Consider the following 108,408-nt stretch of genomic DNA (forward strand, 5'->3'; position numbering starts at 1 on the left):
AGCGGCGGCAGCAGGCGCACGCAGTTGTCGCCGCCCCCGGCCACCAGCAGCTTCTCGTCGCGGGCCAGGACCATGAACTCGCGATTGTTCGGGATCAGCTTGATGCCGATGAGGAAGCCCTTGCCGCGGATGTCGACGATGACGTCCGGGAAGCGGTCCTTCAGGCCGTTCAGCTGCTGGGTGAAGTAGCCGGCGACCTGTTTGACGTTGTCGAGGATCTCGGGGGTGTTGATCGTGTCGAACGCCGCCTTGCCCACGGCCATGGCCAGCGGGTTGCCGCCGAAGGTCGAGCCGTGGACGCCCACGGTCATGCCCTTGGCCGCCTCGGCGGTGGCCAGGCACGCGCCGACCGGGAAGCCGCCGCCCAGGGCCTTGGCGATGCACATGATGTCCGGCGCGGCGTCGCTGGCCCACTCGTAGGCGAACAGCTTGCCGGTCCGGCCCATGCCGCATTGCACTTCGTCGTAGATCAGCAGCACGCCGGCCTCGCGGGTCAGCTGGCGCAGCTCGTTCAGCTGGGCCTCGGTCATGGCCCGAGCCCCGCCCTCGCCCTGCACCGGCTCGATGATCACCGCCGCCGTGGTCGGGTTGGCCACCGCGGCCTTGATGGCCTCGATGTCGCCGAAGGTCAGCTGGGTGTAGCCCGGCAGGCGCGGGCCGAAGCCCTCGACATAGCTGGGATTGCCCGAGGCGTTGACGGCGGCGTAGGAGCGGCCGTGGAACGAGCCGTCGAAGCCGAAGATCTCGATCCGCTCGGGCTGGCCGTTGGCGGTGTGGTACTTGCGGGCCGTCTTCAGGGCGCACTCGATCGCCTCGGTGCCCGAATTGGTGAAGAACACCACGTCGGCGAAGCTGTTGGCGCACAGCTTGTCGGCCAACTCTTCCTGCTCCGGAATCCGGTAGATGTTGGAGACGTGCCAGAGCTTCTCGCCCTGGGTCTTCAGCGCCTCGACCAGCACGGGGTGGGCGTGGCCCAGGCCGTCGGTGGCGATGCCCGCCACGCAGTCCAGATAGACGTCGCCGTCGGTCGAGAACAGGCGCGCGCCTCGGCCTTTCTCGAACGCCAACGGGGCGCGATTGTAGACGCCCATGATGTGCTGTTGCGAGGGGTTAGACGGCGTCGAACTGCTCAAGACGGCCTCCCAAAAAGGAAAGAAGCCCCCACGCTTGGAGCGTGGGGACCGGAAGGCTCAGCGTTGTCGGCGCGTAGGCTGGCTCTGTCAACAAACCGGCCGTGAATTTTGGGTGTCAGGGCGTGGAAGCCACACTGTTTCCGGTCACATCCCTCAAGCTTGGCCCGGCGGCGGCCCCGCGAACATCCGGCCGGCCACTTCGGGCACGTAGAAGGCGTGGTAGCGGGCCGCGCCTTCCGGCGGCAGCACCTCGACCAGGGCGCGGTTCTCGATCCACAGTTCGACCAGGTCGAACACCCCGCCGCGGTCGCAGTGCACGGCCCGCCAGCCCTTGGCCTGGCCCAGGGCGATGATCTGGTCCGCCGACAGGCTGGAGGTGATGGCCACGTGGTAGCCGCTGGCGTCCTGCGGGTCGCCGTCCTGGCGGATCTGGGTCTCCCACGGCATGACCGTCGGCCCGTCGGCGACGCGGCCGTCGGAAACGCCCTGGCCCGGATGGTGGGCGCTGGTCTCGGGAACCACCTCGACGCCCAGGCCCGAGCCGTCATGGGCGATGGCCACCCAGGCGCCCTCGACCACCGGGAACGGCATCACCATGCCGTCGATGATCTTGCCGAACACCTCGGCGACGCCCCTGGGGTCGCGGGCGGGAATTGAGAAATGCGCGATCATGGCCATTCAGGCCCCCTCTTCTTCGATGTGGTCGGCGGCGATGGGCGCGGAACCCCGGCGCTTCAAGGCGGCCAGCAGAGCGTCGGTGGCCCAGGCGACGGCGTCCGCCGCCGGTGGGCCGGCCAGGTCCCACTGCTCGCGCAGGGACAGCCAGGCGTAGCCGGAATAGAGCAGCTGCAGCATGGCGGCGGCCTTGGCCCGCTCGCCCTCCGGCAGGTCGGGCGCGGCCTGGGCCACCACCGCCAGGAAGGCTTGGCGGCGTTCGGGATCCAGGCTGGCCCGGGCGGCCCGCCCCTGGGCCGTGGTCAGGCGGGCGGTGATGTGGGCCGGCGCGGCGTCGAAACTGGCCAGCAGCGGCGCGATCCTGGCCCGCAGGTCCTCGACCGTCTCCGGCAGGCCGGCATTGACGCCCGCCTGCCGATTGAGGTGCGCCCACAGGGCCCGCAGCAGCAGTTCGCGGCTGGGGAAGTGGCGATAGACGGTCACCTCGGTGACTTGGGCGCGTTCGGCGACGGCGCGGTTGGTCGGCTCCTGACCGCCGCCCTCGTCCATCAAGGCGGCCATGGCCGACAGGATCCGGACCTTGGTGGCCTCGGACTGATCGCGCCGCAGGGACGAGTTGTATGAGCGAACGGTGTTCATGATGTAATCATGTATTACATCAATTAGTGCATTACAACATGAAATGAGCGAAACCGTCGCCGACTTGCGTCCCGAACCCGCTACAGCCTAGGCTTGTGGCGCTCGGGGGAGCCAACGTCGTTCAGGAGACCGCCGATGAAGATCCTCGCCCCCGCCCTGCTCTCGCTCACGGTTCTGACCGCCTGCGCGACGCCGTCCTCCACGCCCTCCGCGCCGACGATGGCGGAACCCGCCGCGGCCGTGACGGGCGCGGTGTTCTGGCGCGAACGGATCATGCTGCCGCCGACCACCAAGGTGATCGTGCGCCTGCAGGACGTCAGCCTGGCCGACGCGCCCGCCAAGCTGATCGCCGAACAGGTGATCGACGGCGTGCGCGTGCCGCCCGCCAAGTTCAGCCTGGCCTACGACCCGGCGACGATCGCGCCGAACGCCCGGATTTCGGTCTCGGCCCGCGTGGAGGTGGACGGCAAGCTGCGCTTCATCAGCGACACCCACATCCCGGTGATCAACGGCGGCCCGACGGAGGGCGTCCCGGTGCTGGTGGTTGGGGTCGCGCAATAGCGTTCGTTCCGCTCATCCTGGCGAATGCCGGGATGAGCGGATTTGTAAGTCTCAGCTCTTCAGCCGATACCCGCTGCGGAATAGCGCCCAGCACCACAGGAACAGCCCGACCGACAACGCGGCCGTCACCGCCACGCCGATCGCGATCGAGCCGTCGGCGTGGCCGATGAAGCCGTAGCGGAAGCCGTCGATCAGATAGAAGAACGGGTTGAAGTGGCTGGCCGTGCGGAACGGCTCGGGCAGCCTGTCGACCAGGTAGAAGGTGCCCGACAGGAAGGTCATCGGCATGATCACGAAGTTGGTCACCGCCGCCAGCTGGTCGAACTTCTCGGCCCACAGGCCGGCCAGCACGCCCGTCAGGCCCAGGATGAACGACGCGCCGATCGCGAAGTAGAAGATCGCCCACAGGTGCGAGACCTGCAGGCCCGCGCCCGGCAGCACGCCGATCACCAGGGCGGTGACCGCCCCGACCACCACGCCGCGCGTCGCCGCCCCCAGGCCGAACGCCGCCACCTGCTCCAGCGGCGACAGCGGCGGCGTCAGGAAGTCCGGCGTCAGCCCCATCATCTTGGCCTGGATCAGGGATGACGAGGCGTTGGCGAAGGCGTTGTTGAGAATGGCCATCATGATCAGGCCCGGGGCCACGAAATGGCCGAAGCTGATGTCGCCCACCGCCGGGCGGCTGGGCCCCACGGCGACCACGAACACCAGCATGTAGAGCAGCGTCGTCACCACCGGGGCGGCCACGGTCTGGGTGCCCACCTTCCAGAAGCGGCGGATCTCGCGCTGATAGAGGGTGAAGAACCCGCTCCAGTTCCAGCCGTGATAGTCGCGCGGCTGCGGGGGGATGACGGCGTCCGTCATGTCTTTCATGTGCTTGGGTCCTGAAACGCCCTCGCCATGTGCGCCCGAGGCCGCCCCGGCGCAAGCGCCGCCCCGACAGAATCAATATCTAGTTCCTGTGGACAGACACCCTGGCGCCTATTGTGTGTTTTAACGTATTCTTTACACTATCTGGTAGGCCAACCGCCGGCGGGGCGGTTCGTATACCAGATGTAGAGGCTATGGCGAGTCTGGGGTGACCCGCCATGGACCTTTTTAAAAGGCGGAGATGGGTCATGAGCTGGACAGACGAACGGGTCACCACCTTGAAGAAGCTCTGGCTGGACGGTCTGTCCGCCAGTCAGATCGCCAAACAGCTCGGCGGCGTGACGCGCAACGCCGTGATCGGCAAGGTCCACCGGTTGGGCCTGTCGGGCCGCGCCGCGCCGTCGCAACCCGCGCGCCCGGCCTTCAAGGCCCCGCGTCCGGCCCGTCCGGCCGCCACGACAATGCCCTCGGCTCCGCGCCGGGTGATCGCCGCGGAACCGGCCTCGCTGCCGAGCGTCGCCGCCCAGCCCTCGGTCCCGGCCTTCCGCGACGAGCAACCGGGTTCGGCCACCGTGCTGACCCTGGGCGCCCACATGTGCAAGTGGCCGATCGGCGATCCGTCGACCGACGGCTTCACCTTCTGCGGCCGCCGCTCGTCGGACGGTCCGTACTGCAACGAACACGCTCGGGTCGCCTACCAGCCCCAGCAGACCAAGAAGAAGTCGGGCCCGACCGAACTGGCCCGCTCGCTGCGCCGGTATATCTAGGTCGCCAGACACTTTTCTCGACGAACGCGATCCCGGACGGCCGAGAGGTTGTCCGGGATTTCGTGTGTCTGAGGCGTTCCAGGCTATAGGCTGGCCGCCCACGCCCAGGTTGACAGGGCCACACTGGAGCTTCGAGGATGTCGCCGCGCCACGGGGCGCGCGAGGGAGTACGCACATGGCGTCCTGGCGAGACATCAGCGTTCCCGAGCGGTTCACGACGATCAAGGGCTCGCGCGGCAAGACCTTGCTCTACCTCGCGATCAGCCTGGGTTTCGTCGCGATCGGAACCTTCCTGTTCCGCGCGCCCGGCCAGACGACGATCGCCTGGCTCTGCACCGGGTTCTTCGCGATGTGCGCCGTGGTGTTCGCCTGGCTGCTCGTTCATCCCCACACCCTGACCCTGGATGAGCGCGGCTTCACGCTGAGCGGCGGCATGGTTCGCGCGCCCAAGACGATCTCCTGGCGCGATATCGAAGGCTTCTTCGTCTACCGGCTGCCCAAGGGCGGCAAGATGATCGGCTACAATTTCGCGCCCGGCGTCAGGAAGGACACGGTGATGGCCAAGATCGTGCGCGGCCTCGCCGCCGACGGCGCCCTGCCCAAGGGCTGGTCGGAATCGCCCGACGAGATGGCGCAAACCCTCAACGCCTATCGGGCCCGGGCCTTGTCGGCGAGGCGCTGACGACAAATCACATGAAGCCCTCGCCCCTCCTGTTCGCCCTGTTGTTGTGGACGCCGGCCCTTGCCTGGGCCAAGGCGCCCGCCACCTCGACCCCGCCCCGGCGGCGGGATCGCGTGGAACGCCTTCGGCTCCACCTCGATGGAGACCTACCGGGCCGGGCCCGAGGCCGATCGGCTCGCCTGCTATCGAAGCTGAAATAGCCCAACGGGTTCCGGAGCCTGCGCCCCTATCGGCAAGCCTCGGGCGCGCGATCGTTGAGGCGCTGTTCCTTGACCGCGGCCATGAGGTTGGCTCCGACAAACAGGCACACCACGAGACACACGCCCGCCACCGCCAGGTTCAGGCGCTTACGATATCCGGCCCCGTACGCGACCGCGCCGACCCCATAGATCAGCAGGCCTGGAACGGCGAACATCATGACGCCGAGCGGTCCGTCGCAGTCCACCGCGTCGACGCCCCAGGCCTTGTACTCGTTCGGCGTCGCCACGCCGCTCATCAGCACGATCGGCAAGGCCGCGATCAAGGCGGCTATTCCAAGCCATTCGCGTCGGGTCGTCCTGTCGTTCATGCCGCCATCTGGCACGAGCACGAAGGTCGGGAAAAGGGTTGAAAGCGACCGCCCGCCCGACCGCGAGCGGCGGCGGGGGCGCACGCCCCATTTCGCCGCCCGCCCTATCCGTCCTAGATAGAACCCCATGACCGACGTCGCCCCCGATTCCAACGCGCCGGCCTATTCCGTCTCGGAACTGGCCTTCGCCCTGAAGCGCACGCTGGAAACCAGCTACGCCTTCGTGCGGCTGCGCGGCGAGCTCAGCAAGGTCACCCATCACGGCAACGGCCACGTCTATCTGACCCTCAAGGACGACAAATCGGCCATCGACGGCGTGGTCTGGAAGGGCAATGTGCGCGGTCTGGGCGTGCGCCCCGAGCACGGGCTGGAGGTGATCGTCACCGGCAAGATCACCACCTATCCGGCCGGTTCGCGCTACCAGATCGTCATCGAGACCATGGAGGCCGCCGGGGTCGGCGCCCTGCTCGCCCAGCTGGAGCGCCTGAAGGCCAAGCTCGCCGCCGAGGGCCTGTTCGCCCCCGACCGCAAGCGGCCCCTGCCCTCGATGCCGGCCGTGGTCGGGGTGATCACCAGCCCGACCGGGGCGGTGATCCGCGACATCCTGCATCGCATCCGCGACCGCTGGCCCTGCCAGGTGCTGGTTTGGCCCGTGGTCGTGCAGGGCGACGCCGCCGCCGGCCAGGTCAGCGCCGCCATCCGCGGCTTCAACGCCATCGCACCCGGCGGCGCCGTGCCGCGCCCCGACATCTTGATCGTCGCCCGGGGCGGCGGCTCGGTCGAGGACCTGTGGGCCTTCAACGACGAAGGCCTGGCCCGCACCGTGGCCGAGGGCACGATCCCGCTGATCTCGGCCGTGGGCCACGAGACCGACACCACCCTGATCGACTTCGTCTCCGACCGCCGCGCGCCCACCCCCACCGCCGCCGCCGAGATGGCGACGCCCGTGCTCAGCGAGCTGCGGGCCCTGGTCTCCGACTACGACCGCCGCCTGAGCAACAGCGGCGGCCGGGCGGTGGAGGAGCGGCGGACGCGCCTCACCAGCGCGGCGCGCGGCCTGCCCCGCCCCGCCGACCTGCTGGCCCTGGCCCAGCAGCGGCTGGACCTGGCGGTGCGCGGCCTGCCCCGTCTGGACGACCTGACCGCCCCCGCCGACCGCCGCTTCAAGGAGGTGGCCGCCCGCCTGGACGCGGCCTTGCAGCGCAACACCGACATCCACGCCCGCGACCTGCTGAAGGTCACCGCCCGCCTGTCGCCCGACACCCTGCATCGTCAGCGCGCCGACGCCGGCCGTCGGGTCGGCGACTTGCGCCGTCGCCTGGACCTGGCCGCGCGCCGCGTCCCGGAACGCATCGCCCAGCACGCCCGCCTGCCCGCCTTGCAGGACCGCCTGAACGCCGTCGCCCGTCGGCGGCTGGAGCGCGAGGGCGACCGCCTGGCCGGCCTGGAAAAGCTGCGCCAGTCGCTCAATCCTACGCGGCCATTGGAGTTGGGCTTCGCTCTCGTGCACAAGGCCGACGGCGGGATTGCTCGTTCGGCGTCCGAACTCGCGAGCGGTGAGCGAGTTCGATTGCAGTTCAAGCTCGGCGACCGCGACGCGGTCATCGACGGGGAGAGTTCCATGGCGATTTCACCGCCGGCGGCCCCGGCCCGTCCGGCGCCGAAACCCAAGGCCCCGCCGCCGCCGTCCAGCCAGGGCAGCCTTTTTTAATACCGCTCATCCCGGCGAATGCCGGGACCCAGATCCCATAGCGTTGGGGATGACTGGAAGGGCTCAGCACTCCTGGCGTCAGCCCCGGCGCCAATCCATCTGGGTCCCGGCCTTCGCCGGGATGAGCGGATGTTTGGGTATCTGGCCGGCCTCATCCAATTGGCGTAAAAGACCCGCATGAACGCGTTCGATCCCAATCTCGGCAAATCCGGCGGCCCGGCCGTCCTGCACTATGGCGACGGCGAGTTCGCCGTGATGAGCCCTGGCCACTATGTGCTGTGCGCCGTCACTGGCGCGAAAGTCTCGCTGGACGCCCTGCGCTACTGGAGCCCCGAGCTGCAGGAAGCCTATGCCGGTCCCGCCGAAGCCCTGAAGCGCTGGCAGGAGAGCCGGGGCTGAACCGGCGGGACGCGCTCGTCGGCCTGGGCGCGGGCCTGGCCGGCGCGCTTTCCCTCAAGTCCATCGCCAGCGCCGCCGCGCCGGGCCTGTCGCTGTCGGGCCGGTTCGTGCAGGGCGGCTTCGTGGTCGGCCGCACCGCGCCGCGCGCCACCGTGCTGCTGAACGGCGCCCCCGTCACCCAGGCCTCGGCGGCCGGCTGGTTCGTGATCGGCTTCGACCGCGACGCCCCGCCGCCGGCCCTGATCACCGTCGAGACCCCGGACGGCTCGGCCAGCCACCAGGCGACGATCGCCCCGGGCGACTTCGACATCCAGCGGATCGACGGCCTGGCCGGCGACCAGGTATCGCCCAGCGACCCGGCTCTGCTGGCCCGCATCGCCGCCGAGAACGCCCGCAAGAGCGCCGGCTTCGCCAGCCGCGTCGACGGCGACTTCTTCCGCGCCGGCTTCATCATGCCGGTCCAGGCCGTGCGGCGTTCGTCGCGGTTCGGCGGCCAGCGCATCCTGAACGGCCAGCCCAAGCGCCCGCACTACGGTGTCGACCTGGCCGCGCCGGTCGGTACGCCGGTGGTCGCGCCGGCGGCCGGGGTGGTCAGCTTCGCCGAGACCGGCTTGCACTTCGAGGGCGGGCTGATCCTGATCGACCACGGCCAGGGCCTGATCACCGCCTATCTGCACCTGTCGCGCGTCGCCGTGACCGCCGGCCAGTCGGTGACCCAGGGCCAGTTGATCGGCGCCGTCGGCAAGGAAGGCCGCGCCACCGGTCCCCACCTGTGCTGGCGGATGCGCTGGCGCGACCAGAACCTGGATCCGTCCCTGATGGTCGGCTTCACCCCGCCTCGCGTATAAAGCGAGTTTTGTTGGGTCAATTCCCCTCCCAGGGGATCGACAGCCCGTTAACTGTGAAGTATCCCCAGCCATCCCGTTTTTCGTGATGGAGGTCTGCCCGCATGTCCGCGGCGCTCGAACAGCTGCGCTTCCTGCTGGTGGACGACAACCATCACATGCGGGCGATCGTTTCGACGATCCTCAAGGGCGTTGGCGTTCGGCACGTGCACGAGGCGATGGACGGCGCCGAGGCCCTGCAGGTCGTGCGCGACCGCCAGGTCGACATCGCCATCGTCGACTTCAAGATGTCGCCGCTGGACGGCGTGCAGTTCACCCAGCTGGTGCGCAAGTCGCCCGACAGCGCCGACCCGTTCCTGCCGATCATCATGCTGACCGGCTTCGCCGAGCGTCACCGGGTGTTCGAGGCCCGCGACGCCGGGGTCACCGAGATCGTCGTCAAGCCGGTCACCGCCCGCTCGCTGCTCGACCGCATCAACACGGTGATCTTCAAGCCGCGCCCCTTCATCCGCACGGGCGACTATTTCGGCCCCTGCCGCCGGCGCCGCGACGACCCCCACTACAAGGGCCCGCACCGGCGCGCGTCGGAGCGGACGCTGGAGCTGTAGCGCCAACCCTGCGGCGCATCTCTGAACCCTCTCCCAGCGGGAGAGAGTGCGTGAGAGCGTGGACGCCCTTCGCATCCAGCAAAATCAATGGCTTGAAGTTTTTCGATCTTTTTGGTCCTCACCCCTTCCAGACGCCCGATACTGAGCTCACCCCATCGCACGGGGAGGGACGTCGGCCGGCGACCTGACGGGCGGTGGGCAGTGGTCGAGCGGGAAGGCTTGGTCGCCGCGCCTCACAAGGGCGCCCTCGGTCGGTTCGGAGCAGGTTCGCCTCAGTCGCGACGAAACTCCGGCGCCGGGGGTAGGCGGATCAGGTCAGCAGGTGCGAGGGGGTTACTCGCACGGTCCGGGACCGGGGCTCGCCGCCCTGGCCCGCCCGTCGGGGGCGAATGCAGACCGGCTAAGTGATAAAACCACTGCCTACCGGNTCGAACAACGGTTCCACGCGAAGCGCTCGTCTTCGTCGAAACGGTATTCAAACTGCAAAACCTCCGGGCGGAGCCCGGGCGCTTCGCACCCTCCCCATCCCATCCCATCGCAGCTTCGGCGCGTGAGCGTGGAGCCGCGTCCTGAGTTGGGGACAGGCGCATGCGCCTGTCCCCGTCCGCGACCACACCCACTTGCCCCCACCTGACCGCTTCGCGGTCTGTCAGCGGCGAGGGGGCGGAGCCGCGCGCACAGGGCTCTTCCCATGGGGGAAGACGATCGCGAAGCGATCCGTAGGGGGCAAGGGCGCCGCCACAGGAGACCCCAGACGTGACCGCCCTAATCCCCCCGCGCCGCCAACGCCGCATAGACCTCGTTGGGCCAGCGGCGGTGGACCCAGAACCATTCCTCGGGCCGTTCGCGGATGCGGTCTTCCATGAAGGCGTTGACCAGCTTCACGCCGGCCTCGATGTCGGCGGTGCGGTCGCCGCTGTCGGGCAGGACGATCGGGTCGTGGACCACCGCCCGAAACCGCGCGCCCTTGACGCGCTGCACCGACATCGGCTGCAGCACCGTGCCGAAACGGATCGCCAGCCGCGTCGGTCCCGGCGCGGTGCGCGCCGGATGGCCGAAGAACGGGGCCTCGACGCCGCCGTTGAACTTCTGGTCGTTCATCAGGGCCACCGATACGCCGCGCTTCATGGCCTCCAGCAGCTCGCGCGCGCCGTCGCCGCCCTTGGGGGCGAACAGCCGCACGCCGTAACGGAAGCGGCTGGCCTTGATGCGTTCGTCGACATAGGGGTTGTTGGCGGCGCGGTAGGTCATCTCGCAGGTGACGCCGGAATCGACGATCGCGGCGGGCATCACCTCCCAGTTCGACAGGTGTCCCGAAACGAAGACCACCGGGATCTGCTCGGCGGCGATCCGGAACAGGCGCTCCTGGCCCACCACCTCGACCCGGCCGGTGGACGGCAGGATTTTGTCCATCAGCGGGAACTCGGCGAAGGTGCGGCCCAGGCCGTCCCATTGCGCCTTGAGCATCGCCGCGCACCAGGCCTGGTCCTTCTCCGGGAAGGCCAGCGTCAGGTTGCGCCGCGCCACCTTGTGGGCGCCGCTCAACGGGCCGAACGTGCGGCCGATCCAGCCGCCGAACGCCGAGGCCGCGTCGACGCCCAGCAGGCGCACGACGCCGATGAACAGGTCAAAACCAAGCGCTTCCGCGCGCCAAAGGAGGTCCTGGGCCCAAGGCCGACGCTTATCCGACATGGACCCTTACTACCCTGCTTCGCGAGCAAGTGGGACTCGGCGCGTCGCCCGATTCGGGCCGGTTTCGCCCGGCACGCGACTTGCGGCCGTCAAACCAGGTCGTTCCGTTTCGGGACGGGGGTTAATAATCGGGGCGTGATCTCCATGGGCAACGATATCGACGTTTATCTGGGCAAGCGACTGCGCCGCCGGCGCCGTCTGCTCGGACTGACACAACAACAGCTGGCCGGCGCCGTGGGCGTCCGTTTCCAGCAGATCCAGAAGTACGAGTGCGGCGCCAACCGCATTTCGGCGGCGCGCCTGTGGCAGCTGTCCGAAGCGCTCGAGGTTCCAGTCGGCTACTTCTATGACGGCCTGTCGGACCAGGCGCGCCAGGAAGCCGTCGGCGAGGCCGAAGGCGGCGAGATGTTCGCCCGCAAGGAGACGCTGGACCTGGTCCGCGCCTACTACCTGCTGGGCGAGCGTCCGCGTCGTCGTCTGCTGGACCTGGCCAAGTCGCTGAACGGCGGCGAGTTGGCGGAAGCCTGAGGTTCTGGAGCGCGGGCGGTGGCGTCGAGTCGAAGGGCGGGGTAATTCTCCGCCCATGACGCTCTCCGCCGACCGCCTCGCCCAGCTCGACGCTTTTGTCATCGACCTCAACCGCGTCTCGGCGGCGGCGATCCTGCCGCTGTTCCGGGCCGACCATGGGCTCGAGGACAAAGGGGCGGGCAAGAACCTGCCGCGCGACAGCCACGCGGCGTTCGATCCGGTCACCGAGGCCGATCGCGGCGCCGAGGCGGCGATCCGCGCGCTGATTTCGGAGCGCTATCCCGAACACGGCGTGATCGGCGAGGAGTACGGCGAAGACCGTCCCGACGCCGAATTCGTCTGGGTGCTCGACCCGATCGACGGCACCCGCGCCTTCATCTCCGGCCTGCCGCTGTGGACCACCCTGATCGGCCTGCGCCACCAGGGCCGCCCGGTGCTGGGCTCGATCGGCCAGCCCTATGTCGGCGAGGTGTTCATCGGTTCGGCCGCCGGCTCGCGCCTGATGTCGCGCGGCCAGACCACGCCGATCCGGGTGCGCGAGTGCGCCAAGCTGACCGACGCCGTCATCGCCACCACCGATCCCGACGCCTGCTTTGACGGCGCCGAACTGGGCGCCTGGCGCCAGGTGCGGGCCGCCGCCAAGCTGGCCCGCCTGGGCTGCGACGCCTATGCCTACGCCATGGTCGCCATGGGCAAGATGGACATGGTCATCGAGGCCGGCCTGAAGTCCTGGGACATCGAGGCCGCCATCCCGCTGATCGAAGGGGCCGGCGGCGTGGTCACCGACTGGCGCGGCCAGCCGGTCGGCCAGGACGGCGGCCAGATGGTGATCTCGGGGGACAGGCGGACGCTGGACGAGGCGCTGGTGGCGCTGCGGCGGTCGGCGAAATAGGCCCGACGCTAAGCGGCCCGCCACACGGGAAACACCGCGACGTCGGTCGAACTCATGGCCCTCGTCATGGCCTCGAAATCAAAGCCAGGCAGGGCCATCAGCTGGTCGATGACAATCTGCTCATCGGTGGCGCCGCCTGGAAAGGCTACGGCGACCAGGTCGTCCGCACCAAACAGCAGCCACCACAAATCCGCTCCCCAGGGACCGGAGTCGTCCGTCTCGATCACCACTCCGCGAAGGTCCGAGATCGGGAGTTGATGCTCCCGCTTGTCGGGATCACGAACAGCAATGACGGTCCCATCGAAAGACACGATGTAAGCCGTCTCGGGTTCAGCCTGGCGCCGGAGCGCTGACCCGCCGAACGACTTCAACCAGGTCCAGATACTCAAGCAGCCCCCCCGACGTCCAAGGGAGCGACCCCGCCCACCGTCTCGTCGAACGCCGCCCAGAACTGGGCGCGCTTGTCGTCGGTCTCGATCAGGATCTCGTGGAAGGCGCCGTCGATCTCCAGATAGCGGCCCTTGGGGATGCGGGCGGCGACCGCCCGCTCGTCGGCGACCGTCACCCGGCTGTCGTCGCCGGCCCCGACGATGGTCACGGGAATGGAAATGGCCTCGACGCCCTTCGACCGCCGCAGCCAGGCGCAGGCGGAGAACGCGAAATCGGTCCAGCCCCAGGTGATGCCGCCCAGGGCGAGGTCGGGATTGGCGCGGACCTGGGCCTGGTGGCGGGCGTAGCGCGCCGCGTCGTGGGTCAGCGCATCCTTGGGGAAGGTCTGGATGAAGGGGTCGCCCTTGTCGCCCAGCACATAGTCGCTCGCCAGACCCGCACGGGCCATGATCCAGGCCAAGGCCCGCGCCGCGCGGGGCGGCTTGCCGCCGGTGTTGAGGCCCAGCATCGGCGCCGACAGCACCGCGGCGGAAAAGCGCGTCTCGCCCTTGGCCAGGACCAGGGCCGTCAGGCAACCGCCCATCGAGTGGCCCAGCGCGATCCAGGGCTTGGGCAGGCGCGCCTCGAAGGTCGCCAACAGGGCCTGATAGTCGGCGAGGAAGGGCTTGAAGCCCGCCGCGTGGCCCTTCAGGCGGTCGGGCAGCGCGCGGTGCGACAGCCCCTGCCCGCGCCAGTCGTGGACCAGCACGACGAAGCCCCGATCCAGCAGGTCCTGGACCACCTCGAAATATTTCTCGATCGGTTCGCTGCGGCCGGGACTGACCACCACCGAGCCACGGGGTTGGCCGTCAGGCGAAAAGAAAGCGGCGCGGAGGGTCGCCCCATCCGCGCCGCTGAACCATTCGGCCTTTCCGTGATCGGGAACGGGCGCCTCGGGAATCGAGACCAGAGACGCCGTCCCGGTCATGGATCAGCGCATCTTCGCGAAGAGGGCCGCCATCTTCGACTGCAGCGCCATGGCCGTACCCATGTCCGACAGCTTCAGCTTGCCGGTCATCACCGCCATGGTCGGGTCCAGCGAGCCGGCGCCGATGGCCAGCAGGTCGTCCAGCGACAGGGTCATGGTCAGGTCGGCGGGAGTGTCTTCGTTGGTCACGGCGCCGCCATCGATATGGATGACGCCGGTGTCCTTCAGGTCGAACTTCAGGCTCTTGCCCAGGCCGCTGTCGTCGCCAACAGCGCCTTTGATACGATCGGTGATTTCCTGCAACGTGGCCATGAGCGCGGTCTCCCTGTCTGCGCGTGGATTCTTCGGCGGCAGACTGGCCGCTCGGCGGCGGCGAGTAAACACTGTTCAGACGCGCCGGCGGCTATTTCTTCTTGTCGTAGAATCCCACGCTGGCCGGCATCCTGCCCAGCCGCACCTTGACCGCGCCCTTGAACTGTTCCGGCCGATAATAGGGCATGCCCTCGACGACCGGCAACGGCTGGGAGGCGCCGTTGGGGAACACGGCCACCCCGGACTCGGCCTTGGCGAAGGCGATCCCGGTCATGGTTGGAGCGATCATCGCCATAGGACCGGCGGCCTTTCGGATCGCGGCGTTGGTCTCGGTCACGGTGGCGACCAGATCGCGGGTCTCGTACTCCATCGCCGGCTTGAGCGTCGGATCCAGGTCCATGGCGATCCCGAACTTGGTCTCGGGCGGCGCGTCCAGCGTCACCTGCGCCTTGGCCTGCAGTTGCGCCAGGGTGGGCGTGCGCTCGAACCGTCCCGCCGCATCAATCGGCAGCGGCGTGCGCGCGCCACCGGCCTCGATGAGCGTGGCCTTGACCCCGGCCGGGGGCTTGCCGCCCTGACGCAGGCTGTAGCTCACCCTCATGCGCGAGCGTTCGTTGGCCGGCACCTTCAGGAAGGCCTCCAGGAACGGAAAGACCTTGGTGGCCGGCACGGTCTTGCCGGTGTCGGCCCAAGCGGCGGTGGCGAAGACGCCGGAGGTCAGCGTGGCGGAAGCGAGGGCCAGGGCGATCAGGGCCGGAGCGGCGGCGTGGCGGGATAGGGTCATGGTCACCGGGGTTTGACGAACTTCAGGGTCATGCGGTCGCTCTCGCCGATGGCGTCGTACTTGGCGTGGTCGAAGCCCGGCTCGGCCGGCTCGCCGCGCGGCGCCGACAGCCGGGTGGGCGGCAGGGTCCAGACGCCGAACGGATGGTCCTTGGTGTCCTTGGGATTGGCGTTGATCTCGCTTTCGCCCGCCAGGACGAACCCCGCCTCCTTGGCCATCTCGACCACATAGGCTTGCTGCACATAGCCGTCGGCCGCCAGGACGTCCTGCACGCGGCCGGGCTCGCCCCGATGCTCCTCGATCCCCAGCACGCCGCCAGGCTTCAGGACCGTGAAGGCGTCGCGGAAGGCCTTCTCGGTCAGGCCGGCCGCCATCCAGTTGTGCAGGTTGCGCAGGAACAGCACGAGGTCGGCCGAGCCGGCCGGGGCCACCGGGCCGCTGGCGGGGCCGAAGGCGGTGATCGCGACGTCGCCATAGACCTTGGGCTTGGCGGTCAGCTTGTGGCGATAGGCTTCGACGATCTCTCCGGCGGTCGGTTCGTCGGGAAGGTCGGTCTGCAACGAGGCGGCGTACAGCTTGCCGCCCGTCGCCGCCAGATAGGGGGCCAGGATGTCGGTGTACCAACCGGCCCCGGGCCAGAACTCGACCACGGTCTGGCCGGGCTTCAGACCCCAGAATTCAAGGCTCTCGACCGGATGGCGCCAGACGTCGCGGGCCTTGTCGGCGGGCGAGCGCCAGTCGCCCTGGGTCGCGGCCTTCAGGGTCATCGGCTCGGCCTTGGCCGTCGGCTTGGCCTGGGCGACCTTGTCGGCCTTGCGGCCGCAACCGGCCACGCCCAAGGCGCCGGCTCCCGCCAGCAAACCGCGTCGCGACCACCAAAGTCCCTGGCTCATGCTCCCCCCAACATCTCAACTTTCGCCAGGATCATGCACGCGACCTTGGCGAAACGGCGCCCATCGGGCCCGGCGGGATCAGCCCGGCTTGCGGAAGCGCAGCGTCATGCGGTCGCTCTCGCCGATGGCGTCGTACTTGGCGTGGTCGAAGGCGGGGTCGGCGGGCTGGCCGCTGGGCGCGCTTTGACGCACTGGCGGCAGGGTCCAGACGCCGAACGGATGGTCCTTGGTGTCCTTGGGGTTGGCGTTGATCTCCGACTGGGCGTCGAGCTTGAAACCGGCCTTTTCCGCCAAGGCCACCACCGTCGCGGTGGCCAGGTAGCCGTCCGCGCCCTTGTCGGTCTCTGACTTGGGGTCGGCCCGGTGATCCTCGATCCCGAGCAGGCCGCCCGGCTTCAGCACCGCGAAGAAATCGGCGAAAATCTTGTCGGCGACGCCCGGTTGGCCGGTCCAGTTGTGGACGTTGCGGGCGGTGATGACCAAGTCGGCCGAGCCCGGCGCGCCCAGCGGTCCGGCCACCGGCCCGAAGTTGGCGAACTGGACCGTGCCGTACTTGGCCGGATCGGCGAAGCGGGTCTCGAACGCCGCCCTGCCCTTCTTGGCCCCCTCGGAAATCTTCGGATTGGCCAGGTCGGCGACACCGGCCACATAGGTTCCACCCGTGATCTTGGCGTAGGGCGCGAGAATCTCGGTCCAGTAGCCGCCGCCCGGCGACACCTCGACGATGGTCTGTTTCGGCTTCAGCCCCCAGAAAACCAGGCTCGCATAGGGATGGCGAGCGCCGTCGCGGGCTACGCTGGCGGGCGCGCGGTCGGGCGAGGAGATGGCCAGTTGCAGGGCGGAGTCATCGGCCAGGGCCGGCGTCGCGCCAAGGCAAAACGCCGTGGCGGCCAGGAGCAGGAGATGGCGGCGGTCGGTCATCATCGGGGCTCTCGAAACGATTGGCCAAGATTGGGCGCGCCGACCTTAGCGGTGGGCGAACAACGATCAAGCGATTCACCGCCGACGCCGCCATTCAACCTCTTGAAGTGAAAAATCGGCGCACCACCTTGGTCTCGAAGGCGCTGGAACCCCGGGCCTTCCAGATCACGGGCGACGCCTATCCAGGGTCGCCAAAGATCTGAACTGATTGAACAACCTTGCTTGAAAAGAAGGATGTGACCATGCGTACGATCGACCTTTCCCCCCTGTATCGCTCCGTCGTCGGCTTTGACCGGCTGGCCGCCCAGCTGGACGCCGCCGCCTCGAACGAAGCCGCCTCAGGCTACCCTCCCTACAACATCGAGCGCACCGACGAGAACGCCTACCGCGTCGAGATCGCCGTGGCAGGCTTCAAGCCGGAGGAACTCGGCGTCGAGGTGAAGGAAAACCTCCTCACCGTCACCGGTCGCAAGCCGGCCAATGACGAAGCCAAGCGCTACCTCCACCGCGGTCTGGCCGCGCGCAACTTCGAGCGCCGCTTCCAGTTGGCCGACTACGTGGTCGTGACCGACGCCGCCCTGTCGGACGGCCTGCTGTCGATCGCCCTGAAGCGCGAACTGCCCGAGGCCCTCAAGCCGCGCACCATCGAGATCAAGGCCGGCTCGACGCTGATCGAAGGCGAAAAAGCGGCCTAACCGCGCCGTCGCGCGTTAGCTTTTCTCCCCCTCCAGACTTTTGGGCGGTGCCGCGAGGCGCCGCCCTCTTTCGTCGGAAATCGCCCGAGCCCGTGGCGGCGTCCTGGCGGTCCAATCGGGCGCCTTGGAAACCTGCTTCACGTTCCGCATGCCGCTCGCCTAGGCGGGCGCGAAATCCAGGCCCTGGACCTGGGACAGGTCGCAACCGCGCAGACTGGTCTTGGTCAGGCGCGCGCCGGTGAGGTCCGCGCCCCGCAGGTCCGCACCGTCCAGCACCGCCTCGCTGAGATCGGCGGCCTGGAGCAGGGCGTAGCGCAGGCGCGTCGCCGTGAGATTGGCCACGGTCTTGCGCTCGGGGCCCAACGGCAGGGGCGACAGCGACGCCTGGCGCAGGTCGGCCTTGGTCAGGTTGGCCCCCGACAGCTTGGCCCCGCGCAGGTCGGCGCCGCGCAGGTTGGCGGTGCGCAGGTCGGCGTTCTGCAGGTTCGCGCCCTGAAGCTGGGCTCCCGAGAGGTCGATGCCGACCATGCAGGCCCCGACCGCGCTCATCGCCGTCAGGCGCAGCCCCTTCAGCCGGTCACCCAGCGGACGCAGGTCCTCGCCGTCGAGGCGGGCCGGCGCGCCCTCCTTGCCGCCGGTCCGGCACCAGACCTGGTTGTCCAGGCAGCGCCGATGGATTTCGTCGGCCTGCGACACCGCCTGGGCGGTCGAGGCTGTCAGGCAACCCTGCATCTCCGCGCCGCTGGTCCGGGCGCCGGAGGTGTCGACCCCGGTCATAACCGCGCCGGTGAAATTGGCGCCTTCCAGGTTGGCGCCGCTGACATCGGCCCCGTCGAGGATGGCCCCGGTCAGGTTGGCGTCCTTGAGATTGGCGCCCGAGAGCTTGGCGCCACGCAGCGAACAGTCGCTGAAATCGGCCTTGAACGCCGAGACGCCCGAGAACTGCGAGCCGTCGAGCGTCGCCCCCGAGAAATTGGCCTCGTCGACCTCGCCGGTGCGGGCCTCGTGGCGACAGGACTCCAATCCCTTGCGCGGATGCGGGACGGCCACCTGGCCTTCACGGAAGTCGGCCTGGGTCAGGTCGGCCTGGGAAAGGTTGGCGCCGCGCAGGCAGGCGCCGCGCAGGTCGGCGCGAACCAGGATCGCCTGGCGCAGGTCGGCCTTGCGCAGGTCGGCGCCGAACAGACTGGCGCGTTCCAGCTTGGTGCGGACCATGCGGCAGCCGTCGAGGATCGAGGCCGACAGGTCGGCGTCGGCCAGGTTACGGAACGACAGGTCCAGGCCCGACAGGTTCATGAACCGCAGCGAGGCGCGCTTGCCGCCCTGCTTGCCGGTGACGAACTTCTCGTGGGCTGTGACGATCATGTCGAGTTCGGCCTGACTCAGCCGCCGACGTCCAGCAAGGCTCCGCGCCGCTGTCATGTTCCCCCAAGCTCCCCCGAACCTATTGGTTCAGGCTACAGAATAACGAGGACCGACAAGCGAAGCGTTAAGGCCGCGTCGCTTTGTCGCAACTTACGAACGTTCAGGTGAAGAAGCGCGCCGCCGACCGGCTCAGATCACGTCGTCCAGGCCGCGCGCGCCCATGCGGATCGCGCCGGTGATGTCGATGTCCTTGAGCAGGGCGTTGGTGAAGTTGGCGCGCGACAGGTCGGCGCCGCTCAAACAGGCCTGGCGCAGATCGGCGCGCGCGAAGTCGGCGTTGGTCAGCAGGGCGCCGGTCAGATCGCTGGGCAGCAGGCGGTCGCGGCCGATCAGCAGCGGCCCCAGCTGGGCCTCGCGCAGGTCCGATCCCGCCAGCTTGGCGCCCTTCAGCCGCGCCCCGCGCAGGTCGGCCCGGCGCAGGTTGCAGGATCGCAGGTCGGCGCCTTCCAGCTGCGCGCCCTGCATCTGCACGCTCTCCATGTCGAGGCCGTAGAACACCGCCCCCTTGGCCGATAGGGCGGTCAGGTTGAAGCCGCGCACCGACTTGAGATTGCGCAGGTCGGCCCTGTCGAACACCGAGGGCTTGCCCTCCGCGCCGCCGGTCTCGCACCAGCGCGCGTGGTCGGCGATCATCCGCTCGTAGGGCATGTCGGAAACGTCGGTGCCCGAGGCCTTGTCGGTCAGTGCGCCGTCCAGGTTGGTGTCGTTGATGTTCCACGACATCGTCTTGGCGCCCACCAGCACGGCGTTGCGCAGGTCCGCGCCGGTTAGGTTGGCCCCGGAAAGGTCCGCCCCCGCCAGGTTGGCGCCGTTGAAATTGGCCTGCTTGAGGTTGGCGCGCACCAGCTTGGCGTCCTTGAGGATCGCGTCGCTGAAGTCGGCCTTGGTGGCGATGATGCCCGACAGGCGCGAGCGTTCCAGGTTGGCCCCGGCCAGGATCGCGCCATGGGCCTGGGCCTCGCGCTGCTGGGGTTCGAGAACCCGGTAGCCTTCCTTGCGGTCGGCGGCGGCGATCTGGCCTTCGCGCAGGTCGGCCTCGAACAGGTCCGCGCCGGTCAGGTTGGCGCCCCGAAGGCTGGAGCCGCGCAGGTCGCAGCGCCGCATCGAGGCGTCGGTCAGGTCCGAGCCCTGCAGGTCGGCGCCGTAGAGACTGGCGTTGTCGAGCTTGGTGCGTCGCAGGTCGCACCCGACCAGCAAGGCGCCGGTGAAGTCTGCGTCGCACAGATTGCGCCCGGTGACCGACAGGCCGGACAGATCGCAGAAGGCGAAGACCGCGCGCGCCCCTCCCAGCCGAGCCGACCACAGGCGGTCATGCTTGGCGCAGATCAGATCCACGTCGTGTTGCGTCAGGCGTCGATGCTCTTGGCCTGCCGCGGGTGGGGCGTTCATGGCTGCTCGTGTCGAATCCCCGAAGGGTCAGGCGAACAGAATGCGCGGACCCGCATTAACGCTGCGTTTCCAAGCCCTTCGGGGCGACCAGAGGTCGCTCCGCCGCCCGTCCTCAACCGGCCATTGGAAGCGGCTGGGCGCGCGACTCGTCGAGGTAGCGGGCGCCGGTCGGCTTCAGGTCGCCGTCCAGATCGATGGCCAGCGGATTGCCGGTGGGGATCTCGACATGGACGATCTCGGCGTCGGGCACGTTGAACAGGTGCTTGACGATGGCGCGCAGCGAGTTGCCGTGGGCGGCTACCAGGATCGTCTCGCCGGCCTTGAGCTTGGGCGCGATCTCGGCTTCCCAATAGGGCAGGACGCGGACCAGGGTGGTCTTCAGGCTCTCGGTGGCCGGCAGGTCCAGGCCCGCGTAGCGACGGTCCTTGTTGAAGTCGTATTCGCCGCCCGGGGCCAGTTCCGGCGGCGGGATGTCGTAGGAACGGCGCCAGATGGTGACTTGCTCCTCGCCGTGCTTCTCGGCGGTCTCGGCCTTGTTCAGGCCGGTCAGGCCGCCGTAGTGGCGCTCGTTCAGCCGCCAGTCCTTGGTCACCGGCACGAAGCTCTGGCCCGCCGCGTCCAGCGCCAGGTTGCAGGTGCGGATCGCGCGGGTCTGGACCGAGGTGTAGGCCTCGTCGAGTTCGAGGCCGGCGGCCTTGATCAGCTCACCGCCCTTGCGGGCCTGGGCCTCGCCTTCGGCGGTCAGATCCACGTCCACCCAGCCGGTGAAGCGGTTTTCGAGATTCCACTGGCTTTGGCCGTGGCGGAGCAGGACGAGGACGGGCATCAGGCCTCCAAGATGTGTCGCAGGGCGGGCTAAGCCCCAGGGGACCTTGCGTCAAGCGCCCCGCCCTTCTCTCGCACCCCTCTCCCTGTTTAAAAAAAAGGGGCGTGCTATAGGCAGGCCATGCCCGATCGCATCTTCATGCCGCTCATGGCGCTCATCGGCCTGGCCATGATCGCCTTCTCTCTCGTCTGGCCCCAAGGCTACGGCGACCGTTCGCCCCCGCCGTGGGGGACGGTGCCCATCCAGCAGACGCCCGAGATGCGCGCCAAGATCCAGCGCGAGAAGGACGCCGCCGCCCTGCGCGACCAGCAGGCCAGGCAGCAGGTGACCGACGCCCGCGCCGCGGAAGCGGGGCAATGAGCGCCTTCGACGCGATCGTCGTCGGCCAGCGAGTGCTGAACGCCGAAGCGCAGGCGCTGTGCCAGCTGTCCGCCGCGTTGGACGAATCGTTCGTCCGCGCCGTGGAGGCGCTGTTCGACGCCAAGGGCCGGGTCGTCTGCACCGGGATCGGCAAGTCGGGCCACGTGGCGCGCAAGATCGCCGCCACCCTGGCTTCCACCGGCTCGCCCGCCATGTTCGTGCACGCCGCCGAGGCCAGCCACGGCGACCTGGGCATGATCGGCCAGGGCGACGTCGTGCTGGCCCTGTCGAAGTCCGGCGAGGCGCGCGAGCTGTCCGACACCCTGGCCTACGCCAAGCGGTTCTCGATCCCGATCATCGCCGTCACCGCCGTGGCCGACAGCCAGCTGGGCCGGGCCGGCGACATTCTGCTGCTGTTGCCCGACGCGCCCGAGGCGACGTCCGAGGTCAGCGCGCCCACCACCTCCACCACCCTGCAGATGGCCCTGGGCGACGCCCTGGCCGTGGCCCTGCTGGAGCGGCGCGGATTCACCGCCAGCGACTTCCGCGTCTTCCATCCCGGCGGCAAGCTGGGCGCAATGCTGCGCACGGTCGGCGACCTGATGCACGGTCATGACGAGCTGCCGCTGACCCGCGAAGCCGCGCCAATGTCCGAAGCCCTGCTGGTGATGAGCGAAAAGCGCTTCGGCGCCGTGGGCGTGGTCGCGCCGGACGGGACCCTCAGCGGACTGATCACCGACGGCGACCTGCGCCGTCACATGGACGGGCTGATGGGCCACGCGGCCGGCGAGGTCATGACCCGGGGTCCCCAGACCATCGCGCCCGGGGCCCTGGCGGCCGAAGCCCTGAAGATCATGAACGATCGACGCATCACCGTGCTGTTCGTGGTCGAGCAGCAACGCCCGGTCGGCATCCTGCACGTGCACGACCTGCTGCGCGCCGGCGTGATCTGAGACTCCCCCGATTCCGCTTGCGCGCCGCGGCCAAGACGGGCGATCTCGCGCCATGCGCCCACGCTTCGCTCCGCTCCTGATCGCCGCCGCCCTGCTGGCCGGCCCTGCCCTGGCGGCCGATCCAGGGACCCTGGAGCACAAGGACACGATGCGCGACGCGGTCGCCGCGCCGCTCGAGGACCTGAACCTCAAGCAGACCCAGATCCCGGCCGTGCTGAACCGCGCCGTCGCCGATCCCTACGACGTGGAGGGCCTGGGCCGCTGCGAAGGTCTGGCCGGCGAGATCGGCCGGCTGGACGCCGCCCTGGGTCCGGACCTGGACGAGGTCCCGCCGCCCGACCAGCGCTCGCGCGGCAAGAAGGTCGCCGACGCCGCCTGGGGCGCTGGTGTCGGGGAGGTGCGCAACACCACCCAGAACGTCCTGCCCTTCCGAGGCTGGATCCGCAGGCTGACCGGCGCGGCCAAGCACGACAGGGCGGTGCAGGCCGCGATCCGGGCCGGCGCCGTGCGTCGCGGCTATCTGAAGGGCGTGGGCATGCGGATGAACTGCGCCCCGCCGGCCGCGCCCAGCTGGTTCGTGCCCGCGCCGCCGCCCAAGCCGGTGGTCGCGCCCACGTCGATGGACCGGCTGACCGCGTTCTGGGCGGGGGTCGTTGGCTGGTGGCGCAGCTGGTGGCCGTTCTAGGCGGCCGCCAGCGCCTCGCGCACCTTGGCGGCCAGGTGCTGGGGTTCGAACGGCTTCATCACATAGCCGACCGCGCCCAGTTGCACGGCCTGGACGATGCGGTCCAGACGGCCGTCGCCGGTCAGCATCAGGACCTGGATGTCCGCGCCGTTCGGCGATTCCTTGATCGCCTTCAGGGCGTCGAGTCCGCTCTGGCCGGGCATGCGCACGTCGAGCAGGGTCAGGACCGGCGTTTCGCGGATCAGCGCGCCGAGGACCAGCGCCACCGAGCCGAAGGTCCGCACGGCGAAGCCCTCGCGCTCCAGGCTGATCTGGACCAGTTCCAGGGTGGCGGCGTCGTCATCGACGACAAAGATCAAGGGCGGCGCGAACGGCATGCGACAGCCTTAACGCCCAAGCTTGCTCGGTGGAAGACCGGCGTTAACTATTCGCCAAAAGCATCTTCGATGCGCCTTGGAACATGGCGCTAGCGCGTGCCGAAGGTCCGGTCGCCGGCGTCGCCCAGGCCGGGCACGATGTAGCCGTGGTCGTTGAGCTCGGCGTCGATCGCCGCCGTCCAGATCTGCACGTCGGGATGGGCGGCCCGCAGGGTCTCGACGCCCTGGCGCGAGGCCACCAGGCAGACGAAACGCAGATCGGTGACGCCGGACTTCTTCAGCCGGGCGATGGCGGCGACCGCCGTGTGGCCAGTGGCCAGCATCGGGTCGACCACGATCACCAGACGGTCGGCGATGTCCTCGGGCGTCTTGTAATAATACTCGACCGCCTCCAGCGAGGTCGGGTCGCGGTACAGGCCGATGTGCGCCACCCGCGCCGACGGCACCAGGTCGAGCATGCCTTCGGCCATGCCCAGGCCGGCGCGCAAGATCGGGGCGAAGACCAGCTTCTTGCCGGCGATGACCTCGGCGTCGGTCGGCGCCACCGGGGTCTCGATCCGGACGGTGTGGGTGGGCAGGCCGCGCGTCACCTCGTAGCAGAGCAGAGTCGCGGTTTCGCGCATCAGGGCGCGGAACGTCTTCGTCGAGGTGCCCTTGTCGCGCATCTTGGTCAGCTTGTGGCGGACCAGCGGGTGGTCGACGATGGTGACGCCATGCATGGGCTGGGCTTCCGTCTTGCGAGGACGCCAAGCCGCGCCCTCCTCCACCGTCCCAAGTGCCGCCTTACGGCCGCCGCGCCAAGTGGAAATCGCCTACCGATCCGGCCCGAACGCCGCGAGGAACACCTCGACGGCCGGGAGCACTTCCCGATCGATCTCCTCGGCGGTGGGTTCAGCCATGGCGTTGCACAGACGGGCCTTCATCATCCGGTTCTGGCACAGACCGATGAACTGGTGCGCGGCATGGACGGGATCGGTGAGCTTCAACTGCCCCCGGTCGGCGGCCTTCTGGAGAATGGCGCCCAGCAGTTCTGACCCGCTCTTGGGCCCGGCTTCATAGAACGCCCTGCCGATTTCCGGCGTGCGCTGGGCTTCGGCGACGATCACCCGGAAATTGCTCAGGCTGAAATCGCTGAGCACGATCGACAGGTAGGTGCGCCCCACTTTGGTCAGGGCGGCGCGGATGTCGTCCACCTCGGCCGAGATCTCGAACATGGCGTCGCGCTGCCAGGCGCAGTGGCGGACCACATAGGCGGCGAACAACTGCTCCTTGTTCTTGAAGTAGTTGTAGAGCGTGCCCTTCGACCCGCCGACCCGCGCGGCGATCGTCGACATGGACGCGTTGGCGTAGCCCTCCTCGAGAAAGACGTCGCGGGCGACGTCGAGGATAGCCTCACGGCGGGCGTCTCGGTCGAGGCGCGGTTTCAGGTCCTGAATCATTCTTTTTCCATCAAGGCGGCGCCCCCCTTGATCCCGTCAAGCCGCGGGTTATATCCAGCAGCTCATATGACCGTACAGTACGGTCAGTTCAAGTCGGCCGCGCCCATGACCTCGAACGCTCTGGATCAGCTCCCCGCCTCCAAACCGCCGAGGACGAGGGAGATCGGCGTCACCCTTTCGATTCTGATGGCCGCCTTGCTGACCAGCGCCTGCGCGACCATGCCGGCCGCGACCCCGGCCCGCGTGGCCAAGGCCCCGGACGCCTATGCGACGACCCAGACCCTGTCCGCCCCCGACGCCGCCTGGCCGGTCGATGCGTGGTGGAAGGCCTATGGCGACACCCAACTGGACGGCCTGGTCGACGAGGCCCTGACCGGGTCGCCGACCCTTGCCCAGGCCGAGGCCCGCCTGCGCCGCGCCCAGGCCCTGGCCAACCAGGCCAAGGCGGCGCGACTGCCCAGCGTCAGCGCCAACGGCGGCGTCGACCGCTCCAAGCAGAGCTACAACAACGGCATCCCCGCCGACTTCGTACCCCAGGGCTACAACGACTATGGCCGGCTGAGCCTGGACTTCAGCTGGGAGCTGGACTTCTGGGGCAAGAACCGCGCAGCCGTCGCCGCCGCGACCTCCGAGGCCAAGGCCGCCCAGGCCGACGCCGCCCAGGCCCGGCTGATGCTGGCCACCTCGGTGGCCGCGGCCTATGCCGACCTCGGCCGGCTCTACGCCGAGCGCGACGTGGCCGAACGGGCCGTGGCGTTGCGGCTGGAAACCCTCGACCTGGTGAGCGACCGGGTGACCAACGGCCTCGACACCCGCGGCGAGCTGCGCCAGGCGGAGGCTGGCCCGCCCACGGCCCGCGCTGAACTGGCGGCCGTCGACGAACAGATCGCCCAGACCCGCAACGCCCTGGCCGCCCTGCTGGGAGCGGGCCCCGACCGCGGCCTGTCGATCGCCCGCCCGAGCATCGCCGCCCTCAAGCCGTTCGGCCTGCCGGCCAACCTGGCCGCCGACCTGATCGGCCGCCGCCCAGACATCGTCGCCGCCAAGTGGCGGGCCGAGGCCAGCAGCCGCCGGATCGGCCAGGCCAAGGCCGCCTTCTATCCCAACGTCAATCTGGCGGCCGCCATCGGCGTGCAGTCGCTGCACCTGGACAAGCTGTTCGACAGCGGTTCGGACGTCGGCAGCGTCGGCCCCGCCATCAGCCTGCCGATCTTCGAGGGCGGCCGCCTGAAGGCCAACCTGCGGGTCGCCGAAGCCGACCGTGACGGCGCCGTGGCCGCCTATGACGACGCCGTCACCCAGGCCCTGCGCGACGTCGCCGACGTCGCCGCCAGCGAGCGGGCCCTGGCCACACGGCTGGGCGAGTCCCGCGCCGCCCTGGCGGCCAACGAGGACGGCTACCGGATCGCCAAGCTGCGCTACCAGGGCGGGCTGTCGACCTACCAGAACGTGCTGCTGGCCGAGCAGGCCGTCCTGACCCAGCGCCGGATCGTCGCCGATCTCGACAGTCGCGCCCTGGCCCTGGACGTCGCCCTGGTGCGGGCCCTGGGCGGCGGTTTCACCCCCGCCTGACGCCGACCGACAACCTCTTCGCCTTATCCAATCTTCGCGCCTCCAGGATCTCCCCCATGGCCGACACCGCCGCTTCCACTTCGAACCCCAACGGCCGCCGCCGCCAGCTGCTGACCGGCCTCGCCGCCGTGGTGGTGATCGGTATCGTGATCTGGGTGCTGTATGCCATTCTCATCGGGGGCAAGCACGTCGAGACCGACAACGCCTATGTCGGGGCCGACACCGCCCAGGTGACGCCGCTGATCAGCGGACCGGTCGCCAAGGTGCTGGTCTCCGAGACCCAGATCGTCGCCGCCGGCCAGCCACTGGTGGTGATCGACGACGCCGACGCCCAGATCGCCGTGCTTTCGGCCCAGGCCGCGCTCGGCCAGGCCCAGCGCAAGGTGCAGGGCTACTTCGCCAGCGACACGGCCCTGGCCGGCCAGGTCGCGGCCCGTGACGCCGACATCGCCCGCGCCAACGCCACCGTGACCGGCGCCCAGGCCAGCCTCGAACAGGCCAGGATCGAGCTGTCCCGCCGCAAGGCCCTGTCGGAGTCCGGCGCGGTGTCGGGCGAGGAGCTGACCACCGCCCAGAGCCGCTTCACCAACGCCCAGTCGGCCCTGGTCGAAGCCCGCGCCGCCCAGGCCCAGGCCCTGGCCAGCCGCAACGCCGCCGAAGGCACGCGCGGCGTCAACACCGCCCTGATCTCCGGCCTTCCTGCCGGCAAGAACCCCGAGGTGGTCGCCGCCGAGGCCCGCCTGGCCAGCGCCCAACTGGCCCTGACCCGCACCGTGCTGCGCGCCCCGATCGCCGGCGTGGTCTCCAAGAAGAACGTCCAGGTCGGCCAGCAAATCCAGGTCGGCGCGCCGCTGATGTCCATTGTCCCGACCACCACCGCCTATGTCGACGCCAATTTCAAGGAAGTGCAGCTGGACAAGGTGGCCGTCGGCCAGCCGGTGACCCTGACGTCCGACCTCTATGGCGGCGGCGTGAAGTTCCACGGCAAGGTGGTCGGCCTGTCGGGCGGCACCGGCTCGGCCTTCTCGCTGATCCCGGCCCAGAACGCCTCGGGCAACTGGATCAAGGTGGTGCAGCGCCTCCCGGTGCGGATCGCCCTGGATCCGGCGGACCTGAAGAGCCACCCCCTGCGGGTCGGCCTGTCGATGAAGGCCGCCATCGACATCTCCAAGTAGCCCACCGGTTCAAGCCTGATCCAAGGAGCGCCGCATGGCCGCCCAGGACTCCTCCCCCGCCGCCGGAGCCGCGTCGACCGGCCCAGCGCCGATGACCGGCATCCTGTTGGCCGTCACCTCGATCGCCCTGGCGCTGGGCACCTTCATGCAGGTGCTCGACAGCACCATCGCCAACGTCTCGATCCCGACCATCGCCGGCAATCTGGGGGTCAGCACCAGCCAGGGCACCTGGGTGATCACCTCGTTCGCGGTGGCCAACGGCGTCTCGGTGCCGCTGACCGGCTGGCTGATGGGCCGCTATGGGGTAGTCAAGACCTTCGTCGCCTCGGTGCTGCTGTTCACCCTGGCCTCGTTCCTGTGCGGCATCTCCTGGAACCTCTCGTCGCTGATCGGCTTCCGCATCCTGCAGGGCCTGGTCTCCGGTCCGATGATCCCGGGCTCGCAGGCCCTGCTGATCATGATCTTCCCGGCCAGCAAGCGCGGCACGGCTCTGGCCATCTGGTCGATGACCACCCTGGTGGCGCCGATCTGCGGCCCGATCCTGGGCGGCTACATCTCCGACAACCTGGCCTGGCCGTGGATCTTCCTGATCAATGTGCCCATCGGCCTGATCTGCGCCTTCCTGTGCTGGCGCGGCATGGCCACGCGCGAGACGCCCACCCGTAAGGCGCCGATCGACACCACCGGCTTCATGCTGCTGCTGGTCTGGGTCGGCGCGCTGCAGGTGATGCTCGACACCGGCAAGGACGCCGACTGGTTCAACTCGCCGGCCATCGTCGTCGAGACCCTGGTGGCGATCGTCGGCTTCATCGCCTGGGTGATCTGGGAACTGCACGAGAAGAACCCGATCGTCGACCTGTCGCTATTCAAGTCGAGGAACTTCACCCTGGGCGCCGTGGCGCTTTGTCTAGGCTATGCGGTGTTCTTCGGCAGCAACCTGCTGCAACCGCTGTGGCTGCAGACCCGGATGGGCTACATCGCCACCTGGGCCGGGCTCGTGGCCGCGCCGAGCGGCGTGGTGGCCGTGTTCCTGACCCCGTTCACGGCGCGTCTGATGCAGAAGGTCGACGCCCGCTGGATCGCCACCCTGTCGATGGTTGCCTTCGCCCTGTCGTTCTACATGCGCTCGGGCTTCACGCCGGGCGTCGACTTCAAGGCCCTGGTCTGGCCGATGCTGGTGCAAGGCGTGGCGATGAGCACCTTCTTCATCTCGATGGTCACCATCTCGCTGAACGGCGTGCCGCCGCACCAACTGCCGTCGGCCTCGGGCCTGTCGAACTTTTCGCGGATCACCGCCGGCAGCTTCGCCGCCTCCCTGACCACCACGGTCTGGGATCGTAGCGAATCCCTGCACCAGACGCGGATTTCGGAGACCATGGCGTCCAACGATCCAGCCTGGCTGGCGGCTCTGGAGCAGATGCAGGCTGCGGGGATGAGCCACGCCCAGGCCGTGGGCGCGGCGACCAGCCAGGTGATCAACCAGGCCTATCTGCTGGCCACCGTGGATTTCTTCCGCGCCTCGGCCTGGCTGACCGTGCTGCTGATCCCTGTCATCTGGTTGACCAACAAAGCCATGAGCGGCGGCGGGGCCCCCGCGGCCGCCGACTAGCCCTCCCGGTCGGGACGCTACCCTTCCTTCTCGACGGCGCTTAAGATGGCGCCGTCGAGAAGGTTTTGAGTAAGATGACGACACCGGCAGCCAATCCCCTACGCCTCTACCAGCGGGTGGCCGCGGCGATCGGCCAGGCCATCGCCGACGGACGCTATCAGCCAGGTCAGCGCCTGGCCTCCGAACGCGACCTGGCCGAGGAATTCGGCGTCAGCCGCCCCACCGTTCGCCGTGCCGTGATCGCCCTGGAGATGCGCGGCCAGCTCGAGGCCAAGCAGGGGTCGGGGGTCTATGTCCGCCAGCCTGGCCCGCCGCCGCCCGTCACGCGGGATCTGGACATCGGCGCCTTCGACCAGGCCGAAGCCCGCCGCCTGTTCGAAGGTGAAGCCGCCGCCCTGGCCGCCACCCTGATCACCGACGAGGAACTGGTCTATCTGGAGACCCTGGTGGCCGAGATGAACAGCGAGGAGTCGACCAAGGAGCAGAGCGAGCTCGCCGACCGCCAGTTCCACATCACCATCGCCCAGGCCACCCGCAACAGCGCCATCGTCCGGGTGGTCGAGAACACCTGGGACCTGCGCTACAAGTCGCGCCTGTGCATGCAGATGCTGGAAAAGGCCCGGCACGTGCGCAAGCGGCCGCTGAACGACGAGCACCAGGACATTATCGAGTCTCTGCGCACCCGCGACCCCAAGGCGGCGCGGGCGGCGATGCAGACCCATCTGGGCGGCCTGATCGAGAACCTGCTGCTGACCGCCGAACTGGAGGCCATGGAGCAGACCCGCGAACGCCTGGCCACCAAGCGCGAGGAAATCGCGCTGCGGGCGGCCAGCGCGGCGAAGTAGCTCTCCACGAAAAAAAGGCCGGATCCGCGAACGGATCCGGCCACAGGGGGGATGTTTGCCGGCCTAGAAGTTCACGTCCAGACGCGCGCCGAAGTAGCGGAAGGCGTCACGGCCGGGGAACCAGGTCTTGCCCTGGGCCACCACGCCCGGCGCGCTGTAGCCGGACGTGCCGTTGCCCAGGCCCTGGGCGTAGCGCTTGTCGAACAGGTTGTTGGCGAAGGCGGTCAGCTTGTACTTGCCCTCGCGGTCGGCGATGCCGAGGTTCATGTCGACGATGCTGTAGGCCTTCTGCACCGTGCGGGGATCCTGGTTCAGCGAGAAGTTGATGTCGTCCTGCCAGCGCACGGTGGCGCCGACGAAGGCCTTGAAGGGCACGTTCTCCGGCAGGTCGATGTCGTACTGGCCGCCGACGCTGAACTTGTACTTGGGCACGTTGTTCAGGCGCTTGCCCTTCAGGTTCTGCACCCGGCCGTTGGTGGTCGCGGTGCGGTAGCATTCGCCCGGGGCGCCGACATAGCCGGCGGGCTGGAGCGGAAGGTCGGCCACGGCGGGTTGGCTGCCGTTACAGGGGCCGTTCGGGAAATCGACCACCGTCGCGTCGGTGTAGGCGAAGGCCCCGTTCAGGCGGAAGTTCTTGGTGATCCGCGCCACGCCGTCCAGCTCCAGACCCTGGGTGCGAAGTTGGCCGACGCTGTTGAGGAAGGTCAGGAAGGTGCCGTCCGGCAGGAACGAGGTCACCGAGGTCTGGAAGCCCTTGTAGTCGGCCCGGAACACGGTGGCGTTGAAATAGACCCGACGGTCCAGCAGGCTGCTCTTGAAGCCCAACTCGTAGTTCTTGGCCGTTTCCGGCGGTACCGGCATGTTCGCCGCGACCCGGGCGTCGAAGGTGCTGACCAGGTCGTAGGCCTGGCCCTTGTAGCCCGTCGAATAGGTGGCGAAGGTCATGATGTCCGGCGTCCACTTGTACTGGACCCCGACCTTGCCGGTCACCGCGTCGTCCTGGTTGGCGCCGCTGAATTCCTGGACGGTGGTCGCCGCGCCGGGCGTGGTGCTGGCGAAGATCGTCTTGTGGAAATTGTAGTCGATCTTCTGGCGGTTGACCCGCGCGCCGCCGGTCAAGCTGAGCTTGTCGGTCAGGTCGAAGGTGGCGTTGGCGTAGGCCGAGTAGTTCTCGTTGGTGCTTTCGGCCAGATAGCGCGCCAGCTGCAGCACCGGGCCACGGTTGAGATAGCGATCCAGTTCGTTGCGGGCGTACCAGAGGCCGGCCACGTAGCGCAGGCGGGTGTCGCCCGGAGAGGTGAGGCGGAACTCCTGGGTCACCGACTTGGCGTGGAAATAGCCGTTGATCACGGCGCCGCTGTTGATCCCCGACGGGTTTGCGACCGGGAAGCCGATCAGGAACGGCACGTCGGTGCCGTCGATATCTTGGAAGTCGGTCATCTTCCAGCGATCCATCGAGGAGATCGACGAGAAGGTGTGAGCTTTCAGCGGCGAGGTGTCGCCGAAATTGTAGTCGAGGCGGGCGGTCGCGCCGAACACCTCGGAATTGCCGCCGCCGATGCGGTCGTCGGCCCGGATGAAGTGGTTGTTCTTGTCGAACGTGATCCCGCGCAGGGTGGTCGTGGCGGGGAAGCCCGGTTCGCCCTGATAGAACAGTCCCGGCGTCAGCTCGGTGATCGCGCTGGCGCAGCAGCTGGAGACGTTGTGGTTGAAGCGCGGCGCCAAGCTCAGGGTCAGGTTCTCGGTCGGGGTCCACTCGATCTTGGCGGTGGCGGTCAAGCCCGAGCTGCCGTTGACGTTCTTGCCGGTGGTCAGGTTCTTGAGATTGCCGTCGTAGTCGCTCTTCGAAACCGTCAGGCGTACCCGGACGTCATCGTTGATCGGGCCCGTGACCGTGAAGCCGGCGCGCTTTTCGCCGTCGTCGGTGGTCAGGATCATCGACTTGCCGCCGAACTCGCGTGCCGGGGCGGCGGTGACGATGTTGAGCACGCCGGCGATGGCGCTCTTGCCGAACAGCGTGCTCTGCGGGCCGCGCAGCACTTCCACCCGCTCGACGTCGATCAGGTCCTTGAAGGCCGCGGCCTGGAAGCCGATCGGCACGTCGTCGATGACCACCGCGACATCGGACTCGACGGCGATGCCATTCGAGAACGTGCCGATGCCGCGCATCTTGATGCTGAAATTGCCCGGCTGCGAGCCGTAGTCGATCGATATGGCCGGTGACAGCTTCACCACGTCGCCCAGTTCGCGGACGTTGTTGCGGTCGATGACGTCCTGGGTCAGGGCGGTGACCGACACCGGCACATCCTGCAGGCGCTCGGCGCGCTTGGTGGAGGTGACGATGATCTCCTCGAGCTGGGCCGAGGCTTCGCCCCCGCCCGACTGAGCCTGAGCGTAGGCGCCGCCCGACGTGAGAGCGCCGACCGCGAGCACGGCCGTAGACGCCAACAACAGACGCTGGATCTTTCTCATAGCTTCCTTCGCTTCCCCGCAAGCGCCGAGCCGGTTGGTCCGGTCGATGAACGGCGCCTAATTTGGTAAGACCAAAAATGGCTACCGGCGCAGCAAATTGTCAAGTAGGTATGAAAATCAAGGTCACCTTCCGATAAGATATTGAAATTTCTAACTTTAAATCTTGACCTTTGGCGACGATCGATCATTGGCTTTGTGAATTTCGTTAGTTCATGGTCATTTAGCTTTGCGACTTATCGGTTAATTGGTAATACCAATCTGATCACGCAAATGAGAGGCGCATGAAACAGGTTCGCGATCGCATCGGCGGCGATATTCACCCGCTCGCCGCCTTCGCCTGCCCCACAACGGTCGCGATGACGGACGGCATGGCACGGTCGACTACCGCTTCGTCTGGTCGATGGGCGGCGAAAACCTCGATTTCGACGACATGGGTACGCTGGCGTTGGCGCAACTGCGCTGAACCGGTCCAAACCGGCCGATAAAAACAAGAACGACCTGGGAGACAAGATGATGCTGCGACGCCTGTTGGGAACGCTTTTGGCGACCGTGGCCGTGATGGGCCCGCTCGGGGCCTGCGCGGCGACGCCGGCCAAGCCCGTCGCGACCGCCCAGGCCTCGGCCCTGACCGAGGCCGCCCGCGTGGCCGACTGGCAGCTGAGCCACATGGACAATTTCGACTACATCCCGACCTCGCAGTTCCGACACGACACCGAGGCGCCGCGCGACTGGGTTCAGGCGGCGTTCTATATCGGCCTGACCGCCTTCGCCGACGCCTCCAAGCAGCCCAAGTACGCCGAGGCGATCATCGCCCACGGTCAGGCCGAAAGCTGGGGTTTCGACCATCGGCCGCGCCACGGCGACGCCGACGCCACGGGCGCGGTCTGGGTGTGGGCAGCCGCCCGCACCCACGATCCGGCCAAGCTGGTCCCGGTTCGCGCCCGCTTCGACGCGGTGCTGGCCGATCCCTCGACGGTCGACCTGGGCTTCGAGGCCAAGCCTCCGGAAGGCGGCCAGCCCTATTGCCAGGCCCGCTGGTGCTGGAGCGACGCCCTGTTCATGGCCCCGCCCGTCTGGGTCGCCCTGTCGAAGGAGACCCAGGATCCGCGATACCTGGCCCACGCCGACAGCGAGTTCTGGGCGGCGACCGACCTGCTCTACGACAAGGACGAACACCTGTATTTCCGCGACAGCCGGTTCATCGCCCAGCGCAGCCCGGCCGGTCAGAAGATCTTCTGGGGTCGCGGCAACGGCTGGGCCTATGCCGGTGTCGTTCGAATCCTGCAAGACCTGCCCAAGGACCATCCCAGCCGACCGCGCTACGAGGCGCTGTTCAGGCAGATGTCCGCCAGGATCGTCACCCTGCAGGGCGAACAGGGCTATTGGCCCGTCTCGCTGCTGGAACCGCAGAAGACGCCCGAGACCAGCGGCACCGGCTTCTTCGTCTATGGCCTGGCCTGGGGCGTGAACCACGGCCTGCTGCCGGCGGTGCAATACCGTCCGACGGTCGATCGCGGATGGAAAGCCCTGACGGCGGCGATCGAGCCGAACGGCAAGCTGGGCTGGGTGCAGCGGGTCGGCGCCGCGCCCGACACGGTGGGTCCGGACGACACCCAGCTCTACGGCGTCGGCGCATTCCTGCTGGCGGCCAGCGAGGTGTCCAGATTGCCGCCGGCCGGCAAGCGGTAACGCTGTTTGCCCCGCCGTCCGCCCCCGCTAGGATGATCGACATGACCACCGGCGCCGCAGATTCCCAGAAGCTCTACCAGCAGATCGCCCGGGCGATCTCGACCGCCATCAGCGATGGCCGCTACGGACCGGGCGACAAGCTGCCGTCCGAACGCGAACTGGCTGATGACTTCGGCGTCAGTCGCCCGACCATCCGCGATGCGATGATCGCTCTGGAGTTCCAGGGCCTGGTCGAGGCGCGGCAAGGGTCGGGCGTCTATGTCAACGCCTCCGCGCCGGTCGCCGAGGACGTCGCCGAACTGGAGGTCGGCCCCCTGGAACTGACCGAGGCGCGACGCCTGTTCGAGGGCGAGGCCTGCGCCCTGTCGGCCGCGACCGTCACCGACGAACATCTGGCCCACCTCGACCATGTCGTGGGCCAGATGGCGCGCAGCTTCGCCCCCGACGAGGTCGAGCGCCTGGAGCAGGAATTCCACCTGGCCATCGCCCGCGCCACGGGCAACGCCGCGATCGAGTCCGGCGTCGAGGACCTGTGGACCCTGCGCCAGCAGTCGCCGGCCTGCGTCGCCATGCTGCGCCGGGCCCGCGCCAACGGAGCCGGCGATTTCGTCGAGGAGCACCGCCAGATCGTCAACGCCCTGCGCGAACGCGATCCCAAGGCGGCGCGCCAGGCGATCCACGTCCACCTGGCCCAGGTGATCGACGACCTGCTGGCGGTGGCCGAACTCGACGCCCTGCAACAGACCCGCCAGAAGATGGCCGATCAGCGCCGCGAACTGGCCCGCCGCACCGAGATCTGAGCCCTCCCCGCCCGCCTCCAATTCGGCCTGTCCGCCGCCTGCCGGCAAGGCCAGAAACGAGATCGCCCGATGCCCAAGCTGATCCTTTCCCTCGCTGCGGCCGCGACCCTGGCCGTTCCGGCGCTCGCCCTCGCCCAGGTCCCCGCGTCGCCCTCCAAGCCGCACGCCGAGTTCCAGCTGCCCAAGCCCGACGCCGAGGGCCAGAAGCCCCGCGCCGTGGTGACCCTGGCGCCCTACCGCTACGACGACATCCTGTGGGAGAACGACCGCACCGCCCATCGCATCTACGGCAAGGCCCTGGAGGCGGCCGAGCCGCCCTCGACCTCCGGCATCGACGCCTGGGGCAAGAGCGTCCGCTGGCCCTACATGGACCGCCAGCTGCGCACCGGCGACCAGCATTCCAACCATGGCGAAGGCCTGGACTTCTACGACGTCAACACCTTCCGCGGGGCCGGCGGCCTGGGGATCTGGCAGGACAACAAGCTGTGGACCTCGCGCAACTGGAAGACCTGGAAGGTCCTTCAGAACGGCCCGAACGTGGCCTCGTTCAAGGTCGACTACGCGCCCTGGCCGGTGGACGTGGACCGCAAGGTCTGGGAGAGCCGCGTCTTCACCCTGCCGCTGGGCACCAACTTCACGCGGATGGTCTCGACCATCAGCTCCGACAAGCCAGGCCCGCTGGTGGTCGGCATCGGCATCAGCAAGCGCAAGGGCCCGAACGGCTCAGGCGTGTTCACCAAGGACCTCGGCGCTGGCCGTGTTTCCTACTGGGAGCCGACCGATCCGGTGAAGGGCACGATGGGCATCGCTCTGATGGTCGACCCCAAGGCGCTGGTCGAGGTGCGCCAGGACGCCGACAACTACCTCGTCCTGGTCAAGGTCGAGCCCGGCAAGCCGTTCGTCTACTATATGGGCGCGGCCTGGGACAAAGGCCTCGACTTCCACGACCGCGCCGGCTGGGAGACCTATGTAAGGGAACAGGTTCCGAACTTCGACCCGGCGGCCAAGCCGTAGGCCTGGCGCGCCGGGGTTACTGGGTCAAGACGACGGACTTCACCTCTCCGCCAGCAAGGGTGACCGCGGTCGCGATCGTCCCGCCCTGTTGCTGCAGATTGGGTGTGTAGGAGCCGCCGACGGCCTCCCAACTGACGACGGCGGTCACATAGTACCGACCATCGGGAAGCCCGGTGAATTCAAACTCGCCCTGAATATTGCACGTCGTCATCTGCGAGAACTCATCGAACGGCAGCGCCGCCCACGTCGTCCTGCGGCTCATGCCGCCGCTGATCGACCCATAAGCCCTATGGACAAAGGCGTCGGTGACCTCGCCTGACGGGATGATGCGGGCCTGCAGCCCGGCGCACGTCCGCACCTCGCCGCCGCGCGTACGAAGGAACGCGCTTCCCTTGATCGTGTTCTTGCCGACGACCTTCGCCCAATCCAGATTCGAGAGCTGCGCGACTCCCACGGGCGCTCCCTCGACCTCGAGCTTCACAAAAGCCGGGTTTGGAACAAGGTCCTGGGCGGCGCCCGTGGCCGCATCGACGCCAATGCCGATAATTCCGCCAGCGAGAAGGTTTCCGGCCAAGCCGCCGGCGCCGCCTTTGGACATCTCGTGAGTGACCATGATCTTGGCGGGCTTGTAGCCAGGCTTCGAGACGGTCGCGACGAACTCACTCTTCCGCTTCATCTGAATGGCGCAGGGCGTCGCATTGCAGAAATGTCCGTTCGTGGTTTCAACCTTGGCGCCGACTGGGTCGCTGTTGACTTCCCAGGCGTCGGTCGTACCCCGCGTGACGGATGCGCACGCGCCAAGCATGAGACACGCCGACGCAGCCGCGAAAAACTGGGTTTTCATGCCCTCTCCCCTGGACGCCCCCTGCGTCCGAAGCGCCACCATAGAGCGTCACTATAAATCGATGCAACCGAGTCGGATGGAGGCGTTCTCACTACGGCGGCGCTCCATGCCGGCGCCGGTCACGCCGATCAGCTCTGGCGCCACCACGACGGCGACACCGATCTGGCTCGGCATGGCGAGCGTTTGCATTGATTTTGTTGTTGGTGCGGGCGGCCGGGGTCGAACCGGCACTCCTTTCGGAACCGGATTTTGAGTCCGGCGCGTCTACCAATTCCACCACGCCCGCACGGCGCCGGCCTGCTCAAGATCGCGGGCCGTTTCCCATTCCAACAGGCCGGACGTCAGGACGTCTCGGCGAGGGGAGTGCTGTCTAGCAAAGGCGCGGGCGAAGTTCCAGCACTCCGATCGTTTTCCTCGCCGGACTAGTCGCCCGGTGCGGTGTCGGCTCCGTACAGCGTGCCGGCCGCCACTTCCAGCCGCCCCAGCAGGCGCTTGAGCGTCGCCACCTCGCCCGGCGCCAGGCCAGCCAGCAGCGCGGCCTCGTAGGCCCGGGCCAGCGGCACGATCTCGGCGAACAGGCGGCGCCCCGCGGCGGTCAGTTCCAAGCTGTGCGAGCGGCGGTCGATACGGTTACTCAGCCGCACGGCCAGGCGGCGCTCGACCAGTTCCTGGGCGGCGCGGCTGACCCGCACCTTGTCCATGGCCGTGCGCACCACGGCCGACTGCTGGGTCAGGGGCCCTTCGGCCAGCACCGACATCAGCCGCCATTGCGGGATGCTGAGGCCGAAGCGATCCTCATAGGCGCGAGCGATCAGCCGGCTGACGGCGCTGGACGCCGTCGCCAGCTGATAGGGCAGATAATCGGCCAGCGACACGTGTTCGGGCGCCCCTTCGGGGGGAATCGTCGTCATCGGTGAAACCGTAGCGGCCATGCCGTGCTTCCTCTCGTCCTCCAGACGCCCGCGACTCTGGCGGTCGCTCGCATCGACGTTGATCGATCTGGCGCGGGCCCGACAGCTTGCTCAATCACGGCGCGGTCGCAGGACAGGAAACGAGACATTTCGCTCGACGGTTGTGCATCCCGCCGCTTCAACGCCCAGCGAAGGGGCGCCGCCCGGCTCAATGATCCTCGGACGGCTTCTTGGGGCCAGAGGCGGTCTGAGTCAGCGCCTTCTGGCAGCGTTCCAGTTCGTTCAGGCAATCGCCCCGACTCCAGAAATCGGAAAATTCCACAACGGCCATGCGGACTTGGCGAGAATAGTCCTTGTGGTCAAGGACCTTGGCCTCTTCTTCGGGCTTGTCGTGACCATGGCCGGGCTCATGCCCCGGACGATGGCCGGTCAGAACCAGGGTCTGGCCGCCCAGGATGGTGACATTGGCCGCGGCCAGTTCCAGCTCGGTCTCCTTGCGCGCGCCGCCATGGCCGTCGTCGTGGCCGTGCGGGTCGTCTTTCTTGCCGCCGTGGGCGTCCTTGGCCTTGTCCTTGGGTTTTTCCTCGATCGGTTCGCCCTTGAGAGCCTCCGCCACGCCCTTCAGCGCCTTGGCGCAGGGACCGCCGAAGGCCAGGACCGGACCGATCCGCCGCTGGACCTCCTCGACCAGGTCCTGCGCCTTGTAGAGCAGCTCGCCCGAGGGCGCGCTGGTGGCCGCGACGCACTTGGCCTTGATCGCCTCGTGGATGGTCTTGGGAACCTCGCGCCAGCGCTCGTCCCGGCCGCGCCCGCCCACATGCTTGCCGACGAAATAGGTCAGGACGGCCACCGCCAGCACGACCAGGCCGATCCCGGCCAGCAAGGTGGGATCGAAGATCGGGATCGGCGTTTCGACGGGAAACTCTGACTGGTACACCGGACCCCCTCCAGCATCGGCGAAGCAGAGCCCTATGGTTAACGCAACACGGTCAAGGTTGCACGACCAAGGTTATGCGAGCGGCCGGGAAATCACGCCGCGCGCCCGGGCGCCCTGGTCGTAGCGGCTGGGACCGCCATAGACGGCGACTTCGCACAGAATGTCGCCGCCCGGTTCGGCCGCCCACAGGTAATTCCGCTCGACCTCGACGTTGCGGCCGGCCGGCGAAATGCCCTCGAAGGTGTCGCCCCAGGGAATCACCTTGTTCAGGTCGCGCCAGGTCAGGGTCAGGCCCCGCGACAGCTCGTCCTGCGCCATGGCTTCAAGGTCGGGATCGCTCAAGGTCGGGCTCCAGGGGTGTGGTCATATCCGGCCATCGCCTCGACAACGCTCCGCGCGCAAGATAGGCGCTGCGCAGGACGAGGAGAAACGACGATGGCCGCTCCGAAAGGCAAGCGCGACTTCCGCGACGAGGACCGCCTCGATCCGCGCGAACGCCACCATGTGGAATACTGGATGAAGCGCTGGGGCGTGACCAAGGATCAGTTGGTCGCCGCTCACCGCAAGGTCGGCAACTCGATCAAGGACATCGGCGCCGAGCTGGGCAAGAAGCGCTAGCGGCTGTCCCTATCGCTTGTCGCGCCGGAACTTCGCCGCCTCGGCCGCCAGGGACGTCGAGGCCGGATCGTGCTCGTCCGGTTCCGGCAGGAACGGCAGGTGGCCGGCCACGCCGCGCACGGCCAGCCACAGAGGATGGCTGAAGTGGCCCAGGATCCGCAGGGGCCGGCGCTTGTCGTCGGTGACGTCCCAGCCTTCCAGCTCGAACGCGTCGGCCTGCTCGCGCATCGACCTGACGTCGATGCCGTCCCAGCCTTCCGGATCGGGGATGGCGGCGGCCTCGTCGGCGGTGAGGCCGAAGGTGTCGCGCGCCAACTGGTCGATCTCGGGGAACTCGGCTCGCGCCTCCGGATCGGCGAACGACGGCTTCATCAGCGCCCGGGTTTCCAGGTCGGCGAAGCCGGGCAGATCGATCAGGCGGCGCGGGGCCATGCCCTTAGGCCTCTTCGGCGTTGTCGTTACGCCAATACGGCGCGACCACGCCCTGCAGCTTGATGGTCATGGGGTTGCCCTTGCGGTCGACGGCCTTGCCGGCGGTGACGCGGATCCAGCCCTCGCTGACGCAGTACTCGTCGACATTGGTCTTCTCGACGCCGTTGAAGACGATGCCCACGCCGCGCTCGAGGATGTCGGCGTCATAGTGCGGGCTGCTGGGATTGGAGGCCAGGCGGTCGGGAGGCGTGTCGCTCATGGAATGGTCTTTCGAAGAATGTAGACAGCAAACGCCGTCCGAACGCGCGTGATAGCCACCCGGGCCCGCAATTCCAATAGGATTGCACATCACCGCGCGAACCGCCGCGACAAGACACCGCCCCCCTGCTAGCTACGGCGCGTCCTCATCCAGGAGCCTCCATGCTGCGTCGTATGTATGACTGGGTCATGAGCCTGGCCGCCTCGCGCCACGCCCCGCTGGGCCTGTTCGCCATCTCGTTCGCCGAAAGCTCGTTCTTTCCCATCCCGCCCGACGTGATGCTGGCGCCGATGGTGCTGGCCAAGCCGGAGAAGGCCTGGCGCTACGCGGCGCTCTGCACCCTGGCTTCGGTGGTCGGCGGAATCCTCGGCTACGCGATCGGCTTCTTCCTGGAGCAACCGGCGCAGCAGTTGCTGGCGATGCTGGGCAAGCCGACAGCCCTGGCCGACGCCGAGTGCTGGTACGCGCGCTGGGGATCGTGGGTGATCATCGCCAAGGGCTTCACGCCCATCCCCTTCAAGCTGGTGACCATCACGTCCGGTTTGTTGCACTTCAGCTTCCTGACGTTCATCGTCGCCGCGACCGTCACCCGGGGCGCGCGGTTCTTCCTTGTCGCCGGCGTGGTCAAGAAATTCGGCCCGGCCATGCTGCCGGTGATCGAGAAGCGCCTGGCCCTGTTCGCCGGCATCCTCATCGCCCTCCTTGTCATCGGCCTCACAGCCAGCCACTTCTTGGGGGGAAGCAGCGGCGGAGCCTGCGCGGCATGACGATCGACAACACGGCGGAAGTCCAGACGGCGGGTCCCTTGGTCCCCACCCGCTCGCCGCTGGCCTGGGCCGCCGACCACTGGCCGGTCCTGGCCTTCGCGGCCTGCGCCTTCATGCTGGGCGCGGCCCACGCCTTCGAGACCTTCGGCAAGCTGGCGCCGTGCCTGCTGTGCCTCAAGCAGCGCGAGGTTTACTGGGTCACAGGGACCGTGGCCCTGGTCGCCGTCGTGCTGTCGCGCACCGCCTGGGCGGCGCGCGTGCGGCGGCCGCTGATCCTGCTGATCGGCGTCGGCTTCCTCTACGGCGCGGGCCTGGCGGCCTATCACGCCGGCGCGGAGTGGAAGTGGTGGCCCGGCCCGGCCGCCTGCGCCGCCGGCGGCGGGGCGTCCGCCGACGACTTGGTCGCCATGCTCAAGGGCGCCAAGATCGCCGCCCCGTCCTGCGACAAGGCCGTCTGGGTGTTCCTGGGCCTGTCGATGGCCGGCTGGAACGCCGTGATCTCCCTGGCCCTGGCCGTGGCCTCGTTCGCCGCCGCTCTGACCAAGCCGAAAGCGGCCTGAGATGAACCAGCCCGTCCCTCCCCGGCCCGGCCTCGGCGCCCAGAAGGCGCGGCTGGCCGAGATCCTGCGGGTCGACCAGGCCGGCGAACTGGCGGCCGTGCATATCTATCGCGGCCAGCAGGTCGTGATGCGCAACGCCCCGGGGCGCGAGCGCATCGCCGACCAGTTGAAGGACATGGAGGGTCACGAGCAGGTTCACTTGAACCGCTTCGACCAGCTTCTGGGCGAACGCGGCGTGCGCCCCACCCTGATGTCGCCGGTCTGGCGCGCCGCCGCCTTCGCCCTGGGCGCCGGCACGGCCCTGCTGGGCGAGAAGGCCGCCCACGCCTGCACCGAGGCGGTGGAGACGGTGATCGAGCAGCACTATGCCGGCCAGATCGCCGAGCTGGAGGCACGCGACCCGGCCCTGGCCGCCGAGCTCACCCAGTTCCGCGACGACGAGCTGGCCCACAAGGCGGTCGCCATCGAGGAAGGCGCCCTGGAGGCGCCGGCCTATCCGCTGCTGTCGGCGGTGATCCGCGCCGGCTGCCGCGCGGCGATCAAGATCAGCGAGAAGATCTGACCGGCGTTCGCTGAAACGCCGCGAAAACCGCCCTCCAAACTTCGCCCTTGGCGCGCGACGCGGCCACGCTTACCCATGTCTCCGGAATTTTTGGGTATCGGGGAGTTTCGCGTGAACATGCATCTTCGTCGGGCCGCGGCCCTCTGCGCCGTCTCGGTCCTGGCCCTGGCCGCCGCCGCCCAGGCCGCGACGCCCGTGAACCCGGTCAAGCCGTTGCCGACCACCGCCCTGACGCTGGGCACGGGCGGTCAGATGCCGGCCGAAGAGGCCGCCGTGACGATCGAGCACGTCGACCTGAAGGTGAAGGTGATCCCCGAGCGCAAGGCGATCGAGGGCGACGCGACCCTGACGTTGGCGGCCAAGAGCGCCTTGCCCCGCATCGTTCTGGACCTGGACCGCGACCTGCCGATCAGCAGCCTGACGGTCGACGGCAAGGCCCTGCCGGCCTCGGCCTGGAGCAACCCCGAAGGCCGCCTGACCATCACCCCACTGGCTCCGATCGCCGCCGGCGCCCGTACCGTCGTCCAGATCCGCTACGGCGGCGTACCGCATGTCGCCGAGAAGGCCCCCTGGGATGGCGGCTTCGTCTGGAAGACCGCCCCGACCGGCGAGCCGTGGATCGCCACGGCGGTGCAGGGCGACGGCTGTGACCTGTTCTGGCCCTGCATCGACTTCCCGACCGGCGAGCCCCTGCTGGTCGACTTCTACGTCACCGTCCCCGCCCCGCTGTCGGCCCCGGCTGGCGGCGTGCTGGTCGACGTTGTCGAGAAGGACGGCTGGCGCACGTTCCACTGGCGACAGAAGAGCCCCAACACCTACGCCATAGCCCTCAACGTCGGCCCGTACCTCAAGCTTGAGGACACCTACAAGAGCCGGTTCGGCGACAGTTTCCCGATCGAGTACTGGTATCTGAAGAGCGACGATCCGGCGAAAGCCAAGGCCCTGTTCGCCGAGTTCGCCCCGACGCTGGACTTCTTCGAGGCGATGATCGGACCCTATCCGTTCCGTTCCGAAAAGCTGGGTGTGGTCGAGACCCCGCATCTGGGCATGGAACACCAGACCATGAACGCCTACGGCAACGAGTACGCCAAGGACGTCTATGGCTATGACTGGCTGTTCCAGCACGAACTGTCGCATGAGTGGTTCGGCAACCAGGTGACCAATGTCGATTGGGACGACATGTGGATCCACGAAGGCCTGGGCAGCTACATGCAGCCGCTCTATTCGCAGTGGCTGCACGGCGACATGGAGTACATGGCCCGCCTCAATAGCCAGCGCGCCACCACCCTCAACAAGTTCCCCGTCGTCGCCGACCGGGTGATGACCGAGGACGACGTCTACAAGCCGGTCGGAGGCCCCGCCGGCGACATCTACGCCAAGGGTTCGAACATCATGCACACGCTGCGCGCCACCATCGGCGACGAGGCGTTCTTCAAGTCCGTGCGCACCCTGGTCTACGGCCGGCCCGACCCCAAGCCGGGCAATTTCCAGCCGCGCTACGCCACCACCAAGGAGTTCATCCGCATCGTCAACGACGTGACGGGCAAGGACTATCAGTGGTTCTTCGACGCCTATTTCTACCAGGCCAAGCTGCCGGAGTTGCTGCCGACCCGCGACGGCGACGACCTGGTGCTGAGCTGGAAGACGCCCTCGAGCAAGGCCTTCCCGATGCCGGTCGAGGTCAAGGTCGGCGACAAGGTCGTCACCGTCCCGATGGCCAATGGCGCGGGCCGCGTCATGGTGGGCGGCGCCGTACCGGTAATCGTTGACCCGGCCTCCAAGATCCTGCGCCGCCAGCCGTATCTGGAAGAGTACCAGGCCTGGAAGAAGGCCAAGGACGAGGCGGCCAAGAAAGCGGAGGAGGCCAAGAAGGCCGAGGCCGCCAAGCCGGCGACGGCCAAACCCTAAGCTCCCGCATCGTCATCCCCCGACCTGTTGTCGTTCGGGGGATGACGGGAGTGTCGTGACCTCCAACCCCGGTCATCTTCCGTTGACCCTGTTCCTTCACGGCTTGTAGTCCAAGCTCGCCTAAGGCTTTGCGCTCAACATGAGCAGGAAGCCGATGCTGACGCCCAACCATGTCGTGACCACCGCCCGCGCCGTCCTGGTCGCCGGCGCCCTGACCGCCGCGACGCTGATGCTGGGCCCCTGGCCTGGCCTCGAGGAAGTGTTCGGCCTCAGCGACAAGGCGGCCCACGCCATCGCGTTCGGCGGCCTGTTGGCGGTCTCGTTCCTGGCCTTCCCCCGTATGCGCCGCAACGACCTGGCGATCGCCGCCGTGATGCTGGGCGCCACCGTGGAGGTGGCTCAGCTGTTCACCGCCGACCGCAGCGCTTCGTTCAGCGACCTCTTCGCCGACACGGCCGGGGTGGGCGTCGTCTATCTGTGCAGCCAAATCGAAAGCGTGCGCGCCCTGGCCCGTAAGAAAGGCGAGATGACCTTTACCGACATCGCCGCCCAGGACCGCCGACGCGGCTCGCGTCGCCTGTCGCCGGTGATCAAGGCGGTGTTCACCCCGCCGGTCCCGCCGGCGGAAGCGGAGCGCCCCGCCAACTTCGCCGGCCGGGCCTCGCGGCACTTCCCCTCGCGTCGGGCCTAGGTAATACGCTTGACGCTGACCGGGTCGCTGCCCGGAAAGCTCTCTTCCAGGCCTTCGTCGAGAAGCGCTTCCTGGCGGCTTTCGGAACACTCGACCTTCTCGGCCAGTTGATCGTGCTTTTCGCCTTCCGCCAGCGGGGTTTCAGCCTCGCGGGCGTGCGGCGCGTCGAAATGCTTGTCCTCTTGCCGCACCTTGCCGTCAGCCGCCATGTCGGCGGTCGTGGCGCTGGTGCCGTGCGTGAAGTGGCGGCCGGTTTCTTCCTTCTTGTGGCCAAACATCATGGGGTCTCCCGTTCGTCGCCCGTAAGGGCGTCCCCGGTAAAACCCGTGAGCCAGAGCCGGAGTTGCCTGCGAAACGTCGCCTCAGAAGCCGAACACTACCGACCAAAGGGCCACATTGGCCACGGCCAGGGCGACCATCAGCCACCGCAGCCGACGTTTGACGCTCAGTTGCTGTCCATGGGTGTGAAGTGTCGGACCGATAAGCATCTAACCCTCCCGCCGAACAGCCCCCTGTCCTTGGGTCTGCTCGGCGGTGAGTCGATGCAAGCGGAGCCGGAGAGGTCTTTTCCGGTTCCGCTATACTTTTATTTTTCTGCCCGGGACTTCCACACCCGCCAGAGTCGCGAATCAATTCTCGATTCGGCGCGAGGTGACGCGCGTTTCCTTAGGCCTCCAGTTCGATATCCCAGTACAGATAGTCCAACCAACTGGCGTGCAGGTGGCCCGGCGGGAACCGGCGGCCACGATCCTGAAGTTCATGCATGCTGGGCCGCCGCGCCGTGTGGAACGGGTGCATGCCCGCCTCGCGCGGCGTGCGGCCGCCCTTGCTGAGATTGCAGGGCGCGCAAGCGGTGACGATGTTCTCCCAGGTGGTGCGGCCGCCGCGCGAGCGGGGGATCACATGGTCGAAGGTCAGGTCGTCGGGCGCGCCGCAATACTGGCAGGAGAACCCGTCGCGCAGGAACAGGTTGAAGCGCGTGAAGGCCGGCGGACGATCCTGAGGGACGTACTGCTTCAGCGACACCACGCTGGGCAGTTTCATCTCGAAGGACGGCGAATGCACCACGTGGTCGTAGGTCGAGACGACATCGACACGTTCGAGGAACACCGCCTTGATCACCTCCTGCCAGGGCCAGAGGGACAACGGATAGTAGCTCAGGGGCCGGTAGTCGGCGTTGAGCACGAGCGCCGGCATGCCGGACGGGGGACGGGACAGCACCTGCATCAGGGCCTCCCATCGGACCGGTGACGGTCCCTATGAAGCGGGTACGCGATCGGACTGAAGACGGGCCTCCTTCCTACGCATTCTCAGGAATCGCCATTCACTCCCGAACGCATGGAAAGGATGATCCAACTCGGCGACAGAACCAAGACATCCTTGCGCTTGGCGGACGAACAATCGGGGCTATGGTCAGAGGCGGACAATCGCCCCCATGAGGGACATTTCGCATGCCGTCGCCCACCCTCGCCGCGATCGTCCTGGCCGGACTCCTGGCGACCGACCCGCCCGCGCCGCTGCTTCCGGGGATCATCGACACTCCCGCCACCGAGGTGCGGCCCGCCTTCAGTCTGGACGGGCGCTGCGTGCTCTGGGGAACCATCGGCGCGCCGGGAACCGGCTGGCGCATCCTGCAGACCTGTCGGGACGGCGAGGCCTGGTCCAAGCCGGAACCGGTGTCGTTCGACGGTCCCGACAACGACTTCGACCCCGCGTTCTCCGCCGACGGACGAACGGTCTATTTCTTCTCCAACCGGCCGGGCGGTCAGGGCGGCGACGACCTGTACGCGGTCGACCGCGACCCGGCGACCGGCGCCTTTGGCCCGTCGCGCAACCTGGGTCCGCGCTTCAACACGCCGGGCGACGAGTGGGCGCCGACGCCGACCGCCGACGGCCGCCTGATCTTCTCGTCCAACGGCCATGGCGGCTTCGGCGACCAGGATCTGTTCGAGGGCGATCTGACAGGCGGCGGCGCTGTTCGCAATCTTGGTCCCGGCGTCAACGGCCCGCAGGACGACTTCGATGCGACCTTGCTGCATGACGGCCGGACGCTGGTGTTCGCCTCCGGTGACCTGAAGGCCGACACCCGCGTGACGCTGCGGATCTCCCGACCGCTGAACGGCGGCTACGCGCCGCGCACGACTCTGCCGGCCCCGGCCAACTGCTCGGACGCGATCAATAACGGACCCGCGATCGATCCCCGGCGGCCGGACGTCTTCTACTATTCGGCCCATTGCCCGACCCTGGGCCCCGGACGGATGGACATCTTCGAGGTCCCTTCGCCGGTCCCGTAGGACGGTCAGTCGATCGAAACGATCTCGACCTCGCCGCCGGCCACCGTCGCCGTCTCGCCCACGCCCTTGCCGAGCAGGGCGCGGGCCACTGGCGAAACGTAGGAGATCGAACCCTGGGTCGGGTCGGCCTCGTCCTCGCCGACGATGCGGAAAGTCTGGCGACGGCCGTCCTCGCGATCAAAGGTCACCATCCCGCCGAACTGCACCACGTCCAGGGCGGGGTCGATCTCGCGCAACTGGGCGCTGGCCCGCCGGGCGGAATAGTAGCGCAGGTCGCGGGTGGCGCGGGCCATGGCGGTGCGGTCCTGGGCCACGTCGCCGCCGGCCTGGGCGGCGCTGTAGGCGGCGCGGGCGGCGGCCAGCCCCTCCTCCAGCCGCGCCAGCCCTCGCGGCGTCACCAGGTTGGGGTGCGGCGAGATCGGACGGTCGAGCAGGTCGGCGGCGAAGGCCTCGCTGTCGCCTTCCTTGGTGAAGGCGACGCTCATCGGCCGATCGCCGGAACGAAGGAACTCAGGGTCATCTCTAGGAAATCCGGCCTGTGGCGGGATGTTCCGCGACAGGAGCATCTGACCTAGTCGCGTGGGCCGACGCGATCAAGGCCGCGATCCGACATGCAAAAGCCGCCGGCGGGCAAGCGCGGGCGGCTTCGAACAACAAACGTCTGGATAACGGCCGGCGATGGTGTCGGCGGGACAGCGGGGGGATCCGCCGGTCCCGTGGGCCACGAACGCGAACGGACTAGATCGCCACGCCGATCAGGGCGGCGGCGACGCCGATAGCGGCGGTCAGGAAGAAGCCGACAGCCATGCGGTCGAGAACGGTTTCGAAGGCGAAGAGGGTATTGGTCATCACACACATCCTTGAGTTGGAACACTTGAGTTTCAGGCGGGCGCGGTGATCGAGAGAGCCGCCCCCGGTCCAATCTGGACAGTGCTTAGATAACATCAATCTAAACGATGTCAAGATAATCTTTACAGCGTTTGGATGGATTTTAGGAACGGAAGGAGTTACAGTGGCCGCGATGACACAGCCCGCCACAGCCGACACCCGCCCCTACCACCATGGCGACCTCAGCCGCGCCCTGGTCGAGGCCGCTCGCCGGATCCTGGAAACCGAGGGCCCGGCCGCCCTTTCGCTGCGGGCCGTGGCGCGCGAGGCCGGGGTCAGCCCGGCCGCGCCCTACCACCACTTCAAGGACAAGAGCGAACTTCTGGAGGCCGTCGCCCACGAGGGCTGGATGGCGCTGGACGTCGCGCTGACCGCGGCCCGCGCCAAGGCCAGCGACAGCAACGCGCGCATGACCAGCCTGGGCGTGGCCTATGTCTGCTTCGCCCGTGACAACCCCGCCCTCTACCGGGTGATGTATGACTGTTCGCGCGACAAGGATTCCCTTCCCGACCAGATGAAGGAGGAAGGCGCCTACTGCCAGGTTCGCAACACCATCGACGAACGCAGCGGCGGCACGGTTTCGCCGATCGACCTGGAACTGGCCACCATCGCCGCCTGGTGCGCCGGCCACGGCCTGGCCGAGATGATCGGCTTCAAGCAATTCGCCCCGCTGAAAGAGGCGTTGGGCGGCGAGGAAGCCTTCCTGCGCGCTGTGTTCGAACATCTGGGCATGTTCGCCAAGCTCGACCAGGGCTGATCTCCGCTTGCGCTTCGCCACCCGCTTCGCGCCCTCGCCGACCGGCTTCCTGCATCGCGGCCATGCCTTCTCGGCCCTGACCGCCTTCGACGCGGCCCGGGCGGCTGACGGCCGCTTCGTGCTGCGCATCGAGGACATCGACGCCACCCGCAGCCGCCCCGAATACGAGGCCGCGATCCTCGAGGACCTGGCCTGGCTGGGGCTCGACTGGGAAACCCCCGTCCGGCGTCAGTCGGAGCACCTGGCCGACTATCACCACGCCATCGACGCCCTGCGCGCCAAGGGACTGGTCTATCGCTGCTTCCGCACCCGCAAGGAGCTGGACATCGGCCGCGCGCCGCACGAACCCGCGACGCCCTTCACCGGCGCGCCCCTGCGTCCCGACGAGGAGGCCGCGCGGCTGGAACGCGGCGAGGCCTTCGCCTGGCGGCTGTCGCTGGACGCGGCTCGGCGGGCGCTGGGCGGCTTCGAGGCCCTGAGCTTCGTCGAGGACGGCGCGGGCCCGCACGGCGAGAACGGCCTGATCCAGGCGCGTCCCGAACTGGCAGGCGACATCGTCCTGGCCCGCAAGGACGTCGGTGTCGCCTATCACCTGGCCGTGGTTCTGGACGACACCCTGCAAGGGATCACCCACGTGATCCGCGGCCACGACCTGTTCGAGGCGGCCCACATCCAGCGCCTGCTGCAAGCCCTGCTCGACCTGCCGACCCCGACCTATCGCCACCACCGGCTGCTGACCGGCCCTGACGGCAAACGCTACGCCAAGCGCGACAAGGCCCAGACCCTGCGCGAGCTGCGCGTGGCGGGGGTGACGCCGCGAACGCTGCGGGCGGAGATGGGGCTGGGTTGAGGAACGCGGCGTCGTTCACCGCCCCGCCGACAGCGCCGCCTTCAGCACGTCGAACACGCGCGGATCCTGCATCTGCGCGATGTTGAACCGCATGAAACCGGACGCGGCCTGCGAAACGCTGAAGACGTTGCCCGGCGCGAGGATGACACCCTCGCGGAGCGCCACCCTGGCGACCTCCGCCGCGTCCGCGCCGTCCGGCAGTCGGCTCCAGAGATAGAAGCCGCCGCGCGGCTTGACCCAGGGGCGGACGCCCAGGTCCTCGAGCCGTGTCGCCGTGTCGCGCCTGGCGCTCGACAGGCGCCGCCGGAGCGCCTCCATGTGTCGGCGATAACCGCTATCCATCAGGCTGTCGAAGACCAGTTGAGTCGCCACCGGGCTGGCGCCGCCGAAACTCGTCGCCACCTGCAGATCGACCAGCGCCTCGATCCAGTCGGGCCGCGCCGCGATGTAGCCGCAGCGAACGGACGCCGACAGCGTCTTGGAGAAGCTGCCGATGCGGATCACGCCGGACAGGCCATCGAAGGCCGCCAGGCGCGGCGAGGGCTCCGGCTCGAACTCCGCGAAGATCTCGTCCTCGACGATCACCAGGCCATGGGCCGAGGCGGCGGCCAGCAGCCTGTGGGCGGTCCGCGGCGACATCGTCGCGCCGGTCGGATTGTGGATGGCGGAATTGGTGATGTAGAGCCGCGGCCGGTGCTCGGCGAGCGCCTCGGCGAACAGCGTCGCGTCCGGACCTGTCGGCGTATAGGGCACGCCGACGACCTTGGCCTGGTGCACGCGCAGCAAGGCCTGGAAGTTGAAGTAGCAGGGGTCATCGACCAGCACCGTATCCCCCGGCCTCAGCAGGAACCGGCAGATGAGGTCGATGGCCTGAGTGCCCGACGAGGTCAGCAGGAACTGGTCCGGACCGACGTCCAGACCTTCGCCGGCGCAACGCCGCGCCAGTAGCGCTCGCAGGCCGAACGACCCGCGCGTCCCACCATAGTCGGCGAGGATGGCGTCGTCGGCGCGGGCGAGACCACGAATGGCGCGTCGGACGATCGCGTTCGGCATCCACGCCGGCGGAAGCCATCCGCAGCCCGGCTTCAGCGCCAGCGGCCCGGCGTCGAGCGACTGGCGCGAAACCCAGAGAGGATCGATCGCCCGGTCGCCTTGGGGTTCGAGCACATTGAGCGAAGGCGGCGCGAGGCCGGCCGACACGTAGAAGCCAGAACCCGGTCGCGAACGGACGACGCCCTCCGCCGCCAGGCGGTCATAGGCCTCCACGACGGTCGAAGGCGACACCTTCAAGGTCGCCGCGAGACCGCGGATCGAGGGCAGCCTGTCGTCGCGCGTCAGGTCCCGGGCGGCGATCCTGTGGCGGATCGCTTCCATCACCTCGCCTGTCCGGGTCACGCCGTCCCGCATTCCTTCGACCTCAAAACCGTATGTCTTCTTTGACCATACAGTTCGGGCGAAACTGTACGAACTGTCGCTGTCCGCGCCAAGGCCGAACGGGCTATGCCCCAGCTCCTTCTTCAGCGGAAACCCAGATGGAACAGACGTCCAAAGGATGGGGCAGCGGCCTCCTCGGCGTGGTCATCTTCAGCGGCTCCCTCCCGGCCACGCGGGCGGCGGTCGGCGACTTTTCGCCCCTGTTCCTGACTTCGGCGCGGGCGGTCATCGCCGCCGTGCTCGGCGTGGTCTTTCTGTGGGCGCTGCGGCAAGGGCGGCCGGCGAAGAGCGACCTCGTCCCGCTCATCATCGTGGCGCTGGGCGTGGTGGTCGGCTTTCCATTGCTGACGGCGCTGGCGCTTCAGCACGTCACCTCCGCCCATTCCATCGTCTTCGTCGGCCTGCTGCCGCTGGCGACGGCGATCTTCGGCGTGCTGCGCGGCGGCGAGCGGCCCAGGCCCGCCTTCTGGATCTTCTCCGTCGTCGGCGGCCTGTCCGTCGCGGGGTTCGCGCTGTCTCAAGGCGGCTCGACATCCCTGACCGGCGACCTCCTGATGGTGGCGGCGATCCTGCTGTGCGGCCTGGGCTACGCCGAGGGCGCGGTCCTGTCCCGGCGGCTGGGCGGCTGGCAGGTGATCAGCTGGGCCCTGGTGCTGGCGCTGCCGGTCATGGCGGTCATGGCGCTGGCGACCCTGCCCAGTGGCTGGAGCGGGATCGGCGGACCGGCCTGGTTGGGCCTGGCCTATGTCTCGGTGTTCAGCATGCTGGTCGGCTTCGTGTTCTGGTATCGCGGCCTCGCCCTCGGCGGGATCGCCAAGGTCGGACAGCTGCAACTGCTCCAGCCGTTCTTCGGGCTGACACTGGCGGGGCTTCTGCTGCACGAACCGGTGGCCTGGACCATGGTCGCGGTGACCGGGGTGATCGTCCTCTGCGTGGCGGGCGCCAAGCGGTTCGCCTGACGGCGCCGTCCTCCCCTTGCCCGCTCCCCCGCCGCCGTGCTCACTGCGCGCCAACACAGTCGCGGGGTTCGCATGCGAAAGATGATCTGGGGCGCGGCCCTCTCGGCCAACCTGGCGGCGGGTCTGGCGGCGGTGGCCCTGGCGAGCGGCGCCCACGCCGCCGCGCCGAAGTTCCTGCCCGGCGCCTGCGCCGGCGACTATACCGGCGTCGCCAACCGGATCGAGTGCGGGACCCTGGTGGTCGACGAGACGCGCGGCGGTCCGGGCGTGCGGCGCGTCGCCCTCCCCGTCGCCATCGTCAGGGCCAGCGCGCCCAAGGCGGGCGCCGTGCCGGTCATCTATCTGCACGGCGGTCCCGGCGGCGGCACGGCCGAGCGCGTCGCCCGCCAGTTGCGCGGCGCGGCCGGTCGCGAACTGGTCGCCGTCGACCAGGACTGGATCTTCTTCGACCAGCGTGGCGGCGGCCTGTCCCAGCCTTCGCTCGACTGCGGCGAAGTCGCCCTGAACGACGCCGGCCCGCTGAACGACGCCGCCGCCCAGGAGCTGGTCGCCTGCTCGGAGCGGCTCCAGGCCTCGGGCGTCGACCTGTCGCGCTACAATGCCGAGGAGGTGGTCAAGGATATCCAGGACCTGCGCCAGACCCTTGGCCTCAAGCAGGTCGACTTGCTGGGCGTCTCCTACGGCACCCGCATCGCCCTGGCCGTCGTCAAGCACGACCCGCGCGGCGTACGGGCCGTGGTGCTGGACTCGCCCTGGACGCCGGAGGCCAAGTGGGCCGAGGGTGGGCCGGAGATGGTGTCCGACGCGGTGAAGGAGATCTTCAAGCGCTGCGCCGCCGACGCCGCCTGCGCCGCCAAGTATCCGCATCCCGGCGCCGACCTCGACACCGTCGCCAACCGCCTGCTGGCCGGTCCCCAGACCATCAACGGCCGCGTCTACGCCGCCGACGACCTGGGCGGCTATCTGATGGACGCGGCCTATAGCGGCCCGGACGCCCGGGCCCTGCCCGCCACCGTCGCCAAGTTCGCGGCCGGCGACATGACCGCCCTGGCCGAGCAGATGGAGGGGCGCAGCGGCTATGCCGAGGCCCAGCACCTGACCCATCTGTGCAAGGAGGAGTTCCCCTTCGAGAGCGAGGCGAAGATGCGGGCCGGCGCCCAGCGCGACCCGGTTTCGCGCCTGCTGGAGGCCTCGATGGGGCGCTATTTCGCGGTCTGCAAGGCCTATCCGGTCGGCACGCCCGACCCGGTCGAGGCCCAGCCGGTCAGCAGCGCCCTGCCGACCCTGTTCCTGGCCGCCGAGATCGATCCGGGCTGCCCGCCGGCCGTGGCCAAGGCGGCGGTCGGCCGCTTTTCCAAGGGCCAGCTGTCGATCATCCCCAACACCACCCACGGCGTGTCGCGAAACAGCGCCTGCGCCCGCAAGATGATCCGCGCCTTCCTGGCCGACCCCAACGCCCCGATCGACCAGAGCTGCCTGCATCCCGAGCATGATCGGTTCGTCTTCGATCTGGACTAGGTACGCTTCAGTCCCTCCCCCTGTGGGGGAGGCGGCCGAAGGCCGGTGGGGGGAGGCTTAGGATCGCCGGTCCGGGTTGTGGCCATCGGCCGATCATTCCCCCCTCCGTCGGCTTCGCCGACACCTCCCCCACAGGGGGAGGACTTGACGCCCCCCCTTCAATCCTCCGCCACCCAATACCGATACCCATAGGCCGGCAGGAAACCCAGGTCGCCGTAGAGCGCGATGGCCGGGGCGTTGTCGGCCTCGACCTGGAGATAGGCCCACCGCGCGCCCAGAACCGAGGCTTCGTGCAGCAAGGTCGCCAGGATCCGCCGCGCCAGCCCCCGGCGGCGATGGTCCGGCAAGGTCCGCATGCCGAAGATCCCGACCCATTCGCCGTCGATCGCGCTGGCTCCCAGGGCCGCGGTCTCGCCGTCGAGGTCCAGGCGGGCGAAGCGGGCGGGCGCGGGGATGCGCGCCAGGGCGTCCAACCGTTCGCGGGCGTCGGCGGCGTTGCCGGCCGCGCTGGCGGCGAACACCGCCTCGAAGGCCGGATCGGGCCGGTCGGACAGGATCGCGGCGGCCGGCGCGCCGCCGACCACCTCCCCCACCATCACCAGCGTATCGTGGACGGGCCGGTAGCCGCGCGCCGCCAGGTGTTCGGACAGGTTGGCCGGGACTACCGCCCCTTCGGCCAGCTTGAACCGGGTCGGCAGGCCCCGCGTGGCGTAGAACGCCTCGACCGCGTCGATCGCCTCGTCGACCGGCCAACCGGGGTCGCCCAACGGCCAGCAGGCGTTGATGCGCAGCGACCAGCCGTCCGAGGCGTTCAGCCGCCAGCCGCCCAGGGCGGCGCTCTCGCGCGCGGGCCACGCCCGGTCGGCGACGGGCTCGAGAAGGCGGGGATCGACGATCATGACGCCTCAATAGCAGACGGGCGCCGGTTGCTTGCAACCGACGCCCGTCAAATCTCGCGATAGGCCGAAAAACCTAGAGCGTTTTCAAGCGAAGTGGGTACCGGTTCGCGTGAAGAAAACGCGTCAAAACAAAAGACTAGCGCGCCCGGCCTGATGCAATCAGGTCGGGAAACGCTCTAGGCTCTGTGGACAGTTGAGCGGTTTGGTCCAGGAAGCGCCGTGCGTCCTTTCAGCAACAATGCTCCTCATCCTGAGGTGCGTAGCGTAGCGAAGCCTCGAAGGACGCACCGCATCACCCTTCAGCGCTTACTGTCCACAGCTCCTAGAGGGGCTTCAGATTGTTGGCCGCGATCTTGCCGCGCTCTTCGGCGGTGTCGAAGCTGACCTTCTGGCCTTCGTCGAGGCTGCGCAGCCCCGCGCGTTCGACGGCGCTGATGTGGACGAACACGTCCTTGCCGCCGTCATCGGGCTGGATGAAGCCGAAACCCTTGGTTCCGTTGAACCATTTCACCACGCCGGTCGCCATATCGAAGTCTCCTAGACCAAAGCCGATCCGATGCCCGGACATCGCGGGCGGGTAACAATCGCAGTTGTCCGGGTAGCGGTAGCAGGCCCAAATCCAGGATTGCGCGGCAGATTGGACACGGCCCTGTTGAGGGGTCAATTCAAAAAACGCCGATATGCTTAAGCGCGCATTCGGCTTCAATGCTCGGCCAGCAGCGCCTCGACCAATCCGTGGGCTTCGGGGCTGGACCAGTCGGCGTCGCCCGACAGCCGGGCCCGCTCACGGCCCTGCTTGTCGTAGATCACGGTGGTCGGGTAGCCCTGGGCGCGCGGATCCAGTTCGAACGACAGCTTGTAGCCGGGGTCACGATAGACCTGCAGCGGCGCGTTGGCCGTCATCTCGGCCCGCACCAGGTTGAGGTCGCTGTCGCGGTCGACGCTGATCGGCAGCACCTTCAGCGGCTGGGTCGCGTAGCTGGCCTGGAGTTTCGCCAGGGTCGGCATCTCCTTCTTGCAGGGCGCGCACCAGGTGGCCCAGAGGTTCATCACCACCACCTGGCCCTTGAAATCGGCCAGGGTCAGTTCCTTGCCGGCCCCGTCGGTGAACACCGTGGCCGGTTGGCCGCGCGGCTCGGCGGGCACTTCCAGCTTCTCTAGCGACGCTTTCTTGAATTCCTTGAGGTCGACGACGCCTGCGGGTTTGAACGAAGCCGAGGCGATGACGTATAGAACCGCCGCGACGCCGATCAGCAGAACGGCGCCGATCGCCCACTTCAGCGGGCTGCGCTTCGGCGCCGCCTGGTTCTTGTCCGACTGGATTTCGCTCATATGACCGACAACGCCTCCGATAAGCCCCAGACCGCGACGGGCGGACAGGGCCAAGCCATGTGGGGCGGCAGGTTCTCGGCCAAGCCGGCGGAGCTGATGCAGGCGATCAATGTCAGCATCGGCTTCGACAAGCGCCTGTGGGCGCAGGACTTGGCGGGCTCCCGCGCCCATGCCCGGATGTTGATTACCCAGGGCGTGATTGCAAGCCAGGACGGCGAGGAAATCCTCAGGGGCCTGGACGCCATCGAGGCCGAGATCGTCGCCGGGACCTTCCCGTTCCGCGACGAGTACGAAGACATCCACATGAACATCGAGGCGCGGCTGCGCGAGCTGATCGGCCCGACGGCCGGCCGGCTGCACACCGCCCGCTCGCGCAACGACCAGGTGGCGGTCGATTTCCGCCTGTGGGTCCGCGAGGCCTGCGACCGTTCCGCAGCCCAGCTCGAGGCTTTGCAAAAGGCGCTGGTCGCCCAGGCCGAGGCCTATGCCGACGCCCTGATGCCGGGCTTCACCCACCTGCAGCCGGCCCAGCCGGTGACCTTCGGCCACCACCTGATGGCCTATGTCGAGATGTTCGGCCGCGACGCCTCGCGGTTCAAGGACGCCCGGGCCCGGATGAACGAGTGCCCGCTGGGCGCCGCCGCCCTGGCCGGTTCGCCCTTCCCGATCGACCGTCACGCCACGGCCGCCGCCCTGGGCTTCGATCGGCCGACCGCCAATTCACTGGACAGCGTCTCGGCCCGCGACTTCGCCCTGGAGGCCCTGTCGGCCGCCTCGATCGCCGCCACCCACCTGTCGCGCCTGGCCGAGGAGATCGTGCTGTGGACGACGCCGATGTTCGGCTTCATCAAGCTGACCGACGCCTTCACCACCGGCAGCTCGATCATGCCGCAGAAGAAGAACCCCGACGCGGCTGAACTGATCCGCGCCAAGGTCGGCCGGATCCTGGGCTCGCTGACCACCCTGACGGTGGTGATGAAAGGCCTGCCGCTGGCCTATTCCAAGGACATGCAGGAGGACAAGGTCCCGACCTTCGAGGCCTTCGACGCCCTGGAGCTGAGCCTGCTGGCCATGGCCGGCATGGTCGCCGACCTGACGCCGAACACGCAGAAAATGGCCGCCGCCGCCGGCGCGGGCTTCTCCACCGCCACCGACCTGGCCGATTGGCTGGTCCGCACGCTGAACATGCCTTTCCGCGACGCCCACCACGTGACAGGCTCGGCCGTGAAGGCGGCGGAGATCAAGGGCGTGGATCTGGCGGAACTGGCGCTGGCCGACTTGCAGGCGATCGAGCCGCGCATCACTTCTGATATCTACACCGTGCTCACGCCCGCCGCCTCGGCGGCCAGCCGCATCAGCTATGGCGGGACCGCTCCCGCCCAGGTTCGCGCCCAGGTCGCGCGTTGGAAGGAACTGCTCGGATGATCCGTCCCCTCGCTTTCGTGACCCTGGCCGCGCTGGCCGTGTCGTCCATGGGCCTGGCGGCCTGCGGCAAGCAGGCCGCGCTCGAGCGTCCGGCCCCGCTGTGGAACGCCCAGAAGAAGGCCGCCTTCGAGGCCGAGCGCCGCGCCGGTTCGGCCCAGGCCAACCAGCCGGCCCGCCCCGGCGGCGTCCAGGAAAACATGGACCCGGCGTCGAGCAACCGCACCAACCGCGCCGCGCCGCTGGGCGGCACCCAGACCGACCCGTTCGGCGGCCCCTCGGCCGCCGGCTTCCCCGGCGCGACGAAGAACTGAGACCCTCGCCCTGCGTCCTTCGAGGCTCGCCTGCGGCTCGCACCTCAGGATGAGGCAGTCCGCACAAAGCTCCTCATCCTGAGGCGCCCGCGCAGCGGGCCTCGAAGGACGCAAGGCGCTTGAAGAAAATCGCCAGGAAAGCCCTGAAGTGAACCATTTCGAATACGGCCCCGAAGGCCTCGCCTGCGAAGGCGTCCCGCTGGCCCGCATCGCCGACGCGGTCGGCACGCCGGTCTATGTCTATTCCCGCGCCACGCTGGAGCGGCACTACACGGTGTTCCGCGCCGCCCTGGAGCTGGCCGGGATCGTCGACCCTTTGATCGCCTATGCGGTGAAGGCCAATTCCAACGTCGCGGTGCTCAAGGTGCTGGGCGACCTGGGGGCCGGGGCCGACACGGTGTCGGAGGGCGAGGTGCGTCGCGCCCTGGCGGCCGGCATCCCCGGCGAGCGGATCGTGTTCTCCGGCGTCGGCAAGAAGCGCGGCGAGATCGCCTTCGCGCTGCAAGCGGGCGTCGCCGAGATCAACGTCGAGTCCGAGCCCGAGCTGAACCTGATCGCCGTCGTCGCCGCCGAGCTGGGCGTCAAGGCCAAGGTGGCGTTCCGGGTCAATCCCGACGTCGCGGCCGGCGGCCACGCCAAGATCGCCACGGGCAAGTCCGAGAACAAGTTCGGCGTGTCGTTCGCCGAGGCCGCGCGCCTCTACGCCAATGCCTCGAACCACGCCCATCTCGAGCCGATCGGCGTGGCCTGCCACATCGGCAGCCAGATCACCGACCTGACGCCCATGCGCCAGGCCTTCACCAAGATGCGCGGCCTGGTCGAACAACTGTTGGGCGAGGGCTTGCACGTCGAGCGCCTGGACCTGGGCGGCGGCCTGGGCGTGCCCTATTTCAACATGCCCGAACCGCCCTCGCCCGCCGACTTCGCGGCCATGGTCGCCGAAGTGACGCAGGGCCTGCCCGTGACGCTGGCCTTCGAGCCGGGCCGGGTGATCGCCGCCAACGCCGGGGTGCTGGTCAGCGAGGTGATCCACGTCCACGAGCGGCCGGAGGGCAAGCGCTTCCTGGTCATCGACGCGGCGATGAACGACCTGATCCGCCCGGCGATGTACGACGCCTTCCACGACATCCGTCCGCTGACCCCGCGCACGGGGGAAACGAACTACGACGTCGTGGGGCCGATCTGCGAGACCGGCGACACGTTCACCCGTGATCGCGCCTTGCCGCCGTTGGGGGCGGGGGATCTGGTGGCCTTCATGTCGGCGGGCGCCTACGGCGCGGCCATGGCCAGCGAGTACAACACCCGGCCGCTGGTCCCCGAGGTGCTGGTCGACGGGGACAGGTTCGCGGTGATCCGCGCGCGGCCGTCGTATGAGGAGATGCTGAGCCGGGACGTGGTGCCGGACTGGGTTTAGAAATTCCTCCCCCTTTGGGGGAGGTGTCGGCGCAGCCGACGGAGGGGGGAGTTTGGCGAGGTGGGCCTGCTCCCCCCACCGGCGCTTCGCGCCGCCTCCCCCACAGGGGGAGGATTAAGGTCGATCAGTCCATCGCCCCGATATACGGCAGCCCACGGCTCTTGCCCTCATCGTCCAGGCCGTAACCCACCAGGTACCGGGCCGGCGCTTCCCAGGCCACGAAATCGGGCTCGATGCGCGGCTTGGGCCAGGGCTTGCGGGCGAAGACGGCGGTCAGGACTTCGCTGGCGCCGGCGTCCTTGACCAGGCGGGCGGCCTCGCCCAGCGACAGGCCGGTGTCGAGCACGTCGTCCAGCACCAGGGCGCGGCGGCCGATCAGTGGGCGCTGCAGGTCGGCGCGGACCTCGCAGCGGCCCGAGCTCTTGCGCTCGTCATGGTAAGAGGCCAGCCACAGGGCGTCGAAGCGCACGTCGCGACCGGCCCGCCACAGCGCCCGGGTCAGGTCGGCGGCGAACCACAGGCCACCGGTCAGCAAGCAGACGGCGACGGTGTCGTTGTCGATGCGCGGCGCGATCAGCTTGGCCAGGGCTTCCACCCGCTCGGCGATCTCTTCTTGCGAGATCAGGACTTCGGGGGCGGCGCGATCGGTCATTTCAGGATTCTTCAGTGGTGGTCGGCCGGGGCCGGTTCGACCGCTCCGGTCTCATGACCTGGGGGCTCCTGTCCAGCCCCTTGCGCCGCGTCGGCGTCGGCCGGGGCGCCGGCGGCGATCTCGGCCGGCTGGTCCTGGGCCCCGCGCAGCGAGGGGGCCTGGTGGTCGGAAACCTTCTCCAACCGGGGCGCGGCGCCGGCCGCCCTGGCCGCGCCGGCTTCCAGGGCGAAGCCGATTTCCAGGATCTTGGCGGTCTTGGGCGGGTCCAGCAGGGTCACCGAGAAGTGCCGGGTCTGGCTGGGCGGGATCATCGGGTCGGCGGCGGCGGCAAGCTTGCCGGCCACCCGCTTGTCGTGGGCGTTGAGCAGGGCCACCCGCAGCGGCGGGGTGGCGACCGTATGGTCGGTGATGTTGCGCAGAATCCCGGTGATGGTCACGGCGGCATGGCCGTCCTGCATCGACGGCTCGGCCTTCAGGTTCTCGATCACCAAGCCGACATTGTTCACCGGCATGCGGGCGAAGGCGTAGGCTCCGGCGGTGCTGGGCCACAAGTGGGCGACGTTCATCCGGAACACGCCGGCGGCCACCAGGATGACCACCATCACCGCGACCATGCCGCCCCAGATGACGCCGGTGGTCTTGGCTTCCCTCAGCCGGCGCTCGGCGTCGGCGCGGGCCCGGAACACCTTGGGCAGTTCCTCGCCCGGCAGGGCGCTGACCGGGGCTTCGGGGTCGTCGGTGGCATTGGTCGCGCCGTCCAGCGCGGTCAGGTTCGGTTCGGCGGCCAGGTCGGCGGCCGACGGCTCCTCGAACAGGTCCAGGGCTTCTTCGTTGCGGGCCGTCCAGCGGTGGCCGCAGGCCGCGCATCGCACGACACGTCCAGCCGAGCCGACCTTGGAGTCATCGACGAAATAGCGGCTGGCGCACTCGGGACAGGTCAGTATCATGGCCGCGAATCGGACGCTCCCCGCTCCTACCCACGAGGTCGCCGATTTTGCCAGCCATGTCCACAAGCCCCAGCGACACACCCTTGCGCATCGACGAAGATCCGGACGATGACTCCGTCCCCGTCGTCCGCTTCGAGGGCGTCTCGATGCGGTATGGACGAGGGCCGGAAACCCTGAGCGACCTCGCCTTTTCTCTACACCCAGGGTCTTTCCATTTCCTCACCGGCCCGTCGGGGGCCGGCAAGAGTTCGCTGCTCAAGCTGATCTACCTGGCCCACCGTGCGTCAAGGGGTCGCGTCGAGCTGTTCGGCCGCGACGTCAGCCTGGTCAAGCCCGAGGACCTGCCGTTCCTGCGCCGCCGCATCGGCGTGGTGTTCCAGGAGTTCCGGCTGCTGGAACACCTGTCGGTGTTCGACAACGCCGCCCTGCCGCTGCGCATCTCGGGCCGCAAGCCGGCGACCTATCGCGACGACGTGGCCGAGCTGCTGCAATGGGTAGGCCTGGGCGACCGCATGCACGCCCTGCCCGCCACCCTGTCGGGCGGCGAGAAGCAGCGCCTGGCCATCGCCCGCGCCGTGGTCGATCGGCCCGACGTGCTGCTGGCCGACGAGCCGACCGGCAATGTCGATCCGGCCATGTCGCTGCGCCTGCTGCGGCTGTTCGTCGAGCTCAACCGCCTGGGCACCACGGTGCTGATCGCCACCCACGACGAAGACCTGGTGGCCCGCGCCAACCGCCCGACCCTGCACCTCGAAAAGGGCCGCCTGGTCGATTTCGGCGACTCCGGCGACGGCTATGATGAGGATTACGCGGGGGGCGGGGCATGAGCGAGGGCTTCACCGTCGCCCGCTGGAAGCCGGCGCCGCTGCTGCCGCCCCGCGACGCCCGCGACGGCTCGCTGGTGTTCGTGGTCGCGGTGCTGTGCTTCCTGGCCTGCCTGACGGCCCTGGCCGCCCTGGCTTCGACCCGCGCCGCCACCGGCTGGACCGCCCAACTGACCGGCTCTGCCACCGTCGTGGTGCGCCCGCGCTCGGGCGAGACCCCCGACAGCGCCGCGGCCCGCGCCGCCGAGACCCTGTCGGGGGTCAAGGGCGTCACCGAGGCCCGCGCCCTGCCCAAGGACAAGGCCGAGGCCCTGCTCGAACCCTGGATCGGCCGCGAGGCCCTGATCGCCGACCTGCCCGTTCCGCGCCTGGTGACCCTGGACCTCGACGCCAGGGCCCCGGCCACGGCCGCCACGCTGGCCAAGGCGCTGAAGGAAGCCAATGTCGACGCCGTGGTCGACGACCACAGCCGCTGGATCGCCGACATCGAGCGCGCCGCCCGCCTGGCCCGCTGGGCGGCGATCGGCGTCTTCGCCCTGATCGCCGCCGCCGCCGGGGCGGTGATCATCTTCGCCACCCGCGCCGCCCTGACCGCGCGTCACGACGTCATCGAGGTCCTGCACTTCTCGGGGGCCGAGGACAGCTTCATCGCCAGCCTGTTCCAGAACCGTTTCGCGGGCATGGCCTTCATCGCCGGCTTGCTGGGCGGCGCGGGCGCGGCCATCATCGGCGCGGCGGCGCGGCTCGCGGGGGGCGGCCAGGGACTGACTCCGGTCTTGCCGCTGGCCTGGATCGATCTGCTGGCGCCCCTGCCCTGCCCGTTGGTGGCGGCGCTGGTGGCCGGGATCGCGGCCCGCGCCGCCTCCCTGCGCCTGTTGAGAGCCATGCCATGAAGAGCATCGCGGCCCTGCTGATCCTGGTGATGGTCTGGTTCGTGGGCCTGCTGGCCTTCACCAGCCGCGTCGACCAGTCCACGCCGCCCGCTGAACCGCCCGTCTCGGACGGGGTGGTGGTGCTGACCGGCGCGTCCAACCTGCGGCTGGAGGCGGCGACCAAGCTGTTGGAAGCCGGCAAGGGCAAGCGGTTGCTGATCTCCGGCGTCAACCGCGAAGCTTCTCGCGAAGACGTGCTGGGTGTCACCAAGGCCGTGCGGCCGATCTACGAATGCTGCATCGACCTGGGCTACAGCGCGGCCGACACCATCGGCAACGCCAGCGAGACCGCCGAGTGGGCCAAGGCCAAGGACTATCACAGCCTGATCGTCGTCACGGCCGACTACCACATGCCACGCTCGATGCTGGAACTGCGGGCGACCATGCCCGACGTGACGCTGCACCCCTATCCGGTGGTCACCGAGAGCCTCAACGCCCACCGTTGGTGGAAAGGCGGCACGAGCGCGCGGCGCATGACCGTGGAATACTGCAAGTACCTGGCGATCCTGGGCCGTGAGGCGTTCCTCAAGCTGGGTCCGAAGGAGAAGGCAGAACCCCCGACGGGCGAAGCAACGAAGGAAGCGTCTTGATCTATCTGCGTTCATTCCTGTTCCAGCTGTATTTCTGGGTGTGGTCGGTGTTCACCACCCTGTGGATGCTGCCGTTCCTGGTGCTGCCGCGCAAAGCCACCATCTGGGCGCTGCGGGTGTGGGCCAATGGGCTGATCCTGGGATTGCGCGTGCTGGCCGGGACCAAGGTCGAGGTGCGGGGCCGCGAACACCTGCCGGCCGGTCCAGCCCTGATCGCCGCCAAGCACCAGTCGATGTTCGACGTCTTCGCCCAGTTCGCCCTGCTGCCCGACGCCTGCCTGGTGATGAAGAAGGAACTGCTGCGCGTGCCGCTGTTCGGCTGGTACGGGCTGAAGGCGGGGATGATCGTCGTCGACCGCGCCGGCCACTCCATGGCTCTGAAGAAGCTGGTGCGCGACACCGTCGACCGGATGAAGGAAACCCGCCAGGTGGTGATTTTCCCCGAAGGCACTCGCGGCGATGTCGGGGTCGGCGGCGACTACAAGCCGGGCATCGCCGCGCTCTATCGCGAGCTGGACCTGCCGGTCACGCCCTTGGCCCTGAACTGCGGCGTCCACTGGCCCAAGGGCTTCCTGCGGCCACCGGGCACGATCGTCTTCGAATACCTGCCCGCCATCCCCGCCGGCCTGAAGCGCGGCGAGTTCATGCGCGAGGTCCAGACCCGCATCGACGCCGCCACCAAGGCGTTGGAGGACGAAGGGCTCTAGGAGGAGCAACAACGGATGAACGCCAGACACGTCGCGGCGATCGCCGCCATCCTCTTCGCCGGGTCGGCGGCGCCAGCCACCGCCGCGCCCAAGGCCTGCGCGCTGTTAGCGACCGACCAGACACAAATCTCGCAGGCGATCCGCTCCATTTTCACCGCGCTCGCCAAGGATGACGAGGCCGGCCTCGGCGCCGCCACTTCGTCCGGCTTCTATGCCTACGAAGGCAAGCGGGTCACGGGCCCCGAGCTCGCGGCGCTGATCCGCAAGGCCCACGAGGCGGGGCGAATCTACGAATGGAACCTGGGGCCCATCGACATCCACGGCGGATGCGACGTCGCCTGGGCGGCCTGGGAAAATCACGGACGGGTCGGCGACGCCACGGGGATGAAACCGATGACCTGGCTGGAATCGGCGGCCCTGCACCGCGACGGGTCGCGTTGGGTGGTGGACTTCCTGCACGCGACGCGGGTGGCGCCGGCTCAGTAACCGGCGGCGTCGCGGAGCAACCGCCTCACCCAGTCATTGACCACCGCGTCCAATACCAGGTGCACGCGGTCCTCCACGCCCCGATTGGCCACGCTGTGCGGATCGGACAGCCGTAGGTACCAGGCGCTGCCCGGCGCCATGACGACCCGCGCGCCGTTCAGCCGGAATTCGACCTCGGGATTGGTGGTGATCGGAATGTGGATGCGCACCGCGCCCTTGGCGACGTCGAGATCGTTGTCGCTATGCTCCTTGATCACCGAACCGGGGGTCAACCGCATCAGGCGGACGCTCTGGACCTCGCAGGCGAAGGCGGCCAGGACCTCGCGGAAATAGCCGCAGGCCGCCAGCATCGGGGTGTCCTCGAACGCCGTGGCCGTCGGGTCCGAATAGATCATCATGACCGGATGGCTGGCCCCGGCGACGCCGCGCAGGGGGATGACGCTCCAGTCGCCCTCGTAGTTTTGGGTGACGAAGTGCGAAATCCAGTCGACCGACGAAAGCCTGTCGAGATCACCGCGCAACAGGACGGGATCGAACGACAAAGGCAGTTGTAGTCGATCGGGAAACACCATCCTCTCCCCCTAGTCTTCCGTATCTTCCGCGACCAGCCCCACAAGCGCCGACCGGGAACCCCGATGCTTCCAAACCCTGGCCCCGGAAACCCTGGCCCCAGACCTGGCGCGCGCGACGCCCTGGCCCGTCTCCATACGCTGGTTCTCCAGGACGCCATCCTCCAGGAACGGCTGGGCGCCGTCGAGGATGTTCCCGCCTTCATCGACCGGGCCGTCGAGGCGGCGCGGTCCCGCGATATCGGCCTGGACGCCGACGACCTGAACGTTCTGCTGCGGAGAGACCCCCTGGGCCTGGACCGCCTGGCGCGGCCGGCGCTCATCGACGACTTCACGCCAATGCCGGGCTGGCTTCCGACCGAACTGTCGTGGGATGGCGTCCAGCACACCGTCGCCTGGGCCTGGTTCGGCCGGCGCCGCCTGGTCGAGCCCTTCTTCGAGGGCTCCTTGCGAAGCGTCCTGCAGCAGCCGTTCAACCGGCTGTTTCGCTTCCGCACGCCGCTAGCCCAGCTCGATGCGTGGCCCGCCAGCCTGCCCACCCTGCGGCCGGATGGCTTCATCTTCCACATGTCGCGTTGCGGTTCGACCCTGGTCGCCCAGATGCTGGCGAGACTGGAGGCCCATGTCGTGGTGTCAGAGGCCCCGCCCATCGACACCGTCGTGCAACTGGACCGTCTGGCGTCCCAGCCCGGCGACGAGGCCCACGCGGCCCTGCTGAGGGCGATGATCGGCGCGCTTGGCCAGGTCCGCGACCCCGGCCAAAGCCGCTATTTCGTCAAGCTGGACAGCTGGCACACCCTGGCCCTGCCGCTGTTTCGCAAGACCTTCCCCGGCGTGCCCTGGGTGTTCCTCTATCGCGACCCGGTGGAGGTGCTGGTCTCCCAGGCCCGCCAACGCGGCATCCAGATGGTGCCGGACTATGCGCCGCCCGGCTTCTACGGCCTGGACCTGCCGGACGGCGTTCCCGACGATGACTATTGCGCGCGGGTCCTGGCCGTCGTCTGCGAGGCCGCCTTGCGCGGCCACGCCGAGGGCGGCGGCCTGCTGGTCAACTATGCGCAGCTGCCTGACGCGCTGCACACACAGATCCTGCCGCATTTCGGCATCACCGGCACGACCGCCGAGCGTCAGGCCATGGACCTGGCGGCGCTGCGCGACGCCAAGCTCCCGCAGGTCGCCTTCGCGCCGGACTCGGGACGCAAGCGGCAGGCGGCGACCGCGGCGATCGCCGCCGCCAGCGACCGGCATCTGGCTGAGATCTACCACCGACTCGAAGCGTTGCGCCTGGGAGACTAGGCGACGGCTTCCCGCGCCTCGACCATCTTGAGCAGGGTCTCCATCGCATGGTCGCGCACCCCGTCCTCGCGCAAGTGCAGGACGAGGTCGCGCAGGTAGTCGATGTTGCGCCCCGACAGGCCCGTCGCTCCGGCGATCAGTTCGCACTGCTGATCCAGCGTCAGGGCCCCCGCCCATTGGCCGTGGTTGCGGTCCGACAGGAAGACCAGGGCCGGGGCTCTGCCGTTTCCGTCGATCCGCACCTCGGACCAGGCCTCGAAATAGGTCTCGGTTGGCTGCTCGCGCTCGCGCAGATAGTCATAGACCTCGGGCCAGGCGCTCCCCGCCACGCGGTAGGCCGCGCCGCGCACCGCGCCGCCCGGAGCCAGGCCCAGCACCAGGCCGGGCCGCTCATAGGTGCCCCGGTGGTGCACCGAATAGATGCAGAAGGCGCGGCGTCGCCCATGGAGCACGGCCGTTCTTCGCTCTATGAACGGGAACCCGGGCCGCCACATCAGCGATCCATATCCGAACACCCAGCGGTCTTCGCTGTCCGTTGCCATTACTCTTCCCGACCGGAGCCGCTTCTTCCATGACCCATAACGCCGCCGCCCCGTCCCGCAAGCCCCGGCGTCGTGGTCTGTGGGCGCCTTTCGTGGTGCTGGCGATCATTGTGCTGGGATGGAGCATCGGCTGGCTGTGGCTGCGCGGCCAGGCCGAGCAGCGGATGGACGCCACCGCCGTGTCGATGAAGACCCGCGGCTACGACCTGTCGTGGAAGAGCCGGACCTTCAGCGGCTACCCGTTCCGCATGGACGTCCGCCTGACCGACGCGCGGGTGGCCGAGCCGTCGGGCTGGGCGCTGCGGGCCCCGGAACTGAAGGGCGAGGCCCTGGCCTACGACATCGGCCACTGGGTCGTGGTCGCCCCCGCCGGCGTGGTGATGACCCGGCCGGTCGGCGGCGACGTGGCGATCACCGGCCAGGCCCTGCGGGCCAGCTTCGCCGGCTTCGACCAGTATCCGCCGCGCATCGCGGTCGAGGGCGCCCACCTGACCTTCACCCCGGCCCCCGGCGCCGCGCCCTTCCCGCTGCTGTCGACGGCCCTGCTGCGGCTGCGCGTCTACCCGGGTCCGGACGACCAGGCCGCGGTCCAGTTCAAGGCCGACGGCGCCAAGGCCCGCTTTACAGGCCTGCTGGGCCGCATCGCCCAGGACCGCACCGCCGCCCTGTTGTGGGACGCCCGCCTGACCAAGGTCGGCGCCCTGCGCGGGACCAGCTGGGCCGACGCCGTACGCGACTGGTCCCAGGCCGGCGGCGCCCTGACGGTGCGGCAGGGCAAGCTGACGGCGGGCGAGGCGCTGCTGGAGGCCAAGTCCGGCGACCTGACCGTCGGGATCGACGGCCGCCTGCGGGGCGCGCTGGACGTCGCGGTCCGCGAGACCCCGACGCCGGGCGAGACCCCGAAGAGCCCCGAAGCCGCCGCCGCGGCGATCGCCCAGGCCCTGGGCCAGGACCCGACCCTGTCGGCCACCCTGCGGTTCGACGACGGCCGCACCCGGCTGGGTCTGTTCGACACCGGACCTTCGCCGCGAGTTTATTGAGCCTGGGGTACTTTGAATTCCGTCTCCCCGGCGAAGGCCGGGGCCCAGGTCAAACCCACGAGCCGCTCTGGATGAATCTGGATCCCGGCCTTCGCTGGGAAAACGGTGGTGGGCAGGTTTTGAGCGAATTGCGATCGATGAACCACGCAAGTTTATTCCCCGCGACCTGCCCTATTGCGCCTCCGGCGGCAAAGTCTATGGTCCGCCCTCCAATTTCGGGGACAAATCATGGGTAGCGACGCAGGCGATGCGACGCCTTCGCTGGACGAGGTCCGATGGCGTATCGACGCCATCGACGGTGAGCTTCTGGCCCTGCTCGACGAGCGGGCGGGCCTGGCCCGCGCCGTGGCGGCGGCCAAGGCGGCGGCCGGCGACACCGGCTTTGGCCTGCGCCCCGGCCGCGAGGCCCTGATCATCCGCAAGCTGCTGTCGACCCCGCGCACCGCCGCCGGCGACGCCCTGGTGATCCGCATCTGGCGCGAGCTGATGTCCGACAGCCTGGCGCGCCAGGGGCCCTATCACCTGACCGTCTGGGGCGGCCGCGACCCAGCCCGCGCCGTGGAACTGACCCGCCTGCGCTTCGGCGTGGCCCCGCCGATGCGGGTGGTCGCCTCCGACAAGGAGGCCCTGGCCGCCGCCAAGACGCCCTGGGGCGTCGGCGTCCTGGCGTTGGCCCCCGACAGCGCCTGGTGGGCCCGTCTGCTGGCCGAGCCCCGCCTGAAGATCTTCGCCGCCCTGCCCTGCCTGGAACGCTGGGGCCCGCAGGCGGCCTTCGCGGTGGCCGAGGTCGAGGTCGAACCGACCGGCGGCGACCAGACCTTCTGGGTCACCGACAGCCCCAAGGCCGTCGACGCCATCGTCGAGGCCCTGGCCGTCGACGGCGTGGCGGCCGAACTGGTCGCCGAGGCGGGCGGGCTGAAGCTGTTCTCGCTGCTGGGCTTCTACCAGGCCGGCGACGAGCGCCTGGCCCGCGCCCCGGGCCATCTGACGGGCGTCATCGGGGCCGCGCCCACCCCGTTCGACGTTTAGATGGGCGACGTGTAAGAACACAGCCTCTCCGCTACCGAGTTCCCCGATGACCGCTCCCGCCACCGACCGCTTCGCCGCGCCCCGCCCCACCCCCAAGCCGGGCGTGCTCGACATCGCCGCTTACGTTGGCGGCAAGTCGAAGGTCGAGGGGATCGCCCATCCGGTGAAGCTGTCGAGCAACGAGAACATCCTGGGCTGCAGCGAGATGGCCCGCGCCGCCTATCGCGACGCCGCCGACCGCCTGCACCTCTATCCGGACGGCAAGGCCACCGCCCTGCGCGCCGCCGTCGCCGCCCACTTCCGCCTGGAGCCCGAGCGCCTGACCTTCGGCGACGGCTCGGACGAGATCTTCGCCCTGCTCAACCAGGTCTATCTGGAGCCCGGCGACAACATCGTCCAGGGCGAGCACGGCTTCGCCGCCTACGCCATCGGGGCCCGGGCCTGCCAGGGCGAGGTCCGCTTCGCCAAGGAGCCGGGCCAGCGCATCGACATCGACGAGGTGGTCAAGTGCGTCGACGAGCGCACCCGGCTGGTGTTCATCGCCAACCCCGCCAACCCGACCGGCACCTGGCTGACCGGCGAGGAGGTCCGCGCCCTGCACGCCGCCCTGCCGCCGTCGGTGGTGCTGGTGCTGGACGGCGCCTATGCCGAGTTCTGCACCGACCCGCGCTTCGAGGACGGCCTGGACCTGGCGCGGAACGCCGAGAACGTCATCGTCACCCGCACCTTCTCCAAGCTGCACGGCCTGGCCGCGCTGCGGGTGGGCTGGGGCTATGGTCCCAGCGGCATCATCGACCCGATCGAGCTCATCCGCCCGCCGTTCAACACCTCGATCCCGGCGCAGGACGCCGCCATCGCCGCCCTGGCCGATGAGGACTTCCAGAAGCGCTCGGTCGCCCTGGTCGAACAGTGGCGGCCGTGGCTGACCCAGCAGCTGGGCGGACTGGGCCTGGAGGTCACCCCCTCGGCCGCCAATTTCGTGCTGGTCAACTTCCCCGACGTGCCGGGCAAGACCGCCCGCGAGGCCGAGGCCTTCCTGGCGTCGAAGGGCTATCTGGTCCGGGCCGTGGCCAATTACGGCCTGCCGGACGCCATCCGCATCTCGATTGGGCTGGAGGCGCAGAACCGGGCGGTGGTGGATCTGATCGCCGCGTTCGTGGGGCGCTAGATGACCCCCCCCGGCCTGATCTATCCGAAAATGACCGTCATCGGCTTTGGCCTGATCGGCGGCTCGATCGTCCGCGCGGCGCGTGAGCACAAGCTGGTCGGCGAGGTCGTCGTGGTCGACGCCAGCCCCGCCCACCGGGCTCGCGTCGAGGAACTGGGTCTGGCCGACACGGTCACCGCCGACGTCGCCGAGGGTGTGGCCGGCGCCGACCTGGTGGTCATCGCCACCCCGGTCCTGGCCACCGCCGACGTGGCCGCGATCGCCGCCGCCGCCATGAAGCCGGGCGCCACCCTGACCGACGTCGGCTCGGTCAAGGCCGGCCCGGCCGAGGCCATGTACGCGGCGGCTCCGGCCGGCGTGCACGTCATCCCCGGCCACCCGATCGCCGGCACCGAGCACTCCGGTCCCGATGCCGGCTTCGCCGAGCTGTTCGAGAACCGCTGGACGATCCTGACCCCGAAGATCAACGACGACGAGGCCTACGCCCTGGCCGTCGCCCGGCTGTCGAGCTTCTGGCGGGCGATCGGGGCCAATGTCGAGCTGATGGACGAGAAGCACCATGACCTGGTGCTGGCCGTCACCAGCCACCTGCCCCACCTGATCGCCTACACCATCGTCGGCAGCGCCGCCGACCTGGAGAACGTCACCGAGAGCGAGGTGATGAAATATTCAGCCGGCGGCTTCCGCGACTTCACCCGCATCGCCGCCAGCGACCCCACCATGTGGCGCGACATCTTCGTGGCCAACAAGGACGCGGTGCTGGAGATGCTGGGCCGGTTCACCGAGGACCTGCAGGCCATGAGCCGCGCCATCCGCTGGGGCGACGCCGACACCCTGCACGACCACTTCACCCGCACCCGGGCCATCCGCCGCGGCATCGTCGCGGCCGGCCAGGAGAGCGCCGAGCCGAACTTCGGCCGCGATCGCGGGAAGCACTGAGGGCGGAACGCTCATGAACGCCTACGCCTGGCTCGCCCTCGCCATCGTCGCCGAGGTGATCGCCACCTCGGCCCTGAAGGCCGCCGAGGGCTTCACCCGGCCCCTGCCGTCGATCATCACCGCCGTCGGCTACGCGGTGGCGTTCTACGGCCTGTCCCAGACCCTGAAGTCGATGCCGGTGGGCCTGGCCTACGCCATCTGGTCGGGCGTGGGGATCGTGCTGGTCACCGCCATCGCCTGGGTGGTCTACAGGCAGCGCCTCGACCTGCCGGCCCTGGCGGGCATGGGCCTGATCATCGCCGGGGTGCTGGTGATCAACCTGTTCAGCAAGAGCGCGGCGGGGCACTAGCCTTCACGCGGCCGCCCCTCGGGGGAGGATCAACACCCTTGCGCCCCGCGCCATCCAGGCACACTGGCGCACAGGTCGACACCGACTGCGTTCACGTCTTCACCCTGCGGGACAGCAAGGTCAGCGACTTCCAGGAATACGCCGACAGCGCCCAGATCGCGGCGGGGTACCGGCGCTAAGCCGGGCGGATGGCCAGCTTCAGGTGATCTTCTTGGCGCTGGGCGGGTCGCTGGCGGGGAAGCTTTCCTCCAGGCTTTCGTCGATCAAGGCTTCCTGGCGGTCCTCGGCCTTGTCGAGATGCTCGGCCAGCTGGTCGGGCTTCTCGCCCTCGGGCAAAGGCTCGACCGCGCGGCTGGTCGGGGTGTCTTCGGTCTGGAAGGCCTCCTTGACGTCGGTCTCGGAGACGCGGTCCTCGGGATGGCCGGGCTGGCCCAGGTTCTGGGCCTGGGAGAAGTCGCCCAGCACGCCGGGTTGCGAGCCGTCTTGCGGCGCGGTTTGGTCAGCCATGGTGATGTCCTCGGAGTGGACCTGATCAACGGTTGGCGCGGGGGCCTGTTCCGAAGGTCGTCCGGCCGACGGCGGGGGCTCGTTCTTCCCGCCTGAAGGGCGCCGCTTTCGACACACGATCGGGAATGTGAGGGAAATCCTCCGCGTCCGCCCCATCTTGACGCTTGCGCCAAATTCGAACGGCCGTAAGACTTCCCCGCAGGTAAAGGGGATCCGTAAGTGAGTCCGAAGAGCGACGTCGCCGCCGCCAATCCAGCGCCCGAGCCCGATATCGAGGGCGTGGACAATGAAGCCGTCACCAAGAACCTGGTGTTCGTCGCCGCCGAGCGCCTGTTCGCGCTGCACGGCTTCCAGAACGTGTCGGTGCGCGACATCACCGCCGCGGCGGGGGTCAACCTGGCTTCGGTGAACTATCACTTCGGCTCCAAGGACGCCCTGCTCTACGAGATCTTCCGCCGGCGCACCGTCGAGCTGAACCGCGAGCGGGCCAAGAAGCTGCACGAGGCCACCGACCGCCATGACGGCTCGCCGCCGGTGCGCGAGATCCTGGCCGCCCTGCTGACCCCGCCGCTGAAGTGGTTGGCCCCCGACCACGAGCGGCGCATCTCGCTGCAGTTCCTGATCCGGGCCCGCAGCGAAGGCACCGACGAAATCCGCCAGGTGCTCAAGACCGACGTCACTCACCTGCGCCGCTTCTCCGACGCCCTGCTCAAGGCGCGCCCGGATCTGGCGCCGGAGGAGATCTACTGGCGGCTGCACTTCACCCTGGGCATGCTGCACAACAACCGCTTCGCCGAATTCGACCGTCTGAACGTGCTCTCGGAAGGCACCACCAGCGAAGCCGACGTCGAGAGCCTGTTGCAACGCATGCTGGCCTTCGCCGAGGCGGGGTTCGCGGCTTAAGGCCGAGACCTCGTCGCGATCCAGGACAACTCGCACCGCTGACGTTTTGAGGCGCTGACAATTCTCGACGCGGCGCGCGCGAGCACGTCCGAGTCTGACGCATACCTGGAACAAAATAGGAACAAGCGGCCTTGAAGGCTGGGCGACAGCCCGCCGCCGAGATCGTGAAAACCCGCCGTCGCAATTTTCCGCGACGGCGATCCAGAACCCGAATTGAACCTCCAAGGATTTTCCAAATGAATAGATCATCCCCTCTGCGCGGCCTGGCGCCGAAAAGCGCCAAGGTCGCCGCCGCGGCGCTGTGCCTGGCGATCTTGACGGCGCCGGCCGCGACATTCGCCGCCAACGCTCCGGGCGCCACGGTCGGCGCGATCCGCTGGGACGCCTGGGTGGGCGATCTGCCCACCGGCGCCGGTGGTCATGTCGGTCTGGAGGTCGAGCGCAATCTCGGCCTGAACCAGTTCCACGACCGCGTGCCGTTCTACGGCGTGGAGACCGGTACGGATTCCGTCAACGTCCGCCAACTGACCCAGGTCCAGATGGACGCCGACATCGCCTACGCCAAGCGCGCCGGCCTCAACTATTGGGCCTTCTGCTACTTCCCGGACAACGACGGCATGTCGACGGCCCGCAACCTCTACCAGTCGAGCACCCAGCGCGAGAACCTCAACTATACCTACGTCGTCAGCATGAGCTCGGTCCCAGCCGCGACCCTGGCGTCGGAGTTCAGCCTCGGCCACTTCCAGAAGGTGCTCAACGGCCGTCCGCTGCTCTATGTGATGATCAACAGCGGCGACACCACGGCCGACATGGCGACCTATGTGGCCGGCGTGAGATCGGCGGCGGCGACCGTGGGGGCGGCCAACCCCTACATCGTTCTGCTCTCGCCCTACGCCGCCACGGCGTCCAGCTACGCCACGGCCGCCGGCGCGGACGCCATCAGCACCTACGCCGACGGCGCGATCAACGGCGTGGCCTATTCGACGTTGATCTCGCAGAACGCCAGCACCTGGAACACCTTCAAGAATACCGGCAAGAAGGTGGTGCCCTCGGTGACCACGGGCTGGGACAATCGGCCACGGTCGCTCTATCCGCAGAGCTGGTGGGGCGGCGCCTCGGCACCCGCCAACGCCTGGGTCCAGAAGGCCACGCCGGCCGAGATCGGGACCAACCTGCAGAACGCCGTCAACTGGGTGCAGACCAACCAAACCACGGCCGACGCCAACACGGTGCTGATGTACGCCTGGAACGAGTTCGACGAGGGCGGCTGGATGACCCCCACTCTGCAGAGCGGCACGGACCGCGTCGACGCCGTCTCGGAGGTGCTGAAATATTCCAGCACCTCGAACTGGCCCGGCCAGACCGCCCACGGCGCGTTCGACGGCGATCCGAACACCAACTGGCAGGCCGGGCCGGGCACGAGCTACGCCGGCCAGTGGCTGGAGGTCGACTTCGGTCGGGACGCCATCTTCAGCCAGGCGACGATCAGCGAGTACGGCACACGGACGACGGGTTACCGGATCGAGTACCTGAACGGCTCGACCTGGAAAACCGCCTACACCGGAACCGGCATCGGCGCGTCGAGCACGGTGACCTTCCCGGCGGTGACCGGCCGCAAGGCCCGAATCTATTTCACCTCGGGAACCGACACCGCGATCATCTACGCGATGGCGCTCAACGCCACGCCGGTCAACGCAACGAACCTGGGGCTGAACCGCTCCTACGCCAGCTCGACCAACTGGGACGCCACCCAGACGGCCGACAAGGCTTTCGACGGCGATCCCAATACCAACTGGCAGGGTCGCGGCGCCACGGTGGCCAACACCTGGCTGGAGGCTGATTTCGGAGTCCGAAAGGCGTTCAACACCGTCACTATGACGGAATTCGGCGACCGCACCGGCGGCTACCGGATCGAATACTGGACCGGAACCGCCTGGGCGACCGCCTACACCGGCACGACCATCGGAACCAGCAGCACGGTGACCTTCCCCACGGTGATCGGCAGCAAGGTCCGGCTGTACTTCACGGCCGGCTCCCTGGCGCCGATTATCTATGAGATGACCGTCAGCCTGAACTAGGACCGGGTCCTGGCGCCGAGCCTTCGCCGAAAGGCGGAGGCTCGGTTGAGGCCGGGAGAACGAGGGTGGGGTGACGCGCCTCCATGGGAAACGATCTCGGCCTGGGACCGGAAAGTTCACCGCCGTATCGTCAGCCCCAGGGTGATCATCCGCGGCGCCCCCCGTGTCGTCAGTTGGGATCGTCGAGGGTGAACAGGTCGGCGCCCTCGTCATAGGCGAAGGCTTCAGCGTAGCGGGCCCAACTGGTCACCGCCTTCAACGTCTGCTCGGCGTAGTCGGGCGACATTGAGTCCTCCAGCTCGTCGCGGAACCGCGCGGCCGGCGCCTTGTGCGAGGCCCGCTCGTCCAGCACCCGCCGGACGTGGCCGGCCAGCGGCACATGGGCCAGCAGGTGCTGGGCGAACAGCTGCTTGCGCGTATCGACGTCGGCTTGCGCATAGCGCCTGGCCGCCGGCGTCAGGCGCAAGTCTCCGCCCTCCAGCTCGGCGAACCGCAGCAACTGCAGGGTCTCGGCGATGGGGAACAGCTCGTCGGCCTCGTATTGCAGCTCCTTGGCCAGGTCGGGCATGTGGGCCTGGCCGTCGAACGGCGCGCCGTCCACCGCCTCGATCAGCCCGGCCAGGGTGTTGGTCGAGACGCGGGGCAGCACCATGCCGACGCCCGTTCCGGGAAACAGCCCCTCGTTCTGGCGACCGCCCTGCGCCTGGCCCGGCTGGGTCATCTGGACGTAGATGCTCTCGACCAGGGCCCGGAACGCCGGGTCCAGGCGGTTGCGCGGTTGCGGCAGGTCGACCTTGACCGTGGACACCACCCGCCCCGGATTGGACGAGAACACCAGGATGCGGTCGCACATCAGCACCGCCTCCTCGATGTTGTGCGTCACCATCAGGATCGCCTTGATCGGCATCCGGCCCTCGCACCACAGGTCCAGCAGGTCGGTGCGCAAGGTCTCGGCGGTCAGCACGTCCAGGGCCGAGAACGGCTCATCCATCAGCAGGATCGAGGGATCGACCACCAGGGCGCGGGCCAGGCCGACACGCTGGCGCATGCCGCCCGACAGCTCCTTGGGATAGGCGTTCTCGAAGCCGTCCAGGCCGATCAGGTCGATGGCCGCCAGGGCCCGCCGCCGGCGCTCGTCGGGCTTGACGCGCTTGGCCTCCAGTCCGACCTCGACGTTCTGCAGCACGGTCAGCCAAGGGAACAGCGCGAAGCTCTGGAAGACCATGCTGACCGTGGTCGGCGGCTCGCCGGCACGGGACGGAAACACGATCTCGCCGGAGGTCGGGGTGATCAGGCCGGCGATCGACCGCAGCAGGGTCGACTTGCCCGAGCCCGACCGGCCCAGCAGGCCGACGATCTCGTTGTCGCGCAGGGTCAGGTCGACGTCGTCGAGCACCAGAAGATTGGCCCCGCCGGCCTTGCCGTACAGGTGGCGCACGTCGCGCACCTCGACCAGGACGTTGTCGTGGCCAAGGGCTTGAACGAGGGTTTGGATGGGGGTGAAACGAGTCATGGGAACGCTCCCTAAGCCAGACGGAGACGGCGCTCGGCGAACCGGTACATCGGCCGCCACAGGGCGCGGTTGAAGGCGATGACGAAGATCGACATCACGGCGACGCCCAGGGCGACGCGGGCGTAGTCGCCGGCGGCCGTGGCCCTGGCGATGAAGGCGCCCAGGCCGGCGGCCTCCAGGTGTTTGTCGCCCCAGGTGACGGCCTCGGCGACGATGCTGGCGTTCCACGACCCGCCCGAGGCCGTCAGGGCGCCGGTGACGTAGTAGGGGAAGATTCCGGGTATCCCGACCTGCCGCCACCACTGCCAGCCACGCATCTTGAAGATCCCGGCCGCCTCCTTGAGGTCGCCGGGAATGGCGCTGGCCCCAGCGATGACGTTGAACAGGATGTACCACTGGGTTCCCAGCACCATCAGCGGCGACAGCCAGACATTGGGGTCCAGCCGCCAGGCGACGATCGCCGCCACCGCGAACGGGAACATCACATTGGCCGGGAAGGCCGCCAGGAACTGGGCGATCGGCTGCAGGCGTTCGGCCCAGGCCGGACGCAGGCCGATCCACATGCCGATCGGGACCCAGACCACGGTCGCCAAGGCGATCAGCACCACCACCCGGACCAGGGTGGCCAGGCCCAGGCCGAAGGCCGTCAGCAGGTCGGTCAGCGCCAGGTGGGCGCTGAGGAACTCCCACAACACCCAGGCTCCGGCCAGGCCCAGGGCGACGACCAGGGCGACCCAGAGGCCGTCGAGGACCCGTCCGGTTCCGGCGGACAGTTCAAGCCGCGCGAACCTCGCCTTGGGGATCGTCGGCCAGTCGATGGCGGCCATGGCCGTGGCCGGCCAGGTCAGCGGGGCCGCCAGGGCGCGCAGCCAGCGGGTGCGGCGCACCAGGTCGTAGAGCCACGACCTGGGGCGCTCGCCCGAGGCGGTCTGCTCGAAGCGGAACTTGTCGGCCCAGGCCACGATCGGCCGGAACACCAACTGGTCGTAGAGCACGATGACCACCGCCATGGCGCCGACGCCGATGGCGACGGCCTTGATGTCCTGGCGAGCTATGGCCAGGGACAGCCAGGAGCCGATCCCGGGCAAGGTGACCGTGGTGTTCCCGACGGTAATCGCCTCCGACGCCACGACGAAGAACCAGCCGCCCGACATCGACATCATCACGTTCCACACCAGGCCGGGCGTGGCGAACGGCAGCTCCAGCCGCACGAACCGCCGCCAGGGCGAGAAGGCGAACTGCCGGCTGACTTCGTCCAGGTCGGACGGGATCGCGCGCAGCGACTGATAGAAGCTGAAGGCCATGTTCCAGGCCTGGCTGGTGAAGATGGCGAAGATCGCCGCGCACTCGACGCCAAGCTGGCGGCCGGGGAACAGGCCCATGAAGAAGGTGACGGTGAAGGTCAGGAAACCCAGCACCGGTACCGATTGCAGGATGTCGAGCGCCGGTACGATGACCAGCTCGGCCTTCCGGCTCTTGGCCGCCAGGGTCGCCACCGTGAAGGTGAAGACCAGCGAGGCGCCCAGCGCCAGGAACATCCGCAGCGTGGTGCGCAGGGCGTATTGCGGCAGGCGGACCGGGTCCAGCGTCACCGGCGTCGTGTGCAGCACGGCCAGGGACTGGCCCATGTCCTCGGCCCCGCGCACGATCAGGATCGCGGCGGCGGCGAGCAGCAGGAAAGCGATCAGGTCCGCCCAGGACGGGACGGTTCCGACGCGCAGGAAACGCGCGAACGGGCGCGCGGCCTTGGGGTCTCCGGACAGGAAAACCATGGGGCTCTACCTCGTGAATGGCCGCGAGCGGCCGTCACGGAGGGAGCCTGGAACCAGACCCTACCGGGACGCCTCTCGCGGCGTGTTGGATCGACTGTGACTGTCGCTGGGCATGGGTTCGGGGTTCCGTTGAGAGCCTTCATGCTGCGACGCAGCAGGAAGCTCGGCGGCGGAATGATCCTCGCCGCCGGACCTGTCAAGCTGTTTGTCGCGCGCCCCGGGGATTTCAAGATTCCCGGCGCGCTCAACCCTCCGCCGAATCACCCAACCGTGACGGAACGAAGCTCCCTGCGCTGGGTTATGCTGGCCTCATGGCGCGGCGGCGTGAAAACAACAAAAGCGGGAGGAACGTCATGATCAAGAGTTTCGAGCACCAGGCCCCATTGGACACGTCCCATATCCCCCACGCGGAGCCCAAGCCGCAGCACGGCCAGAAGCCGGACGCGGAATGCCTGAAGCCGCCCGAGAAGCGGTCGTTCGAACCGCGACCGGGACATTAGGGGGTTTCTACTTCACCCGCCGCCCGCCCTTCGAATAGCCCATCGTCATCGGGTCCGGCTCCCGGCGTTTCAGGTAGGAGGCCTGGGGCGCGTCGGCGCCCGGCTGTTCCATGATCCGGACGTCGCGGCGGATCAGCTCGATCTGGTCGCGCAGGGCGGCGGCGGTCTCGAAGTCCTCGGAGGCCACGGCCTGGGCCATCTCCTCCTCCAGTTCCGACAGGTGGGTTTCGGCGGACATGGCGAGCTCCCGAGCGCGACGGTGACCCGATGATAACGCCTGACGCCGCGATCGGCTCTCCAGACCTTGAGGCCGTGGAAAACCAGGCGTAAGCCCCTGCCCGTGTCCTCCGTTCAGTCCACAGTCCGGCAAGAGCCCCCCGTCGTCGGGACCCGCCTGATCTCCCTGGCCGTCGCCAGCGCCCTCCTGATGGAGTTCATCGACTCCACCGCCCTGTCGACCGCCCTGCCCACCCTGGCCCGCGCCTTCAGCGTCGATCCGATCCATCTCAAGCTGGCGCTCACCTCCTACATCCTGGCCCTGGCGGTGTTCACCCCGGCCAGCGGTTGGGCGGCGGAACGGTTCGGGGCGCGGCGGGTGTTCATGACCGCCATGGCCGTCTTCCTGGCCGGCTCGGCCCTGTGCGGCCTGTCGCGCAACCTCGAGGCCCTGGTCGCCTCGCGTATCCTGCAGGGGATCGGCGGAGCGATGATGACGCCGGTGGCGCGGCTGATCGTGGTCGGCTCGACGCCCAAGGAAAAACTGATCCGGGCCATGGGCTGGTTCACCATGCCCGCCCTGGTCGGCCCGCTGATCGGACCGCCTCTGGCCGGCCTGGTGCTCAGCGTCGCCGACTGGCCGTGGATCTTCTACCTGAACCTGCCGATCGGCCTGCTCGGCATGACGGCGGTGATGCGCTTCGTGCCCAGGGGCCAGCCGACCGACATGGGCCGGTTCGACACCCTGGGCTTCCTGCTATCGGCCGTGGCGATCAGCGGCCTGGTGGTGGTGGCCGAGACGGCGGGCCTGTCGCTCCTGCCCTCCTGGGCGCAGATGAGCGTCCTCGCCCTGGCCCTGGCCAGCGGCTGGCTCTACCTGCGCAAGGCCAAAACGACGCCCAAGCCGATCCTCGACCTGGGCCTGCTTCAATACCGCACTTTCCGCGCCAGCTTGCTGGGCGGAGCCTTCGTGCGGCTGGGGATCGGGGCCAGCCCGTTCCTGATGCCGCTGTTGCTGCAAGTGGCCCTGGGCTGGAGCCCGCTGAAGGCCAGCGTCGTGACCCTGGGAACCGGGGTCGGGGTGCTGATCGCCCGTCCCTTCGCCGCCGCCGGCCTCAAGCGCTTCGGCTTCCGCACCTCGCTGGCGGTGTTCGTCACCCTGACGGCCCTGCTGACCGCCGCTCCGGGCTTCTTCACCACCGGCACGCCGATGCTGTTGATGGCCGGGGTGCTGTTCTTCGGCGGCTTCGCGCGCTCGAACCAGTTCATCGCCGCCAACACCATCGCCTATGCCGACGTGCCGCAGGAGAAGGTGGCCGCCGCCTCGACCCTGAGCGCCGTGGCCCAGCAGGTGGGCCTGGCCCTGGGGGTCAGCTTCGGCGGGCTGATGCTGCACCTGGCGCGCGGCGGAGGGGCGCACCTGACGCCCGACCGCTTCACCTGGCCGTTCGTGGCGATCGGGCTGGTGACGCTGCTGGCCCTGCCGGTCTATCTGCGGCTGGACCGGGACGCGGGGTCGGAGATCAGCGGGCGGGTTCGCATTCCTCCCCCTCTGGGGGAGGTGTCGCCAAAGGCGACGGAGGGCGGATGAGGTGGCTCCGCGGGTAGGATTCGAACCCGCCGCGAACTTGCCGCCCCATCACACGCCCCCCACCGGTCGCTTCGCGACCGCCTCCCCCACAGGGGGAGGACCTTCGTGACTATCCCCGCGCCGCCGCGATCCGCGAGCGGGCGATCTCGTCGGCCACCAGGTTCGCCGGCCGCTTGTCGATCAGCGAGTGGTCGAGCACTTCGCCCAGGGTCTGGGCCAGGCGATCGAGCTTGGTCGCCACCCATTGCGGGTCGAACGCCGCGCCGGCCGCCAGGGCGCGGATCTCGCCGGCCACGTTGATGATGCCGCCGCCGTTGATCACATAGTCGGGCGCGTAGAGGATGCCGCGGTCGAACACCGCCTGGCCGATGGTGGCGTCGGCCAGCTGGTTGTTGGCCCCGCCGGCGATCACCTTGACCTTCAGGCGCGGCAGGGTGGTGGTCGAGATCGCGCCGCCCAGGGCGCAGGGGGCGAAGACGTCGGCGTCGACGTCGAAGATGGCGTCGGTCGGCACGATCTGGGCGCCGGTCCTGGCGGCCACTTCCGCCAGCGCCTGCTGGTTGACGTCGGCGATGATCAGCTGGGCGCCGGCGGCGTGCAGCTTCTCGGCCAGATAGGCGCCGACATGGCCGACGCCCTGGATGGCGACCTTCACGCCCTTCAGGTCGCGGTTCAGGGCCCGCTGGACGCACAGGCGCACGCCGCGGAACACGCCCTCGGCGGTGACCGGCGACGGGTCGCCCGAGGCGCTGGCGTGGCCTTCCAGGCCGGCGACGTAGCGGGTGGTCTTACGGGTGCTGACCAGGTCGGCGGGCGAAACGCCGACGTCCTCGGCGGTCCAATACTGGCCGTTCAGGCTGTCGACCGCGCGGCCGAAGGCTTCGAACAGGGCGGGGGTCTTCTGGCTGCGGGCGTCGCCGATGATCACGGCCTTGCCGCCGCCGAAGTCCAGGTCAGCCATGGCGTTCTTGTACGACATGCCGCGCGACAGCCGCAGGGCGTCGGTCACGGCCGCGTCGCTGCTGCTGTAGTCCCACATCCGGCAGCCGCCGGCCGCGGGCCCCCGGGCCGTGGAGTGGATGGCGATGATCGACTTGAGGCCGGTTTTTTCGTCAAAGAACGCGTGAACGCCTTCGTGTCCCTCGAAATCCGGGGAATCGAACAAGGTCATGCCGTCAGTCCTGCCTCAGCCAGAAAGTTTGCGCAGCGTGTACGCTTCCGGGCGGCGGGTCACAAGGGCCGAGACCGCGCGCCCATCGTGGCGCCGCCGCAAAACCTTACAGGTGCAGGGCCTGTTCCAGCGCGAAGGCCAGCGAAATGGCCGCGCCGGAGGTCAGCAGGGTGCGCAGGCGCGGGCGCCAGGCGGGCCCCTCGTGGTTGGTCACGTCCCACAGCCATTGCAGGATGAACACCAGCAGGAAGCCCGACAGCTGCCAGGCCGGCTCGAACTTCAGCCCGCCCAGCAGCAGGCCGAAACCGGCCAGGGGAAACAGCAGCGACAGACCCAAGGTCAGCCAGCGCGGGCTGGGATGCTCGATCTCGAGCCCACAGCGGATGCCGCCCAGATAGGACAGCATGGCGGTGGAATAGGCCAGCAGGCTGATCAGCGCGACCTGGCGCATGTCCATCGGCCCGTAACAGAACAGCGCCGAGCAGACGACGAAGGGCAGGAGCGTGGCCAGCCCGCATACCCAGACCGCCGGTGGGACCGGCACGCGGTCTTCGTGTGCGTGATTGGCCGCTGCTTCAAACGCCATGACAACTCCTTCGGAAGGCGGCCACCGGCCGCTTCTCCCGTTCCCCCCGGAAAGTGCGACTATTACCGACCCCAGCCCATAGGTCCACGGAGGATATTTGGCCACAGGGCGCATCCTTGGGATGTGGGAGTGTGAAAGCTCAGCCGTAGAGGCGGCAAGACGCGGTCGGCCCGGTCAGACGTGGCGACCTTCAAGCCTCGCGGTTTGCGCCACAACGGCAAGTGTTCACCAGAACCGACTTTCGGTTTGCCGCGACCTGAGGTCCGGTTTCGGGCATGTGACCGAGGTCCTCCCCCCTGCGGGGAGGGTGGCCCGCGTAGCGGGTCGGGTGGGGGTCCGGTGCAGGGCCGTTCGTTGCGGCGGTGAAGCCCCACCCACCAGCTTCGCTGGTCCCCCCTCCCCAAAATGGGGAGGGAAGGGCGACCGTCCGCGAGCCATCCTAGTCGGACGTCAGATCGAAGAGCCTGCCGCCGCCAACCACCACACCCGCGCTCGTGCTTCAGCGAGAGCTGAGCGTCCATCATCATAGATACCGCAGTCGGGACCGGCGGCGCCCCAAGCGTTCGATGCAGCGCTTTTTGACTGCTTTCGATAGGTCGTGAGGCCGTCGCTACGGCGGACCACAACAATGCGTTCTTTGCCGTCGGGCCGCTCAAAACTGCCAAGGATGTGTTCGTTGGGCACAGCTCAATCCTAGAAGCTCGGCCGTCCGACATCCACCCCGAACGAACTCTTGCCAAGTCCGCCTACAGCGCCGCGCTCTATCTGGCTAGATTCCGAAAGCCTGGAAGCCCCTAGCGCGAGAACGCCGACAGGCGGCTGAGGGTGTCGCCGTCCAGCGAACCGGTGGCCGAGAGCTCCTGGTCGCGCTGGTAGGCGGCGATGGCCATCTGCAGGGCCGGCGAGGTGACGCCGTCCTGGGGGCCCTGGTAGTAGCCGAGCTTGGACAGGGCGCGCTGGGCGGTGGCCAGGCTGGGGCTGGGCGCGGCCGCGCCCTGGAGCGAGGCGACCTGGGTCGGGGCGACATAGGCCTGCGAGCGGAAGCCGGTGGCCGAACGCTCGGCGATCCGCTGGCTTTCGGCGGTCATCTGGCCACGCAGGGCCATGGCCCGGGCGCGCGAGGCGTTGTCGCCGGACTTGGCGGCGATCAGGTACCACTTGTAGGCCTCGGACGGGTTCTGGCTGACGCCCCAACCGCCTTCATAGAGCTGGGCCAGGTTGAACTGGCTGTCGACCAGGCCGAGGTCGGCGGCCTTGCGGAACCAGCTGGCGGCCTTGGTCGAGTTCCGTTCGCCGCCTTCGCCCTTGTAGTAGTAGAGGGCCAGGTTGTGCATGGCGCGGGCTTCGCCGGCCGTGGCGGCGCGTTCGGTCCAGCGGCGGGCCTCGGGCAGGTCCTTCTTCACGCCGCCCTCACCGACCTCGTACATCTTGGCCAGGTAGAACTGGGCGCGCGGCAGGCCGAGGTTGGCGGCCTTGCGCAGGGGCTCCAGACCGGTGCGGTCCTTGGCCTCGATGCGGCGCACGCCGTCGTCGTAGAGGGCCTGGGCGTTCTCGGCGGACGGCGCGGCGACGGGCATCGTCTCGGCCAGGGCCGGGGTGACCTGCGACGTCAGGGCGACGGTGGCGCGCGGCGCGCCGGGGCTGGTGTCGGCTTCGGCGGAGCGGATCTCGCCGGTCGCCTTGTTGGCCGTGCCCTGGGCGACGCGCTCGGGAAGCGCGCCAGCGCCCTCGCCGGTACTGAGGATCATGCCAGCGCCAGCGACGCCGAGGAAAGCCGCCGCCCCCGAAACCATCAAAGCCGTCTTGATCGTCGACTTGTTCTTGGCCTTCTTCGCGGAGCCCTTGGCGCCGAAGCCGGCGAACAGCGAGGTTCCGGGCGCCTTCTTGGGCTTGTCCTTGCCCTTGGCCTCGCCGGCGGCGGCGGCCAGGCGGGCGGCGGCGCGAGCCTGTTCGATCACTTCACGGGTCGACAGCGGACGCGACGGCGCGGCCGGCGCCTCGGGCGCGGTGAAATCGGTGTCCAAGTCGGCTTCAGGTTCGAACGCGGTCGTGAACGCCGCTTCCGGCTCCAGCTCCGGTTCGAGCTCGGGTTCCGGCGTGGCGGCGGCCAGGCCAAAGCCGTCGGCGGCCTCGAAGTCCTCGTCGCCGAAATCGGGCTCGACGGGCGTGCTGGCCGGGAAGCTGGGCGCCAGAAACGCCGGGGCGTCGAAGGCGGCGGGCGCGGCGGTGCGGGCCGGGGTCGAGGCCATTGACGCGGTATGGGCCGGGATAAAGGCCGACGGCTGGTGGAAGACGTCCTCGGGAACGGCCTCGCCGCCGAACGAATAGCGCTCGCCGTCGAACGGCGACGCCGCGTAGTGCGGAGCCGGGGTCGGAGCCGGCGCGGCCTGTTCGGCCAGGCGGCGCTGGGCTTCGCCGAGCTTGGTGTCGATCTTCTCGCGAGCTTCTTCCAGCAGGCGCGCGGTGCGCTCCTCGCTCTGGCGAATGCGGTCGACCAGTTCCTGCGAGGTGCGCTCGTGGCGCTGGTTCAAGCGATCGGTGACGCGGGTGACCTGGTCGCCGACGTCGTCGATGGCCAGGGCGTTGCGGCGCTCGGCGTTGCTGATCCGCTCGGCCAGCTTCTCGGTGATGCGGGCGATCTCGGTCCCGAGCTTTTCCAGGGCCTGGGCCTGGACGCTGTCGGCGCGGTGCAGCTTCTGCTCGACGGCCGTGGCGATGCGGGCCACTTCGCCGCCGACCTGCTCGATGGCGGCGCTGTTGCGGGCTTCCGAGGTCTGGACGCGGCGGTTCAGGGCGTCGGCCATGCCGACCACCTCGCGACCCATGCGCTCGATGGCCTGGGCCGAGCGCTGCTCGGCGGCCTGCACGTGGGCGGTCATCTCGCCCAGCTTGTGCTCCATGCGGTCGAAGCGGCCGTCGGCGGACTGGCGCAGCTTGGCGGCCATCTCCAGGCGGGCGGCTTCCATGCGCTGGGTCAGGCCGTTCGACAGGTCGTCCAGACGCTTCTGGACGCCCTCGCCGACGTCGCGGCCCTCGACGGTCTGCAGACGGCCGTCCAGGGCGGTGAACGAGGCGCCCAAGGCTTGCAAGGCTTCGGCGGTGCGGGCCTCGGCGGCTTCCAGGCGTTGACCCAGGCGGGCCACGACTTCGTCGACCAGGGCCACGGGATCGCCGCCGACCAGGCCGGCCTGGTTGTCGAGACGGTTTTCGAGGTGGGCGATGGTCTCGCGGGTGCGGGCCTCGCCCTCATAGAGGTGGCCGGCGACCTTGCCCAAGGCGCCTTCCAGCGCGCGGAGCGCCTCGGCCGAGCGCGGGCCGACGGCTTCGGCCTCCATGCGGCGCAGGCGTTCGGCGTTGCGGGTCTGGTCGGTCTTGATCTCGTCGACCGCGCCTTCGAAGCGGGCGGCGACGGCGATCTGCTCGCGTTCGGCCGAGGCCAGGCGTTGCAGGGCGCCGCGCACCGACTCGTCGATGCCGGAAATGGCCTGGGCCGAGCGGGTCTCGGCGGCCTCGATGCGGTGGGTCAGGCGGTCCAGCGCGATGGCCACGCGGCCGACCTCGTCGGCGGGATGCTCGGGCGCCTCGATGCGGGCCGGGGCGTCGCCGCGGTTGGTCTCGTAATAGGGCTTGTTGGCGGGTGTGGCGCGACCGGCGTTGGCGAAGGCTTCCAGGGTCACCGCGTCGGGTCCCTCGCCGTCGATGATCATCCGATTCAGCCACTCGCCCAGGGTCATGCCGGAGCGACGCGCGAGGTCCTTAGCGACCTCTCGTGCCTTGGGGTCTATCCCCTTTACGCTCCATGGCGCCGCGGCCGTCATCGAATCGATCTCCCAACACCTGGGGACCAACGCTAGACACCGATTCCTAGCGTGTAAACGCGACCAAAACCGCTATATGTTGCGTTTGGCCAAACTTAACTGTGGATGGTTAACAGGCGCACCTTCCAACATATGTACCTAAGATTCGGCTGAACGTGGTTAACGGCCGTTAACCATTTACACGGCCGATTGTCGCAGGCCATGAGGGGCCAATGGACCTGACCAGCACGATCGCCGCCGCCCTGATCGCCCTCGCCCTGACCGTGTTCTGCGGCTGGCGCGGGGCCCGTCCGATCAATGTTCTAAAGGGTCCACGCATGGTTCCGTGGCGGGTGTTGATGCTGGGCGGCGCCGTCGTCACCCTGCTGATGACGGCCCATTTGCTCAATCTGCTGGGGATGAAGACGGGCGACCCGCGCTACTAGGTCGCGGCCTTTTGGTCAGTCCCGACACGCCGCCCGACGATAGCAGGCCGATGTCGGCGAGCAGAAAAGGGATCGCCCACTTGTGAGGCGCGGCAATGTAACGCGGCTGCCAGACCGGATCGTACTTGTCCTTGTAGCGCCGGACACCCTGGAAATTGTAGATTTCCTCGCCGCGCTCATACAGCAGCCGTCCCACCCGCGACATGATCGGGGCCAGGGGGCGGTCCTCCAGGCCGGCCAGCGGCGCGACGCCGAATTCGAAGGCGTGATAGCCCTGCGCCTTGCCCCAGCCCAGCAACTCGACGAACAGGTAGTCCATGACGTTCTTGGGTGCATTGTCGGAATAGCGCATCAGGTCCATGGAGAACGACACCTTGCCCGCCGTGGTCCACAGGGTGGCGAAGGCGACGATCCGGCCCTCGACCCGCACCAGGGCGATCGGGAACTCGGCGACGTAGCGCGGGTCGAAGCCGCCCATCGAGAACGCCTTCTCGCCGCCGGCATGGTGCGACAGCCAGGCGTCGGAGATGGTCTTCAGTTCGTCCATCACCGCGGCGGCCCCACCGGCCGGCAGCACTTCGAAGGCCGCCCCGCCCTCCCCGGCCTTGCGCCAGTTGCGGCGCAGCACCTCGCGGCGACGGCCGGCCAGGGAAAAGGCCTCCAGCGGCACGGCGGCGCTCTCGCCGGTCTTCTGGATGGCCAGGCCCAGGTCGACGCTGTCTGGCAGGTCGGCCGGACCCAGGGCGTAGAAGCCGGCGCGGGCCGCGTGGGCGTCGGCCAGTTCGCGGAACCGCCAGAACAGCTCCATGCGCTCGTCGTCGCGGCCCACGGGCGGGCCCATGGCGATCCAAGAGCGGCCGCGCACCCCGAACATCAGGAAGCTCTCGCCCGAGGCCGAGAACAGGAAGCGCTTGTCGCCCAGCAGAGCCAGGTTGGACGGCGGCTCGGCGGCCTCGGCCTTGGCCAGGATGGCGCGGACCCTGTCAAACTCAGGATCGGTGTCATCGACAACGGACGGCGTGGCCGGGGTGGCGATCAGCCGCCAGACGCCGATGGCCATCAGGGTGATGGCGGCAGCGGCCGACGAGCGGATGGCCCGGGCCACGTCCTTGTCGCCGATCATCTTCATCACCGACTGGTCGGCGTATTCGGTGTGGCGGAACGTCCACCAGCCGCACAGCGCCACCCCGCCCAGGGCCATGGCCGCCGACAGCAGCCAGCCGGGGGTGATCTCCATGCGCGACAGGGCCGCCGTGCGGGGGAAGGCTTCGTGGAACGGCAGGATGGCCAGCAGGATGGCGGTCAGGATGACCGTCTCCTCCCAGTTCAGGCCCTTGAACAAGGCCAGAACCGCGCCGGCCGCCAGGGTGACCAGCGCCGCCCACCAGGCCGCGTCGAGGCGCGAACGCAGGCCGAACGCCAGCAGCACCAGCACCAGGCCCAGGATCGACGAGAGGAAGTGGCTGATCTCGATCAGCGGCCCGGGAGCGACCGCCACCCAGAGGGCGAAACGGGTCGGTTCGGAGGGCGTGGCGCCGGAGGCCAGCAGCAGGATGCCCGCGCCGGCCGCCAGGATGGCCGCCAGGGTCGGCGCGACGGCCAGGGCGGCGGGTCTCAGTTCAGGCGCGGACATCAAGACCTCTGATCGGCGAATCCCCGGCGGGACACGTCATCGGCGTCTTCTATACCGCGCCTTGCCAAGGTTGGTCGCCCATCGCGTGATAAACGGATGTTTGAATCTCGACTTGCTCCCGGCGTTTCCTGGCGTAGTCTGCGCGCCGACGACGCGGGAGAGCGTCGCGACGACAAGACGAACCAGATTTGGGGAGAACGGCCATGGCGGATTTCGGCGGCGGCGAACTGGAGACCTTCCGCGCCGAGACGCGCGCCTGGCTGGAGGCTAACTATCCCCCATCGCTGAGCGCCCCGATGGGCGAGGACGACGCGCCCTGGGGCGGCCGCAAGTTCGCGTGGAAGAACCCCGACGCCAAGCTGTGGCTGGACCGCATGGCCGAACGCGGCTGGACCGCCCCGATGTGGCCCCGCGAATACGGCGGCGGCGGCCTGTCCAAGGCCCAGAACAAGGTGCTCGACCAGGAACTGCGCCGCATTAAAGCACGACCCGCCCTGATGAGCTTCGGCGTCTGGATGCTGGGCCCGGTGCTGCTGGAATACGCCACCGAAGAACAGAAACAGCGCTTCCTGCCACAGATCGTCCGCGGCGAGATCCGCTGGTGCCAGGGCTATAGCGAGCCGGGCGCCGGCTCCGACCTAGCCTCCCTCCAAACCAAGTGCGAAGACAAGGGCGATCACTGGCTGATCAACGGCCAGAAGGTGTGGACCAGCTACGCCGACCAGGCCGACTGGATCTTCTGCCTGGTGCGCACCGACACCACCAAGAAGCACGAGGGTATCTCGTTCGTGCTGTTCGACATGACCTCGCCCGGCGTCGAGGCCCGGCCGATCAAGCTGATCAGCGGCAGCTCGCCGTTCTGCGAGACCTTCTTCGACAATGTGAAGGTTCCGAAGGAACAGCTGGTGGGCAAGGTCAACGGCGGCTGGGACATCGCCAAGCGCCTGCTACAGTACGAGCGCCAGAACATCTCGGCCTCGGGCTTTGGCGGCGGCGGCGGGCTGGACCTGGTCGACGTGGCCAAGAAAGAGGTCGGGGTCGACGCGTCCGGCAAACTGCTGGACGGCGACCTGCGCGGCCGCATCGCCCACCACCGCATGGACGGCCACGCCTTCATGCTGACCGTGCGCCGCGCCGAGCAGGAGTCCAAGACCGGCAGCGGCCCCAGCGCCGCCGTCTCGATCATCAAGTACGCGGCCGCCAAGATGAACCAGGACCGCTATGAGCTGATGGTCGAGGCCATGGGCCTGCAAGGCCTGGGCTGGGAGGGCGAAGGCTTCAGCCAGGACGAACTGAACGTCACCCGCGGCATGCTGCGCTCGAAGGGCAATTCGATCGAGGGCGGCACCAGCGAGGTCAACCTCAACGTCGTCGCCAAGCGGGTGCTTGGGCTGCTGGACCATCAGTAGTCCGATGATCGAGTTCTGGTACGAGTTCGGCTCCACCTACAGCTATCCCGCCGCCATGCGCGTCGAGCGGCTGGCCCAGCAGGCGGGCGTCGCCGTGGCGTGGCGACCGTTCCTGCTGGGACCGCTGATGCATGACCAGCAGGGACTGAACGACAGCCCGTTCAACGCCTTCCCCGTCAAGGGCGACTACATGTGGCGCGACCTGCGGCGGGTCTGCGACCAGGAGGGCCTGGCCCTGGTCCATCCCAGCCAGTTTCCGCGCAACGGGCTTCTCGCCGCGCGCGTGGCCATCGTCGGGTTGGACCAAGGCTGGACCCCGGCCTTCAGCCGCACGGTCTACCAGGCCAATTTCGTCGACGACCGCGACATCTCGAAGGCCGAGGTGCTGGCCCCGCTGATCGCCGCCGTGGGGGCCGATCCCGACCAGGTGCTGGCCGCCGCCAACAGCGATCCGGTCAAGGCCCTCCTGAAGGACCACGTCCGCCAGGCCCGGGAGCGCGGCCTGTTCGGCGCGCCCAGCTTCGTCACCGCCGACGGCGAGCTGTTCTGGGGCAACGACCGTCTCGAAACCGCCCTCGCCTGGGCCGTCCGCCATCAAGACCTTGAACATGCCAATGGGGAGCAAGCCTGACATGGCCGTCCTGACCGAAGAACAGACCATGCTGCGCGACGCCGCCAAAGGCTGGACGCAGGACAGCGCCCCAGTCGCCGCCCTGCGCAAGCTGCGCGATGGCGGCACCAAGGCCAGCTTCGACGCCGCGACCTGGAGCGAGATGGGCGCCATGGGCTGGGCCGGGGTAATCGTCCCCGAGGCGCATGACGGCTCGGCCTTCGGCTATCTGGGCCTGGGGCTGATCCTGGAGGAGACCGGCCGCAATCTGGTGGCCTCGCCCCTGCTCTCCACCGCGATGATCGCCGCCAGCGCCCTGACCCTGGGCGGCTCCGACGCCCAGCAGGCCGCCTGGCTGCCGAAGATCGCCACCGGCGAGGCGGTTGGAACCCTGGCCATCGACGAGGGCTCGCACCACGCGCCGCTGGCCACCGCCCTGTCGGCGACCAAGTCGGGCGGCGGCTTCGTGTTGAACGGGACCAAGACCTTCGTCATCGACGGCGAGGCCGCCGACCTGCTGATCGTCGTCGCCCGCACCTCGGGCGCGCCGGGCGACAGCGACGGGATCACCCTGTTCCTGGTTCCCGGCGACGCGGCGGGCGTGACCCGCGCGCACCTGTCGCTGGCCGACAGCCGTGGCGCGGCCCGCATCGCCTTCGACAGCGTCACGGTCGGCGCCGACGCGGTGCTGGGCGAGGTCGACAAGGGCTGGACGATCCTCGAGCCGGTGCTGGACCGCGCCTATGCGGGCCTGGCCGCCGAGATGCTGGGCACGGCCACGGCCGCCTTCGAGATCACCCTGGACTATCTGAAGACCCGCACCCAGTTCGGCCAGGTGATCGGAACCTTCCAGGCTCTGCAGCACCGCGCCGCCAAGCTGTTCACCGACCTGGAGACCACCCGCTCCTGCGTCGAGGCCGCACTGGAAGCGGCCGACGCGGGCGGAGACACCCGTCTGCTGGCCTCCCTGGCCAAGGCCAAGGCCAGCGAGGTGCTGCACCTGGCCTCCAACGAGATGGTCCAGATGCACGGCGGCATCGGCATGACCGACGAGCACGACTCCGGCCTCTATATGAAGCGGGCCCGCGTCGCCGAGGCCCTGTTCGGCAGCGCGTCGTTCCACCGCGACCGCTACGCGCGGCTGTCGGGGTTTTAATTAGGGTCCCGTCCCTCCCCTTTACGGGGAGGGTGGCGGCGAAGCCGACGGGTGGGGTTCGGTGCAGGGAGTCGTTGCGGCGGCTCCCCCACCCGACCCCTTCGGGGCCACCCTCCCCGCAAGGGGGAGGGACAGCATATCGATCAACGCTTCCGCGTCGGGAACGGCGCGTGGGCCAGGCGCAGCAGGTTGGCCGCGCCGGGGGCGCCGAACGGGGTGCCGGCGACGATCAGGACACGCTCTCCCGGTCCGACCAGACCCAGTTCCGCGGCCTTGGCCACGGCGTCGGTGGTGACGACCTCCAGGCTGTCGGGCTGGGCCGAGACGCGGGCTTCCACGCCCCAGACCAGGCACATGCGACGCACCGCGTCGATCTGCGGCGACAGGGCCAGCACCGGTTGCAAGGGCCGCTCGCGCGCCAGGCGGCGGGCGGTGGCGCCGGTGGTGGTGAAGGCCACCAGGCACTTGGTCGAGCCGGCCTTGGCGGCCTGAGCGGCGGCCACCACCAGGACGTCGGCGTCCTCGTCATCGTGCGGCTGTTCGGCCTGCATCAGCTCGGGCCAGCGCGGGTCGCGTTCCACCCGTTCGATGATGCGGTTCATCATCGCCACGGATTCCTCCGGATAGTCGCCGGCCGCGGACTCGGCCGACAGCATCACCGCGTCGGCGCCCTCATAGACGGCGTTGGCGACGTCGGAGGCCTCGGCCCGGGTCGGAGTGGGCGAGCTGGTCATCGATTCCAGCATCTGGGTGGCGACGATCACCGGGATGCCGCGTTCGCGGGCGGCGCGCAGGATGACCTTCTGGGCCACCGGCACCTCCTCGGGGGCCATCTCGACGCCCAGGTCGCCGCGCGCCACCATCACCCCGTCGCAGAGGTCCATGATCGCGCCCAGGCATTCCAGGGCCTGGGGCTTCTCGATCTTGGCCAGCACGGCGGCGCGGCCTTCGACGATGCGGCGCAGTTCGGCCATGTCCTCGGGCGCCTGCACGAACGACAGGGCGATCCAGTCGACGCCCAGGCGCAGGGCGAAGGCCAGGTCCTCGCGGTCCTTCGGCGTCAGGGGCGACATCGGGATGACCACGTCGGGCACCGCCACGCCCTTGCGCTCCGACAGCTTGCCGCCATTGACCACCTTGGTGTTGGCGTAGCCCGGACCGGCGTCGGTGACCGTCATCCGCAGCTTGCCGTCGTCCAGCAGCAGCGTCGCGCCGGGGCGCATGGCCACCAGGATTTCAGGATGCGGAAGATGCACGCGGGTCTCGTCGCCGGGCGTCGGGTCGCTGTCGAAGCGGAACGCCTGGCCGGCCTTCAGCGTCACCGGGCCGTCGGCGAACTTGCCGACGCGCAGCTTGGGGCCTTGCAGGTCGGCCAGGATGCCCAGCGGCCGGCCCACCACCGCCTCGGCGTCGCGGATGGCCTTGTAGGACGCGGCGTGGTTGTCGTGGCTGCCGTGGCTGAAGTTCAGGCGGAAGACGTCGGCTCCGGCCTTGGCCAGGGTAATGATCATCTCCGGCGAGCTGCTGGCCGGGCCGATGGTGGCGACAATGCGGGAGCGGCGCGCGCGGATCATGAACCTGCTCCGGAGAGGCTGGAAGTTGCTGCAACGCGGCAAGAAATGATGCGTTGCGGAAAGAATTTGCTTCGGGCGAACATCATTCTCGAATTTCGCGCCTGACAACGTTGTCTAGCGTTCCGGGTCCGGATTCGCATCGCTGACTTAGCGTCAACCACCAAGCCTTTCCACCTCGAAAGAAATATTCGAGTTCAGCGGGACCGCGCGACCCTGAGCTCCGGCCGCCCAGCCCGCGTCTTTCTAGCGGACCGGCCCGGTCGACTCGCGCACCACGAGCTCGAAGTCCAGCAGGCGCGACGGCGGAGCCTCGCCCTCCCCTCGCTTGGTTCCGCCCAGCAGCAGGTCGGCGGCGGCGGCGGCCATGGCCTGGATCGGCTGGCGCACGGTGGTCAGTTGCGGCCAGACCACCTTGGCGCCGGGCGTGTCGTCGAAGCCGGCCACCGACAGGGTCTCGGGCACGTTGAGACGCAGGCGGTTGGCCACGGCCATCACGCCTAGCGCCATGTCGTCGTTGGAGGCGAAAATCGCGGTGGGCCGGTCGTCGCCCGCCAGCAGCCGCTCGGCCGCCTCGAAGCCGGATCGGAACGAGAAATAGCCCTGCTCGACATGGCTCTCCCGCACCGCATGGCCATGCACGGTCATCGCCTGTGCATAGCCCTCGTAGCGCAGGTGCGAGGCGCCGTGGTCGGGGTGACCCTTGATGAAGCCGATGTCGGTGTGGCCCAGGGCGATCAGGTGGGCGGTCATCTCGTAGGCGGCCCGCACGTCGTCCATGCGCACATGGGCCGAGCGGTCGAGGTCCTGGTCGGGCGACAGGCGCACATAGGGCACACCTTCGGCCTCGAGCACCGCCAGCACCGTGGGATTGTCGCAGACCGGCGGGGTCAGGATCACCCCGTCCATGCGCAGGGTCGAGAGCATCGGCTCGATCTGGGCGGCGACGTCGCCCTCGGAATCGATCGGCTCGACGATCAGGTGGTAGCCCTCCTCGCGGCAGCGGGCGATCGCGCCCAGCTGCACGTCGGTGACATAGGCGGGGCTGGGGTTGTCGAAGAACACGCCGATCAGATAGGCCTTCGAGCCCGCCAGGCTGCGGGCCGAGATGTTGGGCCGGTAGTTCAGGGCGGCCACGGCCTCCTGCACCCGCGTTCGGGTATCGGTCTTGACGTTGGGTTCGCGGTTCAGCACCCGCGACACGGTCTTGATCGAAACACCCGACAGGCGGGCGACCTCATGGATCGTAACCTTGGAACTCAAGACCGGCCTCGCGAAGCGTCGGAAAATCGACAAGCCACGCAATAAGCCATGACAGCCTTGTCAAGGCGAGCCCAGTTTTGCGGAAAGGGGCTGGAACGCCCTGCGTCCTTCGAGGCCCGCTGCACGGGCGCCTCAGGAAGAGGAACTCAGCAGCAAACCACTTGCCTCATCCTGAGGTGCGAGCCGCAGGCGAAGCCTCGAAGGACGCAGGGCGTCAAAGCCTAGGAAACCGCCGCGCGACCGTCCGGAGTCATCGCCACGGCCGCGCCGATCAGGGCGGTGTGCGGGTTCATCACCACGTGGGTGGGGATGGCCTTGGTGTAATCGCTGAGTCGGCCCTTGGCCTCGAACCGGGCGCGGAACGGCCCCTGGTCCAGCAGGTCGACGATGCGCGGCGCGATGCCGCCGGCGATGAACACCCCGCCCCGCGCGCCCAGCGCCAGGGCCAGGTCGCCGGCCGAGGAACCAAGGATGCCGCAGAAGCGGTCGATGGTGGCCTTGCAGCAACTGTCGCCGGCCACGCCGTGCTCGGTGATCTGCTTGGCGGTCAGTTCCTCGACCTGGCGGCCCTCGACCGCGCCAAGGATGACATGCAGGTCTTCCATGCCAGGACCCGACAGCAGGCGCTCGATCGAGCAGCGACCGAAGCGTTTGATCAGTACCCGGAGGATCTCGACCTCGGTGTCGTCGGTGGGCGCGAAGGCGATATGGCCGCCCTCGGTGGTCAGCGGCGTCTCGACGCCGTGCCGGCGCACCATGCCGGCCGCGCCGAAGCCGGTGCCAGGGCCGAGGATCGCCAGGTCGCCCTCGCCCGAGGTCGGCAACGGGCCGATCTGGCGCAGGTCCTTGGGCGCCAGGCGTGGGGCGGCCAGGGCCTGGGCGGTGAAGTCGTTGATCAACTTGGCCGAGCGGAAGCCGCCGGCCCGGCGCAGGCTGTCCTCCGACAGCTTCCAGTCGCTGTTGGTGAAGTGCACCGTGCCGTGCTCGATCGGGCCGGCCACCGCCACCACCGCGTGCTCGGCGTGCTTGAGGCCCATCTTGGCCAGGTAGTGCTCGATGGCGTCCTCGGCCGTGTCGTAGTCCTCGCCCTTGTACGAGGTCGGCTCGATCAGCTGGGGATCGGCGCCGTCGAAATCGACCAGGGCGAAGCGCGCGTTGGTGCCGCCGATGTCGCCGACCAGGCCAAGTCCGATGGAGTTCAAGCCGCTCATATCCGTCTCTTCCTAAGCAAACAGCACGGAAGCGCCGTGGTCGGACGCGCCGACCCCCGAACGCAACAGGCCGAAGAGTTCCCGCCCATAGCCCGGCTTGGACGCCGGGACTTTCGCCGGCGTTCGGGCGCGCAAGGTCGCCTCGTCAACCAGGATTTTCAGTTCGCCCGTGTGGGCGTTGAGAGAAATGACGTCGCCATCCTGAACATAGGCCAGAGCGCCGCCCTTGGCCGCTTCCGGGGTCAGGTGGATGGCCGCCGGGGTCTTGCCCGAGGCGCCCGACATCCGGCCGTCGGTGACCAGGGCCACCTTGAAGCCGCGGTCCAGCAGCACCGAGATCGACGGCGACAGGTTGTGCAGTTCGGGCATGCCGTTGGCCGACGGGCCCTGGAAGCGCACCACCACTACCACGTCGCGGTCCAGCTCGCCGCGCTTGAAGGCGGCGATGAAGTCTTCCTGTTCCTGGAACACGGCGGCCGGAGCGGTGATCACCTGGTGCTCGGGCTTCACGGCCGAGACCTTGATCACGCCGCGCCCGAGGTTGCCGGTCAGCAGGCGCAGACCGCCTTCGGGGCTGAACGGGTCGGAGACCGGGCGCAGGACGGCGAGGTCCAGCGAGTCCTCGGCCCCGTCGCGCCAGACCAGCTCGCCGTCGACCAGGATCGGCTCCTGGGTGTAGCGCGACAGGCCGGGGCCGGCCACGGTCAGCACGTCCTCGTGGGCCAGGCCGGCCTTCAGCAGTTCGCGGACCACGAAGTGGATGCCGCCGGCGGCATGGAAGTGGTTCACGTCGGCCGAGCCGTTCGGATAGACCTTGGCCAGCAGTGGCGTGGCCTTGGAGATGTCGTCCATGTCCTCGAGGGTCAGGATGACGCCCGCCGCGTGGGCCATGGCCACGATGTGCAGGGCCAGGTTGGTCGAGCCGCCGGTGGCCATTAGGCCAACCACGCCGTTGACCACGGCCTTCTCGTCGATCACCCGGCCGACCGGGATCCAGTCATTGCCCTTGTGGGTGATGGCCGCGACGCGCTTGGCGGCTTCCTTGACCAGCGCCGTGCGCAGCGGGGTGTTGGGATGCACGAAGGCCGAGCCCGGCAGGTGCAGGCCCATCAGCTCCATCAGCATCTGGTTGGTGTTGGCCGTGCCGTAGAAGGTGCAGGTGCCGGGGCCATGATAGGAGGCGCTCTCGGCGGCCAGCAGTTCCTCGCGGCCGACCTTGCCCTCGGCGTAGAGGGCACGGATGCGGGCCTTTTCGGAATTGGGCAGGCCCGAGGTCATCGGCCCGGCCGGCACGAACATCGCCGGCAGGTGGCTGAAGGCCAGGGCGCCGATCAGCAGGCCCGGGACGATCTTGTCGCAGACGCCCAGATACAGCGCGCCGTCGAAGGCGTCGTGGGTCAAGGCGATGCCGGTGGCCATGGCAATGACGTCGCGCGAAAACAGCGACAGCTCCATGCCCGGGCGGCCCTGGGTGACACCGTCGCACATGGCCGGCACCCCGCCGGCGAACTGGGCGGTGGCCCCGACCTCGCGCGCGGCGTCCTTGATCAGCGCCGGGTACTCTTCCAGCGGCTGGTGGGCCGACAGCATGTCGTTATAGGCCGAGACGATGCCCAGGTTGGGGGCGTTGGGGTCGAGGGCGCGGACCTTGTCGACGCCCGGCGAGGCGGCGAAGGCATGGGCCCAGTTGGCGCAGCTGAGCTTGGCGCGACCCGGCTGGGCGGCGGCGGCGGCGTCGAGATTGGCCAGGTAGGCGGCGCGCGCGTCGCGGCTGCGCGCGATGATCCGGGCCGTGACTTCAGCGATGACAGGATTCAGGGCCATGCGACTACTCCGCCCACAGAATACGGACCGGGGCGCGGTCCTGGTTCAGAATCGCCGCGATCGGCAGGCTGGGATCGACCGGCCCCTCGAGCAAGGCCTTCTTGGCGTCGCCGGTGACCAGCAGAACGATCAGCGACGACTGCATCAACGCCTGGAAGGTCAGGCTGATCCGGGGCAGGTCCGGCGCGGGCGAACCGGCCGGGACGGCGATCACCGTGCGCCCGGTCTTGGGATCGAGGCCGGCCTCCAGGGCCGGGTTGCCCGGAAACAGCGAGGCGAAGTGGCCGTCGGGGCCCACGCCCAGCAGCACCACGCCGAACGGCAGGATCTTGGCCATGCCCGCCTGCGCCCGGTCGGCCGCCTCCTGCTGTCCGGCGCCGTCGAAGTAGAGCGGCGCGAAACTGGCCTTGGCCGCCTTGTCGACCAGCAGGTGACGACGGACCAGACCCTCGTTGCTGCCCGGATCCGACGGCGGCACGCAGCGCTCGTCGGTCAGGGTGACCGTGATCTTGTCCCAAGGCGCGGTCAGGGTGGCCAGGCGGTCATAGACCGGGGCCGGAGTCGTGCCGCCAGTGGCGGCGAACCCGGCCTGGCCGCGCTTGGCCACCGCGTCGTTGAGGGCCGAGACCAACACCGAGGCGGCGGCGTCGAACAGCGCCTCGCGCGTCGGGAAGGCTTCGATCTTGGCCACCTGGATTTGGGGGAGGGTCATGACGGTCACGCCTATTCGTTCCAGGCCCGGCCTTGCGGGGAGATCAGGGCGGCGGCGCCCTGCGGTCCCCAGGTGCCGGCGGCGTAGGGCGCCGGCTCGGCCCCGGCCTGGGCCCAGGCCGCCGCGACGCCGTCGACGAACTTCCAGGCCTGCTCGACCTCGTCGCGCCGCACGAACAGGGTGCGATCGCCGCGGAACACGTCCAGCAGCAGCTTCTCGTAGGCGATCCGTCGACGGCCGCCCGGCGCGGCCATGTTCAGCGACAGCGGCAGCGATTGCAGGCGCATGCCCTCTTCCGACAGGCCCGGACGCTTGGTCATCACGGTCAGCGAGATGTCTTCGTCGGGCTGCAGATCGATGACCAGGCGGTTGGCCTTGGTCTCGCCCTGGGCGGCGGCGCCGAAGATGTTATGCGGCACAGGCTTGAACTGCACGACGATCTGCGTGCGACGGTCGGGCAGGTTCTTGCCGGTGCGCAGGAAGAACGGAACGCCAGCCCAGCGCCAGTTGTCGATATCGACCTTCATGGCCACGAAGGTCTCGGTCTTGCTGGGCTTGCCGACCTCTTCCAGATAGCCCTCGCGGGCCGTGCCCTCGACCACGCCGCCCACATACTGGCCGCGCACGGTGTCGTGGGCGACATTGGCCTTGGTAAAGGGCCGCAGGGACCGCAGCACCTTGACCTTTTCGTCGCGGACCGCGTCCGGGTCGAAGCCTGACGGCGCCTCCATGGCGACCAGGCACAGCAGCTGCAGCAGGTGGTTCTGCAGCATGTCGCGCAGGGCGCCGTACTCGTCGTAATAGGGCCAGCGGTCGCCGACCTTCTCGGTCTCGGCGATGGTGATCTGGACGTGGTCGATCGACTTGTTGTCCCACAGGGGCTCAAACAAGATATTGGCGAAGCGCAGGGCGGTCAGGTTCTGGACCGTCTCCTTGCCCAGATAGTGGTCGATGCGGAAGATCTGGCCCTCGTCGACCACCGCGCCCACGGCGCCGTTGATGACGCACGAGCTCTGGAAGTCCTTGCCGATCGGCTTTTCCAGCACCAGGCGGGTTTTCGGTCCCGTCAGGCCGGCGGCCTGTAGTGCGCCGCAGACCGAGCCATACAGGCTGGGCGACAGGGCGAAATAGACCACGAGGTCGCCATGCTTGCCGATCTTTTCGGCCAGCGCCTTGGCGCCCGCTTCCTGGGTGATGTCGACCGCGAGGTAGTCGAGACGGGCGGCGAGGCGATTCCAGGCCGCCTCCTCGACGGTGGCGCGCTTGCCCAGCTGTTCGCGGACCAGTTTGCGATAACCGTCGGCGTCATGGTCGTGGCGCGCCAGGCCGATGATCCGCAGGTCGTGCGGCAGCAGACGGTCGACCTCGAGAAAATACAGTGATGGCAGCAACATGCGCAGGGCCAGGTCGCCCGCGCCACCCAGCAGGACCAGCACTTCTCGACCGGCTTGATCGGTGTTTGTCTCTTTGGTCAATGCTTCCACCCTATGACAACGTTGTCATGACACGCCCGTTCGAGCAATGCAAGCGGGCCCCGTCGACGCCCCGACAGGACCGCGCGCGCGGCGCTTAACTAGGGGGTTTGCGCGGCCAGGGCCATAAGACCAATCGCTTTTCCAGGGCGAAAGTTTCCCCAAGGGCGACATGAAAGCGGCCGCCGAGGGAACGGCGACCGCTTGGAACTGGTATTTGTCGAAAGGTCCGGCCCCTACAGGAGCTGTGAACAGTCGAGATCGGGAAGCGCCTTGCGTCCTTCGAGGCCCTCCTTTGGAGGGCGCCTCAGGATAAGGAGCTTTGTGCCGCTTTCCTCATCCTGAGGTGCGTAGCGAAGCGAAGCCTCGAAGGACGCACGGCGCTCGCCGAGGATAGCTGTCCGCGGCCCCTACAGGCCGTAGGACGCCAGCAGGTTCATGTTCAGGCGCATGGGCTCCGGCGGGGCCTCGCTGCGCTCCGCCACGTCCTTGGCGTAGGCCTTGAAGGTCGGAAGCTCGACCAAGGCGCTGGCGTCCTCGTCGCGCGTGTTGACGAACAGGTGGACGAAATTGACCCCGTCGCGAAACAGCGCGTAGGCCACGTGGTCGGGCCGCGTGATCTTCAGCTCGTTGAACACCGCCAGCGACAGCGCCTCGTTCTCGTCGGCTCGATCCGGCTTGGCCGCGTAGCGTACCAGTGTCACCCTTTGCATGGTCTTGTTCCTCGTCGAGCGGCGCGCGGAAGTGCGGCCCTCGCAGATCAAGACGCCGGGCGCGGCGCAAAGGATTCGGCGACGAAAATTCAGGGGCGCCGCGAATCCTTCGCCCACCGGTTGACGTCATGTAGGCGGGCCGTTCTTTCGACGGCGGCGACCGGAAGGGAAACGACATGGCGGACGGCAGCTTGGACTCCGAGGCGTTCAGCCGATTGATGGGCGACCTGCGCCCCAGCCTGCACCGCTACTGCGCGCGGATGGTCGGCTCGGCGTTCGACGGCGAGGACGTGGTCCAGGACGCCCTGGCCAAGGCGGCCGCGGCCTATCCCGGGGCCGGCGCGATCGAGCGTCCCGACCGCTGGCTGTTTCGCATCGCCCACAACACCGCCCTCGACGCCCTGCGCCACCGCAAGCGCCATGCCGTGCTCGGCGCCGACGACGACCTGGGCGACGTCACCGACCTCGCCGCCGAGACCGACGTCCGGGTGGCGGCGACCGCCAGCCTGGCCGTGCTGCTGCGCCTGCCGGTGGCCCAACGGTCCTGCGTGGCGCTGGTCGATGTGCTGGGCCATTCGCTGGACGAGACCGCCGAGCTTCTCGACTTCACCCTGGCGGCCACCAAGGCGGCCCTGCATCGCGGCCGGGTGCGCCTGAAGGACTTGGCCGAGGCGCCGGAAGAGGCCCCTCCCCGGCTCGACCCCGCCGAGCGCGAGCGCCTGCGCGCCTATGCCGACCGCTTCAACGCCCGCGACTTCGACGCCCTGCGCGCCCTGCTCAGCGAGGACGTCCGGCTGGACCTGACCAACCGCACCCGTCTGGACGGTCGCAAGGACGTCTCGGTCTATTTTACCCGCTACGACGCCACGGCGGGCTGGCGGTTCGAGCCCGGCCTGGCCGAGGGCCGCCCCGCCCTGCTGGTCAGCGACCCGGCCGACCCGACCGCCGCCGTCCGCTACGTGGTGCTGCTGGATTGGCGGGACGGCGAGATCGCCGCGATCCGCGACTTCCTCTACGCGCCCTATGTGATGGAGAGCCTGGCGGTGGAGCGCGGCTAGCGCCGTCTTCCTTGCTTACCGGGCGTCATTGACGCATAGTTCCTGGCGATGCGAAGTCCTCGAACGGCAATATCCGTCGCCAAGGAGGCCATGATGAGCATGACGTTCGGACAGGATCTGATCGCCAGCCTGGGCGAAGCGCTGGACCATGCCAGCGGGACCGCCGGCGGCGCGCGCGAACACGTCGTGGAGACGCCGGATGTGCGGTCCCTGCGGGAACAGCTGAACATGTCCCAACAGGAATTCTCGCGCGCCTACAAGATTCCCCTGCCGACCCTGAAAGGCTGGGAACAGGGCCGTCGGCAACCCGACGCCACCGCCTCGGCCTTCCTCAAGGTGATCGCGCGGCTGCCGAAGGAAACCCGGGACGCGCTAATCGTCTAGAGCGCGTTTGGCCTACATTGAAGCGCCCGCCCCAAACGCCGTTTTCCCGGCGAAGGCCGGGACCCAGATTCATCCTGAGCGGCTCGTGGGTTTCACCTGGGCCCCGGCCTTCGCCGGGGAAACGGAATTTGAGAAGCACGATTCAATCTGAAGCAAACATGCTCTAGCCGCTGGCCTGAGCCCGGAAGCGGTCCTTCATCTTGGCGACCCAGCCGTTGAAGGCCTCGTTGTCGGCGGTGACCCGGCTGAAGTCGTCGCTCGACAGGCTGGCGGGATCGGCTCCGGCCAGGGCGACGCGCAGGCCGTCGGGATTGCGCGCCCCCTCGATGAAGCCGCCATAGCGCTGGCGCAGGCGACCCAGGGCCGCGTCGTCGTCGGCCAGGCTGAAGGCGACGCCGGCCCGCAGCAGCTTGGCCTCCTCGCCGGTGTTCAGGGTCCCCGGCGTCTTCCACCGGTCGCCCAGGGCGCGCTCGTACATCAGGCCGGCCTGAGGCCAGGCGTGCTGTTTCCAGGCGACGTCGGCGCGGATGTCCTCGGCGTCGCGGCCCTTGTCGCTCTCGATGACTTCCAGCGCCGCGTCGTAGCGGCCCAGGCCCATCAGGGCGCGGGACGTGGCCAGGCGGCGCTCGGCGTTGAGGGCCGGCGGCAGCACGGTGGTGCGGGTGTTGTTGATGGAGTCCAGCGCGCTCTCGGGCTTGCGGTCCATCAGGTAGATCCAGGCCAGGTCGGTGGCCACCTGGGCCTTGGGCACGCCGTTCAGGCGGTTGTCGACCTGGTACTTCAGCAGCTTGGCGGCCTCGTCCAGCAGGTCGACATCGACCAGGCGGCGCACCAGGTTGCGGACCATCTGGTCGCCGTCGGCGCCGATCGGGGTCAGGTCCTGGAAGTCGTAGAACAGGCCCACCGCCTGGATCGGCTGCATGCCGTCGGCCAGGCCGTCGAGGAACAGGGCGCGGAAGGCGGTGTTGAGGTCGTTGCGCAGGGCGATGGCCTGCGGCAGGTCGGGCAGGTTGTTGCCCGCCGAATGCAGCACCTCCAGCGCCTCGCGATAGCGGCCCTGCTTGATCTGCAGCTGCCCTAGGGCCCGGATGGTCTCGAGCTCGGTCGCATCGCCGCGCCAGCGGAAACGCAGCTGGTCCAGGCCCTTGGCGGCGACATCGGCCCCGATCTGATTCCTGGCCAGGCGCAGCTGGATGGCGTGCAGGGTGGCCGGGGACGCGAGGCGGTCGATGCCGGAACGGGCGATGGCCTGGAACACCGGCAGGGCCCGCGAGTCGCCCTTGGCCTCGAAGGCCTTGGCCAGGGTCAGGCGCAGCTCCAACTGGTCCTCGACCGGGATGTTGGGCAGCTTCAGAGCCTGGTTGACCAGGCCGATGGCGGTGTCCGGCGCGCCGCCGCCGACCGAGGCCTCGGCCTGGGCGCCCAGGAAGCGGGCCTGCCACACGGCCGGGAACATGTTCAGAGCCCGCGCGCCGTCGACGAACCGGGCGTTGGCGTCGACCCACTGGCCGGTCTTGGCGGCGACATAGCCTCGCCACAGGGCGGCCGACGGATCGTCGGCCAGGACCGGTGAAGCGAAGTCGGTCTCGGCCTCGGCGTAGCGGCGAGCCAGCACCTTGGCCACGCCGCGCAGGCCGCGGAACTCGGCGTCGCCCATCAAGGTCTGGTGGGCGCGGCCGGCGGCGTTGAGCACGCCGATCGCCTCGTAGGACAAGCCGGAGCCGACCAGGAAGCGGGCCAGGGCCATGCGGGCGGCGGTGTCGTCGCCCTTGCCCGCGCCATCGCTGGCCGCCGGGATCGCGCCCAGCAGGGCGTTGTAGCGGGCCAGGAAGCCGCCCGACCCGGTCTTGGCCCAGTGCTCGGGATCGATCAGGGCCGGCATGGCCATGGCCTGGGGCGCGCCGACCATGCCGTCGCTCGGCTGGCCGCTGGCCGCCGAGGACAGCAGCAAGCCTTTGGGGCGACCGATGCGGACGATATCGCCGTCGGCGGTCACCTGCAGGTCGCCGGAATAGCTTTCCACCACCAGGCCGGTGGCCGACTGCAGCAGGGCCATCTCGACATAGTCGCGGCGTGACGGCAGGCCCTTGGATGGAGCCAGGGCGGTGGCGACGGCCAGGCGGTCGCCGACCGCGGAGTCGGCCACCCACAGAACCGTGGTCGCGCCGGCCACGTTGGCCGTGAGGGTCGCGGGGCTGGCGACGTCGTCGCGCGCCACGCGGACGAGGTCGGGCGAGTCCTGGATCCCCGCGCCCAGCGCGATCGTCCAGTTGGACCCGACGCCACCGGCGTAGAAGGGTTCGGCCTGCGGCGTGACGATCCGTAGGGCCGCGTAGTCTGGGCCCTTGAAGACCTGGATATTGCGGTACTGCGCCGTGCTGGACGGCAGCCTGCCGATATCCAGCCGGGCCGGCGCGTCGAACACCACCCAGACGGCCTCGCCCCGACGGAACACGGCGGCTCCGGCCGGCGCGGCCCAGTCGAAGCTCAGTTGCACCTGGCCGCCTGCCCTGGAGAACTTCACCGGCACGACGCCGCTGGCGGGCGTCGGGTTGGGCCGGCGCGGCGCCACCAGGGCGACGCCAGTCGATGGCGCGGCGGCGGCGATCGGCGCGCGGGCGAACAGGTTGACGAAGTCGTCGCCGTCGGCGTTTCCGGCCCGGAAGTCGGCGTCATCGGCCAGGCTGACGACGATCTCGACCACGCCGCCGACATGGCGCGCCTGGGCGGTCTTCACCCAGCGCGGCGGGCCCACCGTCAGGGGCGTCAGGTTGGGATTGGCGTCGCTCGGGAAGCGCAGGACCAGGGTCTCGCCTTCACGGCGGGCCTGCATGCCCCGCGAACCGGGAAATTCCAGCCGCGTGAAGTCCGGCGCCTGGGCGACCCGGACCACGAGGCCGCGCGAGGCGGCGGGTTTGGCGGCGGAAGACTTGCTGGCCGAGGGTTGGGCGGCGCGACGCGGCGCGGCGGACATCGACACCGACGGGGCGGCGACCCCGAGGATGCAGACCGCCGCGACACTCGATCTCAGAAAGGCCCCCAGCCGCATGCCCACCTCAGCCGGACGTCTTGGCCGCGGCCGGATCGGCGCCGGCCAGCGGCGCGGCGGCCTGGGCCTTGGGCGCGACGGCGGCGGGCGGCGCGTTGGCGGCGGCCAGGGCGGCCTTGCCCTTGGCGATGGCGTCGGCCGACAGGCGGTTGGCCAAGCGTTCGGTCAGGATCTTGGCGTCGTTGGGCGACATGTTGGCCAGGATCATGCTGAGCGTGCGCTCCTTCATCTTCGACGCGATCGGCAGGCGCACGCTATCGTCCAGCACGCTCATGCGGGCGGCGGCGTCCTTGGGCTTCATGGCCGAATAGACCAGCACCATGCGGTCGGCCTCCGCCTGCTTCTGAGCGTCGGCCTGGCCCAGCAGGCCCTGGATCTCGCCCTTCATGCCGTTCAGCGCCTTCATCTTGGCGTCGAGCTTGCCCTCGGCGGCGGCCAGCAGCTGCAGCTGGACGTCGATGTCCTGCTCGCGCTGGTCCAGCTGGCCGCGACGCTGGCCCAGGCTCTGCAGAACGCGCAGTTCGGCGGGCGACAGGCCGGCCTCGCGGGCCAGGTCGGTGGCGGACGGGGCGCAGACGCGCGGCGGCGGGGTTTGGGCGCCCCCCTGGGCGGCCGCGTCCTTGCCGGCGTCATCGGCCGACGGGGCCTTTTCGACGTCCGGCTTGGCCACGCCCTCGGCGAAGGCCTTGGCCCCGCTCAGCATGTTGGGCAGCGACTTGGCCCCGGCCAGGGCATTGACCACCAGCACGCCGACCACGGCGATCCCGACGATCGGCAGGATGCGCGGAACGTTTTTCATCGGCGGCCTCTAAAATTCGAACCGGGGCGCGGCGGATCTTCCGGGCCCTCGAACAGGTCATCATCTATCCGCGCTCGTGAACGCGGCGTTTCCTTGGGCCCAGAAGATCGCCCGGCGGCAGGTGGCGCGATGTCGCGGGGGATGCGGGCCTCGCGATCCAGTAGCTTCTCGAAGTCCTCGGCGCGCAGCCGGCGGGACGTTTCGGACAGCGTCTCGGGCTCCGGCGCCCGCTCAGGAGGCGGAACGGCCGGACGGGCGGGGGTCGGAGCGGCGCGCGCCGTCGCGGCGGGCGGCGGCGTCACCATCGGCCGGTTCAGGCGCTCGTCCAGTTGAGTGGCCAGGGCCTGGGCCCGGTCGATGCGGTCGGCCAGGGTGTCGGCGGCCTCGTCGGTGGCGGCCCGCAGGTCGGCCAGGCCCTGCTCGGCCCGCATGGCGGCGCGGTCCAGGTCGGCCACGGCCTTGGCGAAGCCCTCGTGGCTGTCGCGCAGAGCCTTCAGCCGGCGCTCCAGGCGCACGCCGAAGCCCAGGGCGACCAGCAGCAGGATCGCCAGCAGACCGTTGAGGGCGATGGCCGTCAGGCTCATTTCAGCTTCTGAACCGCTTTCTTGGCCGCCGGGGTCAGCGGCGCGTCGGCGCGCACGGCGATCGAGTGGTTGCGGCGGCCCATCCGCCCGCGGGTCAGCGGGATCGAACCGGCGCGCAGCTCGACCGGGCTGTCGGGCGTGGCGTTGAGCATCAGGGTGTCGCCCACCTTCAGGTCCAGCACGCGGCTGAGCGGCAGCTGCTGCTCGTCGAGCACGGCGCGTACCTCCATCTGGGTGGTCCAGAGTTCGGTGGCCAAGTGGCCTTCCCAGATGTTGTCGCGGCCGAACTTCTCGCCCATGAACTGCTGCAGCAGCATCTTCCGGATGGGCTCAAGGGTGGCATAGGGCAGCAGAAGCTCGATTCGACCGCCACGGTCTTCCATGTCGATCCGAAGCTTCACAAGAATCGCGGCGTTGGCCGGCCGGGCGATGGCGGCGAAGCGCGGATTGGTCTCCAGGCGGTCCAGGGTGAAGCTGACGGGATGCAGGGGCTCAAAGGCGGCCTTGGCGTCGTGCAGCACCACCTCGACCATCCGCTGCACCAGCACCCGCTCGATGGTGGTGTAGGGCCGGCCCTCGATGCGCATGGCCGCGGTGCCGCGACGGCCGCCCAGCAGCACGTCGACGATCGAGTAGATCAGGTTGGAATCGACCGTCAGCAGGCCGTAATTGTCCAGCTCCTCGGCCCGGAACACCGCCAGGATGGCCGGCAGCGGGATCGAGTTCAGATAGTCGCCGAAGCGGATCGAGCTGATGTTGTCGAGGCTGACCTCGACGTTGTCGCTGGTGAAGTTGCGCAGGGACGTCGTCATCAACCGCACCAGGCGGTCGAAGACGATTTCCAGCATCGGCAGGCGTTCGTACGAGACCAGCGCCGAGTTGATGATCGCCCGGATGCCGGTGCGATCGTCATTGCCGTCGCCGGACATGTCGAAGCCCAGCAGGCTGTCGATCTCGTCCTGGTTCAGGATGCGCTCGGCGCCCATGCCGTCGCCGCCGCCGTCGTCCCAGCCGCCCATGCCGCCGCTGAAGTCGCCGAACTGGTTGTCGCCCACGCCGGCGTCGCCGGTTTCGCTCGGGGGGTTCTCCGAGGCCCACTGGGCCATCGCGGCCTGATCGTCGATTTCGTCCGCCATGATGTTCGCCTCAACCAGCCCCGAAGGGCTAGTTGATCAGCATCTCCTCGATCAGCACCGCGTTCACCTTGGAGGGCGCGGCGACCAGATTAACGCGACGCAGCAGTTCGGCCCGCAGCTGGTAGCTGCCCTGGCTGCCGTTGAGGTCTTCGGGGCGCAGTTCGCGCAGGAAGGTCTGGAACATGTCCTGCAGACGCGGGAGGTTCGGCGTCAGGTGGTCGGCCGTCTCCTGGTCGGGCAGTTCGAAGGTCAGCTTCAGCTTCAGGAAGGTCGAGCGGCCGTCGGCGGCCTGCATGTTCACCACGATGTCGGGCAGGGTGTAGAACACCACGCCGTCGGGGCCTTCCTTGATGACCGGCGCGCCGGCGGCGGCCGCGCCACCCTCGGCGCCGCCATGACCGCCCTTCTCTTCCTTCTTTTCTTTCTTCTTCGGCTTTTCGTGGCCGGCTTCGCCTTGCGCGGCGGGCTTGGGCTTCATCAGCAGGAACGTGGTGAGGCCACCGCCGATCAGCACGACGCCGGCCGCCGCCGCGATGATGATCATCATCGGCGGTTTCTTCTTGGCGGGAGTTTCGCCCTCGGTCGCGCCCTCTTCGCCTTCGGGGGCGGGAGCGTCCTTGGGAGGTTTGTTGGCCACGCGCGCGGTTCCTTGGAATCTATGGATCTAGTCATGCGTGGAGCATGGTTAACGATCCCTTTTGAAGGCCATTTCGCCGCAGGCTGAATCTGCCCGGCAGACTCCGCCACCGAGCGCCCGTTAACCTTCCTTTTCGTTGAAATCCCTGAACTTTTGGAGTTGGCACAAGGGTTGCTTGCAGGACTGCGGCGCATTTGTCGCGCCAGCCGTTTCGGTAACCGGTCATGGACAACGCTCTGTATGTGGGACTTTCGCGGCAGATGACTCTGCGCCGCGAACTCGACATCGTGGCCAACAACATCGCCAACGCCAACACGACCGGGTTCAAGGTCGAGCAGCTGATGGTGCGCACCGAGCCGGCCAAGCCGGCCCGCACCGACGGCGGCACGAACCCCGTGAAGTTCGTGCTGGACGACGGCGTGGCGCGCGACTTCTCGCAAGGCGGCCTGATCCAGACCAGCGGCGATTTCGACCTGGCCATCGAGGGTCAGGGCTTCTTCAAGATCACCACCGCCGGCGGCGAGCGCTACACCCGCGACGGCCGGTTCACGATGAGCCCCGAGGGCAAGCTGGTCACCCAGAACGGCGCGGCCGTGCAGGACGAGGGCGGCGGCGAGATCAACATCGACCCGCTGAAGGGCCCGGTCACCATCGCCCGCGACGGCACGGTCAGCCAGGGCGCAGAGCGCGTCGGCAAGATCGGCGTCGTGCGGATGGCCGACCTGGCCTCGCTGCGCAAGGACGGCGACAACCTGTACCGCAACATCTCCAACGACACGCCCCAGCAGGCCACGGACGCCGTCGTCCACCAGGGCATGCTGGAATCCTCCAACGTCCAAGCCATCACCCAGATCACCAAGCTGATCGAGGTCAGCCGCGCCTACGAGAGCGTGAGCAAGATGATGGATCAAACCTCGGAACTGTCCCGGTCCGCCGTCGAGCGGATGGGCAAGGTCCAGTAAGGGATAACTGAACGATGCAAGCTCTTCGCACCGCCGCGTCCGGCATGTCGGCCCAACAGCTGAACGTCGAAGTCATCTCCAACAACATCGCCAACATGAACACCGTTGGCTTCAAGCGTCAGCGGGCCGAGTTCCAGGACCTGATCTACCAGACCATCGAACGGGCCGGCTCGCAGTCGTCCAGCGACGGCAACGTGGTGCCCACCGGCGTGCAGGTCGGCGGCGGCGTCAAGGCCGGCTCGGTCTACCGGATCAACCAGCAGGGCACGCCCACCATGACCAACAACCCGTTGGACGTGGCCATCCAGGGCAAGGGCTTCCTGCAGATCCTGCTGCCCTCGGG

At 68.8% G+C, this 108,408-nt stretch carries 117 protein-coding genes and 1 tRNA gene (2 of these 118 only partly in view); 58 read left to right on the plus strand and 60 right to left on the minus strand.

Annotation, left to right across the window (positions count from 1 at the left end; genetic code table 11):
* From ASD79_RS16770 to ASD79_RS16780, 3 genes are all read right to left on the minus strand, one after another.
* Window positions 1-1,133: the 5' portion of an aspartate aminotransferase family protein gene (locus tag ASD79_RS16770; protein WP_082584993.1), read on the minus strand. The gene continues 85 nt to the left of window position 1, outside the view; 1,133 of the gene's 1,218 nt are visible here — the first part of the coding sequence; its start codon is at window positions 1,131-1,133; the stop codon falls past the left edge of the window.
* 153 nt (window positions 1,134-1,286) lie between these two features.
* Window positions 1,287-1,811, minus strand: coding sequence for a hypothetical protein (locus ASD79_RS16775; protein WP_056723631.1), 525 nt, complete (start codon window positions 1,809-1,811; stop codon window positions 1,287-1,289).
* Entirely contained in the window at window positions 1,812-2,447 is a 636-nt protein-coding gene (locus ASD79_RS16780; RefSeq protein ID WP_056723633.1) for a TetR/AcrR family transcriptional regulator, read from the minus strand.
* A 135-nt stretch (window positions 2,448-2,582) separates the two neighbouring features.
* Here ASD79_RS16780 and ASD79_RS16785 point away from each other — a divergent pair, with 135 nt between their 5' ends.
* Window positions 2,583-3,008 carry a YbaY family lipoprotein gene (locus ASD79_RS16785; protein ID WP_056723635.1) on the plus strand — a complete coding sequence of 142 codons (426 nt, stop codon included), beginning with the start codon at window positions 2,583-2,585 and terminating at the stop codon, window positions 3,006-3,008.
* 51 nt (window positions 3,009-3,059) lie between these two features.
* On the opposite strand, the gene ASD79_RS16790 is transcribed toward ASD79_RS16785, so the two are convergent.
* Window positions 3,060-3,881: an ABC transporter permease gene (locus ASD79_RS16790; protein WP_056723636.1), complete on the minus strand. Its 822-nt coding sequence runs from the start codon at window positions 3,879-3,881 to the stop codon at window positions 3,060-3,062.
* Window positions 3,882-4,126: 245 nt separating this feature from the next.
* On the opposite strand from ASD79_RS16790, the gene ASD79_RS16795 reads away from it, so the two are divergent.
* Both ASD79_RS16795 and ASD79_RS16800 read left to right on the plus strand, forming a co-directional pair.
* A complete protein-coding gene (locus ASD79_RS16795) occupies window positions 4,127-4,645 on the plus strand; it encodes a GcrA family cell cycle regulator (protein ID WP_056723639.1) in 519 nt (172 codons plus the stop codon).
* 175 nt (window positions 4,646-4,820) lie between these two features.
* Entirely contained in the window at window positions 4,821-5,327 is a 507-nt protein-coding gene (locus ASD79_RS16800) for an STM3941 family protein (RefSeq protein ID WP_056723642.1), read from the plus strand.
* Window positions 5,328-5,553: 226 nt separating this feature from the next.
* Here ASD79_RS16800 and ASD79_RS16805 read toward each other — a convergent pair whose 3' ends face one another.
* On the minus strand, window positions 5,554-5,895 hold the full coding sequence (locus ASD79_RS16805) for a hypothetical protein (protein ID WP_162252376.1): 342 nt from the start codon (window positions 5,893-5,895) through the stop codon (window positions 5,554-5,556).
* 127 nt (window positions 5,896-6,022) lie between these two features.
* Here ASD79_RS16805 and xseA point away from each other — a divergent pair, with 127 nt between their 5' ends.
* From xseA to ASD79_RS16825, 4 genes are all read left to right on the plus strand, one after another.
* A complete protein-coding gene (gene xseA, locus ASD79_RS16810) occupies window positions 6,023-7,606 on the plus strand; it encodes an exodeoxyribonuclease VII large subunit (protein WP_056723647.1) in 1,584 nt (527 codons plus the stop codon).
* A 177-nt stretch (window positions 7,607-7,783) separates the two neighbouring features.
* The gene (locus tag ASD79_RS16815; RefSeq protein WP_056723649.1) at window positions 7,784-8,005 is read left to right on the plus strand and encodes a DUF2093 domain-containing protein; all 222 of its coding nucleotides are present in this window, start codon (window positions 7,784-7,786) and stop codon (window positions 8,003-8,005) included.
* Window positions 8,006-8,112: 107 nt separating this feature from the next.
* Complete coding sequence (locus ASD79_RS16820; RefSeq protein WP_056723651.1) at window positions 8,113-8,853, plus strand: M23 family metallopeptidase; 741 nt, start codon at window positions 8,113-8,115, stop codon at window positions 8,851-8,853.
* Between the two features lie 101 nt (window positions 8,854-8,954).
* Entirely contained in the window at window positions 8,955-9,458 is a 504-nt protein-coding gene (locus ASD79_RS16825) for a response regulator (RefSeq protein WP_056723652.1), read from the plus strand.
* 765 nt (window positions 9,459-10,223) lie between these two features.
* On the opposite strand, the gene ASD79_RS16830 is transcribed toward ASD79_RS16825, so the two are convergent.
* Window positions 10,224-11,150: a lysophospholipid acyltransferase family protein gene (locus ASD79_RS16830; protein ID WP_056723656.1), complete on the minus strand. Its 927-nt coding sequence runs from the start codon at window positions 11,148-11,150 to the stop codon at window positions 10,224-10,226.
* A 135-nt stretch (window positions 11,151-11,285) separates the two neighbouring features.
* Here ASD79_RS16830 and ASD79_RS16835 point away from each other — a divergent pair, with 135 nt between their 5' ends.
* The gene (locus ASD79_RS16835; RefSeq protein ID WP_156400547.1) at window positions 11,286-11,678 is read left to right on the plus strand and encodes a helix-turn-helix domain-containing protein; all 393 of its coding nucleotides are present in this window, start codon (window positions 11,286-11,288) and stop codon (window positions 11,676-11,678) included.
* A 55-nt stretch (window positions 11,679-11,733) separates the two neighbouring features.
* Entirely contained in the window at window positions 11,734-12,570 is an 837-nt protein-coding gene (gene hisN, locus ASD79_RS16840; protein ID WP_056723661.1) for a histidinol-phosphatase, read from the plus strand.
* A gap of 8 nt (window positions 12,571-12,578) precedes the next feature.
* Here the strand turns inward: hisN and ASD79_RS16845 are convergent, their stop codons facing one another.
* The 6 genes from ASD79_RS16845 to ASD79_RS16870 form a co-directional block, all read right to left on the minus strand.
* Window positions 12,579-12,959, minus strand: coding sequence for a hypothetical protein (locus ASD79_RS16845; RefSeq protein WP_235524486.1), 381 nt, complete (start codon window positions 12,957-12,959; stop codon window positions 12,579-12,581).
* Window positions 12,956-13,927 carry an alpha/beta fold hydrolase gene (locus tag ASD79_RS16850; RefSeq protein WP_056723663.1) on the minus strand — a complete coding sequence of 324 codons (972 nt, stop codon included), beginning with the start codon at window positions 13,925-13,927 and terminating at the stop codon, window positions 12,956-12,958. The genes ASD79_RS16845 and ASD79_RS16850 overlap by 4 nt, the downstream gene beginning before the upstream one ends.
* Before the next feature lie 3 nt (window positions 13,928-13,930).
* On the minus strand, window positions 13,931-14,239 hold the full coding sequence (locus tag ASD79_RS16855) for an SCP2 sterol-binding domain-containing protein (RefSeq protein WP_007668526.1): 309 nt from the start codon (window positions 14,237-14,239) through the stop codon (window positions 13,931-13,933).
* Window positions 14,240-14,330: 91 nt separating this feature from the next.
* A complete protein-coding gene (locus ASD79_RS16860) occupies window positions 14,331-15,023 on the minus strand; it encodes a hypothetical protein (protein WP_082584994.1) in 693 nt (230 codons plus the stop codon).
* Window positions 15,024-15,025: 2 nt separating this feature from the next.
* A complete protein-coding gene (locus ASD79_RS16865) occupies window positions 15,026-15,916 on the minus strand; it encodes a class I SAM-dependent methyltransferase (RefSeq protein ID WP_056723665.1) in 891 nt (296 codons plus the stop codon).
* 78 nt (window positions 15,917-15,994) lie between these two features.
* Window positions 15,995-16,837, minus strand: a complete 843-nt coding sequence (locus ASD79_RS16870) for a class I SAM-dependent methyltransferase (protein ID WP_056724100.1) — start codon at window positions 16,835-16,837, stop codon at window positions 15,995-15,997.
* Window positions 16,838-17,079: 242 nt separating this feature from the next.
* On the opposite strand from ASD79_RS16870, the gene ASD79_RS16875 reads away from it, so the two are divergent.
* Window positions 17,080-17,532 carry an Hsp20 family protein gene (locus ASD79_RS16875; RefSeq protein ID WP_056724102.1) on the plus strand — a complete coding sequence of 151 codons (453 nt, stop codon included), beginning with the start codon at window positions 17,080-17,082 and terminating at the stop codon, window positions 17,530-17,532.
* Between the two features lie 159 nt (window positions 17,533-17,691).
* Here the strand turns inward: ASD79_RS16875 and ASD79_RS16880 are convergent, their stop codons facing one another.
* The 3 genes from ASD79_RS16880 to gpmA all read right to left on the minus strand — a co-directional run bounded on the left by ASD79_RS16880 (window position 17,692) and on the right by gpmA (window position 21,172).
* A complete protein-coding gene (locus tag ASD79_RS16880) occupies window positions 17,692-18,954 on the minus strand; it encodes a pentapeptide repeat-containing protein (RefSeq protein ID WP_056723668.1) in 1,263 nt (420 codons plus the stop codon).
* A gap of 132 nt (window positions 18,955-19,086) precedes the next feature.
* Window positions 19,087-20,346, minus strand: a complete 1,260-nt coding sequence (locus tag ASD79_RS16885; protein ID WP_056723669.1) for a pentapeptide repeat-containing protein — start codon at window positions 20,344-20,346, stop codon at window positions 19,087-19,089.
* Window positions 20,347-20,458: 112 nt separating this feature from the next.
* Window positions 20,459-21,172 carry a 2,3-diphosphoglycerate-dependent phosphoglycerate mutase gene (gene gpmA / locus ASD79_RS16890; RefSeq protein WP_056723671.1) on the minus strand — a complete coding sequence of 238 codons (714 nt, stop codon included), beginning with the start codon at window positions 21,170-21,172 and terminating at the stop codon, window positions 20,459-20,461.
* Window positions 21,173-21,292: 120 nt separating this feature from the next.
* Here gpmA and ASD79_RS16895 point away from each other — a divergent pair, with 120 nt between their 5' ends.
* The 3 genes from ASD79_RS16895 to ASD79_RS16905 are packed head-to-tail and all read left to right on the plus strand — an operon-like array spanning window position 21,293 to window position 23,170.
* Window positions 21,293-21,532: a hypothetical protein gene (locus tag ASD79_RS16895; RefSeq protein ID WP_056723673.1), complete on the plus strand. Its 240-nt coding sequence runs from the start codon at window positions 21,293-21,295 to the stop codon at window positions 21,530-21,532.
* Complete coding sequence (locus ASD79_RS16900; protein ID WP_056723675.1) at window positions 21,529-22,485, plus strand: SIS domain-containing protein; 957 nt, start codon at window positions 21,529-21,531, stop codon at window positions 22,483-22,485. Before ASD79_RS16895 ends, ASD79_RS16900 begins: the two co-directional genes overlap by 4 nt.
* Before the next feature lie 52 nt (window positions 22,486-22,537).
* Window positions 22,538-23,170, plus strand: coding sequence for a hypothetical protein (locus tag ASD79_RS16905; RefSeq protein WP_056723677.1), 633 nt, complete (start codon window positions 22,538-22,540; stop codon window positions 23,168-23,170).
* On the opposite strand, the gene ASD79_RS16910 is transcribed toward ASD79_RS16905, so the two are convergent.
* From ASD79_RS16910 to ASD79_RS16920, 3 genes are all read right to left on the minus strand, one after another.
* Entirely contained in the window at window positions 23,167-23,547 is a 381-nt protein-coding gene (locus tag ASD79_RS16910; protein ID WP_056723679.1) for a response regulator, read from the minus strand. The two genes, ASD79_RS16905 and ASD79_RS16910, sit on opposite strands and share 4 nt — an antisense overlap.
* Window positions 23,548-23,636: 89 nt before the next feature.
* Window positions 23,637-24,266: a uracil phosphoribosyltransferase gene (gene upp / locus ASD79_RS16915; RefSeq protein WP_056723681.1), complete on the minus strand. Its 630-nt coding sequence runs from the start codon at window positions 24,264-24,266 to the stop codon at window positions 23,637-23,639.
* A gap of 93 nt (window positions 24,267-24,359) precedes the next feature.
* Entirely contained in the window at window positions 24,360-24,986 is a 627-nt protein-coding gene (locus ASD79_RS16920; RefSeq protein WP_056723683.1) for a TetR/AcrR family transcriptional regulator, read from the minus strand.
* 186 nt (window positions 24,987-25,172) lie between these two features.
* Between ASD79_RS16920 and ASD79_RS16925 the strand changes: the two genes are divergently transcribed.
* From ASD79_RS16925 to ASD79_RS16940, 4 genes are all read left to right on the plus strand, one after another.
* The gene (locus ASD79_RS16925; RefSeq protein WP_368664867.1) at window positions 25,173-26,558 is read left to right on the plus strand and encodes an efflux transporter outer membrane subunit; all 1,386 of its coding nucleotides are present in this window, start codon (window positions 25,173-25,175) and stop codon (window positions 26,556-26,558) included.
* Between the two features lie 56 nt (window positions 26,559-26,614).
* Window positions 26,615-27,733 carry an HlyD family efflux transporter periplasmic adaptor subunit gene (locus ASD79_RS16930; protein WP_056723687.1) on the plus strand — a complete coding sequence of 373 codons (1,119 nt, stop codon included), beginning with the start codon at window positions 26,615-26,617 and terminating at the stop codon, window positions 27,731-27,733.
* Window positions 27,734-27,767: 34 nt separating this feature from the next.
* Window positions 27,768-29,342: a DHA2 family efflux MFS transporter permease subunit gene (locus ASD79_RS16935; RefSeq protein WP_056723689.1), complete on the plus strand. Its 1,575-nt coding sequence runs from the start codon at window positions 27,768-27,770 to the stop codon at window positions 29,340-29,342.
* Window positions 29,343-29,416: 74 nt separating this feature from the next.
* The gene (locus ASD79_RS16940; protein ID WP_056723690.1) at window positions 29,417-30,187 is read left to right on the plus strand and encodes a FadR/GntR family transcriptional regulator; all 771 of its coding nucleotides are present in this window, start codon (window positions 29,417-29,419) and stop codon (window positions 30,185-30,187) included.
* Window positions 30,188-30,250: 63 nt separating this feature from the next.
* Here ASD79_RS16940 and ASD79_RS16945 read toward each other — a convergent pair whose 3' ends face one another.
* Window positions 30,251-32,659: a TonB-dependent receptor gene (locus tag ASD79_RS16945; protein ID WP_235524487.1), complete on the minus strand. Its 2,409-nt coding sequence runs from the start codon at window positions 32,657-32,659 to the stop codon at window positions 30,251-30,253.
* Between the two features lie 510 nt (window positions 32,660-33,169).
* On the opposite strand from ASD79_RS16945, the gene ASD79_RS16950 reads away from it, so the two are divergent.
* The 3 genes from ASD79_RS16950 to ASD79_RS16960 all read left to right on the plus strand — a co-directional run bounded on the left by ASD79_RS16950 (window position 33,170) and on the right by ASD79_RS16960 (window position 36,162).
* Window positions 33,170-34,348 (plus strand): glycoside hydrolase family 105 protein, encoded by a 1,179-nt coding sequence (locus ASD79_RS16950; protein ID WP_056723694.1) that lies wholly within the window; start codon window positions 33,170-33,172, stop codon window positions 34,346-34,348.
* Between the two features lie 41 nt (window positions 34,349-34,389).
* The gene (locus ASD79_RS16955) at window positions 34,390-35,148 is read left to right on the plus strand and encodes a FadR/GntR family transcriptional regulator (RefSeq protein ID WP_056724103.1); all 759 of its coding nucleotides are present in this window, start codon (window positions 34,390-34,392) and stop codon (window positions 35,146-35,148) included.
* A 69-nt stretch (window positions 35,149-35,217) separates the two neighbouring features.
* Complete coding sequence (locus tag ASD79_RS16960; RefSeq protein WP_056723696.1) at window positions 35,218-36,162, plus strand: DUF4861 family protein; 945 nt, start codon at window positions 35,218-35,220, stop codon at window positions 36,160-36,162.
* A gap of 16 nt (window positions 36,163-36,178) precedes the next feature.
* Here the strand turns inward: ASD79_RS16960 and ASD79_RS24720 are convergent, their stop codons facing one another.
* The 6 genes from ASD79_RS24720 to ASD79_RS16985 form a co-directional block, all read right to left on the minus strand.
* On the minus strand, window positions 36,179-37,006 hold the full coding sequence (locus tag ASD79_RS24720) for a hypothetical protein (RefSeq protein ID WP_200952320.1): 828 nt from the start codon (window positions 37,004-37,006) through the stop codon (window positions 36,179-36,181).
* A gap of 51 nt (window positions 37,007-37,057) precedes the next feature.
* Window positions 37,058-37,195, minus strand: coding sequence for a hypothetical protein (locus ASD79_RS24015; protein ID WP_156400548.1), 138 nt, complete (start codon window positions 37,193-37,195; stop codon window positions 37,058-37,060).
* 12 nt (window positions 37,196-37,207) lie between these two features.
* Window positions 37,208-37,292, minus strand: a tRNA-Leu gene (locus ASD79_RS16970).
* A 136-nt stretch (window positions 37,293-37,428) separates the two neighbouring features.
* Window positions 37,429-37,938: a MarR family winged helix-turn-helix transcriptional regulator gene (locus ASD79_RS16975; protein WP_007663237.1), complete on the minus strand. Its 510-nt coding sequence runs from the start codon at window positions 37,936-37,938 to the stop codon at window positions 37,429-37,431.
* A gap of 187 nt (window positions 37,939-38,125) precedes the next feature.
* Entirely contained in the window at window positions 38,126-38,854 is a 729-nt protein-coding gene (locus tag ASD79_RS16980) for a hypothetical protein (protein ID WP_056723697.1), read from the minus strand.
* A gap of 72 nt (window positions 38,855-38,926) precedes the next feature.
* The gene (locus tag ASD79_RS16985) at window positions 38,927-39,172 is read right to left on the minus strand and encodes a hypothetical protein (protein WP_056724105.1); all 246 of its coding nucleotides are present in this window, start codon (window positions 39,170-39,172) and stop codon (window positions 38,927-38,929) included.
* A 117-nt stretch (window positions 39,173-39,289) separates the two neighbouring features.
* Between ASD79_RS16985 and ASD79_RS16990 the strand changes: the two genes are divergently transcribed.
* A complete protein-coding gene (locus ASD79_RS16990) occupies window positions 39,290-39,472 on the plus strand; it encodes a DUF3606 domain-containing protein (protein WP_056723699.1) in 183 nt (60 codons plus the stop codon).
* Window positions 39,473-39,481: 9 nt separating this feature from the next.
* Here the strand turns inward: ASD79_RS16990 and ASD79_RS16995 are convergent, their stop codons facing one another.
* Window positions 39,482-39,904 (minus strand): hypothetical protein, encoded by a 423-nt coding sequence (locus ASD79_RS16995; protein WP_056723701.1) that lies wholly within the window; start codon window positions 39,902-39,904, stop codon window positions 39,482-39,484.
* Window positions 39,905-39,908: 4 nt separating this feature from the next.
* The gene (locus ASD79_RS17000) at window positions 39,909-40,163 is read right to left on the minus strand and encodes a DUF3297 family protein (protein ID WP_007664089.1); all 255 of its coding nucleotides are present in this window, start codon (window positions 40,161-40,163) and stop codon (window positions 39,909-39,911) included.
* 161 nt (window positions 40,164-40,324) lie between these two features.
* Here ASD79_RS17000 and ASD79_RS17005 point away from each other — a divergent pair, with 161 nt between their 5' ends.
* The 5 genes from ASD79_RS17005 to ASD79_RS17025 all read left to right on the plus strand — a co-directional run bounded on the left by ASD79_RS17005 (window position 40,325) and on the right by ASD79_RS17025 (window position 44,651).
* Window positions 40,325-40,930, plus strand: coding sequence for a YqaA family protein (locus ASD79_RS17005; protein WP_056723703.1), 606 nt, complete (start codon window positions 40,325-40,327; stop codon window positions 40,928-40,930).
* The gene (locus ASD79_RS17010) at window positions 40,927-41,490 is read left to right on the plus strand and encodes a disulfide bond formation protein B (RefSeq protein WP_056723705.1); all 564 of its coding nucleotides are present in this window, start codon (window positions 40,927-40,929) and stop codon (window positions 41,488-41,490) included. The genes ASD79_RS17005 and ASD79_RS17010 overlap by 4 nt, the downstream gene beginning before the upstream one ends.
* Before the next feature lies 1 nt (window position 41,491).
* Window positions 41,492-42,052, plus strand: coding sequence for a demethoxyubiquinone hydroxylase family protein (locus tag ASD79_RS17015; protein ID WP_056723707.1), 561 nt, complete (start codon window positions 41,492-41,494; stop codon window positions 42,050-42,052).
* Between the two features lie 117 nt (window positions 42,053-42,169).
* The gene (locus tag ASD79_RS17020) at window positions 42,170-43,960 is read left to right on the plus strand and encodes a M1 family metallopeptidase (RefSeq protein ID WP_056724108.1); all 1,791 of its coding nucleotides are present in this window, start codon (window positions 42,170-42,172) and stop codon (window positions 43,958-43,960) included.
* Between the two features lie 139 nt (window positions 43,961-44,099).
* Window positions 44,100-44,651 carry a VanZ family protein gene (locus tag ASD79_RS17025; protein WP_368664868.1) on the plus strand — a complete coding sequence of 184 codons (552 nt, stop codon included), beginning with the start codon at window positions 44,100-44,102 and terminating at the stop codon, window positions 44,649-44,651.
* On the opposite strand, the gene ASD79_RS17030 is transcribed toward ASD79_RS17025, so the two are convergent.
* The 3 genes from ASD79_RS17030 to ASD79_RS17035 all read right to left on the minus strand — a co-directional run bounded on the left by ASD79_RS17030 (window position 44,648) and on the right by ASD79_RS17035 (window position 45,881).
* A complete protein-coding gene (locus tag ASD79_RS17030) occupies window positions 44,648-44,932 on the minus strand; it encodes a hypothetical protein (RefSeq protein WP_235524488.1) in 285 nt (94 codons plus the stop codon). The genes ASD79_RS17025 and ASD79_RS17030 overlap by 4 nt on opposite strands.
* 81 nt (window positions 44,933-45,013) lie before the next feature.
* Window positions 45,014-45,139 carry a hypothetical protein gene (locus tag ASD79_RS25360; protein ID WP_255356990.1) on the minus strand — a complete coding sequence of 42 codons (126 nt, stop codon included), beginning with the start codon at window positions 45,137-45,139 and terminating at the stop codon, window positions 45,014-45,016.
* A gap of 178 nt (window positions 45,140-45,317) precedes the next feature.
* Window positions 45,318-45,881 carry an HNH endonuclease gene (locus ASD79_RS17035; RefSeq protein ID WP_085954836.1) on the minus strand — a complete coding sequence of 188 codons (564 nt, stop codon included), beginning with the start codon at window positions 45,879-45,881 and terminating at the stop codon, window positions 45,318-45,320.
* Window positions 45,882-46,102: 221 nt separating this feature from the next.
* Between ASD79_RS17035 and ASD79_RS17040 the strand changes: the two genes are divergently transcribed.
* Window positions 46,103-46,945, plus strand: coding sequence for a PD40 domain-containing protein (locus ASD79_RS17040; RefSeq protein WP_056723711.1), 843 nt, complete (start codon window positions 46,103-46,105; stop codon window positions 46,943-46,945).
* Between the two features lie 5 nt (window positions 46,946-46,950).
* Here the strand turns inward: ASD79_RS17040 and greA are convergent, their stop codons facing one another.
* Together greA and ASD79_RS25185 are read right to left on the minus strand one after the other, a co-directional pair.
* Window positions 46,951-47,430, minus strand: a complete 480-nt coding sequence (greA, locus tag ASD79_RS17045) for a transcription elongation factor GreA (protein WP_056723713.1) — start codon at window positions 47,428-47,430, stop codon at window positions 46,951-46,953.
* A 253-nt stretch (window positions 47,431-47,683) separates the two neighbouring features.
* Complete coding sequence (locus ASD79_RS25185; protein WP_007664100.1) at window positions 47,684-47,794, minus strand: hypothetical protein; 111 nt, start codon at window positions 47,792-47,794, stop codon at window positions 47,684-47,686.
* A gap of 172 nt (window positions 47,795-47,966) precedes the next feature.
* Here ASD79_RS25185 and ASD79_RS17050 point away from each other — a divergent pair, with 172 nt between their 5' ends.
* Window positions 47,967-48,590: a TetR/AcrR family transcriptional regulator gene (locus ASD79_RS17050; RefSeq protein WP_056723715.1), complete on the plus strand. Its 624-nt coding sequence runs from the start codon at window positions 47,967-47,969 to the stop codon at window positions 48,588-48,590.
* A gap of 7 nt (window positions 48,591-48,597) precedes the next feature.
* Window positions 48,598-49,440: a tRNA glutamyl-Q(34) synthetase GluQRS gene (gene gluQRS / locus ASD79_RS17055; RefSeq protein WP_056723719.1), complete on the plus strand. Its 843-nt coding sequence runs from the start codon at window positions 48,598-48,600 to the stop codon at window positions 49,438-49,440.
* A gap of 15 nt (window positions 49,441-49,455) precedes the next feature.
* On the opposite strand, the gene ASD79_RS17060 is transcribed toward gluQRS, so the two are convergent.
* Window positions 49,456-50,835, minus strand: coding sequence for a PLP-dependent aminotransferase family protein (locus tag ASD79_RS17060; protein ID WP_235524490.1), 1,380 nt, complete (start codon window positions 50,833-50,835; stop codon window positions 49,456-49,458).
* A gap of 137 nt (window positions 50,836-50,972) precedes the next feature.
* Here ASD79_RS17060 and ASD79_RS17065 point away from each other — a divergent pair, with 137 nt between their 5' ends.
* Window positions 50,973-51,833, plus strand: coding sequence for a DMT family transporter (locus tag ASD79_RS17065; protein WP_056723723.1), 861 nt, complete (start codon window positions 50,973-50,975; stop codon window positions 51,831-51,833).
* Between the two features lie 72 nt (window positions 51,834-51,905).
* Window positions 51,906-53,351, plus strand: a complete 1,446-nt coding sequence (locus tag ASD79_RS17070) for an alpha/beta hydrolase (protein WP_056723725.1) — start codon at window positions 51,906-51,908, stop codon at window positions 53,349-53,351.
* 158 nt (window positions 53,352-53,509) lie between these two features.
* Here the strand turns inward: ASD79_RS17070 and ASD79_RS17075 are convergent, their stop codons facing one another.
* From ASD79_RS17075 to ASD79_RS17085, 3 genes are all read right to left on the minus strand, one after another.
* On the minus strand, window positions 53,510-54,250 hold the full coding sequence (locus tag ASD79_RS17075; protein ID WP_082584996.1) for a GNAT family N-acetyltransferase: 741 nt from the start codon (window positions 54,248-54,250) through the stop codon (window positions 53,510-53,512).
* 322 nt (window positions 54,251-54,572) lie between these two features.
* A complete protein-coding gene (locus ASD79_RS17080; protein ID WP_056723728.1) occupies window positions 54,573-54,776 on the minus strand; it encodes a cold-shock protein in 204 nt (67 codons plus the stop codon).
* 176 nt (window positions 54,777-54,952) lie between these two features.
* The gene (locus ASD79_RS17085) at window positions 54,953-55,582 is read right to left on the minus strand and encodes a TlpA disulfide reductase family protein (protein ID WP_056723731.1); all 630 of its coding nucleotides are present in this window, start codon (window positions 55,580-55,582) and stop codon (window positions 54,953-54,955) included.
* On the opposite strand from ASD79_RS17085, the gene argH reads away from it, so the two are divergent.
* The 3 genes from argH to lysA all read left to right on the plus strand — a co-directional run bounded on the left by argH (window position 55,583) and on the right by lysA (window position 58,732).
* Window positions 55,583-57,007: an argininosuccinate lyase gene (argH, locus tag ASD79_RS17090; RefSeq protein ID WP_156400549.1), complete on the plus strand. Its 1,425-nt coding sequence runs from the start codon at window positions 55,583-55,585 to the stop codon at window positions 57,005-57,007.
* Window positions 56,986-57,318 carry a hypothetical protein gene (locus tag ASD79_RS17095; RefSeq protein ID WP_056723733.1) on the plus strand — a complete coding sequence of 111 codons (333 nt, stop codon included), beginning with the start codon at window positions 56,986-56,988 and terminating at the stop codon, window positions 57,316-57,318. The genes argH and ASD79_RS17095 overlap by 22 nt, the downstream gene beginning before the upstream one ends.
* Before the next feature lie 148 nt (window positions 57,319-57,466).
* Complete coding sequence (lysA, locus tag ASD79_RS17100) at window positions 57,467-58,732, plus strand: diaminopimelate decarboxylase (RefSeq protein ID WP_056723735.1); 1,266 nt, start codon at window positions 57,467-57,469, stop codon at window positions 58,730-58,732.
* Window positions 58,733-58,856: 124 nt separating this feature from the next.
* Here the strand turns inward: lysA and ASD79_RS17105 are convergent, their stop codons facing one another.
* Both ASD79_RS17105 and ASD79_RS17110 read right to left on the minus strand, forming a co-directional pair.
* A complete protein-coding gene (locus tag ASD79_RS17105; RefSeq protein WP_056723738.1) occupies window positions 58,857-59,384 on the minus strand; it encodes a phosphoribosyltransferase in 528 nt (175 codons plus the stop codon).
* Between the two features lie 11 nt (window positions 59,385-59,395).
* Window positions 59,396-60,331: a DUF3426 domain-containing protein gene (locus ASD79_RS17110; protein WP_156400550.1), complete on the minus strand. Its 936-nt coding sequence runs from the start codon at window positions 60,329-60,331 to the stop codon at window positions 59,396-59,398.
* 83 nt (window positions 60,332-60,414) lie between these two features.
* Here ASD79_RS17110 and ftsE point away from each other — a divergent pair, with 83 nt between their 5' ends.
* Genes ftsE through ASD79_RS17135 form a run of 5 tightly spaced genes read left to right on the plus strand, consistent with a single transcriptional unit; the run spans window position 60,415 to window position 63,870 of the window.
* Window positions 60,415-61,158, plus strand: a complete 744-nt coding sequence (gene ftsE, locus ASD79_RS17115) for a cell division ATP-binding protein FtsE (RefSeq protein WP_156400551.1) — start codon at window positions 60,415-60,417, stop codon at window positions 61,156-61,158.
* Window positions 61,155-62,048, plus strand: a complete 894-nt coding sequence (locus ASD79_RS17120) for an ABC transporter permease (RefSeq protein ID WP_056723742.1) — start codon at window positions 61,155-61,157, stop codon at window positions 62,046-62,048. The genes ftsE and ASD79_RS17120 overlap by 4 nt, the downstream gene beginning before the upstream one ends.
* Window positions 62,045-62,677 carry a YdcF family protein gene (locus ASD79_RS17125; protein ID WP_056723745.1) on the plus strand — a complete coding sequence of 211 codons (633 nt, stop codon included), beginning with the start codon at window positions 62,045-62,047 and terminating at the stop codon, window positions 62,675-62,677. Before ASD79_RS17120 ends, ASD79_RS17125 begins: the two co-directional genes overlap by 4 nt.
* On the plus strand, window positions 62,674-63,384 hold the full coding sequence (locus ASD79_RS17130) for a 1-acyl-sn-glycerol-3-phosphate acyltransferase (protein WP_056723747.1): 711 nt from the start codon (window positions 62,674-62,676) through the stop codon (window positions 63,382-63,384). Before ASD79_RS17125 ends, ASD79_RS17130 begins: the two co-directional genes overlap by 4 nt.
* A gap of 15 nt (window positions 63,385-63,399) precedes the next feature.
* Entirely contained in the window at window positions 63,400-63,870 is a 471-nt protein-coding gene (locus ASD79_RS17135; RefSeq protein WP_056723749.1) for a hypothetical protein, read from the plus strand.
* Here ASD79_RS17135 and ASD79_RS17140 read toward each other — a convergent pair.
* The gene (locus ASD79_RS17140) at window positions 63,864-64,442 is read right to left on the minus strand and encodes an aspartyl/asparaginyl beta-hydroxylase domain-containing protein (RefSeq protein ID WP_056723750.1); all 579 of its coding nucleotides are present in this window, start codon (window positions 64,440-64,442) and stop codon (window positions 63,864-63,866) included. The genes ASD79_RS17135 and ASD79_RS17140 overlap by 7 nt on opposite strands.
* Before the next feature lie 63 nt (window positions 64,443-64,505).
* Between ASD79_RS17140 and ASD79_RS17145 the strand changes: the two genes are divergently transcribed.
* Window positions 64,506-65,735, plus strand: a complete 1,230-nt coding sequence (locus tag ASD79_RS17145; RefSeq protein WP_056723753.1) for an aspartyl beta-hydroxylase — start codon at window positions 64,506-64,508, stop codon at window positions 65,733-65,735.
* On the opposite strand, the gene ASD79_RS17150 is transcribed toward ASD79_RS17145, so the two are convergent.
* Window positions 65,732-66,277 (minus strand): gamma-glutamylcyclotransferase, encoded by a 546-nt coding sequence (locus ASD79_RS17150; protein ID WP_056723754.1) that lies wholly within the window; start codon window positions 66,275-66,277, stop codon window positions 65,732-65,734. The two genes, ASD79_RS17145 and ASD79_RS17150, sit on opposite strands and share 4 nt — an antisense overlap.
* Before the next feature lie 29 nt (window positions 66,278-66,306).
* Between ASD79_RS17150 and ASD79_RS17155 the strand changes: the two genes are divergently transcribed.
* From ASD79_RS17155 to ASD79_RS24020, 6 genes are all read left to right on the plus strand, one after another.
* Window positions 66,307-67,317, plus strand: coding sequence for a DUF2125 domain-containing protein (locus tag ASD79_RS17155; RefSeq protein WP_056723756.1), 1,011 nt, complete (start codon window positions 66,307-66,309; stop codon window positions 67,315-67,317).
* A gap of 228 nt (window positions 67,318-67,545) precedes the next feature.
* Window positions 67,546-68,346, plus strand: a complete 801-nt coding sequence (locus ASD79_RS17160; RefSeq protein ID WP_056723758.1) for a chorismate mutase — start codon at window positions 67,546-67,548, stop codon at window positions 68,344-68,346.
* 46 nt (window positions 68,347-68,392) lie between these two features.
* On the plus strand, window positions 68,393-69,514 hold the full coding sequence (gene hisC / locus ASD79_RS17165) for a histidinol-phosphate transaminase (RefSeq protein ID WP_056723760.1): 1,122 nt from the start codon (window positions 68,393-68,395) through the stop codon (window positions 69,512-69,514).
* Entirely contained in the window at window positions 69,515-70,453 is a 939-nt protein-coding gene (locus tag ASD79_RS17170) for a prephenate/arogenate dehydrogenase family protein (protein WP_056723761.1), read from the plus strand.
* 13 nt (window positions 70,454-70,466) lie between these two features.
* Window positions 70,467-70,802, plus strand: coding sequence for an SMR family transporter (locus tag ASD79_RS17175; RefSeq protein WP_056723763.1), 336 nt, complete (start codon window positions 70,467-70,469; stop codon window positions 70,800-70,802).
* Between the two features lie 38 nt (window positions 70,803-70,840).
* Window positions 70,841-70,981 carry a hypothetical protein gene (locus ASD79_RS24020; protein ID WP_156400552.1) on the plus strand — a complete coding sequence of 47 codons (141 nt, stop codon included), beginning with the start codon at window positions 70,841-70,843 and terminating at the stop codon, window positions 70,979-70,981.
* Window positions 70,982-71,000: 19 nt separating this feature from the next.
* On the opposite strand, the gene ASD79_RS17180 is transcribed toward ASD79_RS24020, so the two are convergent.
* Window positions 71,001-71,309, minus strand: coding sequence for a hypothetical protein (locus tag ASD79_RS17180; protein ID WP_056723765.1), 309 nt, complete (start codon window positions 71,307-71,309; stop codon window positions 71,001-71,003).
* A gap of 219 nt (window positions 71,310-71,528) precedes the next feature.
* On the opposite strand from ASD79_RS17180, the gene ASD79_RS17185 reads away from it, so the two are divergent.
* Both ASD79_RS17185 and ASD79_RS17190 read left to right on the plus strand, forming a co-directional pair.
* Entirely contained in the window at window positions 71,529-72,212 is a 684-nt protein-coding gene (locus ASD79_RS17185) for a TetR/AcrR family transcriptional regulator (protein WP_056723767.1), read from the plus strand.
* A 236-nt stretch (window positions 72,213-72,448) separates the two neighbouring features.
* Window positions 72,449-74,290, plus strand: coding sequence for a discoidin domain-containing protein (locus ASD79_RS17190; RefSeq protein ID WP_056723768.1), 1,842 nt, complete (start codon window positions 72,449-72,451; stop codon window positions 74,288-74,290).
* Window positions 74,291-74,459: 169 nt separating this feature from the next.
* On the opposite strand, the gene ASD79_RS17195 is transcribed toward ASD79_RS17190, so the two are convergent.
* Together ASD79_RS17195 and ASD79_RS17200 are read right to left on the minus strand one after the other, a co-directional pair.
* Entirely contained in the window at window positions 74,460-75,803 is a 1,344-nt protein-coding gene (locus ASD79_RS17195; RefSeq protein WP_056723770.1) for an AAA-associated domain-containing protein, read from the minus strand.
* Between the two features lie 11 nt (window positions 75,804-75,814).
* Window positions 75,815-77,575, minus strand: a complete 1,761-nt coding sequence (locus ASD79_RS17200; RefSeq protein WP_056723773.1) for an ABC transporter permease subunit — start codon at window positions 77,573-77,575, stop codon at window positions 75,815-75,817.
* Between the two features lie 141 nt (window positions 77,576-77,716).
* On the opposite strand from ASD79_RS17200, the gene ASD79_RS24025 reads away from it, so the two are divergent.
* On the plus strand, window positions 77,717-77,932 hold the full coding sequence (locus ASD79_RS24025; RefSeq protein ID WP_156400553.1) for a hypothetical protein: 216 nt from the start codon (window positions 77,717-77,719) through the stop codon (window positions 77,930-77,932).
* Between the two features lie 150 nt (window positions 77,933-78,082).
* On the opposite strand, the gene ASD79_RS17205 is transcribed toward ASD79_RS24025, so the two are convergent.
* Window positions 78,083-78,313 (minus strand): UvrB/UvrC motif-containing protein, encoded by a 231-nt coding sequence (locus ASD79_RS17205; RefSeq protein WP_056723775.1) that lies wholly within the window; start codon window positions 78,311-78,313, stop codon window positions 78,083-78,085.
* A gap of 102 nt (window positions 78,314-78,415) precedes the next feature.
* Here ASD79_RS17205 and ASD79_RS17210 point away from each other — a divergent pair, with 102 nt between their 5' ends.
* A complete protein-coding gene (locus ASD79_RS17210; protein ID WP_056723778.1) occupies window positions 78,416-79,882 on the plus strand; it encodes an MFS transporter in 1,467 nt (488 codons plus the stop codon).
* A gap of 109 nt (window positions 79,883-79,991) precedes the next feature.
* Here ASD79_RS17210 and ASD79_RS17215 read toward each other — a convergent pair whose 3' ends face one another.
* From ASD79_RS17215 to ASD79_RS17225, 3 genes are all read right to left on the minus strand, one after another.
* On the minus strand, window positions 79,992-81,053 hold the full coding sequence (locus ASD79_RS17215) for a Glu/Leu/Phe/Val dehydrogenase (protein WP_056723780.1): 1,062 nt from the start codon (window positions 81,051-81,053) through the stop codon (window positions 79,992-79,994).
* Between the two features lie 106 nt (window positions 81,054-81,159).
* The gene (locus tag ASD79_RS17220) at window positions 81,160-81,639 is read right to left on the minus strand and encodes a DUF3429 domain-containing protein (RefSeq protein WP_056723782.1); all 480 of its coding nucleotides are present in this window, start codon (window positions 81,637-81,639) and stop codon (window positions 81,160-81,162) included.
* 794 nt (window positions 81,640-82,433) lie between these two features.
* Window positions 82,434-85,373, minus strand: a complete 2,940-nt coding sequence (locus tag ASD79_RS17225; RefSeq protein WP_235524492.1) for a peptidoglycan-binding protein — start codon at window positions 85,371-85,373, stop codon at window positions 82,434-82,436.
* Between the two features lie 296 nt (window positions 85,374-85,669).
* Between ASD79_RS17225 and ASD79_RS17230 the strand changes: the two genes are divergently transcribed.
* Window positions 85,670-85,882 (plus strand): hypothetical protein, encoded by a 213-nt coding sequence (locus ASD79_RS17230; protein WP_056723786.1) that lies wholly within the window; start codon window positions 85,670-85,672, stop codon window positions 85,880-85,882.
* On the opposite strand, the gene ASD79_RS17235 is transcribed toward ASD79_RS17230, so the two are convergent.
* On the minus strand, window positions 85,842-87,515 hold the full coding sequence (locus ASD79_RS17235) for a bifunctional lysylphosphatidylglycerol flippase/synthetase MprF (RefSeq protein ID WP_056723788.1): 1,674 nt from the start codon (window positions 87,513-87,515) through the stop codon (window positions 85,842-85,844). The two genes, ASD79_RS17230 and ASD79_RS17235, sit on opposite strands and share 41 nt — an antisense overlap.
* A 203-nt stretch (window positions 87,516-87,718) precedes the next feature.
* Here ASD79_RS17235 and ASD79_RS17240 point away from each other — a divergent pair, with 203 nt between their 5' ends.
* From ASD79_RS17240 to ASD79_RS17250, 3 genes are read left to right on the plus strand one after another with little or no spacing between them, the layout of a single operon-like run.
* Window positions 87,719-88,924, plus strand: a complete 1,206-nt coding sequence (locus tag ASD79_RS17240; RefSeq protein ID WP_056723790.1) for an acyl-CoA dehydrogenase family protein — start codon at window positions 87,719-87,721, stop codon at window positions 88,922-88,924.
* 4 nt (window positions 88,925-88,928) lie between these two features.
* The gene (locus ASD79_RS17245) at window positions 88,929-89,555 is read left to right on the plus strand and encodes a 2-hydroxychromene-2-carboxylate isomerase (RefSeq protein WP_056723792.1); all 627 of its coding nucleotides are present in this window, start codon (window positions 88,929-88,931) and stop codon (window positions 89,553-89,555) included.
* A 1-nt stretch (window position 89,556) separates the two neighbouring features.
* Window positions 89,557-90,690, plus strand: a complete 1,134-nt coding sequence (locus tag ASD79_RS17250) for an acyl-CoA dehydrogenase family protein (protein WP_056723794.1) — start codon at window positions 89,557-89,559, stop codon at window positions 90,688-90,690.
* A 143-nt stretch (window positions 90,691-90,833) separates the two neighbouring features.
* Here the strand turns inward: ASD79_RS17250 and pyk are convergent, their stop codons facing one another.
* From pyk to ASD79_RS17285, 7 genes are all read right to left on the minus strand, one after another.
* Window positions 90,834-92,264 carry a pyruvate kinase gene (gene pyk / locus ASD79_RS17255; protein WP_056723796.1) on the minus strand — a complete coding sequence of 477 codons (1,431 nt, stop codon included), beginning with the start codon at window positions 92,262-92,264 and terminating at the stop codon, window positions 90,834-90,836.
* Window positions 92,265-92,507: 243 nt separating this feature from the next.
* Entirely contained in the window at window positions 92,508-93,524 is a 1,017-nt protein-coding gene (locus ASD79_RS17260) for a LacI family DNA-binding transcriptional regulator (protein ID WP_056723798.1), read from the minus strand.
* 221 nt (window positions 93,525-93,745) lie between these two features.
* Window positions 93,746-94,735, minus strand: a complete 990-nt coding sequence (gene glk, locus ASD79_RS17265) for a glucokinase (RefSeq protein ID WP_056723800.1) — start codon at window positions 94,733-94,735, stop codon at window positions 93,746-93,748.
* 12 nt (window positions 94,736-94,747) lie between these two features.
* Window positions 94,748-96,559 (minus strand): phosphogluconate dehydratase, encoded by a 1,812-nt coding sequence (gene edd / locus ASD79_RS17270; protein ID WP_056723803.1) that lies wholly within the window; start codon window positions 96,557-96,559, stop codon window positions 94,748-94,750.
* A 4-nt stretch (window positions 96,560-96,563) separates the two neighbouring features.
* Window positions 96,564-97,271 (minus strand): 6-phosphogluconolactonase, encoded by a 708-nt coding sequence (gene pgl, locus ASD79_RS17275; RefSeq protein WP_056724117.1) that lies wholly within the window; start codon window positions 97,269-97,271, stop codon window positions 96,564-96,566.
* Window positions 97,272-97,282: 11 nt separating this feature from the next.
* Window positions 97,283-98,746, minus strand: a complete 1,464-nt coding sequence (gene zwf / locus ASD79_RS17280) for a glucose-6-phosphate dehydrogenase (RefSeq protein WP_056723805.1) — start codon at window positions 98,744-98,746, stop codon at window positions 97,283-97,285.
* Window positions 98,747-99,153: 407 nt separating this feature from the next.
* Window positions 99,154-99,456, minus strand: a complete 303-nt coding sequence (locus tag ASD79_RS17285; protein ID WP_056723807.1) for a hypothetical protein — start codon at window positions 99,454-99,456, stop codon at window positions 99,154-99,156.
* 176 nt (window positions 99,457-99,632) lie between these two features.
* On the opposite strand from ASD79_RS17285, the gene ASD79_RS17290 reads away from it, so the two are divergent.
* The gene (locus ASD79_RS17290) at window positions 99,633-100,514 is read left to right on the plus strand and encodes a sigma-70 family RNA polymerase sigma factor (RefSeq protein ID WP_056723809.1); all 882 of its coding nucleotides are present in this window, start codon (window positions 99,633-99,635) and stop codon (window positions 100,512-100,514) included.
* Window positions 100,515-100,607: 93 nt separating this feature from the next.
* Complete coding sequence (locus ASD79_RS17295) at window positions 100,608-100,898, plus strand: helix-turn-helix domain-containing protein (RefSeq protein ID WP_082585006.1); 291 nt, start codon at window positions 100,608-100,610, stop codon at window positions 100,896-100,898.
* 163 nt (window positions 100,899-101,061) lie between these two features.
* Here the strand turns inward: ASD79_RS17295 and ASD79_RS17300 are convergent, their stop codons facing one another.
* Genes ASD79_RS17300 through fliL form a run of 5 tightly spaced genes read right to left on the minus strand, consistent with a single transcriptional unit; the run spans window position 101,062 to window position 107,103 of the window.
* Window positions 101,062-103,947: a lipopolysaccharide assembly protein LapB gene (locus tag ASD79_RS17300; RefSeq protein WP_056724119.1), complete on the minus strand. Its 2,886-nt coding sequence runs from the start codon at window positions 103,945-103,947 to the stop codon at window positions 101,062-101,064.
* Between the two features lie 7 nt (window positions 103,948-103,954).
* Window positions 103,955-104,746, minus strand: a complete 792-nt coding sequence (locus ASD79_RS17305) for a MotE family protein (protein WP_056723813.1) — start codon at window positions 104,744-104,746, stop codon at window positions 103,955-103,957.
* Window positions 104,743-105,330, minus strand: coding sequence for a DUF6468 domain-containing protein (locus ASD79_RS17310; protein WP_056723814.1), 588 nt, complete (start codon window positions 105,328-105,330; stop codon window positions 104,743-104,745). Before ASD79_RS17310 ends, ASD79_RS17305 begins: the two co-directional genes overlap by 4 nt.
* Window positions 105,327-106,466, minus strand: coding sequence for a flagellar motor switch protein FliM (gene fliM, locus ASD79_RS17315; RefSeq protein WP_056723816.1), 1,140 nt, complete (start codon window positions 106,464-106,466; stop codon window positions 105,327-105,329). Before fliM ends, ASD79_RS17310 begins: the two co-directional genes overlap by 4 nt.
* A gap of 28 nt (window positions 106,467-106,494) precedes the next feature.
* Window positions 106,495-107,103 (minus strand): flagellar basal body-associated protein FliL, encoded by a 609-nt coding sequence (gene fliL / locus ASD79_RS17320; RefSeq protein WP_056723818.1) that lies wholly within the window; start codon window positions 107,101-107,103, stop codon window positions 106,495-106,497.
* Between the two features lie 224 nt (window positions 107,104-107,327).
* On the opposite strand from fliL, the gene flgF reads away from it, so the two are divergent.
* A complete protein-coding gene (flgF, locus tag ASD79_RS17325) occupies window positions 107,328-108,065 on the plus strand; it encodes a flagellar basal-body rod protein FlgF (protein WP_056723820.1) in 738 nt (245 codons plus the stop codon).
* A 14-nt stretch (window positions 108,066-108,079) separates the two neighbouring features.
* On the plus strand, window positions 108,080-108,408 hold the 5' end (the start) of the coding sequence (flgG, locus tag ASD79_RS17330; protein WP_056723822.1) for a flagellar basal-body rod protein FlgG. The gene runs 460 nt beyond the window's last position; 329 of the gene's 789 nt are visible here — the first part of the coding sequence; the start codon lies at window positions 108,080-108,082; its stop codon lies beyond the right edge, outside the window.

It is taken from the genome of Caulobacter sp. Root655 (assembly GCF_001427665.1).
Taxonomy (GTDB): domain Bacteria; phylum Pseudomonadota; class Alphaproteobacteria; order Caulobacterales; family Caulobacteraceae; genus Caulobacter.

Bases quoted from the DNA above. Each gene is read 5' to 3' on its own strand.
- ASD79_RS16775 (WP_056723631.1), bottom strand. From the start codon at position 1,811: ATGGCCATGATCGCGCATTTCTCAATTCCCGCCCGCGACCCCAGGGGC.
- ASD79_RS16780 (WP_056723633.1), bottom strand. From the start codon at position 2,447: ATGAACACCGTTCGCTCATACAACTCGTCCCTGCGGCGCGATCAGTCC.
- ASD79_RS16785 (WP_056723635.1), top strand. From the start codon at position 2,583: ATGAAGATCCTCGCCCCCGCCCTGCTCTCGCTCACGGTTCTGACCGCC.
- ASD79_RS16790 (WP_056723636.1), bottom strand. From the start codon at position 3,881: ATGAAAGACATGACGGACGCCGTCATCCCCCCGCAGCCGCGCGACTAT.
- ASD79_RS16795 (WP_056723639.1), top strand. From the start codon at position 4,127: ATGAGCTGGACAGACGAACGGGTCACCACCTTGAAGAAGCTCTGGCTG.
- ASD79_RS16800 (WP_056723642.1), top strand. From the start codon at position 4,821: ATGGCGTCCTGGCGAGACATCAGCGTTCCCGAGCGGTTCACGACGATC.
- ASD79_RS16805 (WP_162252376.1), bottom strand. From the start codon at position 5,895: ATGAACGACAGGACGACCCGACGCGAATGGCTTGGAATAGCCGCCTTG.
- xseA (WP_056723647.1), top strand. From the start codon at position 6,023: ATGACCGACGTCGCCCCCGATTCCAACGCGCCGGCCTATTCCGTCTCG.
- ASD79_RS16815 (WP_056723649.1), top strand. From the start codon at position 7,784: ATGAACGCGTTCGATCCCAATCTCGGCAAATCCGGCGGCCCGGCCGTC.
- ASD79_RS16825 (WP_056723652.1), top strand. From the start codon at position 8,955: ATGTCCGCGGCGCTCGAACAGCTGCGCTTCCTGCTGGTGGACGACAAC.
- ASD79_RS16830 (WP_056723656.1), bottom strand. From the start codon at position 11,150: ATGTCGGATAAGCGTCGGCCTTGGGCCCAGGACCTCCTTTGGCGCGCG.
- hisN (WP_056723661.1), top strand. From the start codon at position 11,734: ATGACGCTCTCCGCCGACCGCCTCGCCCAGCTCGACGCTTTTGTCATC.
- ASD79_RS16850 (WP_056723663.1), bottom strand. From the start codon at position 13,927: ATGACCGGGACGGCGTCTCTGGTCTCGATTCCCGAGGCGCCCGTTCCC.
- ASD79_RS16855 (WP_007668526.1), bottom strand. From the start codon at position 14,239: ATGGCCACGTTGCAGGAAATCACCGATCGTATCAAAGGCGCTGTTGGC.
- ASD79_RS16860 (WP_082584994.1), bottom strand. From the start codon at position 15,023: ATGACCCTATCCCGCCACGCCGCCGCTCCGGCCCTGATCGCCCTGGCC.
- ASD79_RS16865 (WP_056723665.1), bottom strand. From the start codon at position 15,916: ATGAGCCAGGGACTTTGGTGGTCGCGACGCGGTTTGCTGGCGGGAGCC.
- ASD79_RS16870 (WP_056724100.1), bottom strand. From the start codon at position 16,837: ATGACCGACCGCCGCCATCTCCTGCTCCTGGCCGCCACGGCGTTTTGC.
- ASD79_RS16875 (WP_056724102.1), top strand. From the start codon at position 17,080: ATGCGTACGATCGACCTTTCCCCCCTGTATCGCTCCGTCGTCGGCTTT.
- ASD79_RS16880 (WP_056723668.1), bottom strand. From the start codon at position 18,954: ATGACAGCGGCGCGGAGCCTTGCTGGACGTCGGCGGCTGAGTCAGGCC.
- ASD79_RS16885 (WP_056723669.1), bottom strand. From the start codon at position 20,346: ATGAACGCCCCACCCGCGGCAGGCCAAGAGCATCGACGCCTGACGCAA.
- gpmA (WP_056723671.1), bottom strand. From the start codon at position 21,172: ATGCCCGTCCTCGTCCTGCTCCGCCACGGCCAAAGCCAGTGGAATCTC.
- ASD79_RS16895 (WP_056723673.1), top strand. From the start codon at position 21,293: ATGCCCGATCGCATCTTCATGCCGCTCATGGCGCTCATCGGCCTGGCC.
- ASD79_RS16900 (WP_056723675.1), top strand. From the start codon at position 21,529: ATGAGCGCCTTCGACGCGATCGTCGTCGGCCAGCGAGTGCTGAACGCC.
- ASD79_RS16905 (WP_056723677.1), top strand. From the start codon at position 22,538: ATGCGCCCACGCTTCGCTCCGCTCCTGATCGCCGCCGCCCTGCTGGCC.
- ASD79_RS16910 (WP_056723679.1), bottom strand. From the start codon at position 23,547: ATGCCGTTCGCGCCGCCCTTGATCTTTGTCGTCGATGACGACGCCGCC.
- upp (WP_056723681.1), bottom strand. From the start codon at position 24,266: ATGCATGGCGTCACCATCGTCGACCACCCGCTGGTCCGCCACAAGCTG.
- ASD79_RS16920 (WP_056723683.1), bottom strand. From the start codon at position 24,986: ATGATTCAGGACCTGAAACCGCGCCTCGACCGAGACGCCCGCCGTGAG.
- ASD79_RS16925 (WP_368664867.1), top strand. From the start codon at position 25,173: ATGGCCGCCTTGCTGACCAGCGCCTGCGCGACCATGCCGGCCGCGACC.
- ASD79_RS16930 (WP_056723687.1), top strand. From the start codon at position 26,615: ATGGCCGACACCGCCGCTTCCACTTCGAACCCCAACGGCCGCCGCCGC.
- ASD79_RS16935 (WP_056723689.1), top strand. From the start codon at position 27,768: ATGGCCGCCCAGGACTCCTCCCCCGCCGCCGGAGCCGCGTCGACCGGC.
- ASD79_RS16940 (WP_056723690.1), top strand. From the start codon at position 29,417: ATGACGACACCGGCAGCCAATCCCCTACGCCTCTACCAGCGGGTGGCC.
- ASD79_RS16945 (WP_235524487.1), bottom strand. From the start codon at position 32,659: ATGAGAAAGATCCAGCGTCTGTTGTTGGCGTCTACGGCCGTGCTCGCG.
- ASD79_RS16950 (WP_056723694.1), top strand. From the start codon at position 33,170: ATGATGCTGCGACGCCTGTTGGGAACGCTTTTGGCGACCGTGGCCGTG.
- ASD79_RS16955 (WP_056724103.1), top strand. From the start codon at position 34,390: ATGACCACCGGCGCCGCAGATTCCCAGAAGCTCTACCAGCAGATCGCC.
- ASD79_RS16960 (WP_056723696.1), top strand. From the start codon at position 35,218: ATGCCCAAGCTGATCCTTTCCCTCGCTGCGGCCGCGACCCTGGCCGTT.
- ASD79_RS24720 (WP_200952320.1), bottom strand. From the start codon at position 37,006: ATGAAAACCCAGTTTTTCGCGGCTGCGTCGGCGTGTCTCATGCTTGGC.
- ASD79_RS24015 (WP_156400548.1), bottom strand. From the start codon at position 37,195: ATGCAAACGCTCGCCATGCCGAGCCAGATCGGTGTCGCCGTCGTGGTG.
- ASD79_RS16975 (WP_007663237.1), bottom strand. From the start codon at position 37,938: ATGGCCGCTACGGTTTCACCGATGACGACGATTCCCCCCGAAGGGGCG.
- ASD79_RS16985 (WP_056724105.1), bottom strand. From the start codon at position 39,172: ATGGCGCAGGACGAGCTGTCGCGGGGCCTGACCCTGACCTGGCGCGAC.
- ASD79_RS16990 (WP_056723699.1), top strand. From the start codon at position 39,290: ATGGCCGCTCCGAAAGGCAAGCGCGACTTCCGCGACGAGGACCGCCTC.
- ASD79_RS16995 (WP_056723701.1), bottom strand. From the start codon at position 39,904: ATGGCCCCGCGCCGCCTGATCGATCTGCCCGGCTTCGCCGACCTGGAA.
- ASD79_RS17000 (WP_007664089.1), bottom strand. From the start codon at position 40,163: ATGAGCGACACGCCTCCCGACCGCCTGGCCTCCAATCCCAGCAGCCCG.
- ASD79_RS17005 (WP_056723703.1), top strand. From the start codon at position 40,325: ATGCTGCGTCGTATGTATGACTGGGTCATGAGCCTGGCCGCCTCGCGC.
- ASD79_RS17010 (WP_056723705.1), top strand. From the start codon at position 40,927: ATGACGATCGACAACACGGCGGAAGTCCAGACGGCGGGTCCCTTGGTC.
- ASD79_RS17015 (WP_056723707.1), top strand. From the start codon at position 41,492: ATGAACCAGCCCGTCCCTCCCCGGCCCGGCCTCGGCGCCCAGAAGGCG.
- ASD79_RS17020 (WP_056724108.1), top strand. From the start codon at position 42,170: ATGCATCTTCGTCGGGCCGCGGCCCTCTGCGCCGTCTCGGTCCTGGCC.
- ASD79_RS17025 (WP_368664868.1), top strand. From the start codon at position 44,100: ATGAGCAGGAAGCCGATGCTGACGCCCAACCATGTCGTGACCACCGCC.
- ASD79_RS17030 (WP_235524488.1), bottom strand. From the start codon at position 44,932: ATGATGTTTGGCCACAAGAAGGAAGAAACCGGCCGCCACTTCACGCAC.
- ASD79_RS25360 (WP_255356990.1), bottom strand. From the start codon at position 45,139: ATGCTTATCGGTCCGACACTTCACACCCATGGACAGCAACTGAGCGTC.
- ASD79_RS17040 (WP_056723711.1), top strand. From the start codon at position 46,103: ATGCCGTCGCCCACCCTCGCCGCGATCGTCCTGGCCGGACTCCTGGCG.
- greA (WP_056723713.1), bottom strand. From the start codon at position 47,430: ATGAGCGTCGCCTTCACCAAGGAAGGCGACAGCGAGGCCTTCGCCGCC.
- ASD79_RS25185 (WP_007664100.1), bottom strand. From the start codon at position 47,794: ATGACCAATACCCTCTTCGCCTTCGAAACCGTTCTCGACCGCATGGCT.
- ASD79_RS17050 (WP_056723715.1), top strand. From the start codon at position 47,967: ATGACACAGCCCGCCACAGCCGACACCCGCCCCTACCACCATGGCGAC.
- ASD79_RS17065 (WP_056723723.1), top strand. From the start codon at position 50,973: ATGGAACAGACGTCCAAAGGATGGGGCAGCGGCCTCCTCGGCGTGGTC.
- ASD79_RS17070 (WP_056723725.1), top strand. From the start codon at position 51,906: ATGCGAAAGATGATCTGGGGCGCGGCCCTCTCGGCCAACCTGGCGGCG.
- ASD79_RS17075 (WP_082584996.1), bottom strand. From the start codon at position 54,250: ATGATCGTCGATCCCCGCCTTCTCGAGCCCGTCGCCGACCGGGCGTGG.
- ASD79_RS17080 (WP_056723728.1), bottom strand. From the start codon at position 54,776: ATGGCGACCGGCGTGGTGAAATGGTTCAACGGAACCAAGGGTTTCGGC.
- ASD79_RS17085 (WP_056723731.1), bottom strand. From the start codon at position 55,582: ATGAGCGAAATCCAGTCGGACAAGAACCAGGCGGCGCCGAAGCGCAGC.
- argH (WP_156400549.1), top strand. From the start codon at position 55,583: ATGACCGACAACGCCTCCGATAAGCCCCAGACCGCGACGGGCGGACAG.
- ASD79_RS17105 (WP_056723738.1), bottom strand. From the start codon at position 59,384: ATGACCGATCGCGCCGCCCCCGAAGTCCTGATCTCGCAAGAAGAGATC.
- ASD79_RS17110 (WP_156400550.1), bottom strand. From the start codon at position 60,331: ATGATACTGACCTGTCCCGAGTGCGCCAGCCGCTATTTCGTCGATGAC.
- ASD79_RS17120 (WP_056723742.1), top strand. From the start codon at position 61,155: ATGAGCGAGGGCTTCACCGTCGCCCGCTGGAAGCCGGCGCCGCTGCTG.
- ASD79_RS17125 (WP_056723745.1), top strand. From the start codon at position 62,045: ATGAAGAGCATCGCGGCCCTGCTGATCCTGGTGATGGTCTGGTTCGTG.
- ASD79_RS17135 (WP_056723749.1), top strand. From the start codon at position 63,400: ATGAACGCCAGACACGTCGCGGCGATCGCCGCCATCCTCTTCGCCGGG.
- ASD79_RS17140 (WP_056723750.1), bottom strand. From the start codon at position 64,442: ATGGTGTTTCCCGATCGACTACAACTGCCTTTGTCGTTCGATCCCGTC.
- ASD79_RS17145 (WP_056723753.1), top strand. From the start codon at position 64,506: ATGCTTCCAAACCCTGGCCCCGGAAACCCTGGCCCCAGACCTGGCGCG.
- ASD79_RS17150 (WP_056723754.1), bottom strand. From the start codon at position 66,277: ATGGCAACGGACAGCGAAGACCGCTGGGTGTTCGGATATGGATCGCTG.
- ASD79_RS17155 (WP_056723756.1), top strand. From the start codon at position 66,307: ATGACCCATAACGCCGCCGCCCCGTCCCGCAAGCCCCGGCGTCGTGGT.
- ASD79_RS17160 (WP_056723758.1), top strand. From the start codon at position 67,546: ATGGGTAGCGACGCAGGCGATGCGACGCCTTCGCTGGACGAGGTCCGA.
- hisC (WP_056723760.1), top strand. From the start codon at position 68,393: ATGACCGCTCCCGCCACCGACCGCTTCGCCGCGCCCCGCCCCACCCCC.
- ASD79_RS17170 (WP_056723761.1), top strand. From the start codon at position 69,515: ATGACCCCCCCCGGCCTGATCTATCCGAAAATGACCGTCATCGGCTTT.
- ASD79_RS17175 (WP_056723763.1), top strand. From the start codon at position 70,467: ATGAACGCCTACGCCTGGCTCGCCCTCGCCATCGTCGCCGAGGTGATC.
- ASD79_RS17180 (WP_056723765.1), bottom strand. From the start codon at position 71,309: ATGGCTGACCAAACCGCGCCGCAAGACGGCTCGCAACCCGGCGTGCTG.
- ASD79_RS17190 (WP_056723768.1), top strand. From the start codon at position 72,449: ATGAATAGATCATCCCCTCTGCGCGGCCTGGCGCCGAAAAGCGCCAAG.
- ASD79_RS17195 (WP_056723770.1), bottom strand. From the start codon at position 75,803: ATGACTCGTTTCACCCCCATCCAAACCCTCGTTCAAGCCCTTGGCCAC.
- ASD79_RS17200 (WP_056723773.1), bottom strand. From the start codon at position 77,575: ATGGTTTTCCTGTCCGGAGACCCCAAGGCCGCGCGCCCGTTCGCGCGT.
- ASD79_RS24025 (WP_156400553.1), top strand. From the start codon at position 77,717: ATGCTGCGACGCAGCAGGAAGCTCGGCGGCGGAATGATCCTCGCCGCC.
- ASD79_RS17205 (WP_056723775.1), bottom strand. From the start codon at position 78,313: ATGTCCGCCGAAACCCACCTGTCGGAACTGGAGGAGGAGATGGCCCAG.
- ASD79_RS17215 (WP_056723780.1), bottom strand. From the start codon at position 81,053: ATGACCTTGTTCGATTCCCCGGATTTCGAGGGACACGAAGGCGTTCAC.
- ASD79_RS17220 (WP_056723782.1), bottom strand. From the start codon at position 81,639: ATGGCGTTTGAAGCAGCGGCCAATCACGCACACGAAGACCGCGTGCCG.
- ASD79_RS17225 (WP_235524492.1), bottom strand. From the start codon at position 85,373: ATGACCCTGGGCGAGTGGCTGAATCGGATGATCATCGACGGCGAGGGA.
- ASD79_RS17230 (WP_056723786.1), top strand. From the start codon at position 85,670: ATGGACCTGACCAGCACGATCGCCGCCGCCCTGATCGCCCTCGCCCTG.
- ASD79_RS17235 (WP_056723788.1), bottom strand. From the start codon at position 87,515: ATGTCCGCGCCTGAACTGAGACCCGCCGCCCTGGCCGTCGCGCCGACC.
- ASD79_RS17240 (WP_056723790.1), top strand. From the start codon at position 87,719: ATGGCGGATTTCGGCGGCGGCGAACTGGAGACCTTCCGCGCCGAGACG.
- ASD79_RS17245 (WP_056723792.1), top strand. From the start codon at position 88,929: ATGATCGAGTTCTGGTACGAGTTCGGCTCCACCTACAGCTATCCCGCC.
- ASD79_RS17250 (WP_056723794.1), top strand. From the start codon at position 89,557: ATGGCCGTCCTGACCGAAGAACAGACCATGCTGCGCGACGCCGCCAAA.
- pyk (WP_056723796.1), bottom strand. From the start codon at position 92,264: ATGATCCGCGCGCGCCGCTCCCGCATTGTCGCCACCATCGGCCCGGCC.
- glk (WP_056723800.1), bottom strand. From the start codon at position 94,735: ATGAGCGGCTTGAACTCCATCGGACTTGGCCTGGTCGGCGACATCGGC.
- edd (WP_056723803.1), bottom strand. From the start codon at position 96,559: ATGGCCCTGAATCCTGTCATCGCTGAAGTCACGGCCCGGATCATCGCG.
- pgl (WP_056724117.1), bottom strand. From the start codon at position 97,271: ATGACCCTCCCCCAAATCCAGGTGGCCAAGATCGAAGCCTTCCCGACG.
- ASD79_RS17285 (WP_056723807.1), bottom strand. From the start codon at position 99,456: ATGCAAAGGGTGACACTGGTACGCTACGCGGCCAAGCCGGATCGAGCC.
- ASD79_RS17290 (WP_056723809.1), top strand. From the start codon at position 99,633: ATGGCGGACGGCAGCTTGGACTCCGAGGCGTTCAGCCGATTGATGGGC.
- ASD79_RS17295 (WP_082585006.1), top strand. From the start codon at position 100,608: ATGAGCATGACGTTCGGACAGGATCTGATCGCCAGCCTGGGCGAAGCG.
- ASD79_RS17300 (WP_056724119.1), bottom strand. From the start codon at position 103,947: ATGCGGCTGGGGGCCTTTCTGAGATCGAGTGTCGCGGCGGTCTGCATC.
- ASD79_RS17305 (WP_056723813.1), bottom strand. From the start codon at position 104,746: ATGAAAAACGTTCCGCGCATCCTGCCGATCGTCGGGATCGCCGTGGTC.
- ASD79_RS17310 (WP_056723814.1), bottom strand. From the start codon at position 105,330: ATGAGCCTGACGGCCATCGCCCTCAACGGTCTGCTGGCGATCCTGCTG.
- fliM (WP_056723816.1), bottom strand. From the start codon at position 106,466: ATGGCGGACGAAATCGACGATCAGGCCGCGATGGCCCAGTGGGCCTCG.
- flgF (WP_056723820.1), top strand. From the start codon at position 107,328: ATGGACAACGCTCTGTATGTGGGACTTTCGCGGCAGATGACTCTGCGC.